The sequence below is a fragment of the Nostoc sp. FACHB-152 genome (genome assembly GCF_014697475.1).
Classification (GTDB): domain Bacteria; phylum Cyanobacteriota; class Cyanobacteriia; order Cyanobacteriales; family Nostocaceae; genus Nostoc_B.
Map to the genome: position 1 here is coordinate 1 of NZ_JACJRV010000011.1, position 115,343 is coordinate 115,343.

Sequence of the window (115,343 nt, forward strand, 5' to 3'; positions counted from 1 at the left end):
CACACTGACCCCTTCCCGAACTCAGAGGTGAAACGCTGCTGCGGCTACGATAGTTGGAGGGTCGCCTCCTGCCACAATTGCTCGGCGCCAGGTCTTTTTTTAAAACATCAAAGAGAGAGTTTATGTTACTGCATAAACTCTCTCTTTGCTTTGTTGCTGTTATCGCATTCGTCACAAGTTATAGCTGTTGCCAGTAGTTTTAACGTGAGTTCGACGAATCAAAAAACAGCAGGAGGTAGCGCAGGCAAATCTTTTGGATAAATGTCAATCGACGGTTTATTAGGCAAATAGGTGTAAGCAGCCAAACCAGCCATCAGATTGGCGCGATACAATGGTAGACATAGCCGAGACCTGATTTTTATTTGATATTTTTAGTCTCGGCGTTTTTTTGTGACTTTTTTCTCCATTCTCAATCAGTCTTAGTGTAGGCGTAGCCTGCCGCAGGCATCGCTCTTTACCCGGATTTCTCACGCTTTATATCTAGCAAGTTCAAGGGGCGACAAACACCTCTAAATTCTGCCAGCTAAAGGTTTGGGAGGCACAGACCCCTAGAAAAATTAGGGTACTTATTGAGAATGAACTATATAGTTATTAAGCAGCTATCTGTAAGGTACAGTTTAATGCTAAAAAAGAACGGTCTCGTAATTTTACGAAGACCGTCGAAATAATGCTGGCATCATTTTATCAAAACTTCTTAGAAAAATACCTAAATAAAGCACAGTTAATCACCCTAAAGATGTTGGTGTGGTTGCTACAAAATCAGAAACAAGTGAGATTAGAAAGACTGGCAACAACCCTACTGTTACCAATACAACAAAATAGTCGTAGACGGCACTTACAAAGGTTTTTAACGCTGAATGCCTTGAGTGTAGTATTGTTGTGGTTTCCGATTATTGAAGCCCTAATTAACCAACATTTTAAAGTAGGGTCACAGTTAACCATTGCGATGGATAGAACACAGGGGAAAGAAAATAATGTGTTGATGGTGAGTGTGATTTACCAAAAAAGAGCTTGGCCAATATATTGGTGCTTGTTAGAGAAAGATGGTAGCAGTAACTTAGAAGAACAGCAAAAAGTATTACGTCCAGTAATCCGCTTATTAAAAAAGTACAAATTAGTAATTATCGGAGATAGTGAATTTCACAGCGTAGAACTAGCACAGTGGCTTCACAAGCAGAATGTAGGTTTTGTACTCCGTCAAAAAAAGGATACTACTGGAAAAGAAAGTACAGGGGTAAGTAAGAAAAAGATGCTTGGTATTTATTAACTAATATAATTTACCTGACTTACATACTGCCCTCAAGATATATTCTCAACGTTTTGGGATTGAGGCAATGTTTAAAGATTGTAAAACTGGTGGATAAAATCTAGAAGCTTCTCAAGCCATTTGCTTAATTCGTAAAGTGACAGAAGTAGTGATAATATACAAGAATTCTTAGATGGTGGTTTAGAATGTGAAATTCTAAAGATTGCTTCAAAAGGCTAGCAATCAGGCAAATTAAAAATTAAAGTTATTCTAGAATTTATTCCTGACAAACCTAATTTTACTGAGGAAAAGTCGCCTCTAGATGACTTGCGCTGCATGATGAATGAGGATAATTCATGAGTAAAACCCCGCGCATTCGCATTCCACCAGAAGTTAGAAAATATGTATTTCAACGTGATAAATATCAGTGTAAAAGCTGTGGTAAAACATCTATAGAAACTGATTTAACTATCGATCATATTATTCCTCTAGCGCGTGGCGGTCAAAACGATATCAGCAATTTACATACTCTTTGCTGGATATGTAATCAACAAAAATCAGACAAAAGTGACCATCAGTTTCGACGACATTTTGAAAGTTAAGCTAACCTAGAAGAAGCTGTTAATGTTTAATCTTTATGCCTCAAAAAATCAACAGCAATTCTCGCAATTTTAGCAAAGTTGGAACGATAGTATTTTATTTTTTAGCTGTGATCGCCATTTTAGCCGCAGCCTTTCCTTGGTTATATGAAATTAAAACTAAAGCCGGGATCAACATATCTGATAGATATCACGCTGGTACATTTTTTGAGAAACATACTCATGGAATTTTTAGGTGTGAATGGCTTTATCCATACAAGTGCGATCGCCCAAAAGGCGACACTTAAAAATTAAACTATAATTAATTGCCCAAGTTCTTTAAGAAACTTGGGCAATTAACTTATTATTTATGAATTACTGACAAATTTAACCTTAATTTTATGCTAAAAAGCACCACTTTTTCTGTCAAATAAGATAGCAACAGTTTTAAAAATTAATTTTAAATCGTACAGTAAACTCCAATTTTGTTGATATTGCAAGTCTAAACGAATGACATCTTCAAAACTGCGGACTGTAGACCGCCCGTTAACTTGCCATTCTCCAGTCATACCAGGCTTAACATCTAAGCGTTGCCATTCTGGTACTTCATAGCGTTCAACTTCATCAGGTGTAGGCGGTCTAGTACCTACTAAACTCATATCACCTTTTAAAACGTTCCAAAATTGCGGCAACTCATCTAAGCTAGTACGTCTTAAAAAACGCCCTACCTGAGTGATTCTGGGGTCATTTTCATTCTTGAAAAAAGCACCTTTTACTTGGTTCTTAACGAGAGCTTTTTTGGCTTCCGCGTCTACACACATAGAGCGAAATTTCCAAATTTTAAACCGTTTACCCATCCACCCACAACGAGTTTGCCCAAAGAAAATTGGGCCGGGATCGTCAATTTTAATAGCAACCACAATAGGAATAAATAAAATTCCTGTAATCACTAAACCTACTAGTGAGCCAACAATATCTATAAAGCGTTTCATCCAAGAAGCTACAGAGGGATGAGTAGCAGGTAGTTGTTCTACCTTACGAGCATTATTTTTTGGAGCCTCTATGACATTTTCAGACTCTAAAAATGCGGCTTCGCTGCTATACTCTATTGAGAAAACCTGATCTAATCCTGTTAGAGTTAGCACCGCCATCACTTGAGGAGTAACGTCCCGCAGGATTAGAATAATCCCTTTTTCTTGAGTCGTTTTGTAATTACTAACCAAAGCCCCTAAACCACTACTATCCATAAAAGTAGTTTGGTGAAAATCAATAATGATTGTCTTGGGGTATGGGTTGACTTGAGTTAAGTCTTGACAGATTTGTTTAAAACTGACCGCTTCCAACACACTTAGGCGCGCTGGAACCTGCACTATCGCCGTTTCACTTAAAGAAGTAACTAAAAAATTTACCTCTATGGGTTGGCTAGTCATGAAGCTGTGTACTTTCGTTGCCATGTAAATTTAATTTGCCAAACATTAATTTGTCCTAGAAAATCAATTAACCCCATATTTACTGGATAGGTAAAACAACGGTTTGTTAGCCATATAGAACGAGGGCAGGATTGCCTGTGACGATTCACAATAGAACAAGAACTAAAATACGTACTTGTTTTCGTATCGCCATAGCGCGATCGCATTGCTACATCCCATGACTGCTAACTCTAATGTTCAACCTACTGCACGCCTGATTGAGGTCTTTTCTGCTATTCAAGGGGAAGGACTGAATGTCGGGACACGTCAAATTTTTATTCGCTTTGCTTTGTGTGACTTGCGCTGTCAGTTTTGTGATAGCGCACACACTTGGAATGCACCCACTACCTGTAAGGTAGAACGATCGCCTGGACTCCGAGATTTTGAAATTCATTCAAATCCAGTCCCCTTAACTATATTACTCGAATGGATTAAACGCCAAAATATATCGTTTCTCCACGATAGTATTAGCTTAACTGGAGGTGAACCACTTTTACACGCCCCTTTTCTACGCGAATTCTTGCCTCAGGTGCGATCAATCACTGGTTTACCTATATATTTAGAAACTGGCGGTCATCGCCCGGAACAACTGAGTATGATTCTGCCCTACTTAGACTCTATAGGAATGGATTTGAAACTACCTAGCGTTAGTGGCGAGAATCACTGGCAAGACCATGAAAAATTTCTCCAACTATGCCACAACAATTTATCTTTAGATATCTTTATCAAGATAATTATTTCGCAAAGCACCGAGCCAGGTGAATTAAAACAAGCCGCTTTGTTGATAGCAGATATCAATCCAAACATTCCCGTGTTTTTGCAACCAGTCACACCTTTAACCCCATCTCAACAATTCACTCCAACACCAATACTTGCGCCAACCCCCGCTCAAGTTTTGACATGGCAAGCATTAATGAAAGAGTTTGTTTCCCAGGTTCGCGTTGTCCCCCAAACTCATAAAATGCTAAATCAGTTGTAAAAGTTTGATGAAGATGTGCTGGGGTCAAAGCCGCATTCATAAAATATGTATGTGCTAATAAGCACTTTAACTATTTATTAACCTTTTCTTAATCTTGAAATTCAAAGCTGAGAAAACTTTGGATTTATGAGAAATTTACATGGTTTCTGCCAAGCATTGGATTTCTGGATTAAGTTTTTCACTGATAACTGCCGTCGTCAGTATTACAGGACTTGCTAACCCTGCAAGTGCTATTTCTTTAGTCAATGGTTTGACAGTTCCAGGTAATAGTACAGATTTATCCTTATCTAGCAGCAATAGTGCTAATACTAATCGCTTAGGATTTTTCTCTGATCTCTATTATGATCGCTACAGCAACGTATACTACAGTTTGGCTGATCGCGGCCCTGGTGGCGGTGTCATAGATTATAAGACACGGGTACACAAATTTTCTTTAGATGTTGACCAAAACACAGGTGCGATAAGCAATCTGAAACTTATAGACACTATTCTTTTCACCCAAAACGGTCAAAACTTTAACGGCTTGAACCCAGGAAAATTGAATGGTGATGCTAGCAATTTGGGGCTAAGTTTTGACCCAGAAGGATTTGCGATCGCACCCAATGGTAATTTCTATATTTCTGATGAATATGGCCCGTCTGTATATGAATTTAGCGCGACTGGTTCCTTCATCCGGGCGTTTTCAACTCCCAGCAATCTCATTCCTAAACAAAGTGATGGGACAGTTAACTATGTTGATGGTCGTCCAGACATTACCACAGGTCGCCAAGACAATCGCGGTTTTGAAGGCGTAACCCTCAGTCCCGATGGCAGTAAACTCTTTGCTATGCTGCAAGACGCGTTAGTTAACGAAGGTTCCCCAGATGGACGGCGTAGCCCCAACTTACGGATAGTAGAGTTTGATACAAAAACTAGTGAAAGTACGGCTCAGTATATTTATCAGCTAGAAAGTTTAGCAGATATAAATGCTCGCGTTCCTGAAGATTCTTTCGGTGCTAACTCTCAAGGGCGAAATATTGGTATTAGTGCCATCACAGCTTTAAATGACAAAGAATTTTTAGTTTTAGAACGGGATAATCGCGGTGTTGGTGTCGAAGATCCCACAGGTGAAACACCTGTTGCTTCTAAACGCATCTACAAAATCGACTTAACTAGTGCAACTGACGTTACTGATATTAGCTTGACAGGTACAAATACATTACCTGCTGGTGTGACCTCTGTAAGTAAGACATTGTTTGCGGATATTGCTGATTTCTTAAAAAAAGCTGGGAAACCTATTCCTGAGAAATTTGAAGGCTTGGCAATTGGGCCAAAACTTGCTGATGGTTCCTACGCCCTAATCGTAGGTACAGATAACGACTTCAGCGTGACTCAAAACGATGATGATGTCCAGTTTGACGTTTGTAGCGATGGTACTCAAGTTGCCATTGATAGCGGTTGTCCAAATGGAGCAACTTTGATTCCTACCTTTGTGTACGCGTTAAAAGCAAGCAAAGCAGAATTGGCAGGATTTGTACCACCAGCAAAAGTTCCAGAACCAACTACTACTGCTGGAATTGTCTTGCTGGCTTCGAGTGTTTTCTTTTTAAAGCGATTGAAGGTGACAGGTTACAGGTGATAGGTTACAGGTGATAGGTGATAGAACTAAAAGTCTTTTGCTGTCCTAACTACCTTGGCTATTGTTAGAAATAAATTATTGTTAGGTTGGGTAGACAATACCCAACCTAATTTTTGATATCTACAGCCTGTCTTCATCTGGAGATTTGGATTTAGCTTTTGCCTTGTTAGCACTGCGTTTGAGGGCAGAGAGTCGTGCTTCATAACGAGACCGTTGGCGTTTGCTAGGAGTAGTATCAATTAGGGTTTTTAAAGCACTACCTAGACTTTTATAAGCATTGGGGAGACTGTAACCAAAGCGAGTTGCTAGTGCGATCGCTTTTTCATCAGCATCCAGTAATTCTCTTATTTGCTTTTCGCCATTATTCTTTTGATAAAGTCGCCAGCCAGAAACGCCACACAACGCTAAAGCCAAAACCAGCAACAATCCATCTTGTACCCATAACTCACCCACAGCACCGCCTAAACCAATAGCTAATGCTGCCATTTCCCAACCATCTTTGGGAATCGTATCATTTTGAATACGGGCGACTTCATGCCAGAACAGCAGATTACGCTGATCCATTGCGAGAGCATCCCATTTCACCAAGTCAATTTGAATTTCTACCTGGTCTTTGCCGATTTCTTCGCTACGGATCAGGGGTGGATTGACCTCAGTTGTGCCTTCTACCATGACCCAACTCTGCAATTCTGGCGGTAGTAAGCCTTTTAACCGCCGGAGTTCACTCATTTCCGCTTTGGCAGAGGAGGTTGCATAGGATGTCATAAAATCCAGCCCTAGAAAATTTCAGTATATTGTGAGAGTATCACTTTGGAGTATAGCTATTATCAGTGATACTTCGCCTCACTCACTAGGAAAAGTTCCTCGTTTTTTTCTGGCTTCCATCGCCTTTTCTAAAAGTTCTAATAATCCAGGTGCTTCTTCCTGAATTGTCAATAACATTCTTTCTCCTAGTTCCACATTCCCCGGATCATGCCCTGTAGCCATCACTTCCTTCAGCCGGGGGATCGCAATCCCATCAACAATCTGAATTAACCCGCTTAAACAGCGATGGAATTGTTTTTCTGTCAGAATTGAGTCTTCCAAGGGAAATTCAATAATTGCCCGGATTTCCCCATCCGATGGGTCATATTCCCATTGCAGCATTTTCGTCTCCCAAGAAATGGCTAACATCGTCTGTAGAATAGCCCCCTTGTGAGGATGGTCTTGAACTCCAGCCAAAACTTGAGGCGCAAAAATTCTGAAAAACTTTCCTTCCTCGTCCAGTTGGACAACTATCAAGAAATCGTCTAAGTTATCAGCTTCTACCCCTGTGATAATTCGGTCTTCCTCATCATCAAAACGGTACTCCCAACCTAGCTTGTCTAAGTAATTAGCAATCTGTTCGAGATTTGCTCCCATATAAGCCTCATAAGAAATGGTGGAGCGGCTGTCACCAAAACTAGTTTAACCTGCTAAGGGCATATGCTTAGGTTGGTGGGCTACTTCTCCTTTTTGAGAAGTATGCAATGAATTTTTGCATACTTGCTGATTCTGTTTGTTGAATTATCTAAAATCCATAAAATATGAAAATTATGTTCTAGGAAGTAAGCATAAGGACAAAACGTTTAGAAATATTTGTAGCTCAACAATCAATATTTAAGTAATAGTTAAAAACTGCAATACCTGCACTACATTATTACTTAAAAAACAAATCCCTAGTTTCTTAAAGAAGTTGGGGATTTCAGCATATTGATTTACAAATCAACTAATATCGCTTGAATACACAAGTGATAAAAAATCTGCAAAAAGCCTTATATTACAAACATCGACTAGTTTTTTACAAAAATATTGTAGTCGTCAGCACATTTTTTAGCGTTGAATATTCAGGAATTGTATGTGGAAATCAGCATTAATCCTAGCGATCGCACCTTTAATCTTAACCATCGCTGGCTGTAGTGGAGAATCAGGTCAAACAGCAAATACACCTGCTACTCCTGGTGGTTCCACAACGCAAGCCACTCGAAATCGTTGGGATACTATCAAAAGCCGTGGTCAGGTAATTTGTGGCGTTAGTGGTGAAGTACCAGGGTTTAGTTTTGTGACAACTGACGGTAAATACAGTGGGATCGATGTAGATATTTGCCGAGGTGTAGCAGCAGCTTTATTTGATAACCCAGATGCCGTAGAATTTCGCAATCTCAACGCTAAAGAGCGATTTACAGCTTTACAAACTGGGGAAGTAGATATTCTCAGCCGCAACACTACTTGGACACTCAGCCGTGATACTTCGGTAGGCTTAGAATTCGCACCTGTCGTCTTTTATGATGGTCAAGCGATTATGGTTCGCAAAAATAGCAACATTAAATCTCTCGCTGACCTCAAAAATAAAGCAATCTGCGTGCAAACTGGCACTACTACCGAACAGAACTTAGCAGACCAAATGCGGAAGCGGGGAATAGCTTACAAACCCGTTGTTTTTGAAGACGTGAATATTACCTTCGCTACCTACGCTGAAGGACGCTGCGACGGAATTACAGCCGACCGTTCTGCTTTGGTTTCGCGGCGTTCACTCTTACCTAAACCAGAAGATAACGTAATTCTTGATGAAGTCATCTCCTCAGAACCTCTAGCACCAGCAGTCGCTAAAGGAGATAGTAGGTGGGGAGATATTGTGAAATGGGTAGTCTATTCCTTAGTCAAAGCTGAAGAGTTGGGCATTACTTCCCAAAATATTGCTCAATTTGCCAATAGTACTGATCCTGATGTCAAACGCTTTTTAGGTCAAGAAGGCAACTTAGGAGAAGGACTCGGCTTAACCAACGATTTCGCTGCCAGAATAATCAAACACGTTGGTAACTATGCTGAAGTATACGATCGCAACCTTGGCCCCAAAACAAAGTTCAATCTCGTTCGCGGTCAAAATCAACTCTGGTCAAAAGGTGGACTACTTTATTCTCCACCATTCCGTTAGAAGATAGCAGAGCAGAGAAGAACTATTGACAAATGACAAATGACCAATTCCAAACCACCCATTTGGCGTAACAGTCGCTTTTGGCAAATCACTGCACAATTCATGGCTGTATTTTTAGCTGCGATTTTGGTAACAATACTTTGGAGTAATCTCAACCGCAACTTACAGCAATTAGGTATTCAATTTGGATTTGATTTTCTCAAACAGCAAGCATCTTTTGATATTGGTGAAACCCCAATTTCTTACACAGCAACTGATACATATACTCGTGCTTTGTGGGTTGGTTTAATTAACACATTACGTGTGGCACTTGCTGGAATTTTTTTCACCACAATTGTCGGGATAACTGCCGGGATTGCTCGGTTATCGGATAACTGGTTAGTGCGGAATATCAGCTTAGTTTATGTAGAAGTTTTCCGCAATACACCCTTACTTATACAATTACTATTCTGGTACTTTGCTGTTTTTTTGAGTTTTCCCAAGGCTGATAATAAAGTCTCTTTTTGGGGTTTGATAAGCCTCAGCCAAAATGGTATTGATTTGCCTGGGGTTCATTTTTCGCCTGAGTTTTCGGCTTTACTGCTGGGATTGATTTTTTACACAGGTGGATTTATTGCAGAAATTGTTCGAGGTGGGATTCAATCAGTACCTAAAGGACAATGGGAAGCGGCGCGATCGCTTGGCTTAAAACCGGGATTAGTCATGCGGCTTGTAATTTTTCCCCAAGCCTTGCGGGTGATTATTCCGCCATTGACGAGTCAATATCTGAATTTGACGAAAAATTCTAGTTTAGCGATCGCAATTGGTTATCCTGATCTTTATTTCGTTTCTTCCACCACCTTCAATCAAACTGGGAAAGCCGTAGAAGTGGTTTTACTACTTGCACTAACTTACCTCACCCTCAGCTTGACTATCTCCATAATTATGAATTTGCTCAATCGCACCGTCAAAATTCAAGAGAGATAGTTTATTAGATGGAGAAATTATTATGATAAATAATCTACAATCATCAAACCAAAATCACCAAGTTTTATGGTTGCGTCAAAATTTATTTAATACTTGGTATAACAGTTTATTAACTATTGTCTGTTTAGGATTTTTGTTTTGGTCTTTGCGTGAATTTGTGACTTGGGCAACTACTCAAGCACAATGGACAGTGATTCAGGCTAACTTACGTTTGTTTTTAGTTGGGAGATTTCCGCAAACGCTATATTGGAGAGTTTGGATTGTATTAGCAATCGCTTCTCTTTTATTCTCTATAAGTAGTGGCATTTTATTTAGTAAACAACAGAATAACAAATTTGAATTTGCTATTTTTGCTTTTATTTCTAGTTTTTTATTAATTTTTCTGCCCCTAGATTTAACGTCACGCCTGTGGTTATTGCTAATTGCAGTTTTAATCTTGGTAGGCTTTTGGGTAGGAAAAAAATTTGCTCAAGCAATAGCTCCTTGGCTTTCTCTAATCTGGCTATTATCTTTTCCTGTAATTATATGGCTAATTGGTGGCGGTTTGGGCTTACAACCTGTACCCACAAGTTTGTGGAATGGTTTAATACTCACGCTGCTAATGGCTCTAGTCAGTATTGTACTTTCTTTTCCCATAGGAATTTTATTAGCGTTAGGGCGTACTAGCAGTCTGCCTATATTACGTTGGTTTTCTATTTTATATATCGAAATTGTAAGAGGAGTACCATTAATTGGAGTTTTGTTTCTTGCTCAGGTAATGTTGCCTTTATTTTTGCCAACAGAGTGGCGTTTAGATAGAGTAATTCGAGGAATTGCTGGATTAGTTCTATTTAGTGCTGCTTATATGGCAGAAAATGTGCGTGGTGGACTTCAATCAATTCCCCGTGGACAAATTGAAGCCGCAAAAGCATTAGGATTGCAGACATATTTAGTAATTTTATTAATTGTTCTACCCCAGGCTTTACGTGCTGTTATTCCAGCGATTGTAGGTCAATTTATCGGCTTGTTTAAAGATACTTCGCTCTTGTCATTAGTAGGTTTAGTAGAACTAACTGGTATTTCCCGCTCTATATTGGCACAGCCACAGTTTATCGGACGTTATAAAGAAGTATATTTATTTGGTGGATTAATTTATTGGATATTTTGTTATTCAATGTCCTTAGCATCACGACACTTAGAAAAGCAGCTAAATAATTAGTTAATAGTCAATAGTCATTTGTCCATAGTTAATGCTCTTTATTTGAAAACGGTGTCAAACTCTCTCTAGCTTTCTTTCTTTGTGTACGTTGTGGTTTGTTTCTTTCGTATTGAACTTACTCGCAACTTCATACAAAATTATTAAAAAATTTTTGTTGAGTCTAATTTAAAACATAAAACTATTTTTGATAGAAAGGATAAAGTAAATGATAAAAGAACAAACACAAATAATTATTGCTGAAGATGTTCATAAATGGTATGGGAAATTCCACGTGCTTAAAGGAGTAAGTTTAACAGTTGCTCGTGGAGAAGTTGTAGTTTTAATGGGGCCTTCTGGTTCAGGGAAATCAACCTTTATTCGGACATTTAATGCTTTAGAAGAATACCACCAAGGAAAAATTATTATTGACGGTATCACCCTTAGTAATGACTTGCGAAATATTGACGCAATTCGGCAAGAGGTAGGAATGGTTTTTCAACAGTTTAATTTGTTTCCACATCTCACCGTACTGCAAAACATTACGTTAGCCCCAATTTGGGTGCGTCGCTGGACGAAAGCTAAAGCCGAAGAATTAGCAATGCAACTTTTAGAGAGAGTAGGAATATTAGAACAGGCGCGAAAATATCCCGGACAATTATCTGGTGGACAACAACAGCGAGTAGCGATCGCTCGTGCATTAGCCATGCAGCCTAAAATTATGCTATTCGATGAACCCACCTCAGCATTAGACCCTGAAATGGTACGCGAAGTATTAGATGTCATGCGCGGTCTAGCGCGTGATGGCATGACAATGGTTGTAGTTACCCACGAAGTCGGATTTGCTCGTGAAGTTGCTGACCGAGTAATTTTAATGGATGGTGGTTCACTAGTAGAGTCAGCAACACCTGATAATTTTTTTACTAAACCTCAAGAAGATAGAACTCGCCAATTTTTGTCTCAAATTCTTTAGCTATTAAAATTTAGGCAAAAATCTTTTTAACTCTTTGTTGTATTCTGCCAAATTTTACCGATTTTTTAACTACATCATAAACATTAGTAGTTACAAAAAATGAGAAGATAATCATGCTTTTCGTGATGTCACGGCAATCTAGGATTGCTGATGGCATTCTCAGTCTCTCCAAGCATTTTTGGAGGGCTTTTTTTAACTAAAATTCTTAAGTCTCTAGAGGGAAAACTCAAATTTAGCGAAATGAAAAAATATTTAAAATTATTAAAAATAATAGAATATATTTTTTTGAAGTATATCAAGTAAATAAAATAATCTGGGTTAGTTAATCCTCACGTAACTTGTGTGACTAAAACAACCTGTTGAAAAAACTTTTTAGATATCCTCTATGCAGACTCATCCATAATTGGTATCATATGTTTCAAAAAACGCTTCTCAAGATTAACACCTTGCAAAATATGGCAAACAATTTAATGTCAGGTTTGTTAAAAATATCTAACAGTGCGGTTTTATGTTTCTTCATTGCACCTACTGCAATATCATTTAATACCGATATAGTCCAAGCACAAACTATAAGTATAGTGCCTTCCCAATACAGAGGTGTTTGGCGTGGTTATGGTGTTCAAATAAACCCTAGCAGCGAATGGTCAGTATTAATTGCAATCACAGGTGGTGAGGTTGATTCTGTTGTTGGTACAATTGCATACCCATCACTTCGCTGTGGTGGAGAGCTAAGTTTACGTCGTGTAAGCAATAACAATTCTATCGAATTATCTGAAAGCATTACTTACGGTAATTGTATTAATAATGGAACGATAAATCTTAAGACTTCATCAGCCAGAGGTTTAGAATACGTTTGGCAAAAAGATTTTACTCAAGCTACTGCTAGATTACAGAAAATCAGCAGTAATTAAATAATCTAGCTGGAGAAGAGGAGCTTGCCAAAGATATTTAACCTTTCCTCTTTTCTACATCCTGTGAAGAATCAGAGTTTGAACCAACTATTTGTAGCTGTTTCTTATCAATCTTGTTGATGCGAAAACTTGTAAGCACCCCAGAAAGATAGAGCGATCGCCACCACTAATAAAATCGGTATACTGTACCAAGGAAATTCCGATAAGGGTGAATAAGCTGCCGCACGTAATCCTGTACTAACGTAAGTTAGAGGCAACAAATAAACTACAAATTTCAACGCTAGTGGTAAAGTGCTGGGATCGAAAAAGGTTGCACCTAAGAAGGACATCGGCACAATCACGAAGTTGTTATATAGTCCCACAGATTCGAGCGATCGCACACTCAAGCCGACAATTACCCCTAACCCAGCAAATACGGCACAATTCAGCACTAACAACAGCAAAAATAAGGGATTGAGAAAATTCCAATTACCAGTAAACAGCAACGCTATCAAAATCACAGATCCCGAAGTCATCAGTCCCCGCACAACTCCCGCAAGCATTTTACCAATGTGCTGGGCTAATGGATTTATGGGAACCAGCAACAACTCTTCAAAGGTTTTGGTAAATAGCCTTTCTCCACAAATCGAAAATGTTGTACCGCCAAAGCTAATCGTCATCGACGATAGAGCGACCATCCCTGGCAAAATAAACTCTAGATAGTTATTGTAATTGCCAGTAATACCAGAGCCTGGTCTAATTGAACTACCCAAGCCCAAACCAAAAGCTAATATATATATCAGTGGAGATACTAAACCTGTCGCCGCTACTTGCGTAATTCTGGCGCGTAACTTTAACCACTCTCCCCAGAAAATAGTCAGACTATCAGTAAAAAGAAGTTGAAATTGCGCTGGTTTAAAATTTGTTGCGTAGGCTAACGACTTTTGAGATGTCACTTTCTTGCAGTTACTTATCCAAGTTTTCTATGATATTACTTTACAATTTTTTACACCTTCCTCTACTATAGGTAGCAAAAATTGCTTAGATAATCTTGAAAAATGATTTTAAATAGACTAACTGCAAACAAAACAAAAACTAGCAGACAATTATCCTGAAGAATCGGCATACTGAAATAGGGGGGGTAGTTCAGACCTCTCCCAGCTTTCCGAAACGTGACTATGCCAAGCAAAAATGAGACGTAAATCTACTGGTAGATCAGCCACAACACCAAAGCCTCAAGCTTTCCAGCCTTCTTTATTTAACCTCACCACGATCGCAATTTTGGGAGGGGTGCTGGTTTTAGGGATTGGAATTGGGATTGCTTTTAGCTCTACAACCACTTTATCGCCAGCAAATGTGGCTTCGCGGGAATTCATTGATACAAGAGCGCCAAATCCAGAAATTTGTGTGCAGTATGGTCCTAGTGCAATGGTAATGGATGCCAGATTATTTGTGACACTCAACCCCTTTAATGTTTATGTTGCTCAACCAAGTATGCGTCCGGGCTGCGTACTGCGTCAAAATAACTGGGCAATTTTAGAACAGCGAAAACTGGTAACTTCTGATCAAGTCAGAGATTGTAAAAATCGCCTGAATACCTTTGGTTTTACTGGCAGCTTGGATAGCGAAAATCCTGATATTAGATGTATTTATCAAAACGAAGCCGCACAAAACTTTTTCACCTCTCAACCTGGAGCCGTTGGCTCACCTCAAGAAACAGATAGATTTTAGTGTGTGAAGACTAGATGGTGCAGAAAACAGAGAAAGCAAACTGAGATTTCTGCTGTACTGCACTAGTACCTGTATCTGGGTTTGGGAAGAGGTTGACCAAACTCAATTACTTCAATTTGGAGTTCATCAGGTGGATACTTAGAACTGCTCGGAACTGTTGGGACAGGAAAACTAGGAATCGCTACAGATGGAATGTTATTTAAATTCCCGGCTTGATTTGGGAAGTTAGGTGGAGGAAGAATCGAGCCTTGTAGTTGATAAGAATTATTAGGAGCTAGCGGCGGTACTGTGATATATAGTTGCTGCTGATTAGTTGTGATTGTCGGTAAGGTAGTAGGCAACTGTGGGTAATTTGAGCTAGAAGGCAGGTTGCTGCTAGGTATTTGAGGATAATAATTATATGGATTTGTTCCAGGCTGTAAGTTTACTGGTGGACTAGAACGACTGTAAACAGAAGCAGGCTGTAAGTTTACTGGTGGGCTAGAACGACCATAACGAGCAGTAACAGTACGTAATACCCAGCGTGTAGGGTTAGAGCGCGAAACAGGTTGTAGTTTTACCTGTTTGGGATCTAAAAAAGCCCCATCTGCTAAATCTAAAACTATGCGAGTCATGCTGGCATTCAATTGAGAAACACGAATGCTTTGAATTGCCCCAGAATAATTTTGTTTGGTGGAAACATAACCCAATTTGGTTTCTGGCAGGTCAATGACAAGACGCGGAGGTTGAGAAAGATAAAAGTAGTGCGGAGTTGTGCCTGCGGACAGAGTAAACTCTAATTTGGAAGCTTTGGGATCAAATCGCCAATTATTGAGTTTAGCGACTGGTGTAGTAGTAATTGCAGCCTCAGAAGCCATGATGATATATAAGCTAAATAAGCTGATACCAATTAATGGCTGACTCCAAGAGATACACCGCTTAGTTTTTGGTCTTGTATGCATTATTGTTCTGCCTTATGCGTTTAGACATGAGGAAGTTTTGCGGAATTGATCAGAGTGAATTGTAAATTTAAAAGCTTTTAAATTTATTAATTATCAATTACCTAGTTCTCCCCTCTATAAATTTGCCCAAATTTCAATGGTTAGTTAACTTCTGTGATTGTTCAGAGATTGGTTGTTGGACAGCAATAAATTTCAAAAGTTTAGAATTATTAAGCGTTAGTTGACCTGTGATTTTACCCTGCTCTGCCAGTTGCATTTGCATTATGGCTGATTGGCTTGAGTTAGCCTGGGAGTTGGGTGGATTACAAAGGATTTCGGGCGCAACTTTTCCTGATAGATTTAATTGCTGGTCTTTTAGGATACCTGTAAGCGAAAGTTGTTTTTTAGTCTCTGCATTAGCGTTTTCTGGAACTAAAGAGGCATTTAAGTAAATACCTGATTGTTGAATATTTAAGACAAGAGGATTTAAATCTTTACAGTTTGGCAAATTTTCAGCCAATTTCACCTGATAACTACCATTAACTACAGGAGGAGCCTTGAGTTTGTTTTCTCCATAGGCGGTAACGGCGTTAAACAACAGTAGAACTGAAGCTATGGCGATGCCGTAGAAGCTTAAGGATTTAACATTTAGATGATTCATGATTTAGCTTTGAACTGTTGGTTCTTGATTGCCCACCTCTGGCAGCACAGAAGCAAGGTGAGAAGTAACTTGGCTATAACGGCGAGTAATTAGCAGGGAGGAACGGCATTGAATAGCGAGTGCATCTGTATACCTTCCTAAGGTTTGACGCTCGATTCCCCAAGCGCGACTAGTGCCAGCAATCGTGAGATCAACTGCTTCTGAGGCAGCAACTACTGCTTGAATTGGTTCTGTTGATTCAACAGTTTTAATTTCAATGCGATCGCGTACACTAGGCGGTAATTGTGCTGTTAATTTCTGTAGCTCATAACTTAATTCCTCTGGGCTGTTATTTGGGCTAACTACTTGTAAAACCTGCAACATACAGGTATCACGATTAATTAACAGTCTGAAAGCCAGAATTAATGCCAAATCGTCATGAATATTTGCAGAATAAGGAACTAATAAGCTTTCTAATCGCTCTCTGCCCCGGTCTACAAATACGGCCACATCTACGGGAGCGCTGCTCAGAATTTGGCCAACTCTTCCACCTAAGCGATTGTTACTAAATGCTGGGCGATGCCATCCCACAAGAATTAAGTTAGGTTGTTCCAGCCTAGCAATTTGGGCTGTTTCCCGTGCAACATTGCTGGATATACGCACAATTGGCTGGATGTAAGAACGTGTGGTTGCTGGTTCTAGAGTGTTAATTAATTGCTCTAACTGCTGACGACGCTGGAGAAGAAGTCGGTCGGCTTCGACTGGGGTACTTTCAAAGGCGTAATCTTCGTCTAATTCAATCAGACTCAGAGGATTAATCAATGCTGGCTGCTGATAGTTTAACGCCAACGCTACAGCTAATTGCAGCAACCCTTTTTGAGTGCTGGGATTAGCTACCGGGACTAAAATCCGGTATGTATAAGATTCTATAGAGGTAGTATCGGCATTAATTTGTTCTTCTGGTTCTGCTTCCACTACATCCAATTTGATTAAGCTTTTTGGATATGTCCATTCCAGCAACGGCGAGGTCATAAATGTAGTTACCAATGCCATGATGACTAACATGGTAAAAATCAAGGGCGAAATTACGCCTAACTCTAAACCGATGTTGAGGACAATTAGCTCGGTTAAACCGCGAGTGTTCATTAACCAACCGAGTGCGGAAGCTTCTCTGCTATTAATTCCACTGACACGCGCCGCGACATAAGTACCAATATACTTACCGGCGATCGCAACTAATAAAACCAATCCGCACAATCCCCATAACTCAGGACGGTTCAGCAAACCAATCTGCGTCCGCAAACCACTGTAAGCAAAAAATATTGGCAGTAGAAATATCAAGACAAAATCTTCGGTTTTGACAGCTAATTCTCGAACTAAGTCTGCATTCTTAGGCATTGCTGCTCCCAGTAAGAATGCGCCAAAAATTAGGTGAATCCCAATCAGTTCCGTAATCAACGCCGAAGCGACTACCCCCATATAAATTCCAGCTAGAAGTAACTGGCTTAAGCGTCCAGTACGACGGTAGTATGTGGCTAGACGTTGCAGAAACCAACGTCCTACAGTCAGCATAAAGCCAATGTAGATGATGCTCTCAAAAATTGTCGGGATTGCACCAGCAAAGTTACCAGTCCGCGCCACGGCGATCGCAACTGCTAAAACACACCATGCTGTAACATCATCTACAGCTGCACAAGTTAATGCCAACGTCCCTAAACGCGTCGCCTGCAAGTTGTTTTCGGTAATAATCCGCGCCAATACCGGAAAAGCAGTAATTGACATGGCTGCGCCTAGAAACAACGCAAAAGCCGTAAAAGACACACTGGCATTAGAAACTAAAGGATATAGCAAAACTGCTAACAAAGTTCCTAACGAAAAAGGTACTAAAATGCTGACATGAGAAGTTAAGACTGCTACTTCTAACTGACCACTCAGGTATTTAGGATTAAGTTCTAACCCAATCAAAAACATGAAAAATATTAATCCAACCTGAGACAGAACATTCAAAAACGGAATAGTTTCTGGTGGGAACAAGCTAGTTGCTAAATGGGGAGCAACTAAACCAAATAAAGATGGGCCAAGCATAATACCAGCCACTATCTCACCAATTACTAACGGTTGCTTAATGGATTTAAATCCCAGACCTATCAGCCGGGACAATCCAATAACAATCAGCACCTCAGACAAAACGAGAATAACTGTATGCATAATTTCCTCTCAATGACCATCTGGTTTCCCTAAGATAATTCTTTAAACAAAGGGAAATTGTCAACCTTGTTTAGCATATTCAATCTGAATTTATGCGCTATGCTGATGTTAATTCTTGTTAAGGTGCAATTCTAGAATTAAGAACAAATCAGAGAATTGTTGAGGTATGACTAGGATAAACCTTAGTAAATAATTAATAGGTATTAGCTAAAAACTTTGGCTGCCTTATTACTCAACGTAAGCAAAAATTTTTACCAATATTATTTTATTAATATTTAGCCAATACCTAACTAATTCTTAGTATACAAACTGTAAGCTATTACCACTGAGTTAAGGATTTTTCATAGGTTGTACCTTGTAAAAAAAGGTCAATTAGTGGCGATGCCATTAGTGTAGTTACAATTGCCATAATCACCATAATAGTAAATAAAGTTGGGGTGATTATACCTTGTTCTAGCCCAATGTTAAGAATAATTAGCTCCATTAAACCACGAGCATTCATCAGAGCGCCGATAGTTGCGGATTCGCGCCAGTGTTCTCCAGATATTTTAGCGGCTAACATACACGCACCACCTTTACCAGCAATAGCGATCGCTAAAATTAAAAATGTAATTAACCATAATCCAGGTGTATTTACTAAACCAATTTGAGTATTCAGCCCAGAGAAGACAAAAAAGATTGGCAGTAAAAATGTAGTAGTTAAATACTCAGTATATTGGCGAATTTGCTCAGAAAATTCGCCGCGTGGCATGACTGTACCTAACACAAAAGCACCGAATATTGCATATATACCTGTGATGTCAGTAAACCAAGCGCATAACATCAAAATTATTAATAATAATGTGAGAGTTTGCTTAGTTACCCCAGCATCACGTTTAGTCATTTGGGTAAAAATTTTTAATGCAGATTTTCCGACAAACACTGCAAATATTACATAACAGATACCACCACCAATCGCTAAAATGGCAATATTTATAGAATTTTTGACACTAGCGAGGACAATTGCCAGCAAACACCAAGCTACGCCATCATCTACTGATGCTGCTCCTAGTGCAAGAGTCCCAAAACGAGTTTTTGCTAAACCCCGTTCATAAAGAATGCGAGCTAACATTGGGAATGCGGTAATCGTCATTGATGCACCCATATATAAAGCTGCTGACCAAGGTGCGACCTTTGCTTGAAAAAATGTACCTTGGTTATATATAAAAAAAGAGGCACCAGCCCCCAGTAAAAATGGTGTGATAATCCCAGATGCAGATAGTATTCCAGCACTTCTGATATGGTGTTTTAAGAGTTGGGTGTTAAATTCCAACCCAATCAAAAACATATAAATTACCAAACCAATTTGACTGATTGCATATAAAATCGACATCGATGGGTGAGGTATTTTATCTCCTAATGCAGTCAAGATGGGTAATTTCGGAAAAAGCCATTGCTGAAAATTAGGTGCAATTAAACCTAATAATGAAGGCCCTAACATTACACCTGCAATCATTTCACATACAACATCTGTTTGTCTAAGATAACGTCGTCCAAAAATTGTAACTATGCGACAAGTACCTAAAATTATTGTAAGTTGCAGAAATAGCTTGATTATTAGTTCAAAATTCGACATTTTACTTTCTTGAAGTGTAACAAGTATGGCAATTTTAATTCAAGAAAGTAGAAATTAGGGAAATTAAGTAGAACAGCTTCAATAATTCACGCTATGTCATTGCGTAGGCGTTAGCCTTCCCGAAGGGTATGAAACGAAGTGGAATGAATCAATCACAAAGGTTATGTTGATGTTACATTCTGTTACATAGCTAGGTTTATTTTCACCGACTAACTTAACTTAAAATATTAAATAGCAAGTATTTTCTGCATCATCTGCGTTTATTTTATCTATTTGTTCAAATGCCAAAAGCTCAAGTTGGAGATATTAGCATTTATTATGAGGTTAAAGGTAGCGGTTATCCACTACTAATGATTATGGGTTTAAGCTTCAGTCTTTTGGACTGGGAGGATGTATTTATTGATGAGCTGGCAAAGAATTATCAAGTCATTCTGTTTGATAACCGAGATTCTGGACGTACGAAAAGTCAGTCAATCGACAATTACACAACTACTGATATGGCAAATGATGCCGCAGGATTGCTTAATGCTCTAGGAATCGCACAAGCTCACGTTTTTGGAGTTAGCATGGGCGGTATGATTGCTCAACAGTTTGCCTTAAAATATGCTACCAAGCTAAATAAATTGATATTAGCCTGCACGATGGCTGGTGGACACTGTAGCGATTTCATCCCAGATAATCAAGGAAATTTACTTGAGCTTCTTTTTCCCACCTCATATTTAGCTATTTCTCATAATTGGGAGAAAGCTGAGGTTTTTTTTAGAAAAACCTCACATTACCACAGTCAGGAAGATGGTTTGACAAGACAAATACAGGCGCACACTACTCACGATACCTGTAATTTATTGCAAGACATTAAAGCATCTACCTTAATCATCACTGGAGATAGCGATGTCGTAATTCCTGCTTCCAATAGCATTATTTTGAATAACAGAATTTCTGGTTCACAACTCAAAATTATAAAGCAAGGCGGACATGGATTTATTTATAGCCATACTGCTGAAGTTGCAAAACTATTGACTGAATTTTTAGCATAATTCAAATATAGTTAAGTAGAACGAGATATCCATTATTAACTTAATATCACTGCGTTACAACCACTGTCCACCGCGAAAGCGCCAACGAGGAAAGATAATTCGCATCAAGCTTTGTGATGTCATAAATACTGCAAGCCAAACAACGCTATAGTGCAGAAGAAAAGTTCCAATTGAAAGTTCTGCTTTTGGTAAAGGTATTGGTAAAAATCCAAATACTTTTGTTCCACAAAATATAAAAAATAGTTCCCAAATCCCAGCTAATAATTGATAAGCTGCTGGCCAGTCCCTATCCCAACGGGATTTTTGCAAATAGTCATACAGCACATCCCAACCCAGCCCAAAAATAGCAACATAACTCAAAATCCAAAAGTAAACCGAGTTTGCGCCTGGGCCAATTAAGCCCATTGCAAAGGGTAATGATACTAATACACCTACCGTGGCTAATAACAATAATCTGGTTTGCCAACGACCGAATAAGGTGGGAGTCATAAAAATGCCCAGTTGTGAGGAATAGGAAGGCTAGTTAAAAGCGATCGCTTTGAGTTATAAAATTACTTTAGTTGGTACTCTGGCTGAGAATGGTAGGGTGCTAAAGCTTCCCATTTCAGCACATCGTCTAACAAAGCTTGATATCCTAAAGTATTAGGATGTAAGCCATCTTCACTCAACCGTTGGCGTAACCAAGTTTCACCGCGTCCCTTCCAGAAGTCGAATATATCTAAGTAAGGAATTTGGCGTTGGTTGCAAGCTATACGAGTCGCTTCTTTGTAAGCATACTGGTCGCTGTGATTGAAGTAAAAACAATCTAGAAACGGCATCTTTGCTTCATCGACTGGAACCATACCCACAAATAAAACTGGGCAGAGTTGCTGTGCTGAATCTAGCAAGTTAGCGATTTCTGATTGAAAAACGGCAAAATCTGTGTAATTTTTGCCATTAGCACGACCTAACCGCGCTGAATCATTCACACCTACTGACAGGATAATTAAATCCGGTACACGATTGCGAAGTTCACCCCGATGACGGAATTCTACTTCTAATCTTTGGGCTACTTGCTGAGTGCGATCGCCTCTAACACCTAAATTATATAAAACATGACCGGGGCTATTTGGGAGCATCCACCATCGCCGTAGTTGTTCTACCCAGCCACCGCGTTCAGGATCGCCAAATCCGTAAACTATGCTATCTCCAAGGGCGACAATCTTCAAAGACTGACATTGATTTGGGGCTAAAGACAGTTGCATTGAAGAAAGAGCTTGTAATGTTTGCATTTTAAAAAACTATATTTTATATCTTTAAAAGATTCTATACATTTCTACACTATTCAAGAGTATATTTTTTGTCATTTATCTTATAAGTTAAGTTTGTCGCTATCTAAGGTGACTGATTCAATGACCATTTCAGCCATTGCCCAAAGGAACTCATCAAATTTAGATGATGAACTCCCGGCGCACGAACAGCAGCCAGTCCATCTACAGCAACTAAAGCGGCGTATTGCAAACCGAGGAAACTATCAACAGCAGCATAGGGGCCGCCAAGAGTAATTGCACCTGCGGCGTACATTTGACCTTTGGTATTACGCATTTCTACCAATTCAAAATTATTGGCTACAACTAATCGCCCCAAGTGATTTAATGGCAGGTTGTAATGCTTCACCAAGTCTTCGAGAAGTGGGTTGGCTTGGACTTTGGCATCTAAACCTGTGGCATCAACAATAAAGTCAGCACCCAGTTTCATTTCACCAAAACCTTTTTCGCGGATATGGGTAATTGTGCGGTTTTGGCTATCTCGTTCTACAGTTAAAACTTCTCCAAAGGTAATTTGATACCAACCTTCTTTTAAACCCTCTTCCGTGATACGTTGCCAGTCGTGGCGGTCGGCAGTAGTTGTGCCACCCCAGTCTGTTAGTAAACGTTTGCGTTCATCGGGACTGGCTTGTTCTAACATGACGCGGAGTTCCCCACCCCAGCAAGCTTTGGGCCAGTTGAACGGTTGAAATTCGTAATGATTTTTGACTAAGCGTTGGGCTTTTTGAAATTTGTTACCTTGGGGTTTAGGCGATCGCATTAAATGCAAAACTGTAATATTAGGATTTTTTCTCCTAGCTTCATAAACTCGCTGCACAATGCGTGAAGCTACAATTCCCCTACCGCGTAGCAATATAGTCCCACCTTGTTTTTCTAATTGCTCATAAACATGATCATGTGCTTCGTAAGCATTCACAACCGACTTAAAATCTTGATATTTTTCTCGATACGCTTGCAAATCAGGAAGAAATTGAATTGCGGGATATCCGGTAGCTAAATGTAAATAACGAGTTACTAAAAAAGCATAATTACCTGGGCTGCGAGAATAAGCAATGCAATATCTTCCATCATCAGTTTTGCGAATTGCCCTAACTCGTCCATAACGATAAATTTGTTGCCAACCAATACGCTTGGCTTCTCTATCTATAGAATCAAAAACATTACCCGCGCGGGGTGTATAAGTCTCTGCAAAAGTTGGTTCAGCAAACACCTGCCATAAATATTTCGCGGTTGTGTTCAATTGACCTTTACTCAAATCACGCCAAGCTTCTCGCAAAGCATAGCTAGGCCAGCCCCAAATATTATCTGGGCAAGAATCAGAATTAGAACGCAGTCTCTCATGTAAAGGAATTTGCGAATTCATGCACAAACGCTTGTAACGGGCATAGGGTTCTACCTCTAACCCAACAGCCACAATCTTTTCAGCGCGTACACCACTAATTCGTAATAAATCAACCCAAATAAAACTACCCAGTCCTGCACCCACCGCTAGATAATCACATTCATCCACTGGTAAACCTGTAGCATGAAGTGCTTGGACTATAACTTTTTCTTCCGTCTGAAATACTGGCGGCGGAAAATTGCTGCCGAGAGGTGTTACAGGCGGCGTTGGCGGTAAGCTGGGGTCAGGAGTATTAGTATTAGGGTTAAACCAAATCATTGACGGTGGGCTAGTTGGTTGTGCTGTTGCGTTAACACCAAACGTCACCGTTATCATGTAAGGCCCTATCTGCAATGTATCCCCATCATTCAGAATACTGCGCTGTTGTTTTTGACCATTAACAAACACACCATTAACACTACCTTGGTCAATGACTACTAATTGATTTTGTTCCCAGTCAATTAAGGCATGGTAGCGAGACACTTCATTACTATTTAGCAGCATTCTAGAAACACGCTGTCCGCCAAGTTCCGCAGGCAAACGAGCGAATTCTCTGCCAAAAGCTATCGGCACACCCAACTGAGGTTCTCGCCGTTCCCCTGTCGCCGGATCTTCCCAACTTAATCGCACTTGGAGGTTAGTCATTGGTCAATAGTCAATGGTCATTTGTCATTAGTTATAGTCTGTCTTGCCCCTCCTGTCTTCTCTGCCTCGCCTACTCCCTCAAAGCCTCGGTGCAACTAGCACACTAACTGCTGCTGCCAAAGAAGTACCGCACCAAGGACAGCCAATTTGAAGATTTTCTGGCGGGGATACTTTATGACATTTAGGACACTCTAAGCCATATACTCCCTGTGGTGTAGGTGGTGTTGGCACATAGGGATGCCTCATCTGTACTATTGGCTGCTGGTATCCTGGGGGCTTAGATGGCTGGGGTGGTGTCAGAATTGTCGCTGGAATGCTGTCGATGGTAATAGCAGTGACTTGAAGTTGCATTTGACCCAGATAAATTATGCTGCTTTGATGTAAAGGTTTTTCACCTTGTACTAGTTGCTGTCCATCGACAAGGGGGGGATTTTGCGATCGCAAATTTCTGATATAAAAGCTATGCTGCTGATTGTGAAAAAAGATTTCAACGTGTAGACCAGATACAGTTGGGTCAGTCAAAACAATATCGCACCGCAGTGGGTCACGGCCAATGCGGACAGTGCCAGGATTTTTACTTGGCTGTTGTTCGTAAATATTATGAGTTTTTAATTGACCTGCATCTTGCCACTGTAAAGTTAGTGCGTTCATTGTTTTGGCTGGAATAACTCGTATTTTGTTACTTCATACTTTTTCTGTGCGATTCCTAACACGACTAACTAGGGGCAAGCAAGTACTGAGAAACAAACTTTAAACAAGCATCACACTAATTTTTTTACTATTACAGCACATAGCAGCTAAGTGAGATACAAATTTTAAGAACAAAGCCATATACCAATAGGCTTTCAACCCTATTGTCTATTGCCTGTTGCCTGTTACCTGCTGTTTCTATTAGAAGCTAATTTATCAGCTATACGCGTAGTTTCAGGCAATCGATACTTTGGCGTACAACGCAATACGTAATCAATGGCTGTAGGTAGGCTAACTTTATGACCACTAGAAATATACAAAGGTTTAACTCCAAGACGCGTGCGTAAAACTGCGCCAATGGTTTCACCTTTATGTATTAGTGGTTGCCAACTACCTCTAGTCTCTGCCAATTCTTGATGCTTCCCAATTAGCAGTGATTTAGCTACACCAATTGTCGGCATATCCAAAATAACACCTAGATGACTGGCTATACCTAATCTTCGAGGGTGAGCAATGCCTTGACCATCACAAAGGATAATATCTGGTGCTGTTTGAATTTTTTCTAAGGCATCAAGTACAGCAGGAATTTCTCGAAATGAGAGGAAGCCAGGGATGTAGGGAAATGAAGTAGGACGATGGGCTAGGGTCGTCTCAACCACCTGCAAATCAGGAAAACTTAATACTGCTACAGCTGCACGGCTAATAGTGCCATCAGCTTCAAAACCCATATCCACCCCAGCAACATAACGAATAGGTTCGGAAAATCTATCTTCTGTAATCACCTGTTCGCGCAAATTTTCTTGAATTTTAATAGCTTCCTCTACTGTTTGAGGCCAAGCATGATGTTGATAAATTTTCATATTTTTTATTAATTTATTTTAAATTAAATTTGGTAATAGCTATCAGCAATCGATGTGATTTTACTACTTAGGGTTGCTGAATCATAGGATGAAGCTTGATGTATTGAAATCTTCGACTTTTTATTCTCTCTGCGGCTTTGCGCCTCTGCGTGAAATAAATTATCTCGTAATTATGCAAAGTCCGATTCTAATAATGAAATGCCTAGTTTTTTGATTCGTATTTTTAACAAATTCTTACAGCCGCTTCTAAGATTCATTCTGCCTGAATACTTACTGTGCGATCGCAGTTAGCTAAATATTCAAAAATCAAGGTTAAAGCAATAATGGGTAAGGCTTAAGCTAGTCTTACCCATTGTCGTTCTGTGTAGTAAATAATCGTTTCTAAACCTTAAAGCCTCAAGCAGTCTTATTCCTCTGAAGATTTAAGTTCCGTTTTATCGAAGACACTTTTTAACAGAGCTAATCCTTGTGCAATCTGAGAAAAATCCTCGGCTGAAAAACCTTCCAGCAAATCGCCAATCTGAGCGCGAGTATGGTCGAGAGATTGCTGAAGATGGTACTTTCCCTCATCAGTGAGGTTGAGAACTATCCGCCGTCGCTCTTGGGGATGGTGTTCGCGTTGTACTAAATTACGTTGTACAAGTCTTTCTGTGGTTGCTGAGGCTGTAGCAGATGTGACACCAAGATGGTCTGCTAAATCAGATAATGAAGCACCAGGATTACGATTGATAAATGCAAGCGATCGCAACTGCGGAATCGACAAAAACCCGGCGTTATGCGCTCGCATCTCCCTCCTGATAAACCGCATCACTAATGGAATAGTCTCCATTACTTTGGCAGCACATTCTTCAGAAGTTGCACCTTGTGAGGGTTTATCAAGCTTCATGGGCTAGTTCTTCTCCTAATTACATTGCCACCCGTGGATAAAGTTTGCCACAGATGAATGTTAATATTATTAATGTTAGTAGGAGAATTGTACAATCCAGACCAAACCCGTAGAGACTAGTACCGTTAAGTAGCATTGTGCCGCGTAAAGCATCAACCTCATAAGTTAAGGGGTTGATATGGGAAATAAACTTTAGCCAGTTAGGCATTAACGAGATCGGATAAATCGCATTGCTGGCGAAAAACAACGGCATAGTTAATAATTGTCCAATTCCAGTCATTCTTTCGCGTGTTTTCACCAGACATCCAATAATTAAGGAAAAAACGCAAAAACAACCTGCACCCATTAAGACAATTAATAAAACTTTGATAATTGCTACGGGATGCAAATTTAGTTTCACACCTAATAACAGTGCTAATCCGTAAATAATAAATACTTGTGATAAGCACCGAACTCCGCAAGCTACAGCTTTGCCTAATACCATAGCTACGCGAGGTGTAGGACTTGCTAAAAATTTATGCACAATCCCTAAATCTCGTTCCCAAATTAATGTCATCCCACCAGTGAATATGGCAACGAAAAGTACACTCTGAGCCAAAATTCCAGCAGTCATAAAATCTAAATAAGGCAAATTTCCCCCGGTAGGAATTGCTCTAATTTTGGAGAACACTTGCCCAAAGATTAACAGCCATAATGCTGGCTGCACGGCTCTAACAACTAAATCGGTAGGATCATGGCGTAATTTACGTACTTCTAACTCAGCGATCGCTAGAGTTTTTGTTACCAACTCACTAGTTGCAGAAATGAGATTTCTTTTACGCGCAGGTGCTACTCTAACCCAACCGTTGAGCAGTACGTCTGGTTCTTGCTGTGTCACGGTAGTTTACTCCTGATACTAATTGATCACCTGTGTAGTGAATAAAGACATCATCTAAAGTTGCATTAGGTTGATTCAGAGAGGCTTTTAAGTCGCTGGGTGTGCCTGTTGTAATCTCTTCACCTCTTTGCATAATTACCACTCGGTCACAAAGACTATCGGCTTCTTCTAAAAAATGAGTTGTTAAAAATATGGTTGTGCCAAAATCACTACAGAGTTTTTGTACCAGCTTCCAAACCTGAGTTCTGGCTAAGGGATCTAGCCCTACCGTTGGTTCATCCAAAAAGAGAATTTGGGGTTGATGCAGAATAGATTGGGCAATTTCTAGCTTACGAATCATCCCACCAGAATAGTTTCTGACTAGGCGATGAGTCGCATCTTCTAAACCCATAAATGCCAGAACTTCTTTGATGTATCGTTCTCGATGCCTTGTCGGAATCTCATACAACTTGGCAAATATCAAAAGGTTTTCGTAACCTGTAAGGCTACCATCAGCAGATAAGGCTTGAGGTACATAGCCAATAACCCTTCTCACAGCCGTAGATTGATGAGTTATGTCATAACCTGCTAAGGTTGCCTTTCCTGCGCTAGCAGGTAAAAGAGTTGTCAGCATTTTAATAACTGTACTCTTGCCTGCTCCGTTAGGCCCAAGTAAGCCAAACACTTCACCCTGTTTTACAGATATGTTCAGGCTATTAACAGCCGTCATTTTGCCAAAGTGGCGTGTCAGTCTTTGGGTTTCTAAAATAATCGGTATCGGTGAGGTAGGAGGTGTTTCCGACCGATCTATTTTTCCTGTCAGTCTTGTCATGAGTATGATGCACCTTCTGTATATTTAGTTAAGCTAATTATTAGATTTACTATATAGCAATGTCAATATTTACTGGCAGAAAAAATAAACGAAAGCGTGTTTGCACTTTCGTTTATTAAATAAAGTTATTTTTTATACCAATTAAAAATATAAAGTTTTGCTAACTATTCAAAAGTCTGGACTTGTGATTCCAGAGCTTCTGTGGCTTTCTCAGCAGAAAGAGGTCTATAGAATAGAAAACCTTGAACATCCTCACAATTAATAGATTTCAAAAAATCTAGTTCTTCTTGTTTTTCGACACCTTCGGCGGTCAGTTTTAAGCCTAGATTACGTCCCAAAGAAACGATCGCCTTGACAATATGAGCGGCTCGTACATCCGTGGTTAGCTCTTGAATAAAAGACTTGTCAATTTTGAGGTTATGCAAAGGTAACAGTTGTAGACGAGAAAGAGAAGAATGACCAGTACCAAAGTCATCTATAGACAGGTGAACTCCCATTGCTTCTAATTTATATAAAACACTTGTAGTAAAGTCCAAATCGGCGATCGCAGTAGATTCGGTAATTTCCAACTCTAAAAAATGTGCCTCTAATCCTGTCTCTGTCAAAATTCGAGCTACATCTTCTACCAAGGTAGATTGGCGAAATTGTTTAGGAGATAAATTAACTGCGATCGTTAAAGGAGGCAACCCTGCCATTTGCCAAGCTTTATTTTGCTTACAGGCTGTCTTTAATACCCATTCACCGATAGGAATAATTAATCCGCTTTCCTCAGCCAGGGGAATAAAGATACTAGGTGCTACTAGCCCCATATCTGGGTGTTGCCAGCGTACAAGAGCCTCCATACCTGTAATTTCTGTGGTCGCAATATTGACACGAGGCTGATAATACACAGTTAATTCTTGTCTTTCTAGGGCATAGCGCAAGTTTTTCTCTAAATTCAGCAGTTCAGGCGTTTTGCCACTGAGAGTAGTTGTGTAAAACTGATAATTATTTCTACCTTTATCTTTAGCGTGATACAAAGCTGCATCTGCGTGTTTAATCAGCGTCTCAGCATCATGGCTGTGTTCATCAAATAAAGCAATGCCAAGGCTAGCACTCACATAAAGTTCGTGTCCTTCAAGATAGAAGATATTTTCTAATGCTTGTAGCACTCTCTGAGCTACTTGCGTTACCTCATCAAGATAATTCACTTGTGGCAGTAGGATAGTAAATTCATCTCCTCCCCAACGCGCCACAGTGTCGCCTTCTCTCAGGGATTCTTGGAGTCGTTTTGCTACACTTTGTAACAATTTGTCTCCTAAACTATGACCCAAAGTGTCATTAATAATTTTGAAGCGATCTAAATCGAGGAACATAACCGCTAAACTTTCACCATTCCGTGCGGCATTAGGTAAAGCTTTGGCAAGTATTTGATCAAAGAGCAATCGGTTAGGCAATCCAGTTAGCATATCGTGAAGTGCCTGGAAGCGAATTCTTTCCTCTGCCTGCTGACGATGCCAAGCAGCACTAATACTAGCTGCCATCGTCAAGAGAGTTGATTCTTCATGCCTTGACCAGAGACGCTGTTCGGAACAGTCTGCTAAACCAAGAAAACCCCAAAACTCATCGTCTAGGCGTAAGGGGACTAAAAGCAGAGATTGAATGCTGTCTCTAGCTAGTAGCTTTTGTTCGTCTGCGGGAAATTCTTTGATACTGCCGCTAATAGATTGTCCGTTAGAGAGACTAGCATACCAACGTGCCAGTGCAGAAGATTGATAAAGCTGATTTTGCCAGTGGTGTCGAGAAGATAGGAAATTATTTCGAGTCCACTCAAATTGGAGGCTGACAGCCATTTCTCCTGTATCTAAATGGCGATGATTTTTAAATAAATAGGCGCGATCTGCCTTAGCTGCTTCGCCTAAAACAGCCAATCCTTTATCTATGCCAGTTTCATAGTTCATTTCCACGAGTAAATAATTTGCTGCTTCTGCCACAGCTTGTAAAAGGCGATCGCGTTGACGCAGTTCAGCTTCTGCTTGCTTCTGCTCTGTAATATCCCTAACTATAAAAGTTCTAATTAAATCACTTTCAGGCAAGTAATGAATACATTGTTCAAAAACTTCTTTATCAACTTTTATCTCTCGCCAAAAAGAATTTATATTACGCTCCTGTATTGCATTGAGTAATCCCGCTAAAACAGGATGTACCTTGCCTACTTCCTTAATTTTGGGAAATTTAGTGGCTGCGGCTGGATTGAGATATGTGATTGTTCCTTCTAAATCCATCTCGATAATTGGATTAGGAATTAGTTCGGGAAATGATGCTAGACGTGCTAAGGCTGTTTCGCTAGCAGCTTCAAAGTTAGGATCTATAATTAATGTTTGAAAAGGATTGGCAGAATTAGCCTGATCTAACAAAAAATCAGATAAGTCTTCAATTGCACAACCTTCAGAAAATGCTTTTTCAGAAATATTAGAAATAGCATAGTATTGAGCCTGAACTTGACTATTTCCAAATGCAATTAAATCTCCATGCTGAAGATTATGAGAGAAACATTTTGTCCCGTTTATATACAATCCATTAGTACTTGGTTTCCCTTTAAAATTGCCATCAATAATCCGAAAGCCGTACTGATCACTTTCGGGAAGAGTCACCCTTAGTAAAATTGCGTGTTGCCTAGATACTGAACGGGAACGCAGAACGATAGCGTTTCTCGAATCGCGGCCAATGGAATAAGTAGTCTCTTGAAGCGGGATAGTTCTCTGCCCTTGCAAGTCTTGGACAACCAACAGGTGGCGTATTTTTTCCCACTCATTTAATGGCATTACTCTTCCTCAAAATCTCATCTATTGAATCTACTATTAAAAAATAAGACTAAAAACAATTTATATCTTTCAGCTTTTATTGTCTAAAACAATACTTACTCATCTTTAATATATAAATATTTAAATTTAAATATTTTTTCCATCTCAATCAGCATTTAGCCTCCTAGTCAAATAATTAAAATTTTACTTACTAGGTGATTTTAAATACTTACTTTTTTTTAGCCTTGCTTAATTATCTAGGATAAAATCAAATCTATACTAAATTACATGGTATAATTGCTGATCTTATGATGAAACAAAAATAATATAAGTAAATCAAAATCTCTATTATCAATTTAAATTAAATAAATATATTTGTGAAATATTGTTAGTATAAATACTTGAGTAAGAATTTACTATTCGCTGAGAGAACGTCTAAAAATTTCTAAATTTGATCAAGCAAGTTACTTTAACTTTTACCCAACGGGTAAAATCTTGACCACAATAGCCAGTGTTAACGCAAATCCCAATCAACTTACTCATCCGATCGCGCCTTGTGAATTCATCGCGTTTGTCACGCTGTCTGCTTAAGTATTTTTTTAAAGACAGGCTACCATAACATAATCTAGCTGAAGTTTTCAAACACTCTCTAAAAGAGCTATTAACAGAATGATTGCTCGTAAAATTAGGCTCAGTGAAACTATTATCAGTTTTGAACTGCAACAAGCTGACGACATAGCTTCTGAAAGCAACTTCAACATCGCACCGCAAGATTGAGTTTGCACCCTTAGCACTGTTGTAAAATAGACAATAGATGGATTCGGAGGGCCAGTTAACTGGTCATAAACGCCTATAGAGACTATCTTCGGAAATCTCCAAGGTTTAAAGTCCAGCCAGCTGAAACAACTACAGCGGCTGTACCACCAGCGTATACCAGGCGATCGCATCACAACGCCTGAGTTTTCCCAGCGTCTGGCAGCTATTAGCACAGAAATTAATCAACCTGTGTGTGCCTATCTCAACCGTCGCGGCCAAGTGATTCGCGTTGGGGTAGGCACACCGCGTCAAACGCAAATCCCACCGCTAGAACTGCCCCGTTATGGTGCAGAACGTCTTAGCGGTATTCGCTGTATTGCCACATATCTCAAATCAGAACCGCCAAATGAGGTGGCCCTAACTGCGATGGCAATGCAACGCTTAGACGCATTGGTTGTATTAAATATTACTGGGACAGGGTTTACTCGGCGCGGTGGTGGTGCTACAGGGTACGTCAAAGAAGCTTATTTAGCTCATTTAGTATCACGGAATAAACAGCTAGTAGTAGCCCAAAACTTAGCACTTAGCACACAAGACTCAGCAATCTATTCCAGCATATCGCCGCCTATGAGCTTAGATATGCTTGCAGAGCAAGACTTCATCGATTTGGTCGAAGGACTGGAAGAAGAATTCCGCCGCGAATTCGTCGCCCAGGAAGTAGATGCAGATCATGATCGTGTGCTAATTGTCGGAGTAATGACAGATGGGTTAACTATCCAACAATTTCATGACACCTTAGCGGAATTAGGAAGGTTAGTAGATACGGCTGGCGGAGATGTACTACAGACAGTACAACAAAAGCGATCGCGCATTCATCCGCAAACAGTGATTGGTGAAGGTAAGGTGCAAGAAGTCGCCTTAACAGCCCAAACTCTAGGATGTAATCTCGTCGTCTTTGACCGCGACCTCTCACCAGCACAAGTCCGCAACTTAGAAGCGCAAATTGGTGTTCGGGTAGTTGACCGCACAGAAGTAATTTTAGATATCTTCGCCCAACGCGCCCAGTCTCGTGCTGGTAAATTACAGGTAGAACTGGCACAGCTAGAATATATGCTGCCGCGACTGACTGGTAGAGGGCAAGCAATGTCTCGGTTAGGGGGTGGTATTGGTACTCGCGGCCCTGGTGAAACCAAACTAGAAACAGAACGTCGGGCTATTCAAAGGCGCATTTCTCGACTGCAACAAGAAGTCAATCAGTTGCAAGCCCATCGTTCGCGTTTACGACAACGGCGACAACATGAAGAAGTTCCTTCAGTCGCCTTGGTAGGTTACACCAACGCTGGCAAGTCTACCTTACTCAACGCCCTGACAAATGCTGAAGTATACACAGCTGACCAGCTGTTTGCGACTCTAGACCCGACGACGCGCCGCTTGGTAATTCCCCATGCTGACACTAATGAACCCCAAGAGATTCTAATTACAGATACGGTAGGGTTCATCCACGAATTACCTGCATCCTTAATGGATGCCTTCCGCGCTACTTTGGAAGAAGTCACAGAAGCTGATGCCTTATTACACTTAGTCGATTTGTCTCATCCTGCTTGGTTGACGCATATTCGCTCAGTTCGAGAAATTCTAGCAGCAATGCCTGTAACACCTGGCCCGGCACTAGTTGCCTTTAACAAAATAGATCAAGTAGACAGTGAGACACTAGCCATAGCCCAGGAAGAGTTTCCTTTAGCAGTGTTCATTTCAGCAAGTGAACGCTTAGGGCTAGAAACTTTACGCCAACGTCTAAGCCACTTAATTGCTTACGCTGTTGACTCTCGGTAAATACCGAAAATAAATTTTGAATATCTCATAAACAATGCCGTGGTTAATATAACTACGGCTTTATTTTTCTATATTTCTACTATATACAAGCTCTAGAAAATACTGTGGTTTTCCTGAATGACAGTCGGGTTAAAAACGTGCTAGAACCAATGGTTGCTGAAGATTTTTTTGTATTTGATATATGAATTAACTACAGTTTTCGCATAAAGACTAATTTGGAGTTTTTTATCGCTATTTTCTTGTGCTTCTGTGGAAGCACCAATTACTTTTATTCATTTTATATCTGCTAACTTTAACTGCGATCGCCATCCTAGCGACTAATTATTTATGTCAACAAATTCACAACAATTAGCACCTCAGAAAGTCAAAGTTCAACTTCTTTTAGCAGGAGGACATCAGTATACAGTTTATTTGAATTCAGATGACCCTATACTGCATAGTCTGTTAACAACTATTGTGGCTCGTGTTTACAAACAAGAATCTACAAATCACTGTTTATTTCAACTTCCTATCCAGGAGGGACATTCTGCCTTAAGCTTTGCTAGCGAAAATCTGATTGGTTTAGTAACTGAACCACCACTTTGGATACAGCAACCTGACAATATACAACCCGTAACCAATGATATTTTAAATTCTACTTATGTCCAAATAGATAATTTTTTCTCACCTAATGAGTATGAGAAACTTATAAAATATGTGCTAGCTAATAAATCTAATTTTGTATCTACTAATACATCTACTAATGATAAAAACTATCGTCGTTCTATGGTTCTTTACTCATTTCCTGAGTTTGCTGAACTAATTGTTAATAAAGTCCAGCAGATTATGCCTGATGTCATGAGCAAATTGGGAATGTCACCATTTCCTCTATCTCAAATTGAAAGCCAACTGACATCCCATAATGACGGCAACTATTACAAAATTCATAACGATAACGGTAGTCCAGACACGGCTACAAGAGAACTAACATATGTTTATTACTTCAATCGAGAACCGAAACGCTTCTCTGGAGGAGAGTTATTAATATACGATAGTAAAGTTGAAAATAACTTTTATGTAAAAGCAGAATCTTTCAAAACTATTGAACCGCGAAATAATAGCATTGTATTTTTCCTCAGTCGATATATGCACGAGGTTTTACCTGTGAGGTGTCCATCTAAAGCATTTGCTGATAGCCGCTTTACAATCAATGGCTGGGTACGCCGAGAAGCATCTTAGGGTAGCTGTGCAGTTACATTAAATTATCTTTGAGTGAGGCGATCACCTCACTTATTTTTTTATAAAGCAAGAACTTCAATATTTAATTTTATTTACAAGAAAATACTTAAATAACTCTTCTAAGTACAAACACTTAATATCTATATAAATACATAAGGAATGTTATTTTTACATTTTAGATTAAAGTTACTATGAAAATGTAGATAATCTATAGACTCCAAGTAAGTTACTGTGGCAAATTATATATATTAATCACTGAGAATTAAAAAAAGTTTCAGAGATTCCTATCAAGTGCATCCCAGATTTAATTCCCTGGCAATTATAAATTGCAGTTAGACAAACTAAGTGAGCTTGTATATTCCTAATTAATAATTTGCGAAACCATATTAGCTGTTAAAAAGCAAATTATAGGCTCAGTTTGTCATAGCTTCAAAATATAGTTGTGAAGGGAAATTTTATGCTGCAATGCAGTTTTATGAAGCTTTTTACAAGCAAAAAGGAGTTTTAAACAAGTGACTCAAATGAATTCACAAAAACTAATAGGTTATATAACTTGCGGTTTGTCATCATTAGCTGTAGTTATGGCTGGGCCAATGTCCCAAGCAAATGCAGCATCCATAAGCTTTTCGGGAACAGGAACCAACCCTGCATCAAATGGTACTACGAATGCTTTAGGAGCATCAGTTCTCTTTGATGACAGCCTCAACCCTGGAAAATTGACAATTACCCTAAAAAATACAGGGCCTGGTGCCACAGCACCCTCTGATGTACTAACTGCTGTCTTTTGGGAATATGCTGGTTCCGCCCTAACAAACTTGTCGTTGTATTCGGCTACAGCTCCAACAGTAATTGGAGGCAATGCAGGTAATAATGTAAATCTAAAAACTCTTGATGAATGGAAATTGCCAAACACTGGCAATGGTACAGCCGACCTTCCCGGCATAACCCAAAACTATGGTATTGGTACTGCTGGGTTAGGTATTTTTCAAGGTGGTGGTGGACAGCAATTAAATTACGGCATCATCAGTGGTTATGATGATCCAAACCCAGCAGTAACAAAAGGAACTTTTGTTAAAGACTATGCTACCTTCGTTTTATCAGGTCTACCCAGTGCTTTTGACATAACCAAAATCGGGAATATTCGCTTCCAGTTCGGAACCAATTTGAGCGAACCTAGCTTTGCTGGCACATTAGTTACTCCCGCGCCAGCACCCGCACCCGCACCCGCGCCAGCGCCAGCACCCGCACCCGCACCCGCACCCGCACCCGCACCCGCACCCGCGCCAGCGCCAGCACCAGCGCCAGCACCCGCGCCAGCGCCAGTACCCGCACCCGCGCCAGCACCAGCACCCGCGCCAGCGCCAGCACCAGCACCCGCGCCAGCGCCAGCGCCAGCACCCGCACCCGCACCCGCGCCAGCACCAGCACCCGCGCCAGCACCCGCACCCGCACCCGCGCCAGCACCCGCGCCAGCACCCGCGCCAGCACCCGCGCCAGCACCCACACCAGCACCAGTACCCGCGCCAGCACCCGCGCCAGCACCCGCGCCAGCACCAGCACCAGCACCAGCACCAGCACCAGCACCCGCGCCAGCACCCGCGCCAGCACCAGCACCAGCACCAGCACCAGCACCCGCGCCAGTACCCACACCAGTACCCACACCATCTCCTACAACTTACTATCAACCTCCTCAGTCTCAACCGAAGAAAGTACCTGAACCTAGCACACTCGCTGCTTTAAGCCTATTTGGTCTAAGTACTTTAAAGCTGAAGAAGAAAACTCAAGAAAATCAACAAGATAACTCGCAAGCTTAAACAATACTTTTGAGTTCTCATGATTTAGTTAAATATGGGCAAGAAGTGTTTGGTTACTTCTTGCCCAATTTTTTTAATGTAAGAATTTATTGATTAGCTCGATAAAAGCCCTAAGTCCAAATTTGTTGAAATTGACTTTTGATCCAATAAGGTTATGACTACTAGAACAGATCACAAAGTTTTAGAATTAAAAAGTATAAAACAAAATTGAGGACATTATGGCTGCTAACGTAGAAATTTATACTTGGAGGACTTGCCCATTTTGTATCCGCGCCAAAAGTTTGCTGAGTAATAAAGGTGTTGACTTTACCGAATACAGTATTGATGGTGACGAAGCAGCAAGAGATAAAATGGCTCAAAGAGCCAACGGTAAACGTTCTGTACCCCAAATTTTTATTAATGATCACCATGTTGGTGGTTGTGATGATATCCACGCATTAGACCGTCAAGGTAAGTTGGATGAGCTATTAGCTGCTGATAGTAATGTATAAAATAAGCAAGTAGTAAAATTAAGCAATTTCTGCTGGCAAGGTTTGTGAGTCAGTTAAATCATCAGGAGTTAATCTAAATTGAAGAACTTAGAAATTTCCTGGCGATTGAGGCAAACAGCGTGAAACTGGCTTTTATTATTGATCCCATCCATCAGCTTGACCCGTGTCATGATACAAGTGTTGCTCTGATGGAAGCAGCACAAACTTTAGGACATGAAATCTGGATAACTCAGGCAAACTGGCTAAGTGTGGTAGAGGGTAAGGCTTGGGCTGTTCTACAACAGGTGGAATTAGTACCGATAGAGTTAGTGGAGGGGCGTTGGCTATCAGCAAATCCTTGGTATAAGTTAAGCCATCGCTCCTTCATGAATCTGGAAACAATGGATGCCGTATTCATGCGGACAGATCCACCAGTTAACGACTCTTACCTCTTTGCTACTTACATTCTGGACTACATTGACCAAAATAAAACTTTGGTGATTAACAATCCCAACGGTATCCGAGCAGCAAATGAAAAAATGTATGCTCTGCAATTTACCGAGGTAATTCCAGAAACCATTGTTAGTGCCGATAAGCAAATTATCCGTGATTTTGTGGCAGCTAAAGGAGCTACGATTCTCAAACCACTGGGTAACAAAGCTGGGGAAGGGATTTTATTTTTACAAGCAAGCGATCGCAATTTTAACTCCATTGTGGAATTAAGCACTTATCAAGGAAGATTACCAGTAATGGTACAGACTTACTTACCACAAGCTAAGGAGGGAGACAAACGAATTATCCTACTTAATGGTGAACCAATTGGTGCTTTAAATCGTCTTTCTAGTGGCAGTGATTTTCGCAACAATATGGCGACTGGCGGTACAGTGGCGGAAACAGAGATTACCCCTAGAGAGTACGAAATCTGTACCCGACTAGCTAATAAATTACGCCAAGACGGTTTAATTTTTGTGGGTATTGATGTGATTGGTGGCTATCTGACGGAAGTCAACGTTACAAGCCCTACAGGAATTAGGGAAATAGATAGACTCAATGGTATTCGTCTAGGTCATCAGGTAATTCAATGGGTGGAACAGACTCTACAATTTAAAAAATAAAATAACTGCAATTAGCTACTTTGAATATTTCACGGTCAGCCTGAGTAAGTTGCTGTGAAGTAAATTAATTTTAGAGATCGCACCTGTTAGGCAAGGTTTTTTGCTTTTGACTCAGGTGCTATCACACTAAAATAGGTAGCCACCCCGCTCACAATTCTCTGCGTTACTATTTGTTCTAAAGACAAAGTAGGACATCTGAGCCAGCCGGCTCTTGCCCATATACTTTGTAGTCTAAGTAGCTTTGAGAAGTTTATTCACCAATTAGCAAAATTAAACATATCAGCAGAATTCTGACTTCTGCTCCTGGTGAAATTTGAAAATTAGCGAGATTTCTACAGCACTCAGTCTGGACTGAGACTGCAAAATTTATCTAAATAATTCAAATCCCGAATTCCTCAGTTACGTGGTGGTGTACGTCGTCTTTGCAGAAAGTCAGGAATATCCAAACCTGGTTTTTCTTTAGGTTCTGCTACTGGTGTTGGAGGATTAGCTGTTGGTGACTGTGGCTGTTGAGTTTGTCGTTTTGGCGGGGTTGATACCCGTTGATTAGTGGCATTCTGTGGTGGTGCTGTTGGGCCTTCACCTGTAAACCCTGTAGCAATTACAGTAATTCTCACCTCACCTTGCAGGCGATCGTCAATTACCGCCCCAAAAATAATATTGGCGTTGGGATCAACTACTTCATAAATTGTTTCTGCGGCTGCATTCACCTCATGTAGAGTCAGGTCGCTACCGCCAGTAATATTGAAGACTACCCCTCTGGCTCCTTCAATAGAAGATTCTAATAAAGGCGAGGAAATCGCTGCGATCGCAGCTTCTCTAGCTCGTGATTTCCCTGAGCTAATACCGATCCCCATCAATGCCGATCCCGCATCTGCCATCACTGCGCGGACATCTGCAAAGTCAACATTGACTAAACCAGGAATGGTGATAATATCCGAAATTCCTTGTACCCCTTGGCGCAACACATCATCCGCATAACGAAAAGCTTCCTGTACAGGTGTTTGTTCCGGGATCACTTCTAGAAGCTTGTTATTAGGAATGATGATCAGCGTATCCACTCTACTTTTTAACCCTTCAATCCCTTGCTCCGCTTGGCTGGTGCGACGGCGACCCTCAAATACAAACGGACGTGTCACCACACCTACTGTCAAGGCACCCATTTCTTTGGCTACTTCTGCAACTATTGGAGCTGCACCTGTCCCAGTACCTCCTCCCATACCAGCAGTAATAAATACTAAATCAGCACCCTCTAAAGCAGTGGCAATTTCATCCCGTGATTCTTCTGCGGCTTTTTGACCAATAGCAGGATTACCACCTGCGCCTAAACCTCTTGTTAACTTCTGCCCAATTTGCAACCGACTGGGTGCCCCTGCTAAAGTCAACGCTTGAGCATCAGTATTAATTGACCAAAACTCCACTCCACTAACATCAGACTCGATCATGCGATTAACGGCATTGCCACCACCACCACCAACACCAATCACTTTAATGTTGGCTACCCTACCTGGAACAATCTCGCCAATGCGGCTATTTTCTACAGATATTTTTTTACTATCTTGGCCTTGCCCGAAGTTCAGCCCAGAATGATTAAAAGGATTATTTGAGTTTACCGCCAGTGAGAATCCTGGCTGTCCCACAGATTGGGAGTTTTTATAGCTAAGCCCTTGGTTATTATCAAGCGTCATTGGATTTATGAAAGGGTAGATAAACGACTTTTCCAGGTGTTATTCACCTAAGAGTCAACTATAGTTTGACAATGCCCATTGATTTTTGCATTGCTCTTGATTGTGAGCATTACTTCCAACCTTAACAGGATTGTCAGTGTGAAAGTTTGCTATTGCATAAGCCATTAACGCAGCGGAGCGCACAGCTAATTCTAGAGAAGTATACCTATATTTAACTAAAGTTGATCTGTATAACTTGAACAAGCTATTAATAGGTTTACTACTATGTTGCCGATTTAGCGTAGTATCTTCTTGACATACCGAATGCCCTCCCCCTATTTTTCTAAATGATTGAAGTTGGTCATTAATTTTACAACTCTCTGTGATTGTTTTTCGTACATTAACAGCCATCTGGAAGGGCTGAAACTTAATTATTTTATTATTTCTTAATACCAAAGAAAACTCAAAACCAAGGTGATTTTTGCTTATATCATATGTATTATTCAGTAATTTTATGCAGTTAAATATACCTTGAATAACATTACAAACAACAAGCTCCCATAATTGAGCAAATGTCTTAATATGTAAAGACGCTTTACTCTGCATCTTGTCTGCTTTAATAATATAGTTGATACATTTCAACATTGGCGATAATTGCAACCTAAAATCTAAAATTTGTCTTCTACTTACCTATCACCATAATGTATAGGTAAGACAGAAGTCGGATTTTGTCTTCTAAAGAAGGCTGGATAATTAAGTCTCCTATTGTATCTGATTAAAAAATTACGCTAATCTTTTAAGCCTGTGGCGCAAAACCTGAAAATTATAAATGTATTTATAAGTATCAAAGTTTTTAGATTACAGAGACTATTTAATACACAAAACTTACAGATATTGTTAGGGAATTTGAACGTTAACTTTGTCCTTTTTTTGGATCATATGTACTATTGGAGCTTTAGGATTTTTGAGATCAATATAGTCTATTTGGCTAGGATTAATTTTTGCGGGTAAATTTCGCATCTGCGCTAGTACCTTAATCTGTTCTGCTAACAGAGGACTAGGATTACCAAAATGTACATTTCCCAGTTCTGTTTTCAAAGTTAAATTCGTTAAATCTTGGAAATTAGCTTCTATCACTTTTACAGAACCTTGATTCAATAAGGGATAAAGTTGCATCCAATATTGGCGGTATTGTTCTGGTGTGCCAATAACTTTGAGACTGGGTAATTTAAACTTAGAATTTACCAATGTGTATTTTTCTAGCGGTATCCAAACACCTGTTGCATCCAGTAAACCAGTGGAAGACTGTTTGTTTTTATCCCGTTCTTGGGGTTTTTGAGCTATTGCTACAGGTACTCGTTCCTGAATTTCAATAATTAGCCCTGGAGGAAAAAGACGACGATTGACAGTTGCTTGTGCAATAGTTGGTTGTTGCTTTAAAGAGTTAGCGATCGCATCTGGTTCAATTCTCCATAAAGATTGAGGATAGGATATCATTAGCATTGACTTAATTGCTGTTTCCGAGAGTACTTGATTACCCGATTTGATCACAATTTGTTTGGGATCACTTAGTACCCACACTGGTTGGAGAGCCACCCAAAGCAAACCTCCAGCTAAACCACTAACGGCCAGTGTTCGCCAAATAGCCTGAATAATTTTCATCTGCCTTTGCCGTCGTAGTTTTTTGCGACGTTGAGATAAATCTGTCTGTGAAACTGATACTATACCAGCCATTTAAACCTCTTTCTAATTGGAGTTCAATTTCTTGCTAAGTTTGCAGGATCAATTGATGATAATAAACCCTGTTGGTATGACTAGTTTATGAGTTACTTTGCTCAAAACTATGTTTTACTTTTAGTAACACCTTACAGCCACTACAGCAAGCTTCAGGCACGTTGAATTTTACCTATTATATGTTTGCAGTGTTAAGTTGCTATTTTAGGTAGGCTTTTGAGCTTCGCATTAGGGCGATCGCTTACCAAACTGGCAAAATCTAAATAATTGACAAATTTACCATAATTTGCTCTCTGCCGTATAACTACTGTTAAGGAATTATACGGTGCAGATGTCAGCAGTATAACCATGCTTGATTCAATACTGATTAGGGTAAAGTTAGTATCTATCTCAAGAATTAACTGCAAAAATGTAGCTCAAGCCACTGAAATCTTTTCTTTTTAACAAAAGATGACAAAAATATTAATTTTGAAATAATTTATTGTGTGTTGTTGGATTAGCAGCTAGTACTTAGAGATAACGCATATTTTTTGAATTAAAACAGAATTAATACTTAAATTAGATAGTTAAAAATAATACATTAAATTTTATAATTTTATAGTATATTTTTTAACACACGTTATGAATGCATACGAGTTTAACTTTAGTCAAGTCAAAGCTTAAAGATTCTCAAAAGCTCAACAGCATCTCTAAAAAAGACAGATATACTGAAGCTATCAGGCACAAATGAATCTTTAGGCTCGTAATGATAATTGCTGGTAGAAAACTCTATCATGCGCTATCAGCGTAACTCAAAATACTGCCCTATTAACATAGGATGGTTAGAGGGCTGACTAAAGAAAAATTGTATATAAATAGACAAATAAGACAGCGAATATATCTGCATCTACATATCAATGATCAATACACAGTATTTGCCACGCTTTTATAAAGCTTGTAATCCTAGTTACTCACTCAATATGGGTGACGTGCATGATCGACACTACTACATAGATTTCGCCGATGTACGTGGCTGTAAAATTGTTGAAGAATTACAACGCACAATTACCCGTATTTCTCCAGATGAACCGACCTGCCAGTTATTTACAGGTCATATTGGTTGTGGCAAGTCAACAGAATTGCAGCGTCTCAAAGCCGAACTAGAAGAAGCAGGATTCCATGTCGTTTATTTTGAATCTAGCCAAGACTTAGATATGGCGGATATTGATGTCAGCGATATTTTGCTGAGTGTAGCGCGTCAAGTTAGTGTCAGCCTAGAAGCAATTAATATCAAAATTAAACCGCACTACTTTATCAATCTTTTCAAAGAAGTTAGCGATTTTTTGCAAAGTCCCATAGATCTGTCTGGACAAGCAGAGTTGTCCTTGGGTATTGCTAAAATTACAGCCAAAACCAAAGATAGCGCCCAGGTAAGAAATCAACTCAGACAATATCTAGAACCACGTACTAATAGCATTTTGCAAGCGATTAACGAAGAGGTATTAGAAAAAGCTGTTGAACAACTCAAACTCAGAGGTCAAAAAGGTTTAGTTGTCATAGTCGATAACTTAGACCGCGTGGATATGCGCCCCTTAGCCTCTGGAAGGACACAACCAGAATATTTATTTATAGACCGGGGCGAACAATTACGTCGCCTCAAATGCCACGTAGTTTATACCATTCCCCTAGCGTTAATTTTCTCTAATGAGTATGAAACACTCAAAAACCGCCTAGGTGGAGGTATTGCTCCTAAAGTATTGCCGATGGTAAGAGTCAGGCAAAGAGATGGCAGCGACTACGAACCAGGAATGTTACTATTACGCCAGTTAGTTTTAGCCAGAGCCTTTCCTCAAGTTTCTTATAACGAAAGACTTTCATTAATCACAGAACTTTTTGAACATCATGAAACTCTTGAGCGTTTGTGTCGTGTCAGTGGCGGCCACATCCGTAACCTATTAGGGTTACTTTATAGCTGTCTCCAACGGCAAGATCCACCTTTTTCTAGAGACTGTTTAGAAGCAGTCATCAAGGACTACCGCGACGACTTACTGCTAGCTATTGATGAATGCCAATGGGAACTATTATTTGAGGTTGTGCAACAGCAGAGCGTCAAAGGGGAGTCTGACTATCAAAGCTTGCTGCGAAGTATGTATTTATTTGAATACCGTGATCCTGTGGGTCGTTGGTTTGGTATTAGTCCAGCATTAGCAGAAACAGAAAAAGTTCTGGCTTGGCAACAAAAACGCTTATAGTTCTGAGCAAGTCAATAATTATTCATCATCAGTCATTAGTCCCTCTACATTTGACTAATGACTAATTTATAGTAACCAATTTATTCAATTTATTCTGTAGTTTAGTTATGTCAACATTGCAATGTACAACAGCAACTCTGAGTAATAACAATACTTCTCTGCAAAGATTGGTACGGTCAATTAAGCTTTCTAATGGTCAATTTGCTCTGATTTTAGTGCGATGTAACTACAGCCAATTACGAGAGCATATGCTAGAGGAGCTTCGCTCTCTGACTCAAGATATCAACATACGAGAAATATATCTTCAGCCATCCACCACAGCTTTACATACAACTATCATTACAAAATTATCGCTAGATAATCCTGCTGTGTTAACAGATACATTGCCATCCGCAGTGATGGTTTTTGGTCTAGAGTCAATTGTCGCTCTTGAAGACTTGCTAACCAGTCTTAACCAAGCCAGAGATATCTACACAGCTACGTTTCCTTTTCCGGTGGTTTTGTGGTTACAAGATGAAGTAGCATCAATGCTGACTAGATTAGCACCTGATTTTAAAAGTTGGGCTGCAACCACAATCAAATTTGAAATGGCAAAAGAAGATTTAATTGGCTTAATACGCCAAGATACAGAATCCCTGTTTGCTAAAGTTCTAGAAGCTGGTGCAGAAAAGTTTTTATCTAATGCTGCTCTTAATTTAGCTCCTAAATCTCAACATCGCCATGAAATTGAATCTGCTCGTAATGATTTACAACGTTTGTATAACACTCAAATAGAGCCAGGCTTAGAAGCTAGTTTAGAATTTGTATTAGGACGAGATAAATATGCCAATGATCAAATTAATAGTGCTTTAGCCCATTATCAAAGAAGCCTAAGTTTATGGCAGAGAGAAGCAAAAAGAGACAACGAAATTCCAGAGGAAAATATCGAACAAAAGTGCGCTTACAGACTCCGACAAGCCATAGTTTTATTTCACTTAGGCCTATGTTATCGCCGAATGGCAGATTTATATCAAATTACTAATAGCAACTACTGTCAACATGCCCTTTTATGGTTTCAGCAATGTTTAAAACTGCTAGAACAGTTGCAAAGGCAAGATTTAGTTGCAAAATTTATCTTGCCTGCTTGTGAAATGCTGCAACGCTTAAAAGCTTGGTCAGATTTAGAAGTATTAGCAAAAAAGTCTTTGCAGTTGCATGAAACTTATGGTACTCCTGCTAAAGTTGCCCAAGATTATGGTTTTTTAGCTGATGTAGCAGCATCACGCAATAACTGGTTGCTAGCTCATGAATTAGCAAATACAGCCCTTTCTGTTGCAGAATTGGCAATAGAAGTTCCTCGACAACAAGAAAGCTGGTATCTTTTGCTGTTAGCTCGGACTCAGAGGCATTTGGGCCAATGGGAAGAAGCAATTAGTAATCTAGAATGGGCAAGGGTAGTTTGTGAATTACAGTACGAGCCATCATTGTATTTAGAAATTTTAGAGGAATTGCGATCGCTTTACTTCTATGAGCGTCATGACTATGCAGAAGCCTTTAGTCTCAAGCAAGAAAAAGTCCAAATAGAACATCAATATGGTTTCCGTGTATTCATCGGAGCTAGTCAATTACAACCAAAGCGTCACAGAATTAATCCAGTTTTAGAAACACAAAAAATACCATTTATACCTGAAGATATTGCCCAAGAAATTTCTGCTTCTGGGCGGATGCAAGATGTTAACCGTTTAATTGAAAGAATTACTCGTGCTGATCACAAACTTACGGTGATACATGGACAATCAGGAGTTGGAAAAAGTTCAACCATTAAAGCTGGTTTAGTGCCTGCCTTAAAAGGAAGAGTAATTGGAGAACGTATTCCTTTACCGATTGTTTTATCTGGCTACACAGATTGGGTAACTGCTTTGGGACGTAGTATTAACCAAGCATTAGCACAATCGGAATTACCTATTGCTATAGAGTTTACTCCGAATATCCTCTTAGAAAAACTGCGTTTAGCAACTGAGTCTAATCATATAATAGTTATTATTTTTGATCAGTTTGAAGAATTCTTTTTTATTAGTGATCCTTATCAAATACTTGAGTTTTATAAATTTTTTAGTAAGTGCCTTAATATTCCTTATGTAAAAATAATTCTCTCTTTAAGAGAAGACTATTTACATTACTTATTAGAATTTGAACGCTTGAGTAGGGAAAATCAAATATATAACCTAGACGTAATTAACAATAACATACTTGATACAAATATTCGTTATTTTTTGGGTAAATTCTCAATTAAAGATGCAACAGACATTATCTGTAGTTTTACGAAACGCTCACATTATGAAATGAGCGATGAGTTAATTAATCAACTAGTACAAGATTTAGCTGGAGAATCGGGAGAAGTAAACCCAATTGAATTACAAATAGTTGGGGTGCAATTACAAGCAGAAAATATTACCACATTAAACCAATACAAAATGTGTGGTAGTTCAGCAAAACTTGTGGAACGCTGGTTAGAAGAAGTTCTCAAAGATTGTGGGCAGGAAAATGAGGATTTAGGTTGGAAATTATTATTCGAGTTAACTGATGAAAAAGGTTTTCGTCCCCTTAAAACAAAAGCTGATTTGGCAATAGCTCTAGATAAAAATTTTTATACAGTATCTGAAACAGAATCAGATTGGGAGCTAATTTTAGATATATTAGTAGGTTCAGGTTTGATACTGCGAGTGCGAGAAGAGTTAGGCGATCGCTACCAATTAGTACATGATTATTTAGTAGAACCAATTCGGCAAAAAAATAACTATGGTATAGTTGCCGAACTCGAAAAAGTCAAATCTGAAAAAAAACGAGCAGAAGTAGCACAAAAACTTTCGCAAGAGCATCTAAATTTAATTTTGCAACGACGTTTGCGAGAAGCGCGTATAGCAGGGGTAGTCTTAGCACTCATGGGAGGTACAATAGCAGCTTTATGGTGGCAAGCTGACCTCCAAAAAAGAGCAGCAGTTCGGCAAACAATTCGGGCAGAACGTAGTGAGACTAATTTAAAAATTAGCGCGATCGCTGCAACTAGCGAAGCTTTGTTCGCTTCCAATAAAGAATTTGATGCTCTTTTAGAAGGTTTACGAGCTTGGAGAAAACTCAAACAAGCACATGAAGTCTTACCCGAAACTCAAATACGCGTAGTAACAGCCTTGCAACAGGCAGTTTATGGGGTAACAGAGTTAAATCGTTTGGAAGGACACACTGATATTGTTTGGGGTGTCAGCTTTAGTCCTGATGGTAAATCATTAGCATCAGGCAGTCGCGATCAAACTGTAAAAGTTTGGCGGAATGATGGTGCTTTGTTGCAAACTCTTAAAGGTCATACGGATGCTGTAACTAGTGTAGCTTGGAGTCCAGATGGCCAAAATCTCGCTTCTTCTAGCCTCGATAAAACAGTCCAGATCTGGCAAAGAAACCCAATCAACGGTGAGTTTGATTTACAGCCATCTAAAACCTTGGTAGAAGGAGACTGGGTTTACTGTGTTGCTTACAGTCCTGATGGCGAATTATTAGCGACTGGCAGTAAAGATTCCACCATCAAACTCTGGGGTAAGGATGGTAAGTTAATTAAGGTACTGAAAGGACATCAAGGATGGGTAAATTGGGTCAGTTTCAGCCCTGATGGCCAGTTAATTGCATCAGCTAGCGATGATCGCACAATCAAAATTTGGCGACGAGATGGTAGCTTGGTCAAAACTCTTTACGGGCATCACCAAGGTGTAACTGTTCTTACTTTCAGTCCCGACGGTCAACTATTGGCATCGGCAGGGCGAGATAAGATAGTTAAGTTATGGCGACGAGAGCCAAATAGCGAAGATAACTTTGACTATCGTAGCTATAAAAACTTGCAACAGCATAATAGTACAATCTGGAGCTTGAGTTTTAGTCCTGATGGGCAAAAGTTAGCGTCAGGCACTGATGACAATGCTGTTAACCTCTGGAGTAGTAATGGCATACTACTTAAAACTTTTAAAGGACACAGTGATGCTGTTGCTAGCGTTGCTTTTAGCCCAGATAACAAAATATTGGCCTCAGGAAGTTATGACAAAAGCATCAAATTTTGGAGTTTAAATGCCCCGTCATTACCAATTCTTCGCGGGCATCAAGATAGAGTTTTGAGTGTAGCTTGGAGTCCTGATGGCCAGATGTTGGCTTCTGGTAGCCGCGATCGCACCGTCAAACTCTGGCAAAAAGAGAAGTTGAATGGCGAAGTTACAACCCGACTTTACAAAACCTTAATTGGGCACACAGATAAAGTTCCTAGCGTTAGCTTTGATCCCTATGGTGAAATTCTTGCATCAGGGAGTTATGACAAAACAGTAAAACTTTGGCGGCGTGATGGAACTTTACTCAAAACTTTACTAGGACATACTGACAGTGTGATGAGCGTTAGCTTTAGTCCAGACGGCCAGTTATTAGCCTCAGCTAGCAAAGATAAAACAGTAAAAATTTGGAGCCGTGATGGTCAATTACTGAGTACGTTGGTAGGACATGAAGGTTGGGTAAATAGCGTTAATTTTAGTCCTGATGGTAAGTTGCTCGCCTCTGCTAGTGATGACCAAACAGTGAAACTTTGGCGACGGGATGGGACTTTAGTTAAAACTTTTTCACCTCATGATAGCTGGGTATTAGGTGTCAGCTTTAGTCCCACTGATCAGTTAATAGCTTCTGCTAGTTGGGATAACACTGTCAGACTGTGGCGGCGTGACGGAACTTTGTTAAAAACCTTGTTGAAAGGCTACAGCGATAGTGTAAATTCTGTTACGTTCAGTCCCAATGGTCAATTACTGGCCGCAGCTAGTTGGGATAGCACAGTCAAACTGTGGAGTCGTGATGGCAAATTACTGAAAACTCTTAATGGACATAGTGCCCCAGTCTTAAGCGTCAGTTTTAGCCCTGATGGTCACACACTGGCATCGGCTAGCGATGATAACACAATTATTTTGTGGAATTTACACCTTGAAGATTTACTGCTGCGTGGTTGTAACTGGGCAGATAATTACCTCAGACACAACCACAACGTTGAAGGGGGCGATCGCTTTTTGTGTGATGGTATTAACCGTAGCTAAGAAATAACAAATTTATGAATTGATGACGAGTATAGAAATATTCACCTTAACTGACTAAGGGCGATCGCTCCTAAAACTTTTTTAGTCCTCGTTATCTTCCATCTTCTCTTGTAGCAATTTTGCTAAAAAAGTTTGGAGCCTCATCCGTTCAATATAAGGCCAACCACCCTCAGTCTCAATGTCTTTGAGAAGGGCGTAAAGTTGTTGGCGATTATCAGGGAGACTCTCTTGAAAAACACCATCTCGAATCTCTCGATGTAAGTACTCTAACTGACGCAGCAAGTTTAAAAGCGCAAGAGTGTCATTTTGGCACTCTTGCACTACATCATGCACTGCTGTGGCGATTTTTTGTAGCTGCTCAGAAAAATCTGTGGATTCAAAATCTTTGTTGTTGCTCATGCAGCGATCTCTGTCAAAATTAGGTCTACTCAAATTTACCGAAGTTTGTCAGCTTTCAGGCGCGATCGCTAATTTCTAATACATAACTCATAAACTCAGATAGATACAGCTTCTCAAAGCTTATATAAGCCTCTGTCCGCCTATTTCTCAGTTTTCGGTGTTAATAAAAGTATTCATGGCTCAAGATTCTCTTGGGGTTTGGGCGTAAACAGAAGAATAAAATTCTTGTAGCATCTGGATCTCATGTCTCCTTTTTTTGATATCAGTACAATTTCTAGGACAATTGCGATCTCTTCCAAAAGAGTGTGGAAGTGTTGACTACAGCCTCCCAAAAAGCTAGATGGGATCAAAAACTTCTGAGTTTAGACTAGGGTGCTTTGATTTTGAGTTAAAAAAAATCGTATGATCTGGCTGATTTCCCTATAAAGCAATGGGTTGTATGTAGTGGCAATACATACATAATACAGAGCGACTTCAGCAACGCTGTAAATGCCATCAGCATTTACAGCGTACGAAGCCGTAGCAATGTTAGGAGCGTCACCTTCTGTAAAGCTCTATCCACCAGGTAAGGCTTACCGTAGGTTGAGATAGCTTCTCATTAGAGATCAAAACTTCGTACAGTTTTACAACTTAGATATTAATTTTTGACATTGAGGTTGACCATGAGGTATCGCGCTTTAATTGTTGCATTCTTGGCTTTATGCCTGGGGCTATTAACTGCTTGTAGTGATGCGCCAGAGGCTAGTAGTAGAGATTTACTTACTTATGAACAAATTCGTGGTACTGGCTTGGCTAACAAATGCCCCCAATTGGCAGAAACAAGCCGTGGTTCTATTGGCCTTGATAATAGCCAGTCCTATGCCATCAAAGAACTTTGTTTGGAACCAACTAACTTCTTTGTCAAAGAAGAACCTGCTAACAAACGGCAAACAGCAGAATTTGTACCTGGTAAATTGTTAACCAGATACACTTCTACTATTGACCAAGTACAAGGGTCACTGAAGTTCAACTCTGACGGTAGCTTGACTTTTGTTGAAGAAGATGGTTTGGATTTCCAAGCTATCACTGTTCAACTTCCTGGCGGTGAAAGAGTACCATTCCTGTTCACCATTAAAAACTTGGTTGCTCAAACCCAACCTGGTTTGACTAGTATCAATACTTCCACCGACTTTGAAGGTGAATTTAAAGTGCCTTCTTATCGTGGTGCAGCCTTCCTAGATCCCAAAGGTCGCGGTATCGTTACTGGTTACGATAATGCTGTGGCCCTTCCTGCTCAATCAGATGATGAAGAACTCACCCGCGCAAATATCAAACGTGCTGAAATTCTCAAGGGCAAAATTTCTCTGCGAGTAGCTAAAATAGATAGCTCTAGCGGTGAGATTGCAGGTACTTTCGAGAGTGAACAGCCCTCTGATACTGACTTAGGAGCTGGCGAACCCAAGGAAGTCAAGATTCGCGGTTTGTTTTTTGCAAGAGTTGAACCAACTCGTGCCTAAATCCAGCAACTTGCTAGAAATCAAAACTTTAGTTCTGTAGTCATCAGGTTTAATCACAAGAATTTATGCCTTGTTTTAGGGTAGGCAGTTAATTTTGACTAAATTAGCCTGAATGACTAATCTTTAACTTAAAAAGGGCAAAAAGCCCTTTTTTTATTGCTTGGGAGCAGGTTTTTGAGTCAATTTAACTTACTTACCTCTTTACCTAACATTACTTAAAGAACAGAACAAGGAATAGGCAACGAACTGTCGCCTGTTCCTTTTTAATTAAAGTTACTGTTTAAGTCATTTTAAAATGTATTAATTCTTTTTAATGTTGTCAGTAATTTTACTGCTAATAAATTTGTAATTATGCAAATACAACAGAATAGAACAACCTCGTGATTAATTCAACAAGTTAAGTACAATCTCGGTTTGAAAGTAAGTAAATTATTTTATATTTTGTCAATATGTAGTTTTGACCAAACTACAGATATTACCAAATATCAATAACTAAAAATAACGATTTCGCTGATTTGAATATTGTTCGATTGTTAAAAATTTTATAGTGATGGCAATTTTATACATTACAGGACTCTCCTCGTAAATATATCAGGCCATACACTTGGATATTTTGCAGTTGTATCTGATTTAAAAAACTGTTTATTTGCTAAATTAACGCGGTGCTATGCCTACTACAGCTACCAATGAACTGAAGCATGAAATTTGGCAGTTGTTGCGAGAATATCAGCATTCCCGGTCTGAAAATGTACGCAATCAGCTGGTAAAACTCAATTATGGTTTAGTAAGAAAAGAAGCTCACTACTGGATTAACCAATGCCGTGAAAGTTATGATGATTTGCTCCAGGTTGGTTGTTTGGGTTTAATTCGGGCTATTGAAAGATTTGAAATTTCTAAAGGACACGCTTTCAGTTCTTTTGCTATTCCCTATATTCGTGGTGAAATTCAACATTACCTACGAGATAAAGGTGTCACAGTCAGAATTCCTAGGCGTTATTTGGCAATACAACAGCAAGCTGTTGGTGTTTCTCGTTCTTTGCGGGAAAAATATAACCGCCAACCAACTGATTCTGAATTAGCAGCAGCACTAGAAATCAGTGCTAGTGAGTGGCAAGAAATCAAATTAGCATGGGCAAATCGCGCTCCTCTGAGTCTAGATGTACCAGTACAAGATACAGAAGAAGGAGCTACCTGTTTAGGTGAATTAGTCCCCGATCCCCACTACCGTAGCTTTCAACTGGCTCAAGAAGACCAGCTTCGACTGCAACAAGCATTATTTCAGCTAGAAAAATGTACTAGGGAAGTTTTGGAATGTGTTTTTTTGCAAGATTTAACCCAAAAACAAGTAGCGGAACACTTGGGTATTAGTGTTGTTACGGTTTCTCGGAGAGTCAAGAAAGGCTTAGATTCATTAAAACATCTCATGTGTAACGCTGACGATTAAGTTTAAGCTATATAAAACCGTATTTTTACTAGTTTTATGTAGCAGTAAAAAAACTTTAAAATTTAATAATTTAGGTTATAAAAGAAAGATACTTTGCCTGAAATAAAAATAGGCTTTGTATATTTCTAAAACAACTTTCCTATAGCTTTTGAGAGCAGCTAATGGGCATATATTCAAAATTCGCATTTGTAACTATTCTTACTTTGGCGATCGCAGGTTGTGCTGCCGAAGAAAATCCACAGGCCAGTAGTCCTGTAACACCTCCTGTCCCTCCATCGCCATCACCAGCAGCTAAAGCATCACCTGTGGCTCAAGCTCAATCTTTCCGCAACCCTACAGTGCCTGAGAAAAAGGCAACAAACGTTGCTTTTACTTCTACTTCTACCTTGATTCAGCCAACTGATGGTAAATCCCGGATGGTTTTAATATCAAAAGGGCGGCCAGATCCATTTGCTCAAATTGTAGGTTCGACTAGTTCCGAAGTTAGCAACAATTCCAGTGCAAAACCCGTTCCTAGATTACCGAACTTACCCACACCTAATATCAGACAGCCGAGAGTGCCAATGGAAAATGCTGGTGCTATAAGAAAACAATCTTCTATGACAGTTCTAAAGACACCAACAAAAACACTGGCACAGATACCAAAGTCGATTCTGCCAAAGGTTTTGCCTCAAGTTATCCCTAGTTCTAATTTCGGTTCTGTGTTACCACCTGCTGCACAGCCTGATTTAGCAAAAGCAGTTGTAGTAACTGGTGTAGTTTTGATTGGTAGTGAACCTCAAGCTATCATCCAAATCCCGAATGAGCCTTCAAGTCGTTATGTACAGGCGGGACAGCGATTGGCGAACGGTCTACTGGTTAAACGTATTGAAATGAATGAGGGTTCAAATCCGGTCGTAATTCTGGAACAATACGGTATTGAAGTTGCCAGAATGGTAGGAGAAGGCTCTGCTAACTCAACACCATCAGCAACATCGACTGGTGGCTCGGTTTCAGTGAACACACCCCCACATAATCCTCTTGCTGTTGGAGCGTCTTAATGATGAATACTCAGGAAAAATTTGAATTTGCTGGTTTACCTCTGGCAGTTTATCGAGAAATCGCGGCTCATTTGCGTCAGGTTGAAGGCGTTGAAGCGGGCTTAATTCCCCAGTCATCCCCAAAGTTTGATTACAATCAAAGTCAAATTGATGGTTTGTGGATAACTTGGACACCTAATTCTCGTCCAGCCAGTCGGCAACGCGTACAGCAAATTTTGGCTTATTACCAAAGCCTCTACGGTGTCTAAGAACTGGCTGCTATGTAAGTTTTTAAAATGATATCCATAAATTTTTGTTTGCTAGGGTGAAGTCAATCTATCTAATCTGGTGGCGTTTGATTAGATAATAGTTGGCTCGACCCTAGTTAGTCATTTTTCAAATCCTGTTGGGTGAAGAATACAATTATCCAGTTTCTAGCTATCAATAAGCTTTCCGTATATGTTGGTGTACGCAGATCATAATAAATATTGAAAAAAAAATGCCAGTGTTTGAACCAAAACATGATAAGAAGTGATGCAATTATAAATTGCTGAGGTAAACTTGCAAGCAAAGTAATGCAAAATATTACTCAGCTGCTCTTCGGTCTGGGCATCACTCAAAATGGAACACTGGCAATTTCTAATCCAGAAACAGGGCGATCGCTCTTGGCACACCTTGGAATCGCCACATATACAACTTTTGGAAGGTAGATACAGAGTTTTGGCTCGCTCTAACCTTCTTAATACTGATGTGGAAGTGCGCGTAACTCACTCTTCAACTCAAGAGGTTCCACCAAAACGGCGGATTCAAAAACAATCGCGGCGCACTAACTCAGAAGGTTTAATGGCTGTAATTCCCTTTACAAACTTTAAGTCGGGAATATGGGAAATACGCTGCTCTGGCGATTTAATGTCAGATATTTTGGGTAAATCTTGGCAGTATAGTCTTCATTTACAAGTTTTATCTGAATTACCAATTCGAGAAGTAGGTAAATTAACGGGTGGGGACAATGTAGAGTCAAATTCTCTTGACTTTTTCATGCTCCAATTACCTTACCAGCAGAGTTCTCGTGAGCCAGAAAGGATCACTGGTACTAAATTACTATCTAACACAACAACAGATATTATTATTCCCACAGGAACGGAAACTAATACACCCAGCGTTTCATTTACTAGTGAACTACATCATGAACTTGCTTTGAGCGCAGATGCTCACACTAACATATCAACACCAGAAGAAATCACAGACAGGGATGTAGTTACTCGTGAAGAACTATCTTTAACAAGCGATCGCACTTCTTCTACCACAGAAGAAATCACGGACAGCGATGTAGTTGCTTATGAAGAATTGTCTTTGGCAATCGATCGCACTTCTTCTACCACAGAAGAAATCACGGACAGCGATGTAGTTGCTTATGAAGAATTGTCTTTGGCAAGCGATCGCACTTCTTCTACTACAGAAGAAATCACGGACAGCGATGTAGTTGCTTATGAAGAACTGGCTTTGACAAGCGATCGCACTTCTTCCGCCACAGAAGAAATCACGGACAGCGATGTAGATGTAGTTACTAGTGAAGAACTATCTTTGGCAAGCGATCGCACTTCTTCTACCGCAGAGGAAATCACGGACAGCGATGTAGTTACTAGTGAAGAACTATCTTTGACAAGCGATCGCACTTCTTCTTTCACAGAGGAAATCACGGACAGCGATGTAGTTACTAGTGAAGAACTGGCTTTGGCAAGCGATCGCACTTCTTCTAACCCCACAGAGGAAGCTACTGATAGTAATTTAGTTCCCAGGGAATTACCAAGTGAAGAACTCGATTTAGCAAGCAATTCTACTTTGTCCACCTCCACAGAGGAAACTATTGACAGCAATGTAGTTCCCAGGGAATTACCAAGTGAAGAACTCGATTTAGCAAGCAATTCTACTTTGTCCACCTCCACAGAGGAAACTATTGACAGCAATGTAGTTACTAATGAGTGGAATACCGAACAAGAATATGCAATTATCGAGCAACCAGTGAGTCCGGTATGGCTTAAAGGTGAAACGGCAGAACAAATCTTGCAAAATTTAATGGATCTAGCCTTGCCTAGTGAGGAATTACTCTTAGAGGATGAAGAGTTTGAAGAAGATTCAATAATACAACCAGCACCTCCACTACTGCTGACTTTAGAGCAAGAAAACTATATTGCTCGATGGGGTCAGGGACTGAGCATTAATGGCAGGGTAGAACTCCAGCTAAATACAGTTGATGATGAGTCACAATACGCCACAACTCTCTATGCATTGGAAGTCAGGATTGAACTGCGATCACCATTGAGTTCGGAAATACTGGCTCAAGTCAGGCAACCTTTAGCAGAGAATTTGTTGCCTTTGACGATTCACTCTGCAATTAATATTCCTGTTGAATGCGAATCTAAACTCCTTCTAGGGGAACTCAGCTTATATGGCGCACTCACTGATTTTGGCGAAGTGATGCTTTTAGCTAGTCGTTCTTTTACAATTATGGCGGATGTTACAGAGTTACTAGCAATTACAGCCATTGCTAAATCAAGTCAGCAAAACTTTTTAGCGAATGGTGCATTATCAACTTCTGTTCTTAACCAAGAATCAGAAGCATCTGTAAGTTTAGGCTTAGAACTATTTAATCTAGTCAAAGCATCTCCCAACCAACTTCAAACTATTCTTCCGTCGCCAAACCAGCCTCTACCACCGCAAATTAATCTGCTCTCTTTCAAGAAATCCGAATTAGGAGATTTGCGATCGCCACAACTGCCAAAGCTACCAGCAATCCAAACTAGTGCGATCGCTTTTAGTGATCTGATGGCAGAAGTTCCCTTGCAAGAGCAGGAAGAATCTGAACAAAAGGATGAGGAGTGCATACCAGCCCCTACGACAGTTCCCCTAGCCCCAATTAACTTAGAACAGCTAGCGATTAAAAATCGTCGGTCAATACAGGAGAATACTTTTCCTTATCTAAAACGCCTCAAAACTTTACCTACTGAAACAACAGAAGTGACGGCTAATGTAGCAGATGAGTCTGAGATTTCTTTAGCTGAGGACTCGCCACAATTGTCTCCCATCACAGAACTGCCTTCTAATGTAGCGGATGAGTCTGAGATTTCTTTAACTGAGGACTCGCCACAATTAGCTCCAACAGATGCAGAGTATGAAAATTTAGTAGAAGATGTAGAATTACCGGATGATTCTGTTGCAGAAATATTAGCTTCTCCCATTGCTGAAACAGTAGTTGAGCCTGTACCAGAAGTAGCCAAACCACCAAGTTTGGCATTTAGTGATAATTCCATTACAAAACCAGCTGTGCCTATCAATTCTCAATTGATAGGCGAGGGTAATCCTTATTCATCACCCTTGATCAGAAAATGGATGCAGAGCCAAGGATATTTCGTGCCTGAACCTCCGCCACCGCCAGTGCAATATCTGAGCCAAGAAACTGAGAATTCAGATTCAGAGCCTCAAAATACGTTTGTTGACGAGGAGCCGCTAGAGTCCAATTTAGAAATGTCAACGGTGGATACTGATTTGTGGTCAGAGCCAGATGTTACATCAGAAATGAGCCTTGACACAGAGGTAAGCGTAAGCGAAGAAAACCTCGGTTCAGAACTTTGGGGAGACTCAGAGGTAAGCGTAAGCGAAGAAAACCTCGGTTCAGAACTTTGGGGAGACTCAGAGACAATGATAATCACCGAGGAACCTGAAGATTTACAAGTTTCAGCAGAAAGCCCAACAGAAAATCTACCTCAAGAGGTTTCTACATCTTCATTACAATTACCCCAGCTAGCCCTGAATCAAAAAATCAAAATACCACGAGCTTGGTTGGCACAAGAAATCGTTGTGGATGATACTGATAGTGAATCGGAAGAGGGTGTTACTGAAAACCTACCTGTAGTACAAAAACAGCCTGCTATTTCGCCTGTGTCGAGTTCACTTGCTATGGATGGGGAAAATATTAAACCTTTACCCATTCCTCAACTACATATACCAGAAGGAGAGTTAGTTGCGGGTCAGTCTGTACGAGTCCGCGTAGAATTACCTGAAACCCTGCCACAAGTGGTTGTGAAGCTATGGATTGAGGATTGTCAAACTCGTGGATTGTTAGATGGTCCCCATTTGTTAAAAGACTTGTTACCTAACCGTTCTGGGGGTATGGAAGTGATGACACAAATTAATATTCCTTTTGGCTGTGTAGAAATTCGCTTAGAAGCGATCGCTTTTAACACCTCCACCCAGCAAGAAAGTCACAAAGTCACTGTATTGCGAACTGTAATTCCTCCTGATTTGCCAAATTTGCAGGTCGATGAATTGCTGGGTATGTAAACTCTAGTTTTACAGAACTGTGTTAAAAATCTTTAGAATTTGAAAAAGACTGGCTGAATTTGCAGTAAGCTCATTTTGAATTGTAGTGTGATTTAACAGGAAACTTTACCATGTCTACTGCATTTTTGCCTTACATTTTCGGCTATTCTGCTTCCTTCTTATCTGCTATCTTTGTTCCAGTTATTGGTTGGGTTGTTCCCATCGCAACATTCGCGTTTTTCTTTTTATACATTGAACGCGATGATATTGGTTAATTGAGAAATTATTTATAGGTAATTGGCAGCTACCGTTTTTACCAATTACCTATTAGTGGTTCTTAATTAATCCAAAACAATACCGCCTATCTCAGTGAGACAGGCGGTTTGTTTTTCAATGCTGATTTCTAAACAAATGCTAGAAAATTCAGACTTTATATATAAAGTTCAAATCGCTGTTATAGCGAAGAACCGATTCCAGCGTAGGCTCCATAGAAGAAAATGCCTACAACAGTAATTACGCCTAAACCTGCGATTGTAGCTACAACCCACAGGGGAATTCTTCCAGTTCCTGCTGACACAGATTTTCCTCCTCCCTTAACAACAAATCAACACAAATTAGATAAACAAAGTTTCACCAAAACTGTTCCAGTTAGTTAAAGAAGTAACTGGAAAATAGAATACCTAGAACAAAAACCAATAGCAATCCCAGGTATAAAGAAGTACGGTTAAGTTCAACCGGTTGATTATTGGGATTGGGCGTTCTTTCCATGATTTGCTCCTAGCGTTGAATAAATTGCATTGCGGCGATCGCGCCCAAGAAAAACACGGTTGGCACACCTAAGGTATGAACTGCCAGCCATCTAACTGTAAAAATTGGATAGGTAACTGGTTGATTGATGTTATTGCCGCTAGTCATGATTTCAAACTACTTTCCTATAAATTTTTCGACTTGCTGTTTAGCTTCATAACGATTCTTCACAATTGGCAATTCTTGCCGTGTTTGTGTGTAGTATTCGTTAGGGCGAGGTGTGCCAAATACATCATAAGCCAACCCGGTGCTAACAAATAGCCAACCTGCAATAAATAATGCTGGGATGGTGATGCTGTGGATTACCCAGTAACGAACGCTGGTAATAATGTCCGAAAACGGACGCTCTCCAGTGGTACCTGACATTTAAATCCCTACCTTCACAAAGACTGTTATTGAGTTTATTATCCTACAAAGTTTAGAAAGAGTTACAAGTTGCAACGCTGTTCTCATAAATCAAAATAAACCTTGCATAGGTCTAAGCTGCTTCTTGTTGAGTAGCTTTTTCCGCATCGGAGTTATACTTCAGCAAAACGCCGCGATCGCCGATAATAAATCCTTGATCAGGTTTGAGAAAGACTATTTTATATAGATTAGCTGCAACTTCTTCTACATCACGGTCTTTTTCCCAAGTTTTGCCCCCATCGGTACTCCGCAGCAAGTTACCACTACCCCCACCTATCCAAATTTCTTCGGGTGTGCGCGAAGCTAAATCTAACAATCCCCAACTAGTGGATAACTCTGGATATAAAGCTTCTTGCCATTCTTCAGTGTTATTGGGTTCACTAAACTGTACTTGACCACCCCGTGCTAGTAGCCACAGTTGTCCATTCTCCTTGAACCCCATATTTTCTACCCGCCGCGAACTATTGCGGTTATGGGGTACCCATGCAGTTTGTCCTGGTTCCCAAGTTGAGTAAAAGCTACCCTTGGCGGAAACAGCTACATATTTGCCATCAGCAGAACGTTGCATATTCCGTACCACACCGACAGCTGCTTCTACTTGGGCTTTCCAGTTTAGTCCGCCATCTGTAGTTTTGTAGATTGCGCCCACATCAGTAGCCATTTCAGCTGAGTTAGCTCCTAATGCGTAAACGGCAATGGGATTACCTGGTAACTTTTCGCTCAAAGGAATCCGCGACCAAGAACGACCTTCATCACTAGTATGCAGCAGTAGCGAAGGTTCACCGACAATCCAGCCTTCTTTGCCAGAAAAACTTACTGAGTCAAAGCGATACCTAGAATCATCCAGTTCTAAGGTTAAGGGTTGCCAATTTTTACCACCGTCTTTGGTTTCTAAAAGAGTGGCGTTGCTACCTACTAAAAAACCATGCTGAGGATCTTGAGTAAAAGCAATATCCAATAACTTCTCGTTGGTTGGCAAAGTAATAATTTCCCAAGGATTGAAGCTTGTGGAAGGCACTTTGCTACAACCTATACATAAAACAACTACTATCAAAAAGGCAATTATGCGTTGCCAACTTCTCAGGATGGGATGCATCTGTATTTCTTAGTGGTTTCTAAATTCGTTGAGGTTTTACCTTAAGAGTTGCGATCGCTCTCTAAAATAGGTAAAAAAGATAGCGGGTCTTATTGTAAGCCGTAAAGACTGATAAAAAACAAGAAAGCCAGAGCCAAAGCCCCGAAAATTAAGATATTCTTTTGACCTGGGGTGAGCTTGTTCACACCCAAGCCATAACCGAGATTTTCTTTAAAACCTGATGCTGTACCAGAGGGGCCGATATTGGCAAAAGCAGTTTTCTTGGCACTACAAACTGGACACTTCCAATTTACAGGCAGATCTGTAAACAGTGTCCCTGAAGGAATATCATGCTTATCGTCTCCCTTCTCAGGTTCATAAACATAACCGCAGGCGCGACACTCATAGCGGTCTAACGCCGGAGTCTCAACAGCTTGTTCGCTCATGGCTAAGGTCTCCCAGAGGGGAATTATTAAATATACGTTAAAAATTATGACATAACTGTTAGACTTTTCTATCAGTTCTAGAAACGAATCAAATACTTGAAATCCGTCTGTTTCCCAGATTTCAGAAAAGCCTAAAAGATATAATGTAAAAGAAACGAAGAGCCTTATTTACACCATATAGCGGTAGAAATTCATTGTGTTTGTCCTTAGCGGTTACGAGTACTTTCTGGGCTTCTTAATCATTTGTAGCCTAGTGCCTGCCTTAGCACTTTCTGCTTCCAAGCTTCTCAGACCCACTGGTAACAGCCTGGAACGCCGCACCACCTACGAATCCGGGATGGAACCTATTGGAGGAGCCTGGATTCAGTTCAACATTCGCTACTATATGTTTGCCCTGGTTTTCGTCGTCTTTGACGTGGAAACTGTGTTTTTGTATCCTTGGGCGGTAGCTTTCCACCGTTTAGGGCTATTAGCCTTCATTGAGGCACTAATTTTTATTGCAATTCTTGTAATTGCCTTAGTTTACGCATGGCGTAAAGGAGCTTTGGAATGGTCTTGAATTCTGATTTAAGCACCCAAAATAAAGAGCGAATCATCAACCCAATTGAGCGTCCCACAATCACTCAAGACCTTTCAGAAAACGTTATTTTGACAACCGTTGATGACCTCTACAACTGGGCTAGGCTTTCGAGTCTGTGGCCTTTGCTGTTTGGTACAGCTTGCTGCTTTATTGAGTTCGCAGCGTTAATTGGTTCTCGTTTTGACTTTGACCGCTTCGGGCTAATTCCCCGTTCTAGTCCCCGTCAAGCTGACTTGATTATTACAGCCGGAACAATCACCATGAAGATGGCTCCTCAGTTGGTGCGTCTTTATGAGCAAATGCCTGAGCCGAAGTACGTGATTGCTATGGGAGCTTGTACAATTACTGGCGGGATGTTCAGCGTCGATTCTCCCACTGCTGTACGCGGAGTTGATAAATTGATTCCGGTGGATGTGTACTTACCTGGTTGTCCTCCCCGTCCAGAAGCGATTATTGATGCGATCATTAAGCTGCGGAAGAAAATCGCTAATGATTCCATGCAAGAACGCGCTCAAATCAAGCAAACCCACCGCTTTTACAGTACGACTCATAACTTGAAGCCAGTAGAAGAAATTTTAACTGGTAAGTATATGCAGTCAGAAACTCGCTTCACTCCACCTAAAGAATTGGCAGAAGCTATCGGTTTACCTGTACCACCTGCGCTACTAACTTCACCAACCAAGGAGGAACTGAACCGTGGCTGATGAAGAAACTAAACCAGTACCAGCAGCAGAAGATGCCATAGTTCCAGCTGGGCCTATTTCTCAGTGGTTAGCAGAAAATGGCTTTGACCATGAAACTTTAGCCCCTGATAAAAACGGGGTAGAGATAATTAAGGTCGGGCCAGAATTTTTGCTCCCTATCGCTACAGCTTTGTATGCTTATGGTTTTAATTATCTTCAGTTTCAAGGTGGGATTGACCTTGGGCCTGGACAGGATTTGGTCAGTGTATATCACTTAATTAAGGTTAGTGATAATGCTGATAAGCCGGAAGAAGTGCGAGTTAAGGTATTCTTGCCACGGGAGAATCCCAGAGTGCCTTCAGTGTACTGGATTTGGAAAACTGCCGACTGGCAAGAACGTGAAAGTTACGATATGTTCGGCATTATCTACGAAGGACACCCAAATCTGAAGCGGCTTTTGATGCCGGAAGATTGGGTGGGTTGGCCTTTGCGGAAAGATTACGTCTCGCCTGATTTTTACGAGTTGCAAGACGCTTATTAGGTAGTGCTGAATGTTATTTGGTGAGAATTTTGATATCTCATCTCTAACCCCTCTCCGGCGGCGGAGGGGGGTATTGTTTTTTTTAACGCGGAGTTTTTTTTGCGGAGGTTGGCGCGGAGGGGCGCGGAGTTTAATTTGTGCTTTTGCGTGGATGGGTAATGATATGAATAGTTAAGTTGTACAGTAATGCTTATGTCTAACGAGTTATTAAAGTCTTTTCAGCAAGCATATAGCAATCTCGAATTGTTTCCACTGATGCAAGAGAAAGAAATGGCACAATTTCGAGTTGATTATGGTAGTGAGTTGATAGCAGATTTAATTCAGTTAGTTGAAGATAGCCCGAATGGTGATGGCAAGATTGTATTTACGGGGCATCGGGGATGTGGCAAGTCTTCTTTGTTAGCTGAGTTTAGTAAGCAGGTTAAAGATAATTATTTTGTAGTTTTATTTTCTATTGCTGACAGTATTGAGATGTCGGCTGTTAATCATATCAATATTTTGTTTGCGATCGCTCTTAATTTAATGTATGAGGCGGAAGCACGCCAAGTGGAAATTCCTAAAACTACTAAAGATACTCTCTATGGTTGGTTTGCAAGCCGAACTCGGACTGAAGAAAGAAGTTTTCAGGCTGAGGCTGAAGTGGGTTTTGATTTACTAAGTTTGATTAAAACTAAATTAAAAGCTGACGCTACCGTTAGAGATGAAATTAAACATGAATTTGAACGCAAAATATCCGATTTAGTTGCCCGAATTAATGAAATTGCGGCGTTGATTCAAGCAGCAACTCAAAAAGAAATTATAGTTATAATTGATGATTTAGATAAACTAGACTTGGGCAGAGTTAACGATATTTATAGAGATAATATTAAAGCTTTGTTTCAGCCTAATTTTAGAGTTATTTATACTATACCTATTGCAGTTCTTCGAGAAACTTTTCTCAGTACAATTATTACCACAGAAACCAACGATCAAATTGTGGTGATGCCAGTCTTAAAAGTTTTTGAGAAGGGTAAAAATCGTCTACCTGATGCCCATCCTCGTATTGAAGTACAAAAACTGCTTTGTGAAATATTAGAAAAGCGAATCGCCAGTGATTTGTTAGAAAAATCAACCGCAGAGAAGCTGGTTGTTCAAAGTGGTGGGGTATTGAGAGAGTTAATTAGAATAGCTAATGAATGCTGCCGTATTTGTTTGCGGCTTATTCGGCGCAAGCCAGGAGAGAAAGTTGTTATTGATGACAGTATTTTAGAGCAAGCAATTAATAAAATCCGTAATGATTTTTCTATTCGTCTAGGAAAACTAGATTTTGAAATTTTGCAAAGCACTTATGAGAATTTCATGCCTGATGATCCAAAGCAGCCAGAGTTTTTAGATTTGCTGCATGGGCTGTATGTTCTGGAATATCGTAATGATGAAACTTGGTATGATGTTCACCCCATTAGTGTAGAAACTTTGAGACGCAGGGGGTTGATAAATGATGAATGAAGATTTGCTTGCGGATGATGATAATCGAGATGCTTATGATGATTTAATTGTCAGTATTCAAGCTAAAGAACATGGTTTGAATTTACTTATAGGTGTTTGTAATGATGCTAGTTTTCGTGATGAGATTATTGCTCAGTATGAAGCAGAATTACAGCTAGAAATTCGTTGCTATCGGGTGACATTAGCAAAGGGTGAACCAAGTTTGAGGGCTGCAATTGCTCAACTAGTGGAAGGTGAAGAATATTTGCAGCAACATAACCCAGCCGTAATTACTGTAATTGGTGCGGAACAGCTTTATTTTTTGAAACTGGGCGAAGAACGTTCAGAACAAGAAGTTTTTTTTGGTTACTTGCAGTGGACTAGGGAAGGGTTAAGGGAATTTCCTTTTGCTATTGTCTTATGGGTGACTAATCAGATTTTAGTTAATTTGATTAAGAAAGCTCCTGATTTTTGGAGTTGGCGCAATGGTGTATTTCACTTTGTGTCTAGAAAGAAAAATACTGTTTCTGGAAGAGATATAGAACCTATTCGTTTTGCTTTCAGCGACAATGAGTTTTCAGGTTTGGATGATGACAATCCATATTTATTACCTGTAGAAGATTTACAAAAATTTATTAATGATGCAGAGCAGCGAGGTGTTAAAGATGCAACTTTAGCGACCTTATACTTCATCTTAGGAGATATTTATATAAAAAGGCTTGAACGGGGTGAGTTTCAGGATTATAAAAAAGAGCAAGAATTAGCAATTGAGTATTTCAGCAAAGCTATTGAATTGGAGAAAGAACTAACTTTAGAAAAAGAGTTAGCTCATAGCCTTAGCAACCTAGCGTATATCTACGAATCTCAAGGCAGATACAGCGAAGCTGAATCCTTGTACATACAGGCTTTGGCACTCAGACGCAAACTCCTTGGTGAAGAACATCTTAGCGTCGCCGCAAGCCTCAACCACCTAGCTAATCTCTACGAATCTCAAGGCAGATACAGCGAAGCTGAATCCTTGTACATACAAGCTTTGGCACTCTATCGCAAACTCCTTGGTGAAGAACATCTTAGTATCGCACTTGGCCTCAACAATCTAGCGTATCTCTACCAATCCCAAGGTAGATACAGTGAAGCTGAACCTTTGTACGTACAAGCTTTGGCACTCTATCGCAAACTGCTGGGCAAAGAACATCTTAATGTCGCACTTAGCCTCAACAATCTAGCGTATCTCTACCAATCCCAAGGTAGATACAGTGAAGCTGAACCTTTGTTCATTCAAGCTTTGCTACTCAGGCGCAAACTCTTGGGCGAAGAACATCCTGATGTCGCCACAAGCCTTAACAACCTAGCTAATCTCTACGAATCTCAAGGCAAATACAGCGAAGCTGAACCTTTATTAATCGAATCTTTGGCACTTAGACGCAAGCTGCTGGGAGACGAACATCCCTCTGTCGCCACAAGCCTCAACAACCTCGCAGGACTCTACGAATCTCAAGGTAGATACAGCGAAGCGGAACCTTTGTTCCTAGAAGCTTTGGCCCTGTGGCGCAAACTCTTGGGCGAAGAACATCCTTATGTCGCCGTAAGCCTCAACAACCTTGCATCACTTTACCAATCACAAGACAGATACAATGAGTCCGAACCTTTGTACATCCAAGCTTTGGCACTTAGACGCAAGCTGCTGGGAGACGAACATCCCTCTGTCGCTACAAGTCTCAACAACCTTGCAGAACTATACCGTTCCCAAGGTAGATACAGTGAAGCTGAACCTTTGTACATCAAAGCTTTAGATATTTTAGAGAGGCAGTTAGGGGCAGAACACCCAAATACTGTAGCTTGTCGTGAAAATTTAGCAGATTTGCACGATCGCTTATCTTCAGAACAATAACAGCAATCGCCTAATCTTGGCTTTTCAAGTTCCAAGCAAGAATATTCTTGTTTCAAATAAGAACGTTCCTGTTTCGAGCTTGAAGTTTCGTGTTCTGAAGTGGAATGATGAAGTTTGGAAGGCGATCGCTGGAGCTTTTTACTCGGAGTTTCGTGTTCTGAAATGGAATGGTGGAGTTATCAAGGCGATCGCTCAACCTTTTTACTCGAAGTTTCGTGTTCTGAGGTGGAATGATGGAGTTACGAAGGCGATCGCTTGACCTTTTTACTCGGAGTTTCGTGTTCTGAAGTGGAATGATGAGGTTCTGAAAGCGATCGCACCAGTTCTAAGCTTGAATTTTTGTGTTCAGCAGTAAAATAATGATGCTTTGAAGATAATTGCTGAACTTTTAAACTTTATAATTCCTAGTATCCAGGTGCAAACAGACAAGATATTCTACAGCTTATTTCAAGTTTTCCCAAGCATATTTTTTGCCATCATTGGCGAAACCAATATTAATCCGAGTACCTATGAGTTTGTCTCAGTTGAACTCAAAGAAACAGCTTTTCGCATTGATGGGGTATTTAAGCCTGTAAATGAAACTCCAGAAGAACCTCTATATTTTGTGGAAGTTCAGTTTCAGCTAGATTCTAAATTTTATCGTCGCTTTTTTGCCGAAATATTTCTGTATCTCCGTCAAAATCCATCTGTGAATTTTTGGCGTGCTGTTGTGATTTATCCCCAACGCACTATAGAACCAGACGATCAACAGGCTTATCGTTTGATTTTAGACAGTCCGCAAGTACAATGCGTTTATTTAGATGAATTAGGCACGACTAATGAAAACTATCTACAATTAGCGATCGTGCAATTAATTATCACTGGTGAAGAAGCAGCAATTGACCGAGGTAGACAATTAATTTTACAGGCAAGGCAAGAACTGACAGATGAAGCCAATAAAAAACAAATTGTAGAATTGATAGAAACTATCCTGTTGTACAAATTCGCCAACTTAAGCCGAGAGGAGGTAGAAGCCATGTTAGGTATAGATGACGAGTTTAAGAAAACCAGAATGTATCAGTCCATTAAGCAAGATGGATTGGAAGAAGGGATACAAGAAGGTATGCAGCAAGGTAAGCTACAAGCAAAGCTGGAGGCGATTCCTCGGTTGTTGGCTTTGGGGTTGAGTATAGAACAAATAGCTGATGCTTTAGATTTGACTGTGGAACAAGTACAGCAGGTGGTAGAGAGTTAGTTGATTATCTCAAATTAGAAGTAGCGATCGCCTCAAAATCTTTTTATCTCACGCAGAGGCAAGGCAGTGCGTTGGGCGGGTTCCCCGACTTGAAGCAACTGCCGCGCAGAGACGCAAAGAAGAGGGCAAGAGAAGAGTGAGGTTTGAAAAACTCCATAAAAAAGGCGGGCTTTTCGGCCCACCCTACAAGAAAATTAAAAGAAGATGCTGTTGTAATTAACCTAACAATTGTTTAGCTTTAGCCAATACGTTATCAACGCTAAAGCCAAATTTCTCTAAACAAACGCCACCAGGAGCAGAAGCACCAAAGCGGTCAATGGTGACAGTATCGCCGTCAGTACCAATGTACTTATGCCAGCCGAAGCTACTAGCAGCTTCTACCGCCAAACGCTTAGTGACAGCTTTAGGCAGAACTGATTCTTTATAAGCTGCATCCTGAGCATCAAATAAATCCCAAGAAGCTAAGGAAACTACACGAACTTTCTTACCTTCAGCTGTGAGTTTCTCGGCAGCGGTGACAGCGAGGCTTAATTCTGAACCAGTACCAATGATGATTAAATCTGGTGTGCCATCAGAATCGAAAACGGTGTATCCACCCTTCGCCACGTTATCAACGGATGTACCTGCTAAGTTAGGGACATTTTGACGAGTGAACGCCAACAAAGTAGGAGCATGGTTCTTAGCTCTTTCAATTGCCACTTTGTAAGCACCGGAGGTTTCGTTACCGTCGGCGGGGCGAATCACTGTCAAGTTAGGAATAGCCCGGAGAGAAGCCAGGGTTTCAATTGGTTGGTGGGTGGGGCCGTCTTCACCTTGGCCAATGGAGTCGTGGGTCATTACCCAAATCGACCCAGCTTGAGACAGGGCAGATAAGCGGATAGCCGCCCGCATATAGTCGGTGAAGATTAAGAAGGTCGCACCGTAAGGAATTAAGCCTGAACCATGCAAGGCAATACCATTACAGATTGCGCCCATACCATGTTCCCGTACACCAAAGTGGATGTTGGGGTTTTGGTATTGTCCTTTTTGGAAGTCACCTTTACCTTTAATTTCGGTGAGGTTGGAGTGGGTTAAGTCAGCAGAACCACCGATGAGTTCAGGAACAACTGCTGCCAATTTGTTGAGGCAGGTTTCTGAGTGTTTCCGAGTGGGAACACCTTTATCTTCGGGGGTGTAGGTGGGTAGTACCTTATCCCAACCATCAGCTAGTTTGCCACTGAGGTAACGCTCAAATTCAGCTGCTTCTTGGGGATATTTAGCTTTATAGTCAGCAAATGCCTTGTTCCATTCAGATTCGTAGTTTGCACCGCGTTCTACTGCTTTGCGAGTATGGTCAAGTACATCTTGAGGAACTACAAATGGTTCATGTTCCCAATTTAAGTTCTTGCGGGTTAAGGCTACTTCATCTCCACCCAAGGCTGCACCGTGAATACCAGCAGTGTTGGCTTTATTGGGAGAACCGTAACCAATTGTAGTTGTCACCTTGATCATCGATGGTTTATCGGTGACTGCTTTGGCTTCTTCAATAGCTTTGTGAATTGCTTCTAAATCGGTGTTGCCATTTTCGACATGAAGAACGTGCCAGCCGTATGCTTCAAATCGCTTAGAAACATCTTCGGTGAATGCCACATCTGTAGAACCATCGATAGAGATGTGGTTGTCGTCGTAGAGAGCGATGAGTTTACCTAATCCCAAGTGTCCAGCAAAGGAGGCTGCTTCGCCAGAAACGCCTTCCATGTTGCAACCATCACCGAGAATTACATAGGTATAATGGTCAACAATCTTGGCATCGGGTTTGTTGAACTTAGCCGCCAGATGAGCTTCTGCTATAGCTAAACCAACGCCATTAGCAATTCCTTGTCCTAACGGCCCAGTGGTGACTTCCACCCCTGCGGTCATAAAGTTTTCCGGGTGTCCAGGGGTTTTAGATTCCCACTGACGGAATTGTTTGATATCTTCGATGCTGACGCTGTCGTAGCCTGTCAGGTAAAGCAGGGCATACTGCAACATTGAGCCATGACCAGCAGACAAGACAAAGCGATCGCGGTTGAACCACTTAGGATTTTTCGGGTTATACCGCATGAAGCGATCCCATAGCACAAAAGCCATTGGAGCAGCGCCCATCGGCAGCCCTGGGTGTCCCGATTTTGCCTTTTCTATAGCGTCAACAGCCAAGAAGCGGATTGAGTTAATACAAAGTTCTTCGAGGGATTGGGTTGCAACAGCCATAATAAGATTGTTTTTAACGACGGGTTAGCACTCTTCGAGCTTCTCATTTACTGGGGTTGTTTTAACAGTTAACAGTTAGCAGCCCACAGTTATCAAGATAGAATTTACTACTGTTTATAACTGATTACTGATAACTGATTACTGATTGGAATTTCCCTACAGTATTCTCATCATCCCATTGTCGATTGTCGATGGACAAGCGAGTTCTTCTGAGTTTGTGGTAATTAATCAAGCTGAGATTGTGGTCATGCTGAACCCTAGGTTCAGCTGGGAATGATATCTATGATACTTTTGTGTGGCTGATTTCAGTAGAGCCAATAAAAATCTGTTCTTATGAACAAAGGACTAGTTGCTTAGTGTTAGAGACTGGAGTTTAGTGTTTTCAAATGAGCAACGCTAGTTTTGCAAATGTCATCGTTGCTACGGGTAATGAGTTTGTCATGCACTGGCTTCAGCAGCCTCTAAAACACTCAGCAATTTTACTGGTACTTTTTGAAGACTAAGGTGACGTTATGCCCACCAAAACCAAAGGAATTAGAAAGTGCCACATCGACTTTCTGTTTGCGGCTTGTGTGAGGAACATAGTCCAAATCACAATCAGCATCAGGATTTTCGAGATTGATTGTTGGCGGAATGTGATCGTTGGCGATCGCTAGTACTGTTGCTACCGCTTCAATACCGCCAGAACCACCCAACAAATGACCGGTCATCGATTTAGTGGAGCTAACTGCTATTTTATAAGCATGGTCGCCCAAAGCTGTTTTAATCGCGTTGGTTTCGTTGGAATCGTTAGCTGGGGTACTAGTACCATGAGCGTTGATGTAGGTTACTTGTTCTGGAGTAAGTTCTGCATCTTTCAACGCTAATTGTATAGCTCTGGCTGCACCTTCGCCGCCAGGAACTGGCGAGGTGATGTGGTAAGCATCACAGGTCATCCCATAACCGACAATTTCGCCATAAATGCGTGCGCCACGACTGAGGGCGTGTTGTAACTCTTCTAAAATTAAGATTCCCGCACCTTCACCCATGACAAATCCATCGCGATCGCGGTCAAAGGGGCGGCAAGCATGAGCCGGATCATCATTGCGAAACGAAAGGGCTTTACAAGCAGCAAATCCTGCTACAGATAAGGGTGTAACTGCTGCTTCACAACCACCGCAAATCATAGCTTGGGCGTATCCTCCTTGGATGATGCGAAAAGCATCGCCAATGGCGTGAGAACCTGCGGCGCAAGCGGTAACAGTACAGTTGTTTGGCCCTTTTGCACCAGTCTGGATTGCTGTTAGCCCAGCCGCCATGTTGGCGATCATCATGGGAATCATGAAGGGACTACAGCGATCAGGCCCACGGTTCAGGTAGACTGTTTGCTGGTCTTCCAATACTTTAATGCCGCCAATTCCCGAACCAATAATAACCCCTACCTGTTCGGCATTTAGCTCATTAATGACCAAGTTTGCATCAGCAATTGCCTGTTTTGCTGCTGCAACCCCAAATTGAGAAAACCGATCCATGCGCTTGGCTTCTTTGCGCTCTAGATATTCATGTGGATCGAAGTTTTTCACTTCGCCAGCAATACGGCAATCATGGCTGGAAGCATCAAAATGTGTGATGTAATCAATGCCATTGCGTCCGCTGATCAATCCTTCCCAATATTCAGCTGGTGTGTTGCCAATAGGTGTAATCGCGCCAACACCAGTGACAACAACGCGTTTACGTATATAATCTGTCATGACTCAGTTAAAGGTAGCGAGAAAGCTGCTAGAAGAGGTTAGGGATTAGGAACTGGGGACTAGGAAATAAACAGCCAAGGGGCAAAAGTAATAATAAAACAGTCTTTTAGCTTTTATTTTTGACTTTTGACTTGATTAATTTCCCATCTCCAATCCTCAATCCCTAGTCACTTTATTAGGCGGATGTGGCAACTTGCTTGTTAATGTAATCAACCGCATCCTGAACTGTCAAAATTTTCTCTGCGGCTTCATCAGGAATTTCGATCTCGAATTCTTCTTCAAAAGCCATGACTAATTCTACGAGATCTAGGGAATCGGCACCCAAGTCATCAATAAAATTAGATTGTGGAGTAATCTTCTCAGGCGCCACAGTTAGTTGCTCGGCGACGGTTTTCTTGACCTTTTCAAAAGTATCCGTTTGGCTCATACGATAAAATTCCTTAACCAGTTGCTATTAGCCGCTCTTCATGAGTGACATGGTTTTGAGCATATACATCTTATCGGAAAGCGCGATCGCCCGTATACTACCGAAGTGTTTTCTTCTAGAAAAACCGCCCCCAGCCTTCCAATGGAAAATCCAGTAGTCAGGAAAATCAAGCGATCGCTACACTGTATCAATGCTTCTACTTACTAATTGTTACTAATTTTTTTGGTTAATGTCCAAATAAATATACACACCTTAGTCAGGGTTGCCGCCCAGGAGTGATACAACAGTATTGTCGGGGGCAACTACCCCAATTCCAATTTAATTTTATGGTTTCTCAAACGCTGAAATACGCTTACTTTCCAGGCTGTGTAGCCCAAGGTGCTTGTCGGGAACTTCACCAATCAACTCAAGTTCTCTCCAAAGCCTTGGGTATTGAATTAATTGAATTGAAAAAGGCTGCTTGCTGTGGTTCTGGAACATTTAAAGAAGATTCTCAGTTACTAGAAGATACAGTTAATGCTAGAAATATTGCTCTCGCAGAAGAATTAAATCTGCCCCTACTTACCCATTGCAGTACCTGTCAAGGTGTTATCGGTCATGTCGATGAACGCCTCAAAGATTGTCAAAAAAACAATCCTAACTACGTTAACCAAGTTAATGGCTTGTTACAAAAGGAGGGTTGTTTACCTTATCGTGGCAACACAGAAGTTATACATATTTTGTATGCTTTGGTAAAAGATTACGGTTTGGAGGAAATTACCAAGCGCGTTACCCGTAAGTTAAGCGGGTTAAAATGTGCGGCTTTTTACGGCTGTTATCTCCTCCGCGCCCAAAAGTCGATGCCCTACGATGACCCTTTCCAGCCGGAAGCAATGGAGAATGTGTTTCGGGCTATAGGCGCAACCCCAGTATATTATCGTGGTCGCACCCAATGTTGCGGTTGGCCTTTGGCAAGTTACGCCACTACTGAATCTTTTAAGATGGCTGGAATGCACATTCAAGAAGCCTTGGCTAATGGTGCTGATTGTTTGGTTACGCCTTGTCCTCTGTGCCATTTAAATTTAGATTCTCGTCAGCCAGAGGTAGAAAAAGTCATCGGAAAACCGCTAGGTTTGCCTGTACTGCACTTACCACAGTTAATTGCTTTATCTCTAGGAGTTAGCCCTAAAGAATTAGGCTTAGGAAAACATATTGTTTCGACAAAACCAGTGTTAGAAAAATTAGGGCTTTAATTAATTCCTAATTTGTAATTAATTGCCCACTTACTCATAAAAAATACGCTCTCGCAGCTTTAGGATAAATCTAAGTTGCGAGAGCTTTGTTTAGATATATTTCAGTTAGGTAAATATTATTTACGAGTTAATTAGTTAATGTCTACTTTCGTAGAACTTCAAAGCTTTTGAACTTTGCTTTAACTTCGCTTACCTGCCTGAGTTAATTCTAACTAATTTTGTTGAGCTTATAAGGTTAAATTAATATAAAATTAGTTAGGGAAACCCTACATTTATGTAGTGCTTCCCAGAAAAAATCTAGAGTGACAAGAAAGTGAAATTTGGCTCTGAAATAAGCAAAGTCATCCAGTAGTTTAATAGCTTACTTCTGCCCTAATTGGCGTTGCAATTGTTTAAATGCTTGATGCATATCTGGCAACCGATTATAAATAGCCGAGACTTTTAGATATAACTTGTGAGGAATTGCAGGCGTTCCCGAAACAACCTCTCCTGGTGCAACATCATTATGAACTCCAGCTTGTGCAGAGGCGATCGCACCATCACCAATTTTGACTTGATTTGCGATTCCCGTTTGTCCAGCTAAAATTACCCGATTTCCAACTTTCACACCACCAGCCATCCCAGCTTGACCAGCAATCGCACAACCGAAACCAATTTGGCAACCATGACCAATTTGCACCAAGTTATCAATTACTGTATTATGTCCAATTCTGGTTTCGCCCACGGCGGGACGGTCAACGGCACTATTACAGCCAATTTCTACACCATCTTCTAACACTGTGTAGCCTGATTGTTCCACTTTGAACCAACCAGTGCGGGTAGGTACAAAACCAAAACCCTCTGCACCAATAACCGCGCCACTATGAACTACGCAATTTGCACCGATTTGGGTACGTTCATGAATTGTACAGTTAGCGTGTAAGGTAGTGCGATCGCCGATTTTGACATCTGGATAAATAACTACGTTGGGATGAATAACTGCACCGTTACCAATTTCTACTCTTTCTTGAACCACTGCATGGGGGCCGATATAAACATCACTGCCAATTTTGGCGGTGGAATGAATTACAGCAGTGGGGTGAATTTGTGGACTGGGGCGATAAGGTTGGTAAAAAAGAGTGATTACTTTAGCAAACAAGAGTTTTGGTTCTTTTGTACTGACCCAAACAATACCGCGTTCTTGCGCTTGAGACTTGAATGTTGTCTCATCCGGCAAAATTAAAGCACTTGCGCCTGTTGTAGCAATTAAAGATGCAAATTTACTGCCTTCTATATAGCTAATTGTCCCAGGTATAGCTTCATCCACAGCAGCTATTCCTGTGATTTCTAGGTCTTGGTCTGGGTTGGTTGTCAGGCTATGGTCTGTGGTGATGTCCCCAAATTGGCGGATGATTTCGCTGAATTTCATTTTAAGGTTGATTGAAAACTCATTAAGGCAAGATTATTGTCCCTCTTTATGTTCTTGCTTGGAGATAATTCATAGACGCGTTAGCGGCTATACAATAACGCCTGACGGCGAACCCGCAGGGTAGGACAAGAAGAAATAAGAGTTTCAGAGAGTTCCTGCGTAAGTCCTACTGGTATTAGGTGCGGGAAAAGACACAGAGGAATAATTAGCCCTCAGAAATAAGGGTTTACAGCACCATTTAATTTTAATCATCAGGTATTGAACTGTTGGCTATTACTGGCATTCTTCTGGTGATGGTGTTTTGTTGTGTAGATTCTGCCGCAGTAGCATTTTAAATCTTTGATTATCTTCAGCAGCGATCGTTTCACCGTAGTGATGTAACTGAAATAACTGGCAATAACGATTTTGTTTAGCACAAATCAAACAACCGTAAGCATGATTACCATTTGTACCGCACAGTCGATGTCCCATGACGGGGCCAAGGGAAATATTTTGCTCATTAGCAACTGTGCTGAGGATAGAACGTAGGCTAGACTCAAACTCGGCTGAGAGAAATTGCTTGCGACCTGGTTGTGTACGATCCCATTGCGGTACTATTAATCCCTGTTGCAATAAACTCTCTTCAATTTCTTCGGACATGACAATCCCAGACAAAATTACATGGTGGGCAACATAAGGCAGAAGAGTGCGTGTCAATTGCCACATTAAAGCCTCATCAAACCACTGTTCGACTAGGGGACGAAGATACCAGCAACAAGGAATGCCAAGGTTAACTAAATCTTGTAGCAGTTGTACTCGTCCTGGAATGGAGGCTTGCTCATAGCCTGGTTTTAAGGGTGGTAGGCTGACAAATACCGTAACACGTAGTGAGTTTGGTCGCGCTAACGTAGCCTTGAGACGTTCTAAAAATGCTTTGCCAGGATGGACTTTGGTGGTGATATAGACCATGTTGGCTGCTTGACGGTCAATCAGTGCATTGAGGATTGACAGTACACGTTCCCGATGCGCCCCAATGAAGGGGTCGGAATAGTCACATAAAGAAATTGGAAAGCCTTTTTGTCCTTCTGGGGTCGCAAAAATGCGGTCTAATAAACGATCAAGCAGGTCAGATGGAGCAAAATGATTTTTAAAGTTTTCTGGATGATGATGCCAATCACGGTCTTGATGGCAGACACAATAAGCACATTCAACCGGACAACGGTTTTGGGCATCTGGTAGAAATGGATTGAGACTGAAGTATTTAACTGCACGTTCTTCATCTGGCATTCCTAGTACAGGAAAGCCATGCAGCATATACTGACTGCCCTGCAATGTAATTTCAGACAGAGTAGATTGATAGTTTGCCATACACCCTTGAATAATTATTACAGCAGCGAAAAGTCGCTTACTCTAAAGTGGCTGTTATAAATATGGAGTGGCAACCAGAGAAATGCTTGAGTATAAGTGTTAAATGCTACTCATGTTTCAGATATCACTGAAGTAATATTACTCTATCTTGAAAGTAGAAAAAGAATACAGCCTTTAGCAAACTAAAGTTTTGAATAATTAATTATTTGTTAATTTTCTGCCATTGCTAAACCTGCCAAATAAGCTGTTGTCCAAGCACTTTGGAAGTTAAAACCCCCAGTAATACCATCGATATCTAAAATTTCTCCAGCAAAGTAAAGACCAGGAATTAATTTACTTTCCATTGTCTTAAAGTTGACTTCTTTGAGACTGACACCCCCACAAGTGACAAATTCTTCTTTAAATGCTCCTTTACCATTAATTAAGTATTTTCCCTGAGAAATTTCTTGCACTAGCTGATTAAGGGTTTTGTTAGATATTTCTGCCCAACGGAGTTCTGTGTTAATACCGACACGAGTGATGAGATATTGCCAAAGACGATGAGGTAAATCAACTCCCCGATGTAAGGCGATCGCTTTTTTGCCCCATTCATTTTTAACTGCTAAAATCTTTTCCCTAACTTGTTCTTGCTGTAAATCGGGTAGCCAGTTAATTAATAAAGTTGCTTGATAACGGTTGTCATGGAGTATCCTTGCACCCCAAGCGGAAAGTTTCAGCACAGCCGGGCCGCTGACACCCCAGTGAGTAATTAGCAAAGGCCCAGTTTGTTCTAATACAGGTTTGTCTGGAACTGACAGCCGCAAGCGCACTGGGTTAAGGCTAACGCCGCTTAAAGCCCGCAAATTTGGGTCAGCAATGTTAAAGGTAAATAGTGAAGGGACTGGCGGTTCAATTTGATGACCGAATTCTTGGGCTATTTTATAGCCTATGGGATTGCTGCCTGTGGCTAATAGCAAGCGATCGCAGTTTAAAGTTTCACCCGATTTCAAATTAATTTCAAATTTATTGCTGAGTCGTTTGACTGAAACAACTGGTGTACCAGTTCGCAGTTCTATCCCGGTGTCTTCGACTGCATTCATTAGACATTTCACGATGGTTTCGGAATTGTCTGTTACAGGAAACATCCGGCCATCTGCTTCTTTTTTTAGCGGGACTCCGTGATTTGCAAACCAAGATACAGTGTCTTTAGCTTGAAAGCGACTAAACGCACCCCGCAAAGCTTTTCCACCTCTGGGATAATTGGGTACTAACCCACCTGGGTCAAAACAAGCATGAGTAACATTGCAGCGTCCACCACCAGAAATCCTGACTTTTGCTAGTGGTTGACGGCCGGCTTCGAGTAAAATAACCTGGGCGTGAGGGTTGGCATTAGCAGATGCGATCGCACCAAAAAATCCCGCCGCCCCTCCCCCAATAACGATAATTGTTAACGGTTGCAAGTTCAAAAAGTCTCTTTTGTTAATGGTCAATAATAAAAGGCAATAGGGAATAGGCAATAGGCAATAGTGTAAAGGTTTTCTACTTCATACTTCACACTTTATTAAAGTTCTGCTGGTTCAAATTGGTCTTTGGTCGCGCCGCAAACTGGACACACCCAATCTTCGGGAATGTCTTCAAATGGTGTTCCTGGTTCAATCCCCCCATCAGGATCTCCTACGTCTGGATCGTAGTCGTAACCACAAATAGTACACAAATATTTGTCCATAATTTTTACCTTGGTGATATTGGTATGGCTTGAACGTCGAATTATATGGTAGCGAGATATAACAGGCACTTCGATATTTTGGAAATAATTGACTAGATAAATATTTTCCTTCTCCAATTACTCAATTTTTGCAGCTAATTCAAATGATATTGTTCAAATTTGAGGTGGCTGTAATTACGTAAAATTACTAATTACATTCAAGCTTTTGCGAATAAAATATATCAGAACCGCCACCAAGTTCTTTGAGCATAACTGAAAATGCCAATAGCGATCGCACCTAAGAAAAATAGCCAAATAATTCCCCCTGGCAAAAATGTCAGAATGCCAAAACCTCTAAGAACCCAAATGGCGATACCAATACCGAGGAGAATGCCAAAAAGCTGAGTTAGTCTGCGATTTAAAGAAGATTGGCTCATTTAATTTACCTGTAAAATCAAAAGTTATTACACTTTCATATTAAAAGTACAGCTATTTTTAAAGTTTAAATTTAGTTAATTGTAATTATCAATACGGCTTTTTCAGTAATTTAACTGAATAATGACCGGGAAATGAATTTATATCCGGAAAATTAAGGTTAGGATGTGGAACTAAAATTTTAGTGAGTTGATCTAAATCTTAACTATTCTATAATTTTTAGCTTTAACCCTGACTGGAAGTGTGGCAATTTGAGGAGTGAGTGAACTAATATGGCTGCGTCTTACATTTCAGACCCAATTATTGCAGGTTTAAATATGGCTTGGAGCGATGACAAGCGAAGATTGCTGATGCAGGGCGAAATTTTTGTAGAAGCGCGATCGCATACTGCGTGCGGTGGTGCAGTTACTGCATGGATGTATGTGCCAATGATGCGATCGCAGGTATGGCAGCAACTTACAGATTATCCTCGTTGGGTACAATATTTTCCTGACATCACCAAAAGCGAAGTTGTGCAGAGAGGTGAAGTTAAACGCCTATACCAAGCAGCACAAAAAGCTTTTTTGTTTTTCACCGCCCAAGTAGAAATTTACCTCAACGTTGTCGAAGTGATTGGACAACAAATCCACTTTCGGATGGAAAGAGGGACTTTTAATGATTTTACCGCCTGTGTAGACTTAAAAGATTTTGGTAACGGCACATTACTAGCTTATAACGTGCAAGCCACACCTAATGTTCCTATCCCTTCAATATTTATTCAACAAGCAATGAATCTTGAGCTACCTGCGAATATGCGTAAAATGCGACAAGTTTTATGTAAGCAGTAATCAAGAAATTCATAATACAGAATTTCAACTCTAAAAGGAAAATTCACTTACTCTTATACATATAGCCCAGACAATTAATTCAATTGTCTGGGCTAGTTGTATTGATAATCTGTCGAACTCACGTTATTTGATATCAGAAAACAACCCCACGACTCTGGTGGGGTTTTTCTTTGATAATAGAAATACAATAGCGATCGCTATTACATTTTAGTGTGAAACTATTTCTAAATAATCCCAAACACAGACTCTACAGTCGATTTAATCGAATCTCTCGCATCTTTCAAAGTTTGAGTAATCGGATGCTTAGACTGTAAAAAGACACGCGCACAATTGCGTCCTGGCATTCCGGAAATCGAACCACCTGGATGAGTCCCTGCACCAGTTAAGAATAGATTGTCAATTGGAGTTTTGTAGTTTGCGATTTCTGGCAAGGGACGGAAAAATACCATCTGATCTAAAGTCATATCAATGTGGTAATAATTGCCTTTATATGCGCCTAACCTTTCTCCTAATTCTGCGGGACTTTCTACACGTCGGGCAATAGTCGCAGTTTTGACATTAGGGGCGTAAGTAGCTAACTTATCAACTACCTTGTCAGCAACCTGATTTTTTAATTCATCCGTCCAACCAGTACCTTTTAAGCCTGTACCTTCTGCACCAGCGATTTGATAGGGGGCAAAAAATTCAATCCATACAGTATGTTTACCTGGGGGTGCTAATGAAGGGTCAAGGAAACTCGGCATAACCACATACATCGATGGGTCAGAATCCGGGATTTCTCCTAAGGTACACTTACTGTGAGCTTGTTCCACATGGGAAACGGAATCTGCAATTAAGATAGAACCAACGAGATACTCATCTTTGTGCGCGTGGTAAGGAAAGCGCAGAGGTTCGTCTAAAGCCAAATCTATTTTGAGGATAGTTTCGTTATTGTTAACAATGCGGCGTTCTAATCTTTCCCACAAATCAGGATCGGCTGCATCAATATCGCTTTTATCAGTCATTTGTAAAAACAACCGCTTGGCATCAATATTAGAAATTACACCGGATTTCGCACGATATTCTGTATTACCAGCAACGCGGACACCAACAGCTTTACCATCATCAATTAACACTTTTTCGACGTGCTGGTCAGTGAGAATTACCCCGCCTTGACTAGTAACTAAATTCACCAAAGCTTTTACTAATGCGCCAGTGCCACCCCGTGGTCTAGCCATACCAGGATTATGACGCATTGCCATCATAATGGCACCAATACCAAGGGTTTTTTGTGATGGTGGCGCACCTAATTCTGCTGCTAATCTTGCTAGTGGTGCTTTTAAAAATTCTGAATCAAACCACTCATTAAGTAAATCCTCAGCACTGGTTAACATAGTGCGAATAAAATCTAATGTTTTATTCGGTGAACCAATAACTGAGAATAAATCTTTGAGTTTTGTAATGTCGTAATTACCTACAATATCAATGATTGATTTAGGCGGTGCATTAAACATCGGAATCATTGCACCTAATGCCCGTTGCCAATATTCAGTAAATTCTGCATATTTCTTGGCATCACGTTCACTATAACGGGCAATTTCTGCACAAGTTTTTTCTAAAGATTTATGTGCTAAGAAATACTTACCATCAGGATGAGGACAGAAAACTACTGGGTCACATTCCAGGTATTCTAAACCGTATTTATTCAGTTCTAATTCTTCAACTACTGGCCCCAAGTGAATAAATTCATGGTCAATAGCACATAAATTAAATTTAAATCCTGGTGCTTCTTTAGGTAAACATTCTTCAGTTGTTGCTGCACCTCCAGGTACAGAACGCTTTTCTAAGAGTAGGACGCTATAACCAGCTTTCAGCAAATATGCTGCACAAACTAGTCCGTTATGTCCTGCACCGATAATTACAACATCATACTCTTGCATATTTGTAGTTTAGATATAGAGTGGCTTGCTAATATTACAAAGGGTGAAAAAAAATTACAACATTGAGTATATTTAATTGCGATTAAGCAATTTAGTGTAGCTTTTCTAATTAGAAAATTCTGATATTGTAGAAGGTATTTGTCGCATTTGTGATTCTATTAAGAGTATCAAATTATGCTGCTTGATCTCCATACTAATAATTTTGAATTTTGTGCCATCCCAACTAAGATATGGTAGATTAATTAGTTCTTTGACTTTTTGCATAAGTGCCAGAACTACTTCAAAAGTAACGCCCTCTCCCTGCTGACAATCAAAACTTTCTAAAATGATATGATTTGTATGAGTTCGGGGACGAAATCTAGCTGTAAAACCTAGTGGACGAGTCTTACCCTTTTCCTTTATTTGTAACAATCCCTGAAATTGGATTTTGCAATTTCCAGGTAAAGTTAATTGCATACTTTGCATTTGGAAGCTGACAATTTCACCTTCTACTTCTAAGTCATAATTTTTTGCATAACTCTGAACAAACTCTGAGTTTAATGCTTGATTAATATCTGATTCTGTCATGACAATGCGGGCGATCGCATTTACTGGTTCATTCAGTTCAATCTGTCCAAAAATCGCACTGAAAGGATTTACCGCAATACTATCTGTTTGTAGTTTGATTTCTTGAACACGGATGTTTTCTTTAAAAACTAATCCTTGTCCACTTAGCGAAACTCCATCCGCTTGTCCTTGAACTATCTTGAACAAATTAGTCTGCACATCTACATCAATTTGTTCAGCTTCATCCAGTTGGTTGGATAGCCGACGTTCGGCTTCCTGCGATATAAACTGTTCTTCCAACCTGCGTTCTTCTGGCATGAATTTCTCATCTCATAGCGTCCCATAATGGTTACTTTAAACTTTACACACCCAAAAATGGATCTATAGGATGGTATATACAGGTGGGATGAGAGGGAACAGGTGATAGGTGACAGGTAACAGTGAAATTCCAATACTAAATGAAAAAAGTAAATATTAACTGCTCTAAAGTATAAAATATACGGTTTATATTTGATTTTGAATAAGTAAGAGTGAGTTGAAAAATATTATTAATTGCTAATGATATTTTTTTTGAGCCTTCCTCTCCTCTGGCTTTACTGTTCCCTGTTCCCTATTCCTGATCACCTATAAACCATTTAAACTACTTATCCTGTGGTCGCAAAAATGCAATAAACTGTTACAACCCCGAAGAGGTAAAATTTCTGTTAAATTCAACGGGCATCTACAGTTTCCCTTCATCCTTATAAGGTACTCAGCATGACAGCAATTACACCAAAGGCATCTTCCGCGCTTCCTAATTTTTGCGAAGGAATTCAATATTTTGGTGAAGCGTTACCAGATTTTGCCACTTATGGTGCTACACCTGCGATAGATTCAGATAAAGTAGCGATCGCATCTCCTACCGATACCGCAGCCGTATATCAAACTTTACTTGCTGCTGATGCCTTGCGTTACCTGACATTGCAAGTTACTGGTAGTAAAGCATCAGGACATCCAGGCGGGTTTGCCAGCCAAGCGGAAGCGTATGCAGCGTTAGTCATGCTGGGCTACAAAAATATTATTACCGAAGTTGGACACCACGCCCCTGGATTTTATAGTGCCATGTTTTTGGATCGTTCCTTAGAAGACATGGGCATTTTTACAGTACAACAATTGCGCGATCGCTTCCGCGAAAAGCACGGACTTTTAGGACACCTCTCCGGTTACATTCCTGGCATTCTCGCACCCGCCGGGCCTTTGGGACAAGGGCAACACTTCGCAATGTCGGCTGCACTCCTGCATAGAGACAAACTTTTCCCCTTCACCCTTGGTGATGGTGGACTGGGTGAACCATACATCATGAGTTCAATGGGACACTTCAACACAGCCTATCCCAGCGTCACCAACTTCTTACCCGTGCTTGTATGGAACGGGTACAGCCAAGAACATCACAGTATGGTTTCCCTCAAAACCAACGAACAGATGAAAGCATACTGGCAAGGTAACGGTTTTGAAGAAGTCATTCTTGTAGATGCCAAAGAATTTGACGACCAAAATCAACCAGGCGACTACGTTGATAGTACCGCCTTTTCTTTCCAGCAACGCCTTGCTTTTACTCAAGCCGTACTCGTAGCTGTTGATAAAGCAGCACGTTCCGCACTTAGCGGTAAACTCACAGTATTCATTATCAAACAACTCAAAGGTGCAGGCGTTCACGCCAGAGGTGCAAAATCTCACAACTTATATCCCAAAGACACCCTAGATGCACCTCACATTATCAGTGCATTGCAAGGACGCGCCTTATCACAAGAAGCTTGGCAATTAGTCAGAACCAACGCAGAACGCGCTGGTGGTGGCCCAGCTGCGAAAACTGTAGTGACAGAATTTGAATTACCATTGCCAGACTTAGGCGAATTGCCATTAGAAGAATATGCAGTTGGTGGCGAACCCAAAGTTTCGACAACCGCAATGGGAAGATTAGTTGGTATCGTCGGACAAAAGGATAAAAATTTCCTCGTCACCAACGCCGACGGTAACGAAGCATCAGGAATTGGCAACATCAACCAAGCATTAAAAATTATTCACCCCACAACCGACGACTTATATAACCAAGCACCAAACGGTCAAGTTTATGAACCATTAAGTGAAGATGCTTGTGCAGGTTTAGCCGTTGGTTTATCACTAATGGGTGCGAGAAGTTTGTGGTGTTCTTACGAATCTTTTGCCATCAACGGTTTACCAATTTGGCAAACAGTCACCCAAGCAATGGCAGAATTACGCCGTCAAACTCCCTCAACAATTACATTATTTACTGCTGGTGCATTAGAACAAGGTCGTAACGGTTGGACTCACCAACGTCCAGAAATTGAAGCTTACTTTGCATCGATGATGCGGAATGGAAATGTATTTCCTGTATTCCCACCCGATGCTAATAGTATTCAAGCTTGTTATGACTGGGCATTGAAAACAAGAAATAAGGGAATTGTGATTACCGCCAGTAAGTCACCTTTGCCAATTCGCACAACATTAAAACAAACTCAGCAAGGCTTAGAAGAGGGTGCGATATTATTGCATGAAATCGCTGGTGGCAAGCAAGTTGTCTTTGCTGTTATTGGCGATATGACATTAATTCCTGTATTTGAAGCAGCAGCATTTTTAGAAACTGAAGGTATTGGGGTGAAGATAGTTTCTATTATTAACCCCCGCCGTTTATATCGTTCTAGTGATGTTGCTTGGGATACTTGTTCTGAACACGATGGTGGTTTTATTGATGATGCAAAATTCGCCCAATTATTTGGTGGTAATGCGTTAATTGGTGTTACTGGTGGTGCTGCGGCAATGCTAGAACCAATTATGTTAAGAAGCAACAGCAAGCGCGATACTTTTGCATGGAAACGTGGAGAAACTACAGCCAGTGCTGGAGAGTTGATGGCGTTTAATGGTTTGACTGCTGAAGCGTTGACGAAGCGGGCTATTGAGTTGGTGGGTTAAGATTTAGGTTAAGAATTTTCGCTGCAAATGTATGTAAACAAACATAATGACGTGTTTTGCCTACATTTGCAGCTTATTGCAATCAGCTATTACGTATATATACAGATAACAACCAAATGTTTTATAATGCATTAGCGTGTCTAGACACGCTAGTAGTATATTCTATTTGGTTGAATCGGAGTTAAATATGCTGCATAAAAAAATTGGTAGTATCTTCTCCTCCTCATTAGCAATAGTAGCTTTAACATCAGGAACTCTTATAGTTCCAATCGAATCATTTGCATCAGAAGGGCAAAAACTTGCACAAGGTGGAGGTGCAGGCTATGTACTAGGTGTTGCTAGTACAGCTGGTACAGTGATTGATATTGCAATTCATTGTTATCAAGGTGGTCAGTATGGTTGGCAATTTAATCATGCTCCAAATACATCTCCTAAAGTTAAAGCTTGGACTGAACAGATAGCTGATCGTGGGTTTTTGAACTCCGTAGCTTATCAAACTTGTCTTTATGGAACACAAGGAGTTTACTCAGTGTGTAAACAACTTGGACTCTGCAAAAGTTTGAAATCATATGAGGTAGCTAGGTGTCGCCCATGTCCTCAAATTGTGTATATACAACGCACATATTAATGAACTCCAATAAAAAAATGCCCATATGTCGCTTTCGCCCCTAGTAATTTTGTAGTGGACTGACACAGCTAAAATAGTGCATTATAAACAATGAGAAAGCATTGATTTATATCAACTTCATCAAAAATATATTGCATTATTTTAGGCGTGTCAGCAATAGTAATTTTGTAGGTTGGGTGGAGGCGTAAGCTTGCATTTTTGCAGCCAAATAAATTAATATCTGCGCCGTAACCCAACACCAAATCATCTTAATTTCAACGTGATAATTGATTGTATAAAACCTTTGTTGTGAAGAGTTAGAGCATTTGTTGGGTTCCACTTTGTTTCACATAACCTACAAAGAAGTGCTTTGTTATCTGCTACAACATTGCATACTATACGTACATTTGTGTTTTTTAGTTCTAAGAATAGGATAAATACAGGTAAATTTGCTGAAATTATTTGAGAATAAAAGGTTTGCAAGTTGCAAAAGTTAGTTTACGAGTTAGAAACTTAGTTTGCGAGTTGCAAAACTTAGTTTGCGAGTCGCAAAATTTGATTTATAAGTTGTCAACATCAGAGCATTCGTTGGTTTTTACTTAGTTACACTCAACGAACAAGTTAATGCTAACTCAAGAGTAGGGTGGTAAAGCGATCGCATCCTTCTCTTATATCATTTCACCAAATGAAAAATACAAACAATTCTCCTCTGCCCTTCTGCCTGCCTAAATGTACCAATTTTAAAATGAAACTGTATTAGATGAAGGGGCGATCGCTCATCACCTTTGCACCACCTATTCACTACTGCGCCTCAAAAAGCTGGAACAGGCTGCTACCCAACTACGATTACCCCTGTAATGTTAGCGGAGTGGGTAACTGCTCCGCTGATGTTAGGATGAATGTTTATTGCATCCTTAATATCCCCCAAGCAAGGCCAAAACACCTGTAATTACAGCCTGAACAACTGCCCCAAATACCATCTCTGCTACCTGTTTGATCAGCATCGTCAGGTAATTACTATCCTTACGCTCAACTGCTGCACTTAAATTCTTGGCAAATTGTCGATCTTTTCTAATTTGTTGACGCACAGCGTTAAGCAAGTCATCTTCAGAATAGCTAGCCATCTGTTTTATCTCCTTAAAAATTAACTTGAGCCAGATCAAAAATTACTTTTCTTCTGTTGGAATCGAAAACTACAATATTAGAATAATTTTTCGCTTCCAACAGAGAAACTTGATTCATTTCCTTTGCTTCAAACAAGTTTTTAAACCGTTTAATAGCATTTAATCCCAACTTATTGACAATGACTAACATTAATTGAGTCAAATTGAACTTAAAGCGGGATGAACAAGGGATAACTTGATAGTTGTCATACAATCTATCAAATAGGTTTGAATGTTTCGGAAAACGAACTTTGAGATTCTCTAGAGTTTGCTTATCCAAAAATCCGTGATAACGAACAGTGTAATCATCATAGTGAAAGGGATACTCATTCACGTCGAAGCCACTGTCATTAAAGGTTTGGGAAACAATTTCTTGACCGTAAGGTTTGAGAAATACTTCTTGATAGTATGAAGCTTTTTGTTCTAAAAGCTCTCGCGTTGGTTTAGCAGGCACAAACACACCATAGCCACCCATTTTTGACAAAATCCAGGGAGGAGATGCAAGCAAATCAACCTTAGTCAAAACAAAGGTAACTTTGCTCATCAGTTCTACTTGTTGGCTTTTGCTAAAAGAGCTTAAAATTTTACGCAGGGCATGAAGATCAAAAGTAACAGAGCGACTGTCAGCATGAATTGCCCAAAGTACAATATCAGAGTTTAAAAGCTTTTGCCTATACTGTTCAAGATAGTAAGCATCAGCTTCATCAGATTCTCCGATACCAGGGAGGTCGTAAAACCAAAGTTCATGCCCTGAACTATTTCTCGTAGTAACACGCTCAATATTTTTAGTACATGGACGTACAGAACTTGTAGGCAAATTAGCACTAAACAGAGCGTTAAGAAGTGACGATTTTCCTACACCTGTTTGTCCCATAACTGACACTATAAAAGGTTTAGTTTCTTCTTCTTTAAGTATTTTTTCAACTTCTTCTTTGACAAGTTTTATTTTTTCATCTGTTCGCAGAGTTCCCGGTTGCATAACATCCTTCCTTGTAAAGTGGATTAGATATTGCTAAATACAACATATAGCTTTATTTTTAAATAATCAAACTAGTAAATGTTATTAAATTAACAATTAATAATCAAGAGATTTCATCTGTGAATAATAAAGTATAAAACTAGTTAATTTTTCATAAAATGTGAATTATACTTTAAAAAAGTGAAGCTCATTAGGCTAAATGTGAAACAAGAACAAGAAATGTGTAATTAAAAATATCTAAAAGAATTAGAAAAATTTTTAAATTAAAATATTGCCTTTCGGATCATAATAGAAAATAAGGTTATACACATACGCTATAAGCGATCGCACCTGCATCTAAAAGAATGGTGCGATCGCTTGTTAGTGAAAGTTTTGAGATGTAGGGCGATCGCTAGAAATGTTTCCAAAAGCATTGGCACACCACAAGCAGAAAGCACCAGCTTTTAAACTGGTGCTTTTCATTATTAAAATGTTTTCAGTTTTTCTTTACAACAACTAGTGTTGGATTAACATCGGACTAGACTAATCTTCTCGATATCTTTGTCTTTGTCTCTCCCTTCCGTACTCACGTACATCATCATAAAGTCGCTGTTCTATCTCATTAAGTTCATCTCTAAATCTATCTAGATAACTTTGACTACCTGAAATGTGTCCGTCTAATATGTCTTCTAGATAATTTTGCATTCGTGTCAATTGTGTTAGCACTTGCTGTGGAAAATCTCTAGATTCATAACCCTTTCTTAGAATATCTATAGTTCTATTAACCCTATCCAAAATATCTACTACATCTGCTCTATTAAGTGGTATTTCATTTCGAGCAAGATATTGAACATTTGTTCTACTGTTACCATATGAAGGAGAAGCATTAACAGCAATAGTAGTTGTCACAGTGGTTACAGCCAAAAAAGCAGCCAAAAGACGTTGATTGAACATTTCAATTTTTCCTTTTAGAATTCTATGAGATTTTAGAAAATAACACCCAATTTCAAGAAAATATAGAATCATTAAATTGGATGTTATTTTATCTGAGCAGTGTTTACGATTGGATTGCTAGGAATCTTTATTTGTTGCCATTTTTAGCCAGGTGGCGGTAATATTTCCATCCTAGTGAAATTATTACTGTACCCGCACCTGCTCCTAATGCTCCTACTGCTATTGCTGGACTTGCAATAGCAGTTAATCCAGTAGCTACAGCACCTACGCCTAAACCAGTGATTGCACTGCCGACTTTTATTACATTATCAGCAGCTTCATCTAATTTCTTTTTATCTTCTTCACTCATAGGTTTTAGTTGAAACAGAATGATTGTCTGTAAAAAGAACATAAAACAGATTTAGAAAAATTATTTAATTCAAATTTTCTGCTGTTGAATGTCATCTCTTGAAAATTAAGATAAAGCTTGATTTTATAATAGTCAATCCAGAATAAACCTATTGTTATTTTATTGAATAATTAATATTTTTTACCTGTGAATGATTAACTATAAAAATAGTGATCTCTACAGCGAATGTGAATTATATTCCAAAAATGTGAAGCCAATTATGCCAAATGTGAAAAAAGAGAAATAAATGTGTAATAAAAAATAGCTAAATTGATTTTTAGAAATTTTAAATTAAAATCTTTACTGCTGTATACTCAGTTTAAGTAATTGAGATTCCAGGCAAAATAATAGATATTCATATGAGAGTATTTCATCGAAAAGATAATACCTCAGTCAATTACTTATGATGAGATTAATACCATAAAAGCCATGAATTACCTAGAATTTGAGCAAAAATGGAAAAAACTAGAGCAGAAGCCTAGCCAAACAGATGTTGTGCTGGATATGTTAAAAGGGTTGTCTGATATAGAGATTGCTAAAAATAGAGGTATTACCGAAGCAACTGTACGCAAGCATATTTCGACAACCTGCAAAGCCTTCGGTGTCAAAAACCGCCGTAAGTTAGTTTCTTTGTATGAGACTTACAAGCCAGAGCTACTCATAGGTAATAGTGCAATCAACCACACTAAACATATGAGGCAGCCACTAACGGGGCGTGTGCCACTAGATTCGCCACTGTACCTAGAACGGGCCGCAGATGAAAAGTGCAGACGATATCTGCAAGCAGCCCAAAGTAGGGAAGAGTCTTTACCCTTCATTCGGATTAGAGCATCTAAAGGCATGGGCAAGTCTTCACTGCTGGTAAGGCTTTGTCACTTTTTAGAGAAACAGCAAAAGCAGGCAGTTGGCTTTATTGATTTAGGTAGTATTGATTTATCTGAATTCACAGACCTGAACCAGCTTTTGTATCAGTTCACTTATGTGATATCTCAAAAATTTATTAATAAACTTAATAACCATACTCCGCCTGATCTCCAAGATTACTGGCGAAAAGATATTGCATCAGGATTGAATTGCACTAATTATCTCAAAGAACATATCTTCTCTAAAATAGAACAGCCAAAAACTTTATTTATTGATGGAATTGACACTGTTTTAGGTCAAGAAAAAACTCAGAACCCTTTTTTAAATCTGTTGAGAACTTGGAATGAAAGTGAAATGAAACTGGTGAGTGAGGTTCCAATTGTCTGGCCAAGTATAGTAATTGCTTACTCAACAGAGCCATACCCAGAGTATGGCATTAAAGGTTCAATCATGCAAAATGTAGGCATAGAAATAGATTTAAAAGAATTTAGCCTAGATGAAACCCTGGAGTTAGCTAAGAGATACGGCTTAAATTGGAGTTTAAATGAAGTCAATTCACTCAGGCAATTAATTGGTGGTCATCCAGCTTTAATTAATCGAGCATTCTTTGAAATTAGCCAAGGTAATATAACTTTGGCAGAACTAGAGATGGAAGCTACTTCGCTAACTGGCCCTTTTAGATATGATTTACTTAAAAAACTAGACTTACTTGAACCAAATGAAAATTTAAAACAATGCTTTCAGAAAATTTTGCGTGGAGAGAATTGTAATGATGAATTTGCAAATTTTCAGTTAGAAAAAGCAGGCTTAATTAAAGTAGGACAAAAGGGCGTAACAGTATCATGTGAGCTATATAAAAAATATTTTGATTTGCACCTATAAAATTTTACGGCAGTAGTACATTGTATAAGGCTAGCAATTAAGCTAATACTAGTGTAAACTGCAACCAAGGGCTATACACTTCTCAAAACGCTTGTTAGACAAACGTTGTAGGAAAAAGTGGCTAATGGACAGGGCTAATCAGGGAAGCTTTTACCAAATCGAAGCAGGTACATTACCTCTAAATGCACCAACTTATGTAGAGCGAAAAGCAGACGAAAAACTGCGTCAATTTGCTTGTTCTACCCAGACAATTAATCGGGTTTGTTATATTCTGGCTGCCCGACAAATGGGAAAATCTAGCTTAATGGTGCGGATGACCAAACATTTAGCTAACTGTGGGGCAGTTGGCGTTAAAATTTATTTGCAGCAACTAGGCAATGTTGAGTCAGAGAAAGCACTATGGTTTAACCTTTTGCGCTTGATATGCCAACAAGTTGTACTTCGGGAAGGAAACTTAGTTAGTAACCTGGATGCATTTTGGGATAAAAATCCAGGGATACAGCCAACAGTACAATTTGAAGAATTTTTAATTCAGGAAGTACTGAGCAAAATAGATAAAAAAAAGCTAATTATTTTTATCGATGAAATTCAAACATTAACTGACTGGAATTTACAAAATAGTTTTATAGGATTTCTCAAAAACCTCTCAGAAAACCGCGACCAAGTACCGCTTCAAAGACTAAATTTTGTTTTAATTGGAGTCGCTAAACCTTCAGATTTAATTACCAGTAATAGTTACTCCTTCAATTTGGGAGACTATATTGAACTAGGTGGTTTGTTGAAAAAAGACTGTCAACCATTGCTGCAAGGATTAAACAAGGTCACAAGAGAACCAGATAAAGTCCTAGAGTTACTTTTAGATTGGACAGGCGGTCAACCATTTCTTACTCAGGTGCTTTGCCACTTAATAGCCACTGAAGCTCAAATTCCTAATAATTATAATTTAAAAGATTACGTCGAGCGAGTAGTAACCGATAAAATTACCAATGATTGGAAGCTCCAAGATAGACAATCACATCTCCAAGAAATTGAAAATTGGTTTATTCGTGTAACGGACAGCTATAAACATGAAAAATTAAAAGCGATTAGACTTTATAAAAAAATTCTTAATCAAGATATTGTTCATTTTAATGAGCGCGATACAGTGCAATGGGATTTGCTAATTTCAGGTTTGGTTACTAAAAATAATGGTTATTTAAAAGTTACCAACCGCATCTACGAGAGGGTTTTTAATTTAAATTGGATTCATAATCAAGAAAAAAAGCTACAGGAGCATAATATGGTAGATCCCTTAAGCACTATTTATAACAGAGATGTATTTATACTAATTGACCAAAGTGGTTCAATGACTAAACAAGATGCCGCAGACAGCAATTTAAAACGCTGGGATAGTCTCAAAGAAATAGTTATGTCTCATGTAGATATGATCCTCTCTGAAAAAAATAGTCAACAGGAAAAAATTTGTGATTCTATCTATCTAGATTTGTTTAGTAGAAGCAAATTAAGAAGAGAACCCCATCAAATTAAAAAAGCCACTCAAGTTGAGAACATTTTTTTAGAAAATCGACCCGATACATCAACTTTTGTCGTTCCAGCACTGAAGAGAGCTATTAATTATTGGTTCGATAGTCGCGTTCAATCAAAAACTCAAGGTGCTTTTTTTATCATATATACTGATGGTCAATTTGATGATACAAAAGCTTTTGAAGCATTAATAGAAGACACTTGCAAACAAATATATAATGAGCGAGTTATCAAAATTATTGTAGTTGGTATTGGTAAAGATATTGATGTGGAATATTTTCAAAGTTTAAATAATAATCTCCAAGGTAATGTAGATAAAAATGGCAACCCCTGTGATATTTTTGTTTTTGAGTTAGAGACTGAAATGGAAGATATTATTGAACTTATGGAACGTGAAATAAACTAGGATTAATATATCCTTGAACTAAAATTTTTTGAGTAGCTGCCCCTGAATCGTCAAGCTTGAGAATATGCGATCGCTTTATTTAATCCCATCGGTTAGATTATGCTGTCGTTAACCTAGCATCTTCTGTTCAATGACATAAAATGGCAATTTTTGCCATAATTTAGAAAAACAGATTCAGGAAATAACCATTGTGGAAAGTATCAGTATTTCCTTACCTGACACTATGAGAGCTTATGTAGAAGAACAGGTAGCAAAAGGCGGCTACAGTAGTGTCAGCGAATATTTCCGTGAATTAGTACGACAAGACCAAAAGCAGAGAGCAAAAGAACGTCTAGAAACAATGCTTCTCGAAGGATTAAACTCTGGAAATGCAACAGAAATGACTGCTCAAGAGTGGGAAGATATTCGTCAAGCAGTACGAGAAAGAATTAGCATTTAGTTGTTGAATGAGTAATTGTAAGCCAGAGGCTTCTTTTGGTTCTAGCTAAAAAACCTGCTAATCTTTATGCAAGATTAACAGGTTTAGAGATTTTATCAATCGGAGCGGCGGGATTCGAACCCACGACCTCCACTACCCCAAAGTGGCGCGCTACCAAGCTGCGCTACGCCCCGGTCAGAATTATTAATATAGCGCAAAGCTTTAAGAGAATCAAGGGGTAAGTTTAAAAAACTTTGAGTATCTCAGCAGCTTGCAACAGACCAGGTACAGCAGAGGCATTCCATTTACCTTCTACACAGCGTCCTGTATTGAGGATGAAGCGCAGGCTGTATTCATGGGGATAGCCTTCTACCTCCATCCATAATAAATCGCTTTCGGCTTCACAGGCAATTTTTTCCTCATCCATTAATTCGGCTGTGAGTTGTTTCATTGTGTCTGCTAGCTGGGCTAACAGACGGCAAAATTCATTTAACTCGGCTTCGGTTAACTCAATTGCCCAATCATCAGTTCCAACTAAGCCTTTATATTGGGGTGCGTTAGGGTTCCAGCCAATACGCCAGCCAGAACCAGTTTTTATCAGACGTTCCATCTTCAAATTGTAGATTTTGGATTTTAGATTTTAGATTTAAATTCAAAATCACTTTAATAGTTCAGCACCGCCTGTTTGGGGTTTCTGGGGAGTATTTGAGCTAGGGCTAGGAGGTTGGCTGGTATTTTGGACAGAGGGGCTAAAGATGTTGACTAAGGTTTGGACTAAAGCATCTCGTTGCTGACGACTGAGGCGGTTAATGGCGGCGCGATCGCCATCCAGAGGATTTTGCCGTAATATATCACTACCTGGATAGCTCGTATCATATATAGTTTCATTCGCCCCCAAGTAATCAGCCAAAGTTAGCTTCCAGTCTAAACGATAAATAGGCGATCGCTCTTTCACATAAATGTGATAACGGATCAGGCGACTAGCTAAAGTGTTAGTTTCCGCTACTTTCCCATTTTCGTTGCTAATGTACTTGTTTTCTTTGGGCAGGTTGGGCAATTGCTCATAAACTTGCTGCCAAACATCCAATGGACTAATTCTTTGAGCAACAGCAGGCTGAATACCAAATAAAATAGGGCTGGTGAATTTACTTGTGTTTATACTCACAACCAGCCCAGTCACTATTAAAGCAATGATTAATGCTGAATTAAATTTTGCAAGCATCAGCTGAATAATTGATGAAAGCAGACTTGTTTGTTTTTTTGATAGTAATAATTCTGAGAGGATGTTTTAAAAGTATTGGGCGAATATAATTCGCTACTACACAAACTAAGTCCGCCTGCGCGGACTAACAGAAAATTAAGGTTTTTAACCCGCACTGGCGGGTTTTTCCTGTGTAGCCGCGATTTTTAATCGCCGAGGCTAGTATTAATTTAGACTTTCCAAACATCCTCTGAGATGAAGGTGCAATCTGAATACTCCTGTATTCAGCACTTCACCCCAGCACTACTGTTAGATTTCGCCAATAATTTCTGGCTGAGTCAGTTCATCAGACATTTCGATGATTGCCCGTAAAACAGGCTTCATCATCATATCTTCTGAGCTTTCAAAATCTTCATAACGCCGACGCTTGGCACGATTTGCCACCTGAACCGTAATGCGGTAGCGATTCGAGGCTGCACTAATTAAATCCTCGGCACGGTGCATAATTTGAGATTGGGTTGTCTCGAACTTGGAACGCTTGAGCATAATTAATGGTTCTTGGGGACATTCCCCAGTTTAGCAGTACTAGACTAGATACGGCTCTGTATATATAATTCTCAGCGACCTCTCTGTTGATAGAGGTTGATAGTTTTGTATCAATTTATAACTAGTTTGTAAGACTACCTTAATATCATTATTCAAATTCATGGCTAATCTTTTGGAAACTGCTGTTAATGCAGGCAATTTCAAGACTCTAATAGAAGCAGCTAAGGCTGCACAAATCATAGATACTCTTCAAAGCCCTAATATTTTTACAGTTTTTGCACCTACGGATGAGGCTTTTGCCCAACTACCAGAGGGAACATTAGATGAACTGCTGCAAGATACTGCCAAATTGAAGAAAATTGTTAGCTATCATGTTGCTTTTGGCGATGTCAGATCTGATGACTTAGTGCAAATTACAGAAGCGGAGACTCTGGAGGGATCTGTTTTAGCAATTGAGTCTGCTAACGGGAATATTAAGGTGAATGATGCCAATGTTCTAAAAACAGATATTTTGGCAGACAATGGTGTAATTCATGTGATTGATGCAGTCCTCATACCTGCAATGGTTGCTGGACATTAACAAAATAGGGGAGTAGGGAGTAGAGAATACACAAAAATAACGTTAAATCCCTCACTCCCTAGCACCCAATCTCAACAACTCTTTGTGCTTAAGTCCTAGATGGTTTTCCTCAACCCAAAATGCACCCAGTCCGTGGAGGAACAGTTAGAGAAAGTTGTTTAGTTTCTCCATCGTGATTCCAGTCCAATTCTGCGTAGCCAAATAAAAGCTTGCTGGGTTGAGTTTGCAAACGAGTAATGTCTATATTTCCTTTAACTGATGCTGTTCCAGTATTAACAGCAATAATTAATTCTTCTGTGCCTAAGGTGCGTGCAAAAACGTAAAGTGTTCCTTGGGCATACAAAACGTGATATTCGCCTGTACGCAAAGCTGGATAGGTATGGCGAATTTCTATTAGTTGGCGGTGAGTTTTAAGAATTTCTCTGTCCCAATTAGCTTCTAAGGGAAAGCCGCGTCGGGAGTCAGGATCTATTGCACCTGGTAAACCGACTTCATCACCATAATAAATACTTGGCGCACCAGGATAGGTAAGTAAAAGTAGAGTTGATAATTCTACGCTGGCTTGATCGCCGCCGGCAATACTCATCAAACGTGCGGTATCGTGACTAGCAAGTAAGTTGAGTTGAGTTAGCTGAATGTCCCAAGGGTAAAATTGCAGTAGTTCTTGGATTTTAGCGGCGTACTCGGCAGCAAATAAAGGTGGATAAGGTTGATAGTCACGGCTTTGGACTTGTTCTAAGACTACGCGATCGCCTGCGGTAAAAGCAATTGTCGGCCCAGCAAATAAATAATTCATTACGCCGTCAAATTGTGTCCCATCCAACCACTCGCGCGAATCTCCCCACACTTCGCCCACAATATAAGCTTCGGGGTTAATGGCTTTGACGCGATCGCGGAATTCTTGCCAAAAACCAGGAGTTTTAATTTCAAATGGCACATCTAACCGCCAACCATCAATGCCGAGTTTAATCCAATACTCAGCAATTTCCATGATGTATTCTCTAACCTCTGGGTTGTCGTGGTTAAAGACTGGTAAAGCCCGATTATCTGCCCAACCCTCGTAATTAGCCGGGTACTCACCGTTATAAGGAGAAAGCGGCCAAGCGTGAATTTTAAACCAATTTACCCAAGGTGATTGTGGGCCATTTTCCAAAACATCATGGAAAAAGAAAAACCCGCGACTCGAATGATTAAATACCCCATCCAAAACTACTTTAATATTCTTTTGGTGGGCAGCTTCTAGCAATTCTTTGAAGGCTTCATTTCCTCCCAGCAAAGGATCGACTTGATAGTAATCGTGAGTGTGATAGCGATGATTACTAGCCGATTGAAATATGGGCGTGAAATAAATGGCGTTAATTCCTAAACTCTGGATGTAGTCTAATCCTTCAATAATGCCCCATAAATCACCGCCTTTGTAACCTTGGAGTGTGGGCATTGCTTCCCAATCTTCCCAACGGGCTTCATGTAGCAACCGTTTGTGGGGCTGTTTGCTTCTGGCAAAGCGGTCTGGAAAGATTTGGTAGAAAACGGCGTGCTTCACCCAGTCTGGTGTTTGAATTTGCATGGGTAGTTATTTCTGTACCTTCACGAGAGATTGTTGCAAATAGTTAACCAATTATGTCTCTCACTTGTGATGGAAAATAGCTAACTGAAGTATGAAGTATCAAGTATGAAGTTTGAAATTAGGCTAGTTATTCAGGAGCGGGATTGTCATGAAAAATTCTTATATAGGAATCCGGTTTGATATCTGAAATTATTTGTGTAGTTAGGCAATAGGGTTATAGAAGATTAAAGGGTACGGAGTTTTATTCAAAAATCAAATAGGAGTCCCATACATCTTTTTTGGTTAACGGTCAAGAGTTATATCTTTAACTGAGTTTTTACTAAAGTATTTAGATATTTTAGTAATATATAAAAATTTTATATATTAACTATTACTAATTTTCTTTATCTTCTATTGCTTTATATCTCTTAATTTTTCTCTGTTTAACTTTTCCGTAATCTTTTGAAATATGGTTGAATTACTAAAAAACATTTTTTAAAAAGCAGTTAATCTGGATTCTAATTACCGATCGCTGCCGAAAATGAGCAGGATGAAATTTCTTGCCAGAAGGTGGTTTTTTTAGCTAAAAAAACTTATTAGAACTAGTCACAGATGAAAAACTGAATATCAAATATTTTAAAAGACATAATTATATTTATGGCTATCGATTAAAACTATAGATATCCGGATTTTTCGCAAGTGGCAAACCCATAAAAATCAGCTATAACTTACGAATCTAGCATGACTTATCTTGCCAAAAAAATTACTTGTTTTGAACCGAAAAAATAAAGGTAGAAGCCAAAATGAGACACGAAAAATTTTCTCCAGGGTTGCTGTTGGCAGTTCAAGATTATGTACATGAAGGCTTAGAGGCTTTAATGACACACAAGCGATCGCTTGGTATCATGGCTTCCAAAAGTATTGTCAAACCTACCAAGAGTCTGGTTTTTATCTACTGTGACGATAACGCAGACTTAAGCCACCTAGCACAATACGGCATAGAAGTTAATCAAAATACAGGTAATGTACGGACAGCTTTCCTTCCCATTGACAGTTTAGATGCCTTATCAGAAGAACCTGACATCCAGAGGATTAAGCCATCGCGCAAACTAAAACTGCGGATGGATGTTGCCTGCCAAGCAGTAAAGTTACCAGAATTTAAGAACAAAACTGGACTAACTGGTAAAGGTGTCATCATCGGAATTGTTGATAGTGGTATCGACCCAAAACATCCTGCTTTCGCTGGGCGGATTTTACGGTTATGGGATCAAACTCTGCCAGGGCCAGGAGTCAAAGAAGGTGCTTATGGGGCGGAATTAACAGATTCTTTATTGAGTGTTTCTCAAGATACTGACGGACATGGTACTCACGTTGCAGGTATCGCGTCTGGTGCTGATTCTACCTATGGTGGTGTCGCACCAGACGCAGAATTAATCATTATCAAATCTGACTTACAAGATGCCCACATTGCTGATGCTGTCCGCTACATTTTCAGAATAGCGAGTGAGTTAGGAAGGCCAGCAGTGGTAAATCTCAGCATAGGTGGACACGCCGATGCCCACGATGGTACAGACTCCCTATCTAAAGTTATTGACTCCGAAACTGGCCCTGGCAAAATTGTGTGCTGTGCAGCAGGTAACGAAGGTAACGACAATATTCATGGTCAAGCCAAAATAGCCAGTGGGCGGATGAAGGGAATACGCTTTAATGTACCGCTTAGTCAAGTAAACATTGTCTGGATGAATGCTTGGTATTCCAAAGACAGCCAATTAGAAGTTTCTTTACGCAGCCCTAACGGGTTTGTAACTCCCTTTCAAAAAATTATTACTGACGGAAACCCAGCAGTAGATCATCAACTCCCCGATGCACGGGTGCAAATTGTCACACCAAAGCCAGACGCTGCCAACGGTGATCATAATTTCTTTGTGCAGATTCGGGGTAATGGCCCATCGCCAGTTATGGGAGGTATTTGGCAGCTACGAGTACGCAATACATCTTCCCAGGATACCCGGTTAGATGTATGGATGCTAGAAGATACTTGCTCAGTCTTGTTTACAGGTACTAGTGTGAAAGATGCTGTAAAAATTGGTGCGCCCGGATGTGCCAGCAGTGCAGTCACAGTTGCCGCCTACACGACTAAATGTAAGTACACAGATATTGATAGCCAAGTGCGAGAGATGGGCATGGAAGCCAACTGTATTTCTGAGTTTAGTAGTGAAGGGCCACTGCGAAATGATGTGCAGAAGCCAGATGTTGCGGCACCAGGCGCGATGGTTGTTTCGGCACTTTCTTCTAATGCCAATTGTGACCGTTCAATGACGGTTAATTCTAAATTTATGGCGATGGCTGGCAGTAGTATGGCAACACCTTTTGTTACAGGAATAGTTGCATTATTATTGCAGCGCGATCGCAATTTAGATCCCACAGCAGTTAAAGAGATACTCCGCAAAAACAGTTCTATTCCAGGCAAACCAGCCGGAACCTTTGATAATAAATGGGGCTATGGATTGATTAATACCGAAAATCTGTAATAAGTCAGATAAATTCTTGTATCACTTATGTATAAGGGTAGGTAATCAAAATCTAAAAATTTGATAACTTAATGTTAGAGCAGTTAAAACTTGCCTACTCTTTTACTAAGGAAATAGTTATGAACTATCAGAAGTTAGGTGCAGCCCTGGCGACGGCACTCAATGATGTTCAAGACCCAGCAACACCGAGTTTAACTGTATTTATACATACTGAACCTATTTCAGATGCGGCGATCGCAGTTTTACAAAGTGTTGGTGTTAGTGATGTGACTAAAGATAAAGATATCTTTACCACCACATTATCAGCAAATGCAATTTCGCAATTGTCAGAAGAACCTTGGGTAAAATTATTACAACTATCACAACAGTTACGTTTAGTGAATGGCGGAAAAAAAATGCAGAGTTTTACAATTTAACAGCAAAGTAACGCAGAGTCAGCGCAGAGAAATGCAGATTAGATAACACATTGATGCTATTTTTAAGGTTAACTTTATATTAAAAAATTAGCATCTGAGAAAGTTAGTATTAATCAGCGCAGTACTAGCGATCGCCTCGTGATTCTGATAATACAAATGTTCTATATTTGCCGCTCAAGGCAAATATTATCTATCACCAGTAAGAATTTCAAAAATCATCCTTGAGAATATTCGATCCCCCCTTATCAGAGGCTACATACAGTCCTAAACTTAAGGTGAGAGTTGAAAGGCAGTCGGGAGAAATTTTGTGAAAAAAGTTTTAGCAATCATTCTCGGTGGTGGCGCAGGCACCCGCCTTTATCCTTTAACGAAACTCCGGGCAAAACCAGCAGTACCTGTGGCGGGGAAGTACCGTTTAATCGATATCCCTGTCAGTAACTGTATAAATTCGGAAATTTTTAAAATCTACGTCCTGACACAATTCAACTCAGCTTCTCTGAACCGTCACATCGCACGTACCTACAACTTTACTGGATTTAGCGAAGGGTTTGTGGAAGTGTTAGCTGCACAACAAACTCCAGAAAACCCCAACTGGTTCCAAGGTACAGCCGATGCTGTGCGTCAGTACATCTGGCTGTTGGAAGAATGGGATGTAGATGAGTATCTGATTCTCTCAGGGGATCATCTTTACCGGATGGATTACCGTCAATTCATCCAACGCCATAGAGAAACCAATGCTGATATTACTCTCTCAGTAATCCCTATTGACGATCGCCGGGCTTCTGACTTTGGCTTGATGAAAATTAATGATCAAGGTAGAGTTATTGACTTTAGCGAAAAGCCCAAAGGTGAAGCCCTCAAGAAAATGCAGGTTGATACCACTGTCTTGGGTTTAGATAAAGAACAAGCCCAACAACAGCCATACATCGCCTCAATGGGGATTTACGTCTTCAAAAGAGAAGTTTTGATCAAGTTGTTGCGGGAAAAACTAGAAAGGACTGATTTTGGTAAAGAAATTATTCCTGATGCAGCCGAAGATTACAACATTCAAGCCTACTTATTTGATGACTACTGGGAAGATATCGGGACAATTGACGCATTTTACCATGCCAATTTAGCCTTGACCCAGCAGCCGCAGCCACCTTTTAGCTTCTACGATGAAGAAGCACCAATTTACACCCGTCCGCGTTATCTACCGCCCACTAAGTTACTAGATTGCCACGTCACCGAATCCATTATTGGTGAAGGCTGTATTTTGAAAAACTGCCGCATTCAACATTCAGTGTTGGGAGTGCGATCGCGGATTGAATCGGGCTGTATCATCGAAGAATCGTTGCTCATGGGTGCAGATTTTTATCATGCTTCCGTTGAGAGTCATGGCAAAATTAACGAAGATAAAATTGGTATAGGCATTGGTAGAGATAGTGTGATTCGTCGGGCGATCATTGATAAAAATGCTTGCATCGGTAATGATGTGAAAATTATCAATAAAGATAACGTCCAAGAAGCTGACCGCGAAAACCAAGGCTTTTACATCCGTAGCGGTATTGTAGTTGTCTTGAAAAATGCCGTCATTCGCGATGGAACGATAATTTAGTCATTGGTCATTGGCTAAAGACTATTGACCAATGACAATGGACAAATGACTCAACTACTATTGCTCATTGGTCTTCCCGGTAGCGGTAAGTCAACTTTGGCAAAACAGTTAATTGCTGAATGCCCCCAGATGCAGCTGATTTCTACAGATGCTATCCGGGGGCAATTGTTTGGCGATGAAATAATTCAAGGGCCGTGGTTCCTAATTTGGCAAGAACTTGAAAGACAACTTCAGCAAGCAGTGACAGCAAATACATCAGCTATTTTTGATGCTACTAATGCGCGAAGATGCGATCGCCGCGAACTCATTACCTTAGGGCGTGACTTAGGCTTCACTCAAATTACAGGAATTTGGCTGACTACTCCAGTTTGGCTATGTTTAGCACGAAATAAACGCCGCACCCGTAGAGTTCCCGAAGAAGTTATCTTACGGATGCATCGCCACCTGCGGGATGCGCCACCAAGCTTAAATGAAGGATTCGACGGTTTGATTAAGTTAGGGTAAAAAGTCAAAAAGAAGGGTGTGGGGGGTTGGGTGTAGGGTGTTGGGAAAACTAGTGTGAGCTTCTACTAATTAAAGACTGCCAAATCTTTGATAGTGACGGGGGCTTCCAGTTGGCTGCGGGGCAGGGTGTACAAAAATACATTTTTCTTTCTACCCACTACACCCCACACCCTGCACCCTACACCCTAGTTTCAGTCAATGGTCATTTGTTCTTCTCTCCCCCCTGCACCCCTGCCCCCCTCACTGCCCCCCTGCCATTTCCCAAAGTACGGAAATTTCCCTGGTGCATTGAGCAAGAACCACACTTGATTTTGTGTATTGTTTGTTAATTTAAAATCAGAATCTAATTGCTTGGCATTATACCTAGCAAAATATAAATCTCGCATCTTACAAAAAAAACTTAAAGTAAATTTCTACAGGAGGCTGGTAGATGGCTACAACCGACTTTAAAGACTATTACTCACTTTTGGGAGTTAGTAAAACTGCCAGTCCAGAGGAAATTAAACAAGCTTTTCGTAAACTAGCCCGGAAGTTTCACCCTGATGTCAATCCCGGCAACAAGCAAGCAGAAGCGCGTTTTAAAGAAGTAAACGAAGCCTACGAAGTATTATCTGACCCAGATAAGCGCAAAAAATACGACCAATTTGGTCAATATTGGAAACAAGTTGGTCAAGGCTTCCCTGGCGGCGGTGCGGCTGGCGTTGATATGGGTGGCTTCGACTTCAGCCAATATGGCAGTTTTGATGAATTTATTAATGAGTTGTTAGGCCGCTTTGGTGGTACGGCTGGCCCTCGCCCGACTGGTAGCCAAAACTACTCTTATCGTACTTCCACAGGTAGACCAGGTGGCGGTTTTGGCGGCTTTAATGATTTTGGCTTCCAAGATATGGGTGCAGGCGCGGGTGCTGCCCAAGATACAGAAGCGACAATTAGCTTGACTTTCTCGGAAGCGTTTGCTGGTGTGCAGAAGCGTTTCAGCTTAGGCAATGAAACAATAGATGTACGCATTCCGGCTGGTGCTAAACCCGGTTCTCGCTTGCGAGTGCGGGGCAAAGGACAAATTAACCCGATGACGCAACAACGGGGAGATTTATATTTAAAAGTTGAACTGCAACCCCACCCATTCTTTCAAATAGAAGGGGATAATTTGGTCTGTGAAGTGCCAATTACACCCGATGAAGCCACTTTAGGTGCTTCTATTGATGTGCCTACACCCGATGGCAATGTGAATGTTAAGCTGCCTGCGGGGGTACGTTCTGGGCAATCATTGCGTTTACGGGGCAAAGGCTGGCCTTTACCCAAAGGTGGACGTGGTGATCAGATGGTGAAAGTAGCGATCGCACCACCAAAAGAACTCAGCCAACAAGAACGCGAGTATTATGAGAAAATCAGGGCTATACGTACCTATAACCCCCGCAGTCATTTACAACAAGTGAAGTTATAATTCGTAATTCGTAATTCGTAATTTATAGTTCAAGATTTAATTACGAATTACGGAATTATGTATTAGATTGACGCTGTTCCATCAAAGTTTGCATTCGAGATTTAAAAGCTTCGATAAGCTCTGGGGTGGGTTGGGTAGTTTGCCAAGAAGAACGCTGCATCAACCTTTCAGACCAAGCAGTTAATTTTTGGTAGTTAGTGAAAGGAAAATCTACAATAGGTAACAAAGGTACTGCACATCCAGCCACTATATCAGCTAGGGTTAAATTTTCACTACCAAAATATGGGCTATCTCCTAATAACTTTTCTAGAAATTCTAGCCCTATAGCTATTTTTTGTTTTGCTTGTTCTAGTTTCTGCAAATCTTCGCCACCAGGAAAACCCATCATTTTATAGATTAACGGATTCATCGCAGATACTAATTCATTGACTGTTGCCATTTCTACCATCCGCACAATGGCTAAATCTTTGGGATTAGTGGGCAGTAAGCTAGGGCTAGGATGTTTTGCCTCTAAATAATCTAAGATAGCTAAGGATTCCACCACATTAAAGCCATCATCCACTAAAACTGGAACGCGGTGGAAAGGATTCATCGCTAAAAATTCTGGTTGCAGTTGATCACCATCTAGTTTTACGTCTACTAGGTCAAAATCTAATTTTTTTTCTAGCAGCGCAATCCACACTCTCCGCGAGTTCATCGAGAGATGGTTGTGATAAAGTTTCAGCATGAGACAACCTCAAACTTTATCAGTAGGGTAGCATTGCTGTCAGAAACTTGGGTTTAACTACATAGCCACGTCTACTTATAACTGCTGAGTGCTGGCATTAAATATTGTGTCAATGTAAACGCATCTACACCTAATTCTGTACGCTCTTGAGCCGCTAAAATCCCGGCTTGGGAATGCCACCAAGAAGCAGTAGCCACAATATCCTCTACAGGAATTTGTTTTGTAGTCGCTTGTGCTAATAAACCTCCAAGTAATCCAGTTAATACATCACCACTACCACCACGTGCTAAAGCTGGGGTACTTTCAGGCGTAATCCAGACTGTACCTTGAGAATTTGCGATCGCCGTTCTAGCTCCTTTTAACAATACCACTGCATCACTTTGGGCTGCGGCTTCTCTGACCGCTTTGATTCTGTCATGTTTAGCATCAGGTACATCAGGAAATAGTCTTTGAAATTCGCCTGTATGCGGAGTAAGAACGGTTGCGGCTTGCCGTTGTTTTAAGGTAGGGATAGTTCCCATCTGTGCCAAAATATTTAAACCATCGGCATCGAGAACTAAGGTGCGATCGCTCTTAATTACTTGTTGGACAATAGGTGTAGCTTCGCGGGTTAAACCAGGGCCACAAGCGATCGCACTAAAAGAACTTAAATTAGTATTCTCAGGTAATTGTAATTGCGAAATTGCCCCTGTCTCCGTTTCTGGACAACCAATAATTAGTGCTTCCGGTAAATGGGACACCAAAATTGATTTTAAAGATTCAGGAACCGCAATAGAAAGCATCCCCACACCACTAGCCCGCGCCCCTAAACCTGTTAAAATTGCACCGCCAGCATAACGCCGCGAACCGCAAATTAATAATAAATGTCCTTCTTTGTACTTATGTGTGACTGCTGGACGCGGCAAAGGTAGAGTAGAAAGTGCTGTTGGTTTAGTAATACGTTTAATTTTGGGCGTATTTCCCAATGCAGCCTCTACATCTGCATCAGGAATATCAAAATCAATTAATTCAGCTTTACCAACATACTCTAAAGCATGATCCTGCAATAAACCCAACTTCCACAAGCCCAGGCATAACGTGTGAGTAGCGCGAATCGCTGTCCCTAAAACTTCACCTGTATCGGTATGCAAACCTGAAGGTAGATCAATACTAATAATTGGTTGATTCCATTCATTAAACTGATTAATTGCTGAAGCGATGGGATCAGTGAGTAGTCTTTCCAACCCAAAACCGAATAACCCATCGATTAAAAAATCACAACTTGGCAGTTGTGCAACATTTTCATAGCAAGGAATACCTAAACTTTGGGCATAGTGCAAATGTTGTACAGTTAATTCCTTCAGCTTAGAAAAAGGCGAATATAGCCAAACTTCATACCCGTGAAAGTGTAATTCACGGGCTACAACCAAAGCATCGCCCCCATTGTGGCCAGGGCCGACTAAAATACCCACACGGCACAAGTTGCCAGATGTTGGAAACATAGCTTGGATGCGGAGTGCAATCAGTCCTGCAACCTTTTCCATCAAAGCTGCTACAGGCATTCCGGCGGCAAAGATACGCCCTTCAATATCCCGCATTTGCCCAGCAGTTACTACAACTTGTGAAATGTGTTCTTGCCTGTTCTGCATTAGTGCTGAGTAATCAATTTTTATTAGTTTTCACTATTTACTTGTATCGTGTTACTCAGCAATCAGTACTAACTTGCGTTCAAAAATAATATTATTACTCGCTATCCCTGCCCAAATTAATATCTTTGAAAGCAACTTAGTATTAGCACCTACCTGTTGTAGTAAACCCTAGCATTGCCAAATCCTAACTCGTGCATATATTTATTCCATCTTTGTGCTTCTGACCTATCAGCAAACGGCCCCACGGCTACATGAGGGCCAAGCGGTTTTTGTCTTTCCCTCACTAAGCTAGAATATCCACTACTTCGGATAATTTTGTCACTAATCTCTGGTAAATCTTGTGTTTTCCCAGGAATAACAACATAGTATCTATTAGTTCTAATTGTTGAATTTTCGCTAGGTCTAGCATTAAAACTCTGTATTTCTTCCCCACCAGAAAAGCTGACCACTCCTGCGCCACGGATACCGTAGTCTTCTAGTTCTCTCACACGCTGTTCGGCGTTAGATCTTCTGCTAAACACTCCTGACTGGATAATAGAACGTCCTCTGTATTGTCGAATATAAGCACTGGGTTCAACTTGGCGGATACGTTGTAGTGTTTGGTAATTACCGCTATTAACATATACAAAATAACGTTCAAAGTTCTGGCTGTATTGATTCGGCTGGGTAGGTTGAAATAAAGGATTTTGCTGATTTTGATTTTCTGTTGATGGGTAGGGGAAAGAATTTGGTTCATATTGTTCAAGTTGCCCTGGTTGTAACTGAGGTAGAGGTTGTTCGTTATCAGGAATTACTGAAGTATCTGGCGGCGGTGGTAAAGTTTCGACTGTTTGTTGTGACAACAAAACGCTATTACTGTTGATTTGGGCTTGGGCTGGATGACTATGCAAAATACTTGCCAAGCAACTTCCCAAAAATAATGGCATTATCGGCAATGCTAGAAACTGACCTGATAACTTCATGGACATATTAGTAACAAGATTTTTCAAACTATATAGTCTAAGCATAAAATCAGCAGAGCTAGGTGGCAATGGATACATATAGTAAAGATTATAGATTGAGCTATCTGGAGTATATTTGTAAGTCTCGAAGAGAGTAAAAGCGATCGCTGTTGGCTTTTTATAATATGAAATAATTCCATCATCATATAAATAAAGTTAATAGCATGACTCAATCAACTCCAAAACAACCCGCACGCCGAGGCAGAATATTTCCAGAACGAACTTTATCACCTGAAGAATTAGCCAGACGCAAAGCTGAAAATGAAGCTTTTCATCATCGTTGTCGTGCAATATTTGAGCGCGTGCGTCCTGAGTTAATTAAGGAACATTATGGTTGGTATATTGCCATTGAGCCAAATAGCGGTGACTACTTCATTGATGCTGAAAATATGCAAGCTCACAAAAAAGCATTAGAAAAATACCCAAATACTGATCACTGTGTTTTTTGCGTGAATGAAACGGGATCTACTGGCACAATATGATTCACGGTAGCTTTGGAGAAAATGGGCAACTATTTTTTGCAATTGAGTTCATTGCTGACGATGGATTAAATTTGCCTGTGGATAGTATGTTTACTGGCTTCACAGGCTTTTTAGCGATTAATCAACAAGATATAGAGAGTCTAGGCTGGTCTTATATTGGTAGAGACACTTTGCGAACTGCACAAGGTGAAACATTGTTCAAAATATATTTAGGAAAGTTAATATTAAACGAACAAGAGTATGAAATACCTGTATATGCAGGGGATGAGATTACAGAAGTGTTGTTAGGTTCAGAGTGGTTGAAAATCCTGCCGTTGGTAGTGAATTATGAGGCTGGTATTTTGACTTTGGGATAAATTGGTACTTGAAAAAAAGACACTTAAATTTTACGCCTCTGTGTAATTAGCAATTAACAACAGAGGCGTAAATGTTAGAACCAATAATAAAGACTGAGCTATCTTGAGTATATTTCTAGATTTCGCAGAAAATAAAAGCGATCGCTCTTCCAGTCAGTTCCTTTTTCTCTACCTAAATAGCCTGTTAATGGAGAAGAAAGTTCAATCAAAATTTCGTGCATTTCTTCTGTTCTTATTGGGCGTGGTAGATTAGAGCCAAAATAAGCACCATGTAAGGCTTCTACACCAGCAGATTCTGTACCTGAGTTGTGCAAATAGCTTTTAACTAAGTTAATGAGGTGCGATCGCAATTTTATTGATTGTTCTACTTTATCTATATAACTATTAACTTTTTCCTCAGCTAAACCAAAGGGAGCTTGTTGTAAACATACTTTTAGCTCTAGTAAATTAATAGAATTTTTATAGTATGTTTGCAGTTCAACTAGTTTTTGTAGAGTTTCAGGACTAATAACATTCATATGATTTTCGGTTGCTGTTCTCAATGCGTAACTATTTAGTTCTCCAGCCGCTACGATTAATTTAATTGAATTGTTATATTGAAATGCCCCTAAATGGTTCATACCTATTTTGAGCAATTGAGCAGGAGTACCATCTGTTACTTTCTCAGTTTTAGTTGCTTTGCACTCTCCTACCATTGCGAAAGGTTTTTCAGCGTAAAAATCCATGCCTCCGGCTCCGCCAGTTGCATCTGGATTTAACCCTGAACCAGTAAAGCCTAATTTTAGTAATCCTCGGCGCACTAGTTTTTCAAATTGATGACCATCACTAGAATTGCCAACTTCAGCAATTTTTTGAATCCATGTTAAGTCTGCATCTAAAGTATTCTGAAATTGATTGCTACTCCAGCCTAAGAAGAATTTGATATCCTCATCTAATTGTTTAGCAGCTTGGCTAGTAATTGCCAAAGGAGCTAACAAACTTTGTAACTCTTGCAATTCAATATGTTGTGGTGGTTCTAATTTCTCTAGCTGCTGTTTGCGTTGGGCGAAGGTGCGATCGCTTAATACTGGATTAGTATTTGTTACCTTAACAGGAGCAGGTAAACCTATAAATTGACTTTGCTTGTACAAAGATATCTGAATTGGACTAGACAACAAATACACCCTTATATAAGCAAGAAATATATATTGTCTTTGCTGAAAGGCTTGCTGTAATGCTTGTTTTGTCCAAATAGTTAATTGTGACAAAGTATTTAAAGACTCAGCCTTATCGATAATTTGGCATAGTTCACATTTAGCCCAAGCTTTAATTAAGGCTCTTCCAGAACTTATTTTTTGAGTCTTGTGATCAATTTTTGATAAATCTGGTTTATAGCTTTGTTCCTCAATAAAAAGGTTGTTTACTGTGGTAGACGTACAGAGAGCAAAGGAACGCCCCGGATTAATAAATGTCCAAGGGATAAATGCTATCATGCGGCCTTGTATGAGAGCCTCTATATCTGGATAATCTAAAGATAGGGCAGTATTTAAGTAAATTAACTCACTCATAACCCAAGTTTAATAAGTAGATTGTTGAGCATTATATCTACCTCTTCTACATTATTTGGAATTTTTATTTGAGGCTCATGAGTACATTCTTCATCAAGTAGCCCATTGGGTATTTGTCCAGATGGATCACTTAATATTTCTCTAACTATATAATTGTTAATTGCTATTTTATTCTGAGTTATAAATTCATGAATTTCATTGTCTGTAACTTCATAATCTTTATGAGCTTTTTTAACAAATAAAATAGCTAAAAGAGGTTTAATATCATCAGTATTAAGCTTGATAAATTCTCCTCCTAAGTCTTTTGAAAGCAGTTTTTCTAAATAATCTTTGCCTTTTGTATTAGCTTTAACTTCTTTAGAGCGAACTAAACAACCACGAGTCATATCAAAGTTTTTGTATTCAATTAATCTTTTCAATGCAGCACTTACAAATCTATTGCTAGATTCTTGAACTACAGCTACTACTATTTTGACTATTCTTCTATCCTCTGTGCCAACAATTCTAAAGTTAAGGTAGCCTTGGTCTGAATTTTTAACTACGACTTCTTCAATATCTTCTATTTTTACTCGTTCTACAGTATTACCTTTGAGTGTAATTAAAGCAAGACGTAGAGCATCAGCTATAATCTCACTATCTTCAAAGTAGTTATCAATGGTTTTATCAAGTGCTGCAAACTCTTGCTTAAAAGCTGCTTCTACCTTATTTAATGGGTTTAAGTTTTGTTTTTTATCTCCAGGAACATTCCAGTTATTGGCACACCATTGTAAAACGCTTCTAACTATTGGTTTCTCTTTACCTAATTCTCCTAATTCTTCTTTATTAAAAGGATATACAGAATGAGGTGGAGTAAGATTTTTTGCATTATAATAATCTTCTAACCAGTGAGCAACAAGATTTACTACATCATCACTATTAAGGTGCTTAAGATCAATTTTTCTTTCACCTATCCTGTCAATTACTGACTCGGCTTGTGGCACAACTTTAACTTGTTGTGTCCACGTTTCGTCAAACATAGCTAAAATTAAAACTCCACGTTTGATTTTGCTATACATATCCTTTGCTAAAAGAGCAATAACTTGCGCCCTAGTAAAACCTTGATCATTGCAGTTCAGACTTTCTAATTCCTCAAAGCAAATAACTACAGTTCTGTAATCGCCTATAATGTCAAGAATTTGACACGCAATTTGAAATGCTTCAGCTTCTTTATCTTCTTCCCTAGTATTAGGTAATCCCATTACATCAGCTTGTGACTGTGCTAACTCTCTTCCAGAAAGCCAGTTAATTGCAAATGTAACTTTGTCTAAAGAGAGAGTCCAGATAATAGCTTGTATTAAGTAAGGATTATCAATGTTGGGCTTGAGTTGAAGTATTTTAGCAGTCAAGCCATCAACTATTTTAGGATTCTGGGCAATAACTCCAGGAAATCTCTTAATTAAATGTTGAGGTGTGTAGTTTGTTTTATATGCTTCATTTACCAAAATTGTTGCTAATTCTTGCCATTGCATTACACCTTGATTTCCTATTTGTTTTAAGCTAGTAACTAAAGTAGTTAAGAATTTAGAATGTATTTTATTTGAATCACCATAGTCTACTTCGCTCATGTAAACAAAAAAACTATTACCTTCACATTGAAGATGATGGCGAATTCGACTCATTAAATGGCTTTTTCCTAAACCTCTCTCGGCTTTAATAGTTATACCAATAACTGAACGGTTGCCTATACGAATTTGCTCTATTGCTTGAAACACCGCTTCTGATGCATGAGAATTTATAGAAGTAACATCAGGAAAATTAGGGTTCCATACATCATGGCTCCTAACTACTAATGAACGCTCAAATGGGTTATGGTTGGCAATAGCTTTATTAAGATCTGAATATGAAGATGAAGAAGTATACATAATTATGCGTTCCCTGAAAACAATGACTAATTAACAAGATGTCAACAATCGAAATAAATAATTTTAATAACAGAGGAGTTTAGCGTAGCAGCGTAATCCGCTAATTTTAGTAGTAATAGAATCCTCTATTTTGTCGGGTGCGCTATCTTCTACACTTCCGCCCTGGAGTTGGAAAATGTCTTTCTCCTGCATTTCTAGCAACCATTCATTAAAATTTTGCCGGCTTACTTGTTCGCCTATTACTCTTCTAATACGGTAAATTGGCACTAGATTATCTAAGTTGTATTCGCGGTTTAACTTGTCGTAAACTTCTAGCACGGCTGATTTAAATTCTTCGTAAGAAGCGATCGCACTCTTATTACTTTTTACTGATGCAGATGTACTAGTAACTGTGCCACTAATTCCACTAATCCATTTCACTAGTGCATTTGCAGCCCAAGTACCAACAATAGTTCCATCAAACCTAAAGTCAGAACTTCTCAAACCCTCACCTAGTACTTCTAAACCCTTGGGAGATGCAAGAGAGTACCCAGTTTTGGAAATTGCGATCGCTCCCTGGTTCCGTAATTCCTCAAAAACACCCTGGTAATCTGCGGCTTTACTGCCTTTAGTGACAATACGCTTTGTCATTTGACCTTTCTTTACTTCTTGCTGCGACCCTCCTAAATCCCACAAAGCTAAAAGAACGCGAGTTTTAGTTTGAGCTAAATTTTTGGTTGGCATATTGAGTATTCTGTTTGATAAAAAATATCGTTGCGGCTGTTTATTTGTAAGTGATTACAAGAGAAAAAATAACCGAGTAATTGCTGAAAATTCTAGAAAAACAGCCCATACAAAAAACGCCACTATGAATACAGTGGCGTTTGAATATATGTCAATTAAATTACATTTATTAATGAATCAGCGAAATAATTACTTCACTGCTAAAATCTCTTGCGATCGCTCAATATTTTTCCGCACAGATTGAGCCGAAGTATGCAAAGCTTTGCTTTCACTATCGCTGAGATTTAATTCCAAAATACTCTCAATTCCACCGCAACCTAAGCGACAAGGAACACCAATTACCACATCTTCTAAACCATATTCACCTTGTAAATAAGTCGCAATTGGTAACAGCCGCGATTGATTTAATAATATTGATTCCACCATCACACTTGTTGCAGATGCCGGAGCAAAAAATGCGCCACCTGTCTGCATTAATTCCACAATTTCTGCGCCACCGTTTCGGGTTCTTTCTACTAAGCGATCAATTGTAGCCTCATCTAATAATTCAGTAATCGGAACACCATTAACAGTCGCATAACGAGATAACGGAACCATTAAATCGCCATGACTACCTAACACCATCGCCTTCACATCAGCAGGTAAAACTCCCAATTCTAAAGCGATGAAAGTTTCAAAGCGGGCTGAGTCTAAAACACCAGCCATACCCATAATGCGATTACGAGGTAAACCTGTGGCTTGCCAAGCCAAATAAGTCATCACATCTAAAGGGTTGGTGACGACAATAAAAATCGCATTGGGAGAATGTGCGATCGCATTTTTTGCTGCTTCAACTACTATCTGGGCGTTGGTTCTCAGCAAATCATCCCGACTCATCCCCGGCTTACGAGGAAGTCCGGCGGTAATCACCACAATTTCCGAACCAGCAGTATCAGCATAATTATTTGTGCCGACAATCTGACGATTGTGCAGCTCTATCGCTCTCGCCTCTAATAAATCCAGTGCCAATCCTTGAGGCATACCCTCAACGATATCAAGTAATACCACATCTGCTAAATTTTTCTCGGCAACACGTTGGGCGAGAGTGCTACCAACTCTACCAGCACCAACGATAGTGACACGCGGTAAATGGCAAGCAATAGGAGAAGACATAATTAGTTAGTAATTTAATAAATAAATCTCAGCGTACCCTCGCGTTACCTCAGCGTTTCTCGGCGTTGAAAAACTTTACGTACAACTATATATAGTAGAAATATAGTAGAAAACTGCGATCGCCACTTTAGAAGCTGGGTAAACGGTGGGCATAGCCCACCTATAATTGTGATTTCTCAGAAGCTCGTCAACCACATCCTTTAGTCAGAGGATGCGATGTTTACTTAAATCCTTCTAGTTGATCTAAGCGTAACCAAATATTGGGTGTTGGTACTTGTCCAAACTTTATCAAAGCATAATCACCCTTGATATCCACAACTTCCCCCGCCGTTTCAAACATATAACTAGGAAAGCGAGTATCACTAGCCTTAGCTTCTAAACTATTTTCCAGCTTTTCACGCACAGCACGAACTAAATCGCCTCTTTTGACTGGCATAAATTCCCCTCTTATATTTGCAGATTGTCTCATAGAGGATTTTAGCTTGCACCAATATGCCAAATCTCACAGCGATCGCTTTGACACATTGAATTTATTCATTGCAATCTATATGAAATAGCAATTACTCCCATGTAACAGTAGGGTGTGTTGTCGCGTAGCGCAACGCACCATTCAAGATTTTCGGTACGTTAGGACGTTCCGCCCATAAACCCTCTACCTACATAATTACGAATTACGTTAGCGAAGCGGTAGCGAGCCTGCGAGCGTCATTACGAACTACGAATTATTTCAACGCTGACATTGGGGACAGAAGTGACTAGAACGCCCAGCTAATCTAGTTCGCTGAATAACATTACTACAAACTCGGCAAGGTTCCCCAGTGCGGTTGTACACCCAAGCAACACCGCCATAGTTACCGTTGATCCCCTGAACATTCAGGAAGTTACTAAACGTCGTACCGCCAGCCGCAATACTGGTTTCTAACACTTCAATGATGACTTTGCGTAACTGTTCAATTTGTTCTAATTTCAAATCTGTACACAGGGTTTCTGGCAAAACTCCACATTTAAATAATGCTTCATCGGCGTATATATTACCTAATCCCGCCACTACAGATTGATCTAACAATGCTGTTTTAATGGGACGACGGCGTTTTTGCAGTTTAGCCGCCAGATATTCGACAGTGAAATCTGGTGAGAATGGGTCAGCAGCTAGTTTGGCTAAACCAGTAATTACACTTTCTACCGCAACTTTAGGCGGAACCCACCACATTTGGCCGAAGGTGCGTTGGTCAACAAAGCGCAATTCTTGTTGATCCCCAAAAAATACTCTGACTCTTGTGTGCTTGTGCAATGGTTCATCAGGATGCAGCCATAATAATTGACCAGTCATCCGCAGATGTACGCCAAGGTAGCCAGCAGAAGAAAGTTCCGCAAGCAAATATTTACCACGACGATGCCAACTGGTAATGGCACTGTCTTTAATTCCATGAATAAACTCTTCAACAGAAAACGGGTAGGCGATGGTGCGGTTTAGCAACACATCTCCACCCGTAATGTTTTGATTCAGGGTCAATTGATTAAGACCCCTGCGGACTGTTTCAACTTCAGGCAGTTCAGGCATTGGAACTGATCAAGCAAGCAATTTATCTAGGGGGCAGGGAAGATGAGGGAGTAAGTATGTATATACCTTTCGGTGGATATCTATTCTATCTCAAAGAAACCGTAAATACCCGCAGGGCAGTTTCTTGGCGGTAGAGTAGGCTGATATGAAGCATGGCAGGATTGAAAGTTCACGCTTCGTTCTACATACTTAAAGCTTCCCTTCATCATCCCATTAAAAAACCCCTATTTGGCTTTGCTGCTTATTTTTTGGGTTTAGCCTTGGGTGCTTCTGTTTCGACTAATTCATCTAACGCAAAGTTATTTGTATTAATACCAGCGTAATTTACCCGCTCAAAACGGACGATTACAGGGTATTTGATGCCGCTTTGGTCGATAGAAGCTACGGTGCCTACATCTTGGAACCAGTAGGATTCTGGGCGGAGAACACGGACTTTAGAACCACGTTGAACCATGATTATCTTCCCTTTTAGTTATCAATGGCCGATGTATATGGCTAATTGATTTCACTCTACAACCTGAAGGTCGCTGCTAGAGGGTTTGTTAAGTTATTTGTCATTAGTCATTAGTCATTGGTCAAAGGTCAATAGTCAGGATTTACTCTCCCCTGCTCCCCTGCCCCTCTGCTCCCCTGCCCATATCTACCTCTCGTTAGGTTCCACGAGAAAGTCTCATACCTAGAATAGGGTTAGACCCTTCTTGACAAAGTACCAACGATGGAATAAGGTCGTTCGCAAATAGACATTTTAAGGAAAACCTTATGTTCGTTTCAAAACAAACACACTACCCTCGTTACCCCTGCCGATTCGGAGATCATCATCTATATAAGTGATGTCTAACCAGCCTTGTTGGTTTTCGCTTTTGATAGGCACATCAATTCCCGTAAACTTTTTACCTGATTCAATTTGGTGGATAAAATTTTCTGGAGAATTGTAGTCAATTAGACGTTGCAAACCTACAATGGATCGATTAAATTTTACTTGGACTCGACGACCCGAAACTGGCTCAAATTTAGCTGCTACACTGACTAATCCTTCGAGATAAGGTAAGCCATAAATTTCAGCAATATTGTAAACGCTGGTAGTTTCTACCCGAATACATTGATAAATTTGACCGAGTTTACAAAAAGGTAAACGATCTAAGTTTAAAAGAGCTTTGCTAGTGGTATAAAGTAAGAGCCAATTCCCATCTAGCAAGTTACCAGCTTCCACTGGACGCGGTGTTGGATTAAGGTCTTCTAAATTAGCGATCGCCGCTAAAATTGCTTGTTTCTGTGGCTCACTAGCCAGCAAACCGCGATTTGTCGGAGCGATCGCATCGATTAAAGCCGCCTTTCCCATCATTGTTAATTACCCCAAATCAAGAATGTGTAAACTTCATCCACCTTAAGTTCGATATTGATGACCTATGTATAAAGCTGAAAAAATACTCAGAATTTATATCTACCTGTAGTACCAATATTAAATAAAATATTTTTGCTAACTTACGGATTTAAGCTGACAACACTTGAATTGATTAATAACTAAATTATTACGTTTCAAGTGATAGACTGCTTAATGTCTAGTTACATTAACAATTTGTTTCTTCGTCGATATGTTGAATTCTCCCTTACGTGAAGAACCCCGCAACCAACGTGCTGCCGTAATTCCATTAAAACAAGAGTCCTCCCTTTTAGATTGGTTGCAATCCCACGGTCGTTTGATAGCGCGTGATGTTCATGAACCTGATTTTTCTGAAGAAGAAAACGAAGAAATATCAGATTTTCTCGGTGGAGAAGACGGCATTGCTGACTACCTTGATGATGATGACGACGAAATAGCTATTGAAGAAGATTAGTCTGCTGAGGCTAGGGACTTGGTGATAGCTGTCGTCCCTGTAATTAAATTTTGTAGTGTGGAGTGAAGGGAAGAATCTGTGGACGCTAAATTATCTCCTAACCAAGGATTGAACATTTCTGGTATCGGTCTTGCTTCTATCTTAGCCACCGGGCTAGGTTTAGCAGCAGTAATTTGTGATT

Annotated in this window: 106 protein-coding genes, 1 tRNA gene and 2 pseudogenes (1 of these 109 running past the window's edge); 50 read left to right on the forward strand and 59 right to left on the reverse strand. The window is 40.1% G+C overall.

Annotation, left to right across the window (positions count from 1 at the left end; genetic code table 11):
- Positions 1-667: 667 nt before the first annotated feature.
- From H6G76_RS11655 to H6G76_RS11670, 4 genes and pseudogenes are all read left to right on the forward strand, one after another.
- Complete coding sequence (locus H6G76_RS11655; protein WP_190700076.1) at positions 668-1,267, forward strand: hypothetical protein; 600 nt, start codon at positions 668-670, stop codon at positions 1,265-1,267.
- A 231-nt stretch (positions 1,268-1,498) separates the two neighbouring features.
- A pseudogene (locus H6G76_RS38225) lies at positions 1,499-1,606 on the forward strand (KGK domain-containing protein); the annotation flags it as partial.
- Entirely contained in the window at positions 1,603-1,848 is a 246-nt protein-coding gene (locus tag H6G76_RS11665) for an HNH endonuclease (protein WP_190700079.1), read from the forward strand. The pseudogene H6G76_RS38225 and the gene H6G76_RS11665, both read left to right, overlap by 4 nt.
- Before the next feature lie 35 nt (positions 1,849-1,883).
- Positions 1,884-2,132, forward strand: a complete 249-nt coding sequence (locus H6G76_RS11670) for a hypothetical protein (RefSeq protein WP_190700082.1) — start codon at positions 1,884-1,886, stop codon at positions 2,130-2,132.
- A 96-nt stretch (positions 2,133-2,228) separates the two neighbouring features.
- Here the strand turns inward: H6G76_RS11670 and H6G76_RS11675 are convergent, their stop codons facing one another.
- A complete protein-coding gene (locus H6G76_RS11675; RefSeq protein ID WP_190700085.1) occupies positions 2,229-3,278 on the reverse strand; it encodes an anti-sigma factor antagonist in 1,050 nt (349 codons plus the stop codon).
- Between the two features lie 193 nt (positions 3,279-3,471).
- Here H6G76_RS11675 and H6G76_RS11680 point away from each other — a divergent pair, with 193 nt between their 5' ends.
- Entirely contained in the window at positions 3,472-4,272 is an 801-nt protein-coding gene (locus tag H6G76_RS11680) for a 7-carboxy-7-deazaguanine synthase QueE (RefSeq protein ID WP_190700444.1), read from the forward strand.
- A 139-nt stretch (positions 4,273-4,411) separates the two neighbouring features.
- A complete protein-coding gene (locus H6G76_RS11685) occupies positions 4,412-5,890 on the forward strand; it encodes an esterase-like activity of phytase family protein (protein ID WP_190700088.1) in 1,479 nt (492 codons plus the stop codon).
- A 120-nt stretch (positions 5,891-6,010) separates the two neighbouring features.
- Here the strand turns inward: H6G76_RS11685 and H6G76_RS11690 are convergent, their stop codons facing one another.
- The gene (locus H6G76_RS11690) at positions 6,011-6,655 is read right to left on the reverse strand and encodes a DUF3318 domain-containing protein (protein ID WP_190700091.1); all 645 of its coding nucleotides are present in this window, start codon (positions 6,653-6,655) and stop codon (positions 6,011-6,013) included.
- 78 nt (positions 6,656-6,733) lie between these two features.
- Positions 6,734-7,291: a hypothetical protein gene (locus H6G76_RS11695; protein WP_190700093.1), complete on the reverse strand. Its 558-nt coding sequence runs from the start codon at positions 7,289-7,291 to the stop codon at positions 6,734-6,736.
- Positions 7,292-7,766: 475 nt separating this feature from the next.
- On the opposite strand from H6G76_RS11695, the gene H6G76_RS11700 reads away from it, so the two are divergent.
- From H6G76_RS11700 to H6G76_RS11715, 4 genes are all read left to right on the forward strand, one after another.
- A complete protein-coding gene (locus H6G76_RS11700) occupies positions 7,767-8,843 on the forward strand; it encodes an amino acid ABC transporter substrate-binding protein (RefSeq protein ID WP_190700096.1) in 1,077 nt (358 codons plus the stop codon).
- Between the two features lie 39 nt (positions 8,844-8,882).
- On the forward strand, positions 8,883-9,809 hold the full coding sequence (locus H6G76_RS11705) for an amino acid ABC transporter permease (RefSeq protein WP_190700099.1): 927 nt from the start codon (positions 8,883-8,885) through the stop codon (positions 9,807-9,809).
- Positions 9,810-9,831: 22 nt separating this feature from the next.
- Positions 9,832-11,007, forward strand: a complete 1,176-nt coding sequence (locus tag H6G76_RS11710) for an amino acid ABC transporter permease (RefSeq protein ID WP_190700101.1) — start codon at positions 9,832-9,834, stop codon at positions 11,005-11,007.
- Positions 11,008-11,215: 208 nt separating this feature from the next.
- Positions 11,216-11,956, forward strand: a complete 741-nt coding sequence (locus tag H6G76_RS11715) for an amino acid ABC transporter ATP-binding protein (RefSeq protein WP_313934769.1) — start codon at positions 11,216-11,218, stop codon at positions 11,954-11,956.
- A 10-nt stretch (positions 11,957-11,966) separates the two neighbouring features.
- On the opposite strand, the gene H6G76_RS11720 is transcribed toward H6G76_RS11715, so the two are convergent.
- Entirely contained in the window at positions 11,967-12,113 is a 147-nt protein-coding gene (locus H6G76_RS11720; RefSeq protein ID WP_190700107.1) for a hypothetical protein, read from the reverse strand.
- Positions 12,114-12,369: 256 nt separating this feature from the next.
- Here H6G76_RS11720 and H6G76_RS11725 point away from each other — a divergent pair, with 256 nt between their 5' ends.
- Positions 12,370-12,867: a hypothetical protein gene (locus H6G76_RS11725; protein WP_190700110.1), complete on the forward strand. Its 498-nt coding sequence runs from the start codon at positions 12,370-12,372 to the stop codon at positions 12,865-12,867.
- A 107-nt stretch (positions 12,868-12,974) separates the two neighbouring features.
- On the opposite strand, the gene H6G76_RS11730 is transcribed toward H6G76_RS11725, so the two are convergent.
- Positions 12,975-13,802 carry an ABC transporter permease gene (locus tag H6G76_RS11730; protein ID WP_190700113.1) on the reverse strand — a complete coding sequence of 276 codons (828 nt, stop codon included), beginning with the start codon at positions 13,800-13,802 and terminating at the stop codon, positions 12,975-12,977.
- Positions 13,803-14,037: 235 nt separating this feature from the next.
- Between H6G76_RS11730 and H6G76_RS11735 the strand changes: the two genes are divergently transcribed.
- Positions 14,038-14,577 carry a DUF3172 domain-containing protein gene (locus H6G76_RS11735; RefSeq protein ID WP_190700116.1) on the forward strand — a complete coding sequence of 180 codons (540 nt, stop codon included), beginning with the start codon at positions 14,038-14,040 and terminating at the stop codon, positions 14,575-14,577.
- Between the two features lie 62 nt (positions 14,578-14,639).
- On the opposite strand, the gene H6G76_RS11740 is transcribed toward H6G76_RS11735, so the two are convergent.
- The 4 genes from H6G76_RS11740 to H6G76_RS11755 all read right to left on the reverse strand — a co-directional run bounded on the left by H6G76_RS11740 (position 14,640) and on the right by H6G76_RS11755 (position 19,960).
- Complete coding sequence (locus H6G76_RS11740) at positions 14,640-15,518, reverse strand: AMIN domain-containing protein (RefSeq protein WP_190700119.1); 879 nt, start codon at positions 15,516-15,518, stop codon at positions 14,640-14,642.
- Positions 15,519-15,651: 133 nt separating this feature from the next.
- The gene (locus H6G76_RS11745) at positions 15,652-16,158 is read right to left on the reverse strand and encodes a hypothetical protein (protein ID WP_190700122.1); all 507 of its coding nucleotides are present in this window, start codon (positions 16,156-16,158) and stop codon (positions 15,652-15,654) included.
- Positions 16,159-16,161: 3 nt separating this feature from the next.
- Positions 16,162-18,345, reverse strand: coding sequence for a cation:proton antiporter (locus tag H6G76_RS11750; RefSeq protein ID WP_190700125.1), 2,184 nt, complete (start codon positions 18,343-18,345; stop codon positions 16,162-16,164).
- 319 nt (positions 18,346-18,664) lie between these two features.
- Positions 18,665-19,960, reverse strand: a complete 1,296-nt coding sequence (locus H6G76_RS11755; RefSeq protein ID WP_190700128.1) for a cation:proton antiporter — start codon at positions 19,958-19,960, stop codon at positions 18,665-18,667.
- Between the two features lie 281 nt (positions 19,961-20,241).
- On the opposite strand from H6G76_RS11755, the gene H6G76_RS11760 reads away from it, so the two are divergent.
- Complete coding sequence (locus tag H6G76_RS11760; RefSeq protein WP_190700130.1) at positions 20,242-20,997, forward strand: alpha/beta fold hydrolase; 756 nt, start codon at positions 20,242-20,244, stop codon at positions 20,995-20,997.
- A gap of 54 nt (positions 20,998-21,051) precedes the next feature.
- On the opposite strand, the gene H6G76_RS11765 is transcribed toward H6G76_RS11760, so the two are convergent.
- The 9 genes from H6G76_RS11765 to H6G76_RS11805 form a co-directional block, all read right to left on the reverse strand.
- A complete protein-coding gene (locus H6G76_RS11765; protein ID WP_190700133.1) occupies positions 21,052-21,486 on the reverse strand; it encodes a hypothetical protein in 435 nt (144 codons plus the stop codon).
- A gap of 62 nt (positions 21,487-21,548) precedes the next feature.
- On the reverse strand, positions 21,549-22,268 hold the full coding sequence (locus H6G76_RS11770) for a GDSL-type esterase/lipase family protein (protein ID WP_190700135.1): 720 nt from the start codon (positions 22,266-22,268) through the stop codon (positions 21,549-21,551).
- A 103-nt stretch (positions 22,269-22,371) separates the two neighbouring features.
- The gene (locus tag H6G76_RS11775) at positions 22,372-24,330 is read right to left on the reverse strand and encodes an FHA domain-containing protein (protein ID WP_190700137.1); all 1,959 of its coding nucleotides are present in this window, start codon (positions 24,328-24,330) and stop codon (positions 22,372-22,374) included.
- Positions 24,331-24,408: 78 nt separating this feature from the next.
- On the reverse strand, positions 24,409-24,981 hold the full coding sequence (locus H6G76_RS11780; RefSeq protein ID WP_190700139.1) for an FHA domain-containing protein: 573 nt from the start codon (positions 24,979-24,981) through the stop codon (positions 24,409-24,411).
- 224 nt (positions 24,982-25,205) lie between these two features.
- Complete coding sequence (gene nfi / locus H6G76_RS11785) at positions 25,206-25,880, reverse strand: deoxyribonuclease V (protein ID WP_190700140.1); 675 nt, start codon at positions 25,878-25,880, stop codon at positions 25,206-25,208.
- A 406-nt stretch (positions 25,881-26,286) separates the two neighbouring features.
- Positions 26,287-26,766 carry a MarR family winged helix-turn-helix transcriptional regulator gene (locus H6G76_RS11790; protein WP_190700142.1) on the reverse strand — a complete coding sequence of 160 codons (480 nt, stop codon included), beginning with the start codon at positions 26,764-26,766 and terminating at the stop codon, positions 26,287-26,289.
- 19 nt (positions 26,767-26,785) lie between these two features.
- Positions 26,786-27,643 carry an ABC transporter permease gene (locus tag H6G76_RS11795; protein WP_190700145.1) on the reverse strand — a complete coding sequence of 286 codons (858 nt, stop codon included), beginning with the start codon at positions 27,641-27,643 and terminating at the stop codon, positions 26,786-26,788.
- The gene (locus H6G76_RS11800) at positions 27,600-28,454 is read right to left on the reverse strand and encodes an ATP-binding cassette domain-containing protein (protein ID WP_190700147.1); all 855 of its coding nucleotides are present in this window, start codon (positions 28,452-28,454) and stop codon (positions 27,600-27,602) included. The genes H6G76_RS11795 and H6G76_RS11800 overlap by 44 nt, the downstream gene beginning before the upstream one ends.
- A 164-nt stretch (positions 28,455-28,618) precedes the next feature.
- Positions 28,619-31,258 (reverse strand): EAL domain-containing protein, encoded by a 2,640-nt coding sequence (locus tag H6G76_RS11805; RefSeq protein ID WP_190700150.1) that lies wholly within the window; start codon positions 31,256-31,258, stop codon positions 28,619-28,621.
- An 831-nt stretch (positions 31,259-32,089) separates the two neighbouring features.
- Here H6G76_RS11805 and hflX point away from each other — a divergent pair.
- The 5 genes from hflX to gshB all read left to right on the forward strand — a co-directional run bounded on the left by hflX (position 32,090) and on the right by gshB (position 38,443).
- Positions 32,090-33,826, forward strand: coding sequence for a GTPase HflX (gene hflX, locus H6G76_RS11810; RefSeq protein ID WP_190700447.1), 1,737 nt, complete (start codon positions 32,090-32,092; stop codon positions 33,824-33,826).
- Between the two features lie 327 nt (positions 33,827-34,153).
- The gene (locus H6G76_RS11815; protein ID WP_190700153.1) at positions 34,154-35,044 is read left to right on the forward strand and encodes a 2OG-Fe(II) oxygenase; all 891 of its coding nucleotides are present in this window, start codon (positions 34,154-34,156) and stop codon (positions 35,042-35,044) included.
- Positions 35,045-35,637: 593 nt separating this feature from the next.
- On the forward strand, positions 35,638-36,858 hold the full coding sequence (locus H6G76_RS38230; RefSeq protein ID WP_397333977.1) for an XDD4 family exosortase-dependent surface protein: 1,221 nt from the start codon (positions 35,638-35,640) through the stop codon (positions 36,856-36,858).
- 218 nt (positions 36,859-37,076) lie between these two features.
- On the forward strand, positions 37,077-37,349 hold the full coding sequence (gene grxC, locus H6G76_RS11825) for a glutaredoxin 3 (RefSeq protein ID WP_190700159.1): 273 nt from the start codon (positions 37,077-37,079) through the stop codon (positions 37,347-37,349).
- 119 nt (positions 37,350-37,468) lie between these two features.
- On the forward strand, positions 37,469-38,443 hold the full coding sequence (gshB, locus tag H6G76_RS11830; RefSeq protein ID WP_190700162.1) for a glutathione synthase: 975 nt from the start codon (positions 37,469-37,471) through the stop codon (positions 38,441-38,443).
- Between the two features lie 395 nt (positions 38,444-38,838).
- Here the strand turns inward: gshB and ftsZ are convergent, their stop codons facing one another.
- The 4 genes from ftsZ to H6G76_RS11850 all read right to left on the reverse strand — a co-directional run bounded on the left by ftsZ (position 38,839) and on the right by H6G76_RS11850 (position 42,194).
- Complete coding sequence (ftsZ, locus tag H6G76_RS11835) at positions 38,839-40,131, reverse strand: cell division protein FtsZ (protein WP_190700166.1); 1,293 nt, start codon at positions 40,129-40,131, stop codon at positions 38,839-38,841.
- Between the two features lie 54 nt (positions 40,132-40,185).
- Entirely contained in the window at positions 40,186-40,716 is a 531-nt protein-coding gene (locus tag H6G76_RS36575; protein ID WP_199337347.1) for a hypothetical protein, read from the reverse strand.
- Positions 40,717-41,007: 291 nt separating this feature from the next.
- Entirely contained in the window at positions 41,008-41,844 is an 837-nt protein-coding gene (locus H6G76_RS11845; protein ID WP_190700169.1) for a cell division protein FtsQ/DivIB, read from the reverse strand.
- Between the two features lie 191 nt (positions 41,845-42,035).
- Positions 42,036-42,194: a hypothetical protein gene (locus H6G76_RS11850; RefSeq protein ID WP_190700172.1), complete on the reverse strand. Its 159-nt coding sequence runs from the start codon at positions 42,192-42,194 to the stop codon at positions 42,036-42,038.
- Positions 42,195-42,740: 546 nt separating this feature from the next.
- Here H6G76_RS11850 and H6G76_RS11855 point away from each other — a divergent pair.
- Positions 42,741-44,075, forward strand: a complete 1,335-nt coding sequence (locus H6G76_RS11855) for a P-loop NTPase fold protein (protein ID WP_190700174.1) — start codon at positions 42,741-42,743, stop codon at positions 44,073-44,075.
- 107 nt (positions 44,076-44,182) lie between these two features.
- Complete coding sequence (locus tag H6G76_RS11860; RefSeq protein ID WP_190700177.1) at positions 44,183-49,162, forward strand: hypothetical protein; 4,980 nt, start codon at positions 44,183-44,185, stop codon at positions 49,160-49,162.
- A gap of 81 nt (positions 49,163-49,243) precedes the next feature.
- Here the strand turns inward: H6G76_RS11860 and H6G76_RS11865 are convergent, their stop codons facing one another.
- A complete protein-coding gene (locus H6G76_RS11865) occupies positions 49,244-49,561 on the reverse strand; it encodes a hypothetical protein (protein WP_190700180.1) in 318 nt (105 codons plus the stop codon).
- Positions 49,562-50,223: 662 nt separating this feature from the next.
- On the opposite strand from H6G76_RS11865, the gene H6G76_RS11870 reads away from it, so the two are divergent.
- The 6 genes and pseudogenes from H6G76_RS11870 (at position 50,224) to H6G76_RS11895 (ending at position 58,115) form a co-directional block, all read left to right on the forward strand.
- Complete coding sequence (locus tag H6G76_RS11870; RefSeq protein WP_190700183.1) at positions 50,224-51,057, forward strand: photosystem II manganese-stabilizing polypeptide; 834 nt, start codon at positions 50,224-50,226, stop codon at positions 51,055-51,057.
- Between the two features lie 667 nt (positions 51,058-51,724).
- Complete coding sequence (locus H6G76_RS11875; RefSeq protein ID WP_190700186.1) at positions 51,725-52,501, forward strand: RNA polymerase sigma factor SigF; 777 nt, start codon at positions 51,725-51,727, stop codon at positions 52,499-52,501.
- Between the two features lie 161 nt (positions 52,502-52,662).
- Positions 52,663-53,541, forward strand: coding sequence for a hypothetical protein (locus H6G76_RS11880; RefSeq protein WP_190700189.1), 879 nt, complete (start codon positions 52,663-52,665; stop codon positions 53,539-53,541).
- A gap of 2 nt (positions 53,542-53,543) precedes the next feature.
- Complete coding sequence (locus H6G76_RS11885; RefSeq protein ID WP_190700449.1) at positions 53,544-53,789, forward strand: hypothetical protein; 246 nt, start codon at positions 53,544-53,546, stop codon at positions 53,787-53,789.
- A 352-nt stretch (positions 53,790-54,141) separates the two neighbouring features.
- Positions 54,142-54,487, forward strand: a pseudogene (locus H6G76_RS11890) (hypothetical protein); the annotation flags it as partial.
- Between the two features lie 3,484 nt (positions 54,488-57,971).
- Positions 57,972-58,115, forward strand: a complete 144-nt coding sequence (locus H6G76_RS11895) for a photosystem I reaction center subunit VIII (RefSeq protein WP_190700193.1) — start codon at positions 57,972-57,974, stop codon at positions 58,113-58,115.
- A 179-nt stretch (positions 58,116-58,294) separates the two neighbouring features.
- On the opposite strand, the gene H6G76_RS11900 is transcribed toward H6G76_RS11895, so the two are convergent.
- From H6G76_RS11900 to H6G76_RS11925, 6 genes are all read right to left on the reverse strand, one after another.
- Complete coding sequence (locus H6G76_RS11900) at positions 58,295-58,417, reverse strand: photosystem II reaction center protein J (RefSeq protein ID WP_062295774.1); 123 nt, start codon at positions 58,415-58,417, stop codon at positions 58,295-58,297.
- Between the two features lie 71 nt (positions 58,418-58,488).
- Positions 58,489-58,608, reverse strand: a complete 120-nt coding sequence (locus H6G76_RS11905; protein ID WP_010997988.1) for a photosystem II reaction center protein L — start codon at positions 58,606-58,608, stop codon at positions 58,489-58,491.
- A 9-nt stretch (positions 58,609-58,617) separates the two neighbouring features.
- Positions 58,618-58,755, reverse strand: coding sequence for a cytochrome b559 subunit beta (psbF, locus tag H6G76_RS11910; RefSeq protein WP_015115279.1), 138 nt, complete (start codon positions 58,753-58,755; stop codon positions 58,618-58,620).
- Between the two features lie 9 nt (positions 58,756-58,764).
- Positions 58,765-59,013, reverse strand: coding sequence for a cytochrome b559 subunit alpha (gene psbE / locus H6G76_RS11915; protein ID WP_190700196.1), 249 nt, complete (start codon positions 59,011-59,013; stop codon positions 58,765-58,767).
- A gap of 112 nt (positions 59,014-59,125) precedes the next feature.
- A complete protein-coding gene (locus H6G76_RS11920) occupies positions 59,126-60,148 on the reverse strand; it encodes a photosynthesis system II assembly factor Ycf48 (RefSeq protein ID WP_190700199.1) in 1,023 nt (340 codons plus the stop codon).
- Between the two features lie 89 nt (positions 60,149-60,237).
- Entirely contained in the window at positions 60,238-60,573 is a 336-nt protein-coding gene (locus H6G76_RS11925) for a rubredoxin (RefSeq protein WP_190700202.1), read from the reverse strand.
- Positions 60,574-60,769: 196 nt separating this feature from the next.
- Between H6G76_RS11925 and ndhC the strand changes: the two genes are divergently transcribed.
- The 7 genes from ndhC to H6G76_RS11960 all read left to right on the forward strand — a co-directional run bounded on the left by ndhC (position 60,770) and on the right by H6G76_RS11960 (position 66,966).
- Entirely contained in the window at positions 60,770-61,132 is a 363-nt protein-coding gene (ndhC, locus tag H6G76_RS11930) for a photosynthetic/respiratory NAD(P)H-quinone oxidoreductase subunit C (protein WP_190700205.1), read from the forward strand.
- Complete coding sequence (locus H6G76_RS11935; RefSeq protein ID WP_190700208.1) at positions 61,123-61,857, forward strand: NADH dehydrogenase subunit K; 735 nt, start codon at positions 61,123-61,125, stop codon at positions 61,855-61,857. The genes ndhC and H6G76_RS11935 overlap by 10 nt, the downstream gene beginning before the upstream one ends.
- Positions 61,850-62,377, forward strand: a complete 528-nt coding sequence (locus H6G76_RS11940; RefSeq protein WP_190700210.1) for an NAD(P)H-quinone oxidoreductase subunit J — start codon at positions 61,850-61,852, stop codon at positions 62,375-62,377. Before H6G76_RS11935 ends, H6G76_RS11940 begins: the two co-directional genes overlap by 8 nt.
- 192 nt (positions 62,378-62,569) lie before the next feature.
- On the forward strand, positions 62,570-63,862 hold the full coding sequence (locus H6G76_RS11945) for an ATP-binding protein (protein ID WP_190700213.1): 1,293 nt from the start codon (positions 62,570-62,572) through the stop codon (positions 63,860-63,862).
- Positions 63,852-65,732, forward strand: a complete 1,881-nt coding sequence (locus H6G76_RS11950; RefSeq protein WP_190700216.1) for a tetratricopeptide repeat protein — start codon at positions 63,852-63,854, stop codon at positions 65,730-65,732. Before H6G76_RS11945 ends, H6G76_RS11950 begins: the two co-directional genes overlap by 11 nt.
- Positions 65,733-65,811: 79 nt before the next feature.
- Positions 65,812-65,991 carry a hypothetical protein gene (locus H6G76_RS11955; protein WP_190700218.1) on the forward strand — a complete coding sequence of 60 codons (180 nt, stop codon included), beginning with the start codon at positions 65,812-65,814 and terminating at the stop codon, positions 65,989-65,991.
- Between the two features lie 156 nt (positions 65,992-66,147).
- Positions 66,148-66,966 carry an Rpn family recombination-promoting nuclease/putative transposase gene (locus tag H6G76_RS11960; protein WP_190700221.1) on the forward strand — a complete coding sequence of 273 codons (819 nt, stop codon included), beginning with the start codon at positions 66,148-66,150 and terminating at the stop codon, positions 66,964-66,966.
- Between the two features lie 216 nt (positions 66,967-67,182).
- Here H6G76_RS11960 and tkt read toward each other — a convergent pair whose 3' ends face one another.
- From tkt to H6G76_RS11975, 3 genes are all read right to left on the reverse strand, one after another.
- On the reverse strand, positions 67,183-69,195 hold the full coding sequence (tkt, locus tag H6G76_RS11965) for a transketolase (protein ID WP_190700224.1): 2,013 nt from the start codon (positions 69,193-69,195) through the stop codon (positions 67,183-67,185).
- Between the two features lie 479 nt (positions 69,196-69,674).
- Positions 69,675-70,925 carry a beta-ketoacyl-ACP synthase II gene (gene fabF, locus H6G76_RS11970; RefSeq protein WP_190700226.1) on the reverse strand — a complete coding sequence of 417 codons (1,251 nt, stop codon included), beginning with the start codon at positions 70,923-70,925 and terminating at the stop codon, positions 69,675-69,677.
- Between the two features lie 175 nt (positions 70,926-71,100).
- The gene (locus H6G76_RS11975; RefSeq protein ID WP_190700229.1) at positions 71,101-71,352 is read right to left on the reverse strand and encodes an acyl carrier protein; all 252 of its coding nucleotides are present in this window, start codon (positions 71,350-71,352) and stop codon (positions 71,101-71,103) included.
- Between the two features lie 326 nt (positions 71,353-71,678).
- Here H6G76_RS11975 and H6G76_RS11980 point away from each other — a divergent pair, with 326 nt between their 5' ends.
- Positions 71,679-72,584, forward strand: coding sequence for a CoB--CoM heterodisulfide reductase iron-sulfur subunit B family protein (locus tag H6G76_RS11980; RefSeq protein ID WP_190700232.1), 906 nt, complete (start codon positions 71,679-71,681; stop codon positions 72,582-72,584).
- Between the two features lie 361 nt (positions 72,585-72,945).
- On the opposite strand, the gene lpxD is transcribed toward H6G76_RS11980, so the two are convergent.
- From lpxD to H6G76_RS12005, 5 genes are all read right to left on the reverse strand, one after another.
- On the reverse strand, positions 72,946-73,992 hold the full coding sequence (gene lpxD / locus H6G76_RS11985) for a UDP-3-O-(3-hydroxymyristoyl)glucosamine N-acyltransferase (RefSeq protein WP_190700233.1): 1,047 nt from the start codon (positions 73,990-73,992) through the stop codon (positions 72,946-72,948).
- A 273-nt stretch (positions 73,993-74,265) separates the two neighbouring features.
- Positions 74,266-75,339, reverse strand: a complete 1,074-nt coding sequence (locus H6G76_RS11990) for a hypothetical protein (protein WP_190700235.1) — start codon at positions 75,337-75,339, stop codon at positions 74,266-74,268.
- A 209-nt stretch (positions 75,340-75,548) separates the two neighbouring features.
- Positions 75,549-76,778 carry an NAD(P)/FAD-dependent oxidoreductase gene (locus H6G76_RS11995; protein WP_190700452.1) on the reverse strand — a complete coding sequence of 410 codons (1,230 nt, stop codon included), beginning with the start codon at positions 76,776-76,778 and terminating at the stop codon, positions 75,549-75,551.
- A gap of 101 nt (positions 76,779-76,879) precedes the next feature.
- Positions 76,880-77,044, reverse strand: coding sequence for a rubredoxin (gene rd, locus H6G76_RS12000; RefSeq protein ID WP_190700237.1), 165 nt, complete (start codon positions 77,042-77,044; stop codon positions 76,880-76,882).
- A gap of 221 nt (positions 77,045-77,265) precedes the next feature.
- On the reverse strand, positions 77,266-77,460 hold the full coding sequence (locus H6G76_RS12005; RefSeq protein WP_190700240.1) for a hypothetical protein: 195 nt from the start codon (positions 77,458-77,460) through the stop codon (positions 77,266-77,268).
- A gap of 270 nt (positions 77,461-77,730) precedes the next feature.
- Here H6G76_RS12005 and H6G76_RS12010 point away from each other — a divergent pair, with 270 nt between their 5' ends.
- Positions 77,731-78,285, forward strand: coding sequence for an SRPBCC family protein (locus tag H6G76_RS12010; protein ID WP_190700242.1), 555 nt, complete (start codon positions 77,731-77,733; stop codon positions 78,283-78,285).
- A 224-nt stretch (positions 78,286-78,509) separates the two neighbouring features.
- Here the strand turns inward: H6G76_RS12010 and crtO are convergent, their stop codons facing one another.
- A complete protein-coding gene (crtO, locus tag H6G76_RS12015) occupies positions 78,510-80,204 on the reverse strand; it encodes a beta-carotene ketolase CrtO (protein WP_190700245.1) in 1,695 nt (564 codons plus the stop codon).
- Positions 80,205-80,309: 105 nt separating this feature from the next.
- Complete coding sequence (locus H6G76_RS12020; protein WP_190700247.1) at positions 80,310-81,068, reverse strand: DUF2993 domain-containing protein; 759 nt, start codon at positions 81,066-81,068, stop codon at positions 80,310-80,312.
- A gap of 438 nt (positions 81,069-81,506) precedes the next feature.
- Between H6G76_RS12020 and H6G76_RS12025 the strand changes: the two genes are divergently transcribed.
- Positions 81,507-83,720 (forward strand): phosphoketolase, encoded by a 2,214-nt coding sequence (locus H6G76_RS12025; protein ID WP_190700250.1) that lies wholly within the window; start codon positions 81,507-81,509, stop codon positions 83,718-83,720.
- Between the two features lie 187 nt (positions 83,721-83,907).
- Positions 83,908-84,348, forward strand: coding sequence for a hypothetical protein (locus H6G76_RS12030; RefSeq protein ID WP_190700253.1), 441 nt, complete (start codon positions 83,908-83,910; stop codon positions 84,346-84,348).
- An 893-nt stretch (positions 84,349-85,241) separates the two neighbouring features.
- Here H6G76_RS12030 and H6G76_RS12035 read toward each other — a convergent pair.
- From H6G76_RS12035 to H6G76_RS12050, 4 genes are all read right to left on the reverse strand, one after another.
- On the reverse strand, positions 85,242-85,451 hold the full coding sequence (locus H6G76_RS12035) for a hypothetical protein (RefSeq protein WP_190700255.1): 210 nt from the start codon (positions 85,449-85,451) through the stop codon (positions 85,242-85,244).
- Positions 85,452-85,464: 13 nt separating this feature from the next.
- Positions 85,465-86,469, reverse strand: a complete 1,005-nt coding sequence (locus tag H6G76_RS12040) for a GTPase family protein (protein WP_190700267.1) — start codon at positions 86,467-86,469, stop codon at positions 85,465-85,467.
- Positions 86,470-86,991: 522 nt separating this feature from the next.
- Positions 86,992-87,402, reverse strand: a complete 411-nt coding sequence (locus H6G76_RS12045) for a hypothetical protein (protein WP_190700270.1) — start codon at positions 87,400-87,402, stop codon at positions 86,992-86,994.
- A gap of 127 nt (positions 87,403-87,529) precedes the next feature.
- On the reverse strand, positions 87,530-87,751 hold the full coding sequence (locus H6G76_RS12050; protein WP_190700273.1) for a hypothetical protein: 222 nt from the start codon (positions 87,749-87,751) through the stop codon (positions 87,530-87,532).
- 468 nt (positions 87,752-88,219) lie between these two features.
- On the opposite strand from H6G76_RS12050, the gene H6G76_RS12055 reads away from it, so the two are divergent.
- From H6G76_RS12055 to H6G76_RS12065, 3 genes are all read left to right on the forward strand, one after another.
- Positions 88,220-89,536, forward strand: a complete 1,317-nt coding sequence (locus tag H6G76_RS12055) for an AAA-like domain-containing protein (RefSeq protein WP_190700276.1) — start codon at positions 88,220-88,222, stop codon at positions 89,534-89,536.
- Positions 89,537-89,660: 124 nt separating this feature from the next.
- On the forward strand, positions 89,661-91,466 hold the full coding sequence (locus tag H6G76_RS12060; RefSeq protein ID WP_190700279.1) for an AAA-like domain-containing protein: 1,806 nt from the start codon (positions 89,661-89,663) through the stop codon (positions 91,464-91,466).
- 190 nt (positions 91,467-91,656) lie between these two features.
- A complete protein-coding gene (locus H6G76_RS12065) occupies positions 91,657-91,905 on the forward strand; it encodes a type II toxin-antitoxin system ParD family antitoxin (protein WP_190700282.1) in 249 nt (82 codons plus the stop codon).
- 99 nt (positions 91,906-92,004) lie between these two features.
- Here the strand turns inward: H6G76_RS12065 and H6G76_RS12070 are convergent.
- The 4 genes from H6G76_RS12070 to H6G76_RS12085 form a co-directional block, all read right to left on the reverse strand.
- A tRNA-Pro gene (locus H6G76_RS12070) sits at positions 92,005-92,078 on the reverse strand.
- A gap of 50 nt (positions 92,079-92,128) precedes the next feature.
- Positions 92,129-92,494, reverse strand: a complete 366-nt coding sequence (locus H6G76_RS12075) for a DUF1818 family protein (RefSeq protein WP_190700285.1) — start codon at positions 92,492-92,494, stop codon at positions 92,129-92,131.
- 48 nt (positions 92,495-92,542) lie between these two features.
- Positions 92,543-93,106 carry a hypothetical protein gene (locus H6G76_RS12080; protein WP_190700288.1) on the reverse strand — a complete coding sequence of 188 codons (564 nt, stop codon included), beginning with the start codon at positions 93,104-93,106 and terminating at the stop codon, positions 92,543-92,545.
- A 288-nt stretch (positions 93,107-93,394) separates the two neighbouring features.
- Positions 93,395-93,631, reverse strand: coding sequence for a DNA-directed RNA polymerase subunit omega (locus tag H6G76_RS12085; RefSeq protein ID WP_190700293.1), 237 nt, complete (start codon positions 93,629-93,631; stop codon positions 93,395-93,397).
- A gap of 160 nt (positions 93,632-93,791) precedes the next feature.
- Between H6G76_RS12085 and H6G76_RS12090 the strand changes: the two genes are divergently transcribed.
- Positions 93,792-94,211: a fasciclin domain-containing protein gene (locus tag H6G76_RS12090; RefSeq protein WP_190700296.1), complete on the forward strand. Its 420-nt coding sequence runs from the start codon at positions 93,792-93,794 to the stop codon at positions 94,209-94,211.
- A gap of 109 nt (positions 94,212-94,320) precedes the next feature.
- Here the strand turns inward: H6G76_RS12090 and H6G76_RS12095 are convergent, their stop codons facing one another.
- Positions 94,321-95,778 carry a glycoside hydrolase family 13 protein gene (locus H6G76_RS12095; protein WP_190700299.1) on the reverse strand — a complete coding sequence of 486 codons (1,458 nt, stop codon included), beginning with the start codon at positions 95,776-95,778 and terminating at the stop codon, positions 94,321-94,323.
- Between the two features lie 782 nt (positions 95,779-96,560).
- Between H6G76_RS12095 and H6G76_RS12100 the strand changes: the two genes are divergently transcribed.
- From H6G76_RS12100 to H6G76_RS12120, 5 genes are all read left to right on the forward strand, one after another.
- Positions 96,561-98,288, forward strand: a complete 1,728-nt coding sequence (locus H6G76_RS12100) for a S8 family peptidase (RefSeq protein ID WP_190700302.1) — start codon at positions 96,561-96,563, stop codon at positions 98,286-98,288.
- A 119-nt stretch (positions 98,289-98,407) separates the two neighbouring features.
- Positions 98,408-98,704 carry a hypothetical protein gene (locus H6G76_RS12105; protein WP_190700306.1) on the forward strand — a complete coding sequence of 99 codons (297 nt, stop codon included), beginning with the start codon at positions 98,408-98,410 and terminating at the stop codon, positions 98,702-98,704.
- 307 nt (positions 98,705-99,011) lie between these two features.
- Positions 99,012-100,301: a glucose-1-phosphate adenylyltransferase gene (locus H6G76_RS12110; RefSeq protein ID WP_190700309.1), complete on the forward strand. Its 1,290-nt coding sequence runs from the start codon at positions 99,012-99,014 to the stop codon at positions 100,299-100,301.
- 45 nt (positions 100,302-100,346) lie between these two features.
- Positions 100,347-100,805, forward strand: a complete 459-nt coding sequence (locus H6G76_RS12115) for an AAA family ATPase (protein ID WP_190700312.1) — start codon at positions 100,347-100,349, stop codon at positions 100,803-100,805.
- Between the two features lie 430 nt (positions 100,806-101,235).
- Positions 101,236-102,249 carry a DnaJ C-terminal domain-containing protein gene (locus H6G76_RS12120; RefSeq protein ID WP_190700315.1) on the forward strand — a complete coding sequence of 338 codons (1,014 nt, stop codon included), beginning with the start codon at positions 101,236-101,238 and terminating at the stop codon, positions 102,247-102,249.
- 55 nt (positions 102,250-102,304) lie between these two features.
- Here the strand turns inward: H6G76_RS12120 and H6G76_RS12125 are convergent, their stop codons facing one another.
- The 3 genes from H6G76_RS12125 to H6G76_RS12135 all read right to left on the reverse strand — a co-directional run bounded on the left by H6G76_RS12125 (position 102,305) and on the right by H6G76_RS12135 (position 105,566).
- Complete coding sequence (locus H6G76_RS12125) at positions 102,305-102,976, reverse strand: glutathione S-transferase family protein (RefSeq protein ID WP_190700318.1); 672 nt, start codon at positions 102,974-102,976, stop codon at positions 102,305-102,307.
- Positions 102,977-103,047: 71 nt separating this feature from the next.
- On the reverse strand, positions 103,048-104,604 hold the full coding sequence (locus H6G76_RS12130) for an NAD(P)H-hydrate dehydratase (protein ID WP_190700321.1): 1,557 nt from the start codon (positions 104,602-104,604) through the stop codon (positions 103,048-103,050).
- A gap of 149 nt (positions 104,605-104,753) precedes the next feature.
- Positions 104,754-105,566 (reverse strand): hypothetical protein, encoded by an 813-nt coding sequence (locus H6G76_RS12135; protein WP_242056375.1) that lies wholly within the window; start codon positions 105,564-105,566, stop codon positions 104,754-104,756.
- A 203-nt stretch (positions 105,567-105,769) separates the two neighbouring features.
- Here H6G76_RS12135 and H6G76_RS12140 point away from each other — a divergent pair, with 203 nt between their 5' ends.
- Together H6G76_RS12140 and H6G76_RS12145 are read left to right on the forward strand one after the other, a co-directional pair.
- A complete protein-coding gene (locus H6G76_RS12140) occupies positions 105,770-106,087 on the forward strand; it encodes a hypothetical protein (RefSeq protein ID WP_190700327.1) in 318 nt (105 codons plus the stop codon).
- Complete coding sequence (locus H6G76_RS12145; RefSeq protein WP_190700330.1) at positions 106,084-106,443, forward strand: aspartyl protease; 360 nt, start codon at positions 106,084-106,086, stop codon at positions 106,441-106,443. Before H6G76_RS12140 ends, H6G76_RS12145 begins: the two co-directional genes overlap by 4 nt.
- A gap of 98 nt (positions 106,444-106,541) precedes the next feature.
- On the opposite strand, the gene H6G76_RS12150 is transcribed toward H6G76_RS12145, so the two are convergent.
- The 8 genes from H6G76_RS12150 to H6G76_RS12185 all read right to left on the reverse strand — a co-directional run bounded on the left by H6G76_RS12150 (position 106,542) and on the right by H6G76_RS12185 (position 114,669).
- The gene (locus tag H6G76_RS12150; RefSeq protein WP_190700333.1) at positions 106,542-107,990 is read right to left on the reverse strand and encodes a DUF1802 family protein; all 1,449 of its coding nucleotides are present in this window, start codon (positions 107,988-107,990) and stop codon (positions 106,542-106,544) included.
- Complete coding sequence (locus H6G76_RS12155) at positions 107,987-109,891, reverse strand: P-loop NTPase fold protein (RefSeq protein WP_190700335.1); 1,905 nt, start codon at positions 109,889-109,891, stop codon at positions 107,987-107,989. The genes H6G76_RS12150 and H6G76_RS12155 overlap by 4 nt, the downstream gene beginning before the upstream one ends.
- Positions 109,892-109,954: 63 nt before the next feature.
- Positions 109,955-110,614: a hypothetical protein gene (locus H6G76_RS12160; RefSeq protein ID WP_190700339.1), complete on the reverse strand. Its 660-nt coding sequence runs from the start codon at positions 110,612-110,614 to the stop codon at positions 109,955-109,957.
- A 189-nt stretch (positions 110,615-110,803) separates the two neighbouring features.
- Positions 110,804-111,766, reverse strand: a complete 963-nt coding sequence (gene mdh, locus H6G76_RS12165; RefSeq protein WP_190700342.1) for a malate dehydrogenase — start codon at positions 111,764-111,766, stop codon at positions 110,804-110,806.
- Positions 111,767-111,986: 220 nt separating this feature from the next.
- Complete coding sequence (locus H6G76_RS12170) at positions 111,987-112,202, reverse strand: NAD(P)H-quinone oxidoreductase subunit O (RefSeq protein WP_190700345.1); 216 nt, start codon at positions 112,200-112,202, stop codon at positions 111,987-111,989.
- Positions 112,203-112,493: 291 nt separating this feature from the next.
- The gene (locus tag H6G76_RS12175) at positions 112,494-113,327 is read right to left on the reverse strand and encodes a DNA-formamidopyrimidine glycosylase (protein WP_190700349.1); all 834 of its coding nucleotides are present in this window, start codon (positions 113,325-113,327) and stop codon (positions 112,494-112,496) included.
- A gap of 241 nt (positions 113,328-113,568) precedes the next feature.
- The gene (locus H6G76_RS12180; protein WP_190700351.1) at positions 113,569-113,781 is read right to left on the reverse strand and encodes a photosystem I reaction center subunit IV; all 213 of its coding nucleotides are present in this window, start codon (positions 113,779-113,781) and stop codon (positions 113,569-113,571) included.
- Between the two features lie 303 nt (positions 113,782-114,084).
- Complete coding sequence (locus H6G76_RS12185; RefSeq protein WP_190700355.1) at positions 114,085-114,669, reverse strand: PAP/fibrillin family protein; 585 nt, start codon at positions 114,667-114,669, stop codon at positions 114,085-114,087.
- Positions 114,670-114,919: 250 nt separating this feature from the next.
- Between H6G76_RS12185 and H6G76_RS12190 the strand changes: the two genes are divergently transcribed.
- Positions 114,920-115,162, forward strand: coding sequence for a DUF3134 domain-containing protein (locus H6G76_RS12190; RefSeq protein WP_096583484.1), 243 nt, complete (start codon positions 114,920-114,922; stop codon positions 115,160-115,162).
- A gap of 78 nt (positions 115,163-115,240) precedes the next feature.
- Positions 115,241-115,343 carry the 5' end (the start) of a phospho-N-acetylmuramoyl-pentapeptide-transferase gene (gene mraY, locus H6G76_RS12195; RefSeq protein WP_190700358.1) on the forward strand. Its footprint extends 1,001 nt past the window's final position, so the window shows 103 of its 1,104 coding nt (coding positions 1-103); the start codon lies at positions 115,241-115,243; its stop codon lies off the right edge, out of view.

Coding starts and splice junctions, on each gene's coding strand:
- H6G76_RS11655 (WP_190700076.1), top strand. CDS start 668: ATGCTGGCATCATTTTATCAAAACTTCTTAGAAAAATACCTAAATAAA.
- H6G76_RS11665 (WP_190700079.1), top strand. CDS start 1,603: ATGAGTAAAACCCCGCGCATTCGCATTCCACCAGAAGTTAGAAAATAT.
- H6G76_RS11670 (WP_190700082.1), top strand. CDS start 1,884: ATGCCTCAAAAAATCAACAGCAATTCTCGCAATTTTAGCAAAGTTGGA.
- H6G76_RS11675 (WP_190700085.1), bottom strand. CDS start 3,278: ATGGCAACGAAAGTACACAGCTTCATGACTAGCCAACCCATAGAGGTA.
- H6G76_RS11680 (WP_190700444.1), top strand. CDS start 3,472: ATGACTGCTAACTCTAATGTTCAACCTACTGCACGCCTGATTGAGGTC.
- H6G76_RS11685 (WP_190700088.1), top strand. CDS start 4,412: ATGGTTTCTGCCAAGCATTGGATTTCTGGATTAAGTTTTTCACTGATA.
- H6G76_RS11690 (WP_190700091.1), bottom strand. CDS start 6,655: ATGACATCCTATGCAACCTCCTCTGCCAAAGCGGAAATGAGTGAACTC.
- H6G76_RS11695 (WP_190700093.1), bottom strand. CDS start 7,291: ATGGGAGCAAATCTCGAACAGATTGCTAATTACTTAGACAAGCTAGGT.
- H6G76_RS11700 (WP_190700096.1), top strand. CDS start 7,767: ATGTGGAAATCAGCATTAATCCTAGCGATCGCACCTTTAATCTTAACC.
- H6G76_RS11705 (WP_190700099.1), top strand. CDS start 8,883: ATGACCAATTCCAAACCACCCATTTGGCGTAACAGTCGCTTTTGGCAA.
- H6G76_RS11710 (WP_190700101.1), top strand. CDS start 9,832: ATGATAAATAATCTACAATCATCAAACCAAAATCACCAAGTTTTATGG.
- H6G76_RS11720 (WP_190700107.1), bottom strand. CDS start 12,113: ATGCCATCAGCAATCCTAGATTGCCGTGACATCACGAAAAGCATGATT.
- H6G76_RS11725 (WP_190700110.1), top strand. CDS start 12,370: ATGTTTCAAAAAACGCTTCTCAAGATTAACACCTTGCAAAATATGGCA.
- H6G76_RS11735 (WP_190700116.1), top strand. CDS start 14,038: ATGAGACGTAAATCTACTGGTAGATCAGCCACAACACCAAAGCCTCAA.
- H6G76_RS11740 (WP_190700119.1), bottom strand. CDS start 15,518: ATGCATACAAGACCAAAAACTAAGCGGTGTATCTCTTGGAGTCAGCCA.
- H6G76_RS11745 (WP_190700122.1), bottom strand. CDS start 16,158: ATGAATCATCTAAATGTTAAATCCTTAAGCTTCTACGGCATCGCCATA.
- H6G76_RS11750 (WP_190700125.1), bottom strand. CDS start 18,345: ATGCATACAGTTATTCTCGTTTTGTCTGAGGTGCTGATTGTTATTGGA.
- H6G76_RS11755 (WP_190700128.1), bottom strand. CDS start 19,960: ATGTCGAATTTTGAACTAATAATCAAGCTATTTCTGCAACTTACAATA.
- H6G76_RS11760 (WP_190700130.1), top strand. CDS start 20,242: ATGCCAAAAGCTCAAGTTGGAGATATTAGCATTTATTATGAGGTTAAA.
- H6G76_RS11765 (WP_190700133.1), bottom strand. CDS start 21,486: ATGACTCCCACCTTATTCGGTCGTTGGCAAACCAGATTATTGTTATTA.
- H6G76_RS11770 (WP_190700135.1), bottom strand. CDS start 22,268: ATGCAAACATTACAAGCTCTTTCTTCAATGCAACTGTCTTTAGCCCCA.
- H6G76_RS11775 (WP_190700137.1), bottom strand. CDS start 24,330: ATGACTAACCTCCAAGTGCGATTAAGTTGGGAAGATCCGGCGACAGGG.
- H6G76_RS11780 (WP_190700139.1), bottom strand. CDS start 24,981: ATGAACGCACTAACTTTACAGTGGCAAGATGCAGGTCAATTAAAAACT.
- nfi (WP_190700140.1), bottom strand. CDS start 25,880: ATGAAAATTTATCAACATCATGCTTGGCCTCAAACAGTAGAGGAAGCT.
- H6G76_RS11790 (WP_190700142.1), bottom strand. CDS start 26,766: ATGAAGCTTGATAAACCCTCACAAGGTGCAACTTCTGAAGAATGTGCT.
- H6G76_RS11800 (WP_190700147.1), bottom strand. CDS start 28,454: ATGACAAGACTGACAGGAAAAATAGATCGGTCGGAAACACCTCCTACC.
- H6G76_RS11805 (WP_190700150.1), bottom strand. CDS start 31,258: ATGCCATTAAATGAGTGGGAAAAAATACGCCACCTGTTGGTTGTCCAA.
- H6G76_RS11815 (WP_190700153.1), top strand. CDS start 34,154: ATGTCAACAAATTCACAACAATTAGCACCTCAGAAAGTCAAAGTTCAA.
- H6G76_RS38230 (WP_397333977.1), top strand. CDS start 35,638: ATGTCCCAAGCAAATGCAGCATCCATAAGCTTTTCGGGAACAGGAACC.
- grxC (WP_190700159.1), top strand. CDS start 37,077: ATGGCTGCTAACGTAGAAATTTATACTTGGAGGACTTGCCCATTTTGT.
- ftsZ (WP_190700166.1), bottom strand. CDS start 40,131: ATGACGCTTGATAATAACCAAGGGCTTAGCTATAAAAACTCCCAATCT.
- H6G76_RS36575 (WP_199337347.1), bottom strand. CDS start 40,716: ATGCAGAGTAAAGCGTCTTTACATATTAAGACATTTGCTCAATTATGG.
- H6G76_RS11845 (WP_190700169.1), bottom strand. CDS start 41,844: ATGGCTGGTATAGTATCAGTTTCACAGACAGATTTATCTCAACGTCGC.
- H6G76_RS11850 (WP_190700172.1), bottom strand. CDS start 42,194: ATGGTTATACTGCTGACATCTGCACCGTATAATTCCTTAACAGTAGTT.
- H6G76_RS11855 (WP_190700174.1), top strand. CDS start 42,741: ATGATCAATACACAGTATTTGCCACGCTTTTATAAAGCTTGTAATCCT.
- H6G76_RS11860 (WP_190700177.1), top strand. CDS start 44,183: ATGTCAACATTGCAATGTACAACAGCAACTCTGAGTAATAACAATACT.
- H6G76_RS11865 (WP_190700180.1), bottom strand. CDS start 49,561: ATGAGCAACAACAAAGATTTTGAATCCACAGATTTTTCTGAGCAGCTA.
- H6G76_RS11870 (WP_190700183.1), top strand. CDS start 50,224: ATGAGGTATCGCGCTTTAATTGTTGCATTCTTGGCTTTATGCCTGGGG.
- H6G76_RS11875 (WP_190700186.1), top strand. CDS start 51,725: ATGCCTACTACAGCTACCAATGAACTGAAGCATGAAATTTGGCAGTTG.
- H6G76_RS11880 (WP_190700189.1), top strand. CDS start 52,663: ATGGGCATATATTCAAAATTCGCATTTGTAACTATTCTTACTTTGGCG.
- H6G76_RS11885 (WP_190700449.1), top strand. CDS start 53,544: ATGAATACTCAGGAAAAATTTGAATTTGCTGGTTTACCTCTGGCAGTT.
- H6G76_RS11895 (WP_190700193.1), top strand. CDS start 57,972: ATGTCTACTGCATTTTTGCCTTACATTTTCGGCTATTCTGCTTCCTTC.
- H6G76_RS11905 (WP_010997988.1), bottom strand. CDS start 58,608: ATGGAAAGAACGCCCAATCCCAATAATCAACCGGTTGAACTTAACCGT.
- psbF (WP_015115279.1), bottom strand. CDS start 58,755: ATGACTAGCGGCAATAACATCAATCAACCAGTTACCTATCCAATTTTT.
- psbE (WP_190700196.1), bottom strand. CDS start 59,013: ATGTCAGGTACCACTGGAGAGCGTCCGTTTTCGGACATTATTACCAGC.
- H6G76_RS11920 (WP_190700199.1), bottom strand. CDS start 60,148: ATGCATCCCATCCTGAGAAGTTGGCAACGCATAATTGCCTTTTTGATA.
- H6G76_RS11925 (WP_190700202.1), bottom strand. CDS start 60,573: ATGAGCGAACAAGCTGTTGAGACTCCGGCGTTAGACCGCTATGAGTGT.
- H6G76_RS11935 (WP_190700208.1), top strand. CDS start 61,123: ATGGTCTTGAATTCTGATTTAAGCACCCAAAATAAAGAGCGAATCATC.
- H6G76_RS11945 (WP_190700213.1), top strand. CDS start 62,570: ATGTCTAACGAGTTATTAAAGTCTTTTCAGCAAGCATATAGCAATCTC.
- H6G76_RS11950 (WP_190700216.1), top strand. CDS start 63,852: ATGATGAATGAAGATTTGCTTGCGGATGATGATAATCGAGATGCTTAT.
- tkt (WP_190700224.1), bottom strand. CDS start 69,195: ATGGCTGTTGCAACCCAATCCCTCGAAGAACTTTGTATTAACTCAATC.
- fabF (WP_190700226.1), bottom strand. CDS start 70,925: ATGACAGATTATATACGTAAACGCGTTGTTGTCACTGGTGTTGGCGCG.
- H6G76_RS11975 (WP_190700229.1), bottom strand. CDS start 71,352: ATGAGCCAAACGGATACTTTTGAAAAGGTCAAGAAAACCGTCGCCGAG.
- H6G76_RS11980 (WP_190700232.1), top strand. CDS start 71,679: ATGGTTTCTCAAACGCTGAAATACGCTTACTTTCCAGGCTGTGTAGCC.
- lpxD (WP_190700233.1), bottom strand. CDS start 73,992: ATGAAATTCAGCGAAATCATCCGCCAATTTGGGGACATCACCACAGAC.
- H6G76_RS11990 (WP_190700235.1), bottom strand. CDS start 75,339: ATGGCAAACTATCAATCTACTCTGTCTGAAATTACATTGCAGGGCAGT.
- rd (WP_190700237.1), bottom strand. CDS start 77,044: ATGGACAAATATTTGTGTACTATTTGTGGTTACGACTACGATCCAGAC.
- H6G76_RS12005 (WP_190700240.1), bottom strand. CDS start 77,460: ATGAGCCAATCTTCTTTAAATCGCAGACTAACTCAGCTTTTTGGCATT.
- H6G76_RS12010 (WP_190700242.1), top strand. CDS start 77,731: ATGGCTGCGTCTTACATTTCAGACCCAATTATTGCAGGTTTAAATATG.
- crtO (WP_190700245.1), bottom strand. CDS start 80,204: ATGCAAGAGTATGATGTTGTAATTATCGGTGCAGGACATAACGGACTA.
- H6G76_RS12020 (WP_190700247.1), bottom strand. CDS start 81,068: ATGCCAGAAGAACGCAGGTTGGAAGAACAGTTTATATCGCAGGAAGCC.
- H6G76_RS12025 (WP_190700250.1), top strand. CDS start 81,507: ATGACAGCAATTACACCAAAGGCATCTTCCGCGCTTCCTAATTTTTGC.
- H6G76_RS12030 (WP_190700253.1), top strand. CDS start 83,908: ATGCTGCATAAAAAAATTGGTAGTATCTTCTCCTCCTCATTAGCAATA.
- H6G76_RS12035 (WP_190700255.1), bottom strand. CDS start 85,451: ATGGCTAGCTATTCTGAAGATGACTTGCTTAACGCTGTGCGTCAACAA.
- H6G76_RS12040 (WP_190700267.1), bottom strand. CDS start 86,469: ATGCAACCGGGAACTCTGCGAACAGATGAAAAAATAAAACTTGTCAAA.
- H6G76_RS12045 (WP_190700270.1), bottom strand. CDS start 87,402: ATGTTCAATCAACGTCTTTTGGCTGCTTTTTTGGCTGTAACCACTGTG.
- H6G76_RS12050 (WP_190700273.1), bottom strand. CDS start 87,751: ATGAGTGAAGAAGATAAAAAGAAATTAGATGAAGCTGCTGATAATGTA.
- H6G76_RS12055 (WP_190700276.1), top strand. CDS start 88,220: ATGAATTACCTAGAATTTGAGCAAAAATGGAAAAAACTAGAGCAGAAG.
- H6G76_RS12060 (WP_190700279.1), top strand. CDS start 89,661: ATGGACAGGGCTAATCAGGGAAGCTTTTACCAAATCGAAGCAGGTACA.
- H6G76_RS12075 (WP_190700285.1), bottom strand. CDS start 92,494: ATGGAACGTCTGATAAAAACTGGTTCTGGCTGGCGTATTGGCTGGAAC.
- H6G76_RS12080 (WP_190700288.1), bottom strand. CDS start 93,106: ATGCTTGCAAAATTTAATTCAGCATTAATCATTGCTTTAATAGTGACT.
- H6G76_RS12085 (WP_190700293.1), bottom strand. CDS start 93,631: ATGCTCAAGCGTTCCAAGTTCGAGACAACCCAATCTCAAATTATGCAC.
- H6G76_RS12090 (WP_190700296.1), top strand. CDS start 93,792: ATGGCTAATCTTTTGGAAACTGCTGTTAATGCAGGCAATTTCAAGACT.
- H6G76_RS12095 (WP_190700299.1), bottom strand. CDS start 95,778: ATGCAAATTCAAACACCAGACTGGGTGAAGCACGCCGTTTTCTACCAA.
- H6G76_RS12100 (WP_190700302.1), top strand. CDS start 96,561: ATGAGACACGAAAAATTTTCTCCAGGGTTGCTGTTGGCAGTTCAAGAT.
- H6G76_RS12105 (WP_190700306.1), top strand. CDS start 98,408: ATGAACTATCAGAAGTTAGGTGCAGCCCTGGCGACGGCACTCAATGAT.
- H6G76_RS12115 (WP_190700312.1), top strand. CDS start 100,347: ATGACTCAACTACTATTGCTCATTGGTCTTCCCGGTAGCGGTAAGTCA.
- H6G76_RS12120 (WP_190700315.1), top strand. CDS start 101,236: ATGGCTACAACCGACTTTAAAGACTATTACTCACTTTTGGGAGTTAGT.
- H6G76_RS12125 (WP_190700318.1), bottom strand. CDS start 102,976: ATGCTGAAACTTTATCACAACCATCTCTCGATGAACTCGCGGAGAGTG.
- H6G76_RS12130 (WP_190700321.1), bottom strand. CDS start 104,604: ATGCAGAACAGGCAAGAACACATTTCACAAGTTGTAGTAACTGCTGGG.
- H6G76_RS12135 (WP_242056375.1), bottom strand. CDS start 105,566: ATGAAGTTATCAGGTCAGTTTCTAGCATTGCCGATAATGCCATTATTT.
- H6G76_RS12140 (WP_190700327.1), top strand. CDS start 105,770: ATGACTCAATCAACTCCAAAACAACCCGCACGCCGAGGCAGAATATTT.
- H6G76_RS12145 (WP_190700330.1), top strand. CDS start 106,084: ATGATTCACGGTAGCTTTGGAGAAAATGGGCAACTATTTTTTGCAATT.
- H6G76_RS12150 (WP_190700333.1), bottom strand. CDS start 107,990: ATGAGTGAGTTAATTTACTTAAATACTGCCCTATCTTTAGATTATCCA.
- H6G76_RS12155 (WP_190700335.1), bottom strand. CDS start 109,891: ATGTATACTTCTTCATCTTCATATTCAGATCTTAATAAAGCTATTGCC.
- H6G76_RS12160 (WP_190700339.1), bottom strand. CDS start 110,614: ATGCCAACCAAAAATTTAGCTCAAACTAAAACTCGCGTTCTTTTAGCT.
- mdh (WP_190700342.1), bottom strand. CDS start 111,766: ATGTCTTCTCCTATTGCTTGCCATTTACCGCGTGTCACTATCGTTGGT.
- H6G76_RS12170 (WP_190700345.1), bottom strand. CDS start 112,202: ATGCCAGTCAAAAGAGGCGATTTAGTTCGTGCTGTGCGTGAAAAGCTG.
- H6G76_RS12175 (WP_190700349.1), bottom strand. CDS start 113,327: ATGCCTGAACTGCCTGAAGTTGAAACAGTCCGCAGGGGTCTTAATCAA.
- H6G76_RS12180 (WP_190700351.1), bottom strand. CDS start 113,781: ATGGTTCAACGTGGTTCTAAAGTCCGTGTTCTCCGCCCAGAATCCTAC.
- H6G76_RS12185 (WP_190700355.1), bottom strand. CDS start 114,669: ATGATGGGAAAGGCGGCTTTAATCGATGCGATCGCTCCGACAAATCGC.
- H6G76_RS12190 (WP_096583484.1), top strand. CDS start 114,920: ATGTTGAATTCTCCCTTACGTGAAGAACCCCGCAACCAACGTGCTGCC.